At 47.4% G+C, this 115,343-nt stretch carries 114 protein-coding genes, 1 pseudogene and 2 riboswitches (2 of these 117 running past the window's edge); of the genes and pseudogenes, 26 read left to right on the forward strand and 89 right to left on the reverse strand.

What is annotated here, in order from left to right; all coding sequences use genetic code 11:
- Window positions 1–186: the end of an ABC-F family ATP-binding cassette domain-containing protein gene (locus tag JOD82_RS15865; protein WP_209949684.1), read on the forward strand. The gene continues 1,779 nt to the left of window position 1, outside the view; the window shows 186 of its 1,965 coding nt (coding positions 1,780–1,965); its start codon lies beyond the left edge, outside the window; it ends in the stop codon at window positions 184–186.
- Window positions 187–733: 547 nt separating this feature from the next.
- On the opposite strand, the gene tsaD is transcribed toward JOD82_RS15865, so the two are convergent.
- The 4 genes from tsaD to tsaE are packed head-to-tail and all read right to left on the reverse strand — an operon-like array spanning window position 734 to window position 3,647.
- Window positions 734–1,798, reverse strand: coding sequence for a tRNA (adenosine(37)-N6)-threonylcarbamoyltransferase complex transferase subunit TsaD (gene tsaD, locus JOD82_RS15870; RefSeq protein WP_209949649.1), 1,065 nt, complete (start codon window positions 1,796–1,798; stop codon window positions 734–736).
- Entirely contained in the window at window positions 1,795–2,310 is a 516-nt protein-coding gene (gene rimI / locus JOD82_RS15875; protein ID WP_029516243.1) for a ribosomal protein S18-alanine N-acetyltransferase, read from the reverse strand. The genes tsaD and rimI overlap by 4 nt, the downstream gene beginning before the upstream one ends.
- A 17-nt stretch (window positions 2,311–2,327) precedes the next feature.
- Window positions 2,328–3,164 (reverse strand): tRNA (adenosine(37)-N6)-threonylcarbamoyltransferase complex dimerization subunit type 1 TsaB, encoded by an 837-nt coding sequence (tsaB, locus tag JOD82_RS15880; protein ID WP_209949650.1) that lies wholly within the window; start codon window positions 3,162–3,164, stop codon window positions 2,328–2,330.
- Between the two features lie 3 nt (window positions 3,165–3,167).
- Window positions 3,168–3,647, reverse strand: coding sequence for a tRNA (adenosine(37)-N6)-threonylcarbamoyltransferase complex ATPase subunit type 1 TsaE (gene tsaE / locus JOD82_RS15885; RefSeq protein WP_029516241.1), 480 nt, complete (start codon window positions 3,645–3,647; stop codon window positions 3,168–3,170).
- Between the two features lie 134 nt (window positions 3,648–3,781).
- On the opposite strand from tsaE, the gene JOD82_RS15890 reads away from it, so the two are divergent.
- From JOD82_RS15890 to JOD82_RS15910, 5 genes are all read left to right on the forward strand, one after another.
- Window positions 3,782–4,312, forward strand: coding sequence for a cysteine hydrolase family protein (locus tag JOD82_RS15890; protein ID WP_209949651.1), 531 nt, complete (start codon window positions 3,782–3,784; stop codon window positions 4,310–4,312).
- A gap of 590 nt (window positions 4,313–4,902) precedes the next feature.
- Window positions 4,903–6,087, forward strand: a complete 1,185-nt coding sequence (locus tag JOD82_RS15895) for an acetyl-CoA C-acetyltransferase (protein WP_209949652.1) — start codon at window positions 4,903–4,905, stop codon at window positions 6,085–6,087.
- 54 nt (window positions 6,088–6,141) lie between these two features.
- Window positions 6,142–6,882: an acetoacetate decarboxylase gene (locus JOD82_RS15900; RefSeq protein ID WP_039269579.1), complete on the forward strand. Its 741-nt coding sequence runs from the start codon at window positions 6,142–6,144 to the stop codon at window positions 6,880–6,882.
- A gap of 41 nt (window positions 6,883–6,923) precedes the next feature.
- Window positions 6,924–7,589, forward strand: a complete 666-nt coding sequence (locus JOD82_RS15905) for a CoA transferase subunit A (RefSeq protein WP_029516237.1) — start codon at window positions 6,924–6,926, stop codon at window positions 7,587–7,589.
- Window positions 7,586–8,242, forward strand: a complete 657-nt coding sequence (locus JOD82_RS15910; RefSeq protein WP_029516236.1) for a 3-oxoacid CoA-transferase subunit B — start codon at window positions 7,586–7,588, stop codon at window positions 8,240–8,242. The genes JOD82_RS15905 and JOD82_RS15910 overlap by 4 nt, the downstream gene beginning before the upstream one ends.
- Window positions 8,243–8,715: 473 nt before the next feature.
- On the opposite strand, the gene JOD82_RS15915 is transcribed toward JOD82_RS15910, so the two are convergent.
- Both JOD82_RS15915 and JOD82_RS15920 read right to left on the reverse strand, forming a co-directional pair.
- Window positions 8,716–8,895 carry an H-type small acid-soluble spore protein gene (locus tag JOD82_RS15915; RefSeq protein WP_069011105.1) on the reverse strand — a complete coding sequence of 60 codons (180 nt, stop codon included), beginning with the start codon at window positions 8,893–8,895 and terminating at the stop codon, window positions 8,716–8,718.
- 52 nt (window positions 8,896–8,947) lie between these two features.
- The gene (locus JOD82_RS15920; RefSeq protein ID WP_029516234.1) at window positions 8,948–9,187 is read right to left on the reverse strand and encodes a hypothetical protein; all 240 of its coding nucleotides are present in this window, start codon (window positions 9,185–9,187) and stop codon (window positions 8,948–8,950) included.
- A gap of 212 nt (window positions 9,188–9,399) precedes the next feature.
- On the opposite strand from JOD82_RS15920, the gene ku reads away from it, so the two are divergent.
- Window positions 9,400–10,314 (forward strand): non-homologous end joining protein Ku, encoded by a 915-nt coding sequence (gene ku / locus JOD82_RS15925; RefSeq protein ID WP_069011104.1) that lies wholly within the window; start codon window positions 9,400–9,402, stop codon window positions 10,312–10,314.
- 22 nt (window positions 10,315–10,336) lie between these two features.
- Here ku and JOD82_RS15930 read toward each other — a convergent pair whose 3' ends face one another.
- The 8 genes from JOD82_RS15930 to JOD82_RS15965 all read right to left on the reverse strand — a co-directional run bounded on the left by JOD82_RS15930 (window position 10,337) and on the right by JOD82_RS15965 (window position 19,251).
- Complete coding sequence (locus JOD82_RS15930; protein ID WP_069011103.1) at window positions 10,337–12,196, reverse strand: ABC transporter ATP-binding protein; 1,860 nt, start codon at window positions 12,194–12,196, stop codon at window positions 10,337–10,339.
- Window positions 12,197–12,338: 142 nt separating this feature from the next.
- Window positions 12,339–13,832: a nucleotidyltransferase domain-containing protein gene (locus JOD82_RS15935; RefSeq protein WP_165144699.1), complete on the reverse strand. Its 1,494-nt coding sequence runs from the start codon at window positions 13,830–13,832 to the stop codon at window positions 12,339–12,341.
- Window positions 13,833–13,860: 28 nt separating this feature from the next.
- On the reverse strand, window positions 13,861–14,346 hold the full coding sequence (locus tag JOD82_RS15940; RefSeq protein ID WP_165144696.1) for a lasso peptide biosynthesis B2 protein: 486 nt from the start codon (window positions 14,344–14,346) through the stop codon (window positions 13,861–13,863).
- Between the two features lies 1 nt (window position 14,347).
- Window positions 14,348–14,650, reverse strand: a complete 303-nt coding sequence (locus tag JOD82_RS15945; RefSeq protein ID WP_029516229.1) for a lasso peptide biosynthesis PqqD family chaperone — start codon at window positions 14,648–14,650, stop codon at window positions 14,348–14,350.
- Window positions 14,637–15,680: a phosphoenolpyruvate carboxykinase (ATP) gene (locus JOD82_RS15950; RefSeq protein ID WP_069011101.1), complete on the reverse strand. Its 1,044-nt coding sequence runs from the start codon at window positions 15,678–15,680 to the stop codon at window positions 14,637–14,639. The genes JOD82_RS15945 and JOD82_RS15950 overlap by 14 nt, the downstream gene beginning before the upstream one ends.
- Before the next feature lie 199 nt (window positions 15,681–15,879).
- On the reverse strand, window positions 15,880–16,008 hold the full coding sequence (locus JOD82_RS15955) for a paeninodin family lasso peptide (RefSeq protein WP_134902123.1): 129 nt from the start codon (window positions 16,006–16,008) through the stop codon (window positions 15,880–15,882).
- A 52-nt stretch (window positions 16,009–16,060) separates the two neighbouring features.
- A complete protein-coding gene (locus tag JOD82_RS15960; RefSeq protein ID WP_029516227.1) occupies window positions 16,061–17,986 on the reverse strand; it encodes an asparagine synthase-related protein in 1,926 nt (641 codons plus the stop codon).
- Window positions 17,983–19,251, reverse strand: coding sequence for a sulfotransferase family protein (locus tag JOD82_RS15965; protein ID WP_029516226.1), 1,269 nt, complete (start codon window positions 19,249–19,251; stop codon window positions 17,983–17,985). The genes JOD82_RS15960 and JOD82_RS15965 overlap by 4 nt, the downstream gene beginning before the upstream one ends.
- 213 nt (window positions 19,252–19,464) lie before the next feature.
- On the opposite strand from JOD82_RS15965, the gene ligD reads away from it, so the two are divergent.
- Window positions 19,465–20,367 (forward strand): non-homologous end-joining DNA ligase, encoded by a 903-nt coding sequence (gene ligD / locus JOD82_RS15970; RefSeq protein WP_209949653.1) that lies wholly within the window; start codon window positions 19,465–19,467, stop codon window positions 20,365–20,367.
- A 69-nt stretch (window positions 20,368–20,436) separates the two neighbouring features.
- Here the strand turns inward: ligD and JOD82_RS15975 are convergent, their stop codons facing one another.
- Both JOD82_RS15975 and cls read right to left on the reverse strand, forming a co-directional pair.
- Window positions 20,437–21,381, reverse strand: coding sequence for a YitT family protein (locus tag JOD82_RS15975; RefSeq protein ID WP_029516224.1), 945 nt, complete (start codon window positions 21,379–21,381; stop codon window positions 20,437–20,439).
- A 192-nt stretch (window positions 21,382–21,573) separates the two neighbouring features.
- Window positions 21,574–23,004: a cardiolipin synthase gene (gene cls / locus JOD82_RS15980; RefSeq protein ID WP_069011100.1), complete on the reverse strand. Its 1,431-nt coding sequence runs from the start codon at window positions 23,002–23,004 to the stop codon at window positions 21,574–21,576.
- A 146-nt stretch (window positions 23,005–23,150) separates the two neighbouring features.
- Here cls and JOD82_RS15985 point away from each other — a divergent pair, with 146 nt between their 5' ends.
- Window positions 23,151–24,182: a M23 family metallopeptidase gene (locus tag JOD82_RS15985; protein WP_209949654.1), complete on the forward strand. Its 1,032-nt coding sequence runs from the start codon at window positions 23,151–23,153 to the stop codon at window positions 24,180–24,182.
- Window positions 24,183–24,227: 45 nt separating this feature from the next.
- Window positions 24,228–24,689: a bactofilin family protein gene (locus tag JOD82_RS15990; protein WP_209949655.1), complete on the forward strand. Its 462-nt coding sequence runs from the start codon at window positions 24,228–24,230 to the stop codon at window positions 24,687–24,689.
- A 39-nt stretch (window positions 24,690–24,728) separates the two neighbouring features.
- Here JOD82_RS15990 and JOD82_RS15995 read toward each other — a convergent pair whose 3' ends face one another.
- From JOD82_RS15995 to JOD82_RS16070, 16 genes are all read right to left on the reverse strand, one after another.
- Complete coding sequence (locus JOD82_RS15995; protein WP_029516220.1) at window positions 24,729–25,814, reverse strand: AI-2E family transporter; 1,086 nt, start codon at window positions 25,812–25,814, stop codon at window positions 24,729–24,731.
- A gap of 239 nt (window positions 25,815–26,053) precedes the next feature.
- Window positions 26,054–26,836, reverse strand: a complete 783-nt coding sequence (locus JOD82_RS16000; RefSeq protein WP_029516219.1) for an ABC transporter permease — start codon at window positions 26,834–26,836, stop codon at window positions 26,054–26,056.
- Complete coding sequence (locus JOD82_RS16005; RefSeq protein WP_029516218.1) at window positions 26,829–27,749, reverse strand: ABC transporter ATP-binding protein; 921 nt, start codon at window positions 27,747–27,749, stop codon at window positions 26,829–26,831. The genes JOD82_RS16000 and JOD82_RS16005 overlap by 8 nt, the downstream gene beginning before the upstream one ends.
- A 108-nt stretch (window positions 27,750–27,857) precedes the next feature.
- Window positions 27,858–28,349, reverse strand: coding sequence for a hypothetical protein (locus JOD82_RS16010; protein WP_029516217.1), 492 nt, complete (start codon window positions 28,347–28,349; stop codon window positions 27,858–27,860).
- Window positions 28,350–28,480: 131 nt separating this feature from the next.
- Window positions 28,481–29,458 carry an LCP family glycopolymer transferase gene (locus tag JOD82_RS16015; protein WP_209949656.1) on the reverse strand — a complete coding sequence of 326 codons (978 nt, stop codon included), beginning with the start codon at window positions 29,456–29,458 and terminating at the stop codon, window positions 28,481–28,483.
- Between the two features lie 14 nt (window positions 29,459–29,472).
- Window positions 29,473–30,813, reverse strand: a complete 1,341-nt coding sequence (locus JOD82_RS16020) for a UDP-glucose dehydrogenase family protein (RefSeq protein ID WP_165144669.1) — start codon at window positions 30,811–30,813, stop codon at window positions 29,473–29,475.
- Window positions 30,814–30,864: 51 nt separating this feature from the next.
- Complete coding sequence (locus tag JOD82_RS16025) at window positions 30,865–31,674, reverse strand: WecB/TagA/CpsF family glycosyltransferase (protein WP_209949657.1); 810 nt, start codon at window positions 31,672–31,674, stop codon at window positions 30,865–30,867.
- On the reverse strand, window positions 31,652–32,893 hold the full coding sequence (locus JOD82_RS16030) for a glycosyltransferase family 4 protein (protein WP_209949658.1): 1,242 nt from the start codon (window positions 32,891–32,893) through the stop codon (window positions 31,652–31,654). Before JOD82_RS16030 ends, JOD82_RS16025 begins: the two co-directional genes overlap by 23 nt.
- Entirely contained in the window at window positions 32,890–34,122 is a 1,233-nt protein-coding gene (locus JOD82_RS16035) for a glycosyltransferase family 4 protein (protein ID WP_209949659.1), read from the reverse strand. The genes JOD82_RS16030 and JOD82_RS16035 overlap by 4 nt, the downstream gene beginning before the upstream one ends.
- 752 nt (window positions 34,123–34,874) lie before the next feature.
- Window positions 34,875–36,137 carry a hypothetical protein gene (locus JOD82_RS16040; RefSeq protein ID WP_209949660.1) on the reverse strand — a complete coding sequence of 421 codons (1,263 nt, stop codon included), beginning with the start codon at window positions 36,135–36,137 and terminating at the stop codon, window positions 34,875–34,877.
- Window positions 36,124–37,467, reverse strand: a complete 1,344-nt coding sequence (locus JOD82_RS16045; protein ID WP_209949661.1) for a flippase — start codon at window positions 37,465–37,467, stop codon at window positions 36,124–36,126. Before JOD82_RS16045 ends, JOD82_RS16040 begins: the two co-directional genes overlap by 14 nt.
- 79 nt (window positions 37,468–37,546) lie before the next feature.
- Entirely contained in the window at window positions 37,547–38,536 is a 990-nt protein-coding gene (gmd, locus tag JOD82_RS16050; RefSeq protein WP_029516209.1) for a GDP-mannose 4,6-dehydratase, read from the reverse strand.
- Window positions 38,537–38,557: 21 nt separating this feature from the next.
- Window positions 38,558–39,496: a GDP-L-fucose synthase gene (fcl, locus tag JOD82_RS16055; protein ID WP_069012566.1), complete on the reverse strand. Its 939-nt coding sequence runs from the start codon at window positions 39,494–39,496 to the stop codon at window positions 38,558–38,560.
- Window positions 39,497–39,532: 36 nt separating this feature from the next.
- Complete coding sequence (locus tag JOD82_RS16060) at window positions 39,533–40,231, reverse strand: sugar transferase (protein WP_029516207.1); 699 nt, start codon at window positions 40,229–40,231, stop codon at window positions 39,533–39,535.
- 85 nt (window positions 40,232–40,316) lie between these two features.
- On the reverse strand, window positions 40,317–41,003 hold the full coding sequence (locus tag JOD82_RS16065) for a CpsD/CapB family tyrosine-protein kinase (RefSeq protein WP_069012565.1): 687 nt from the start codon (window positions 41,001–41,003) through the stop codon (window positions 40,317–40,319).
- Window positions 40,984–41,733 carry a YveK family protein gene (locus tag JOD82_RS16070; protein ID WP_029516205.1) on the reverse strand — a complete coding sequence of 250 codons (750 nt, stop codon included), beginning with the start codon at window positions 41,731–41,733 and terminating at the stop codon, window positions 40,984–40,986. The genes JOD82_RS16065 and JOD82_RS16070 overlap by 20 nt, the downstream gene beginning before the upstream one ends.
- A gap of 326 nt (window positions 41,734–42,059) precedes the next feature.
- Between JOD82_RS16070 and JOD82_RS16075 the strand changes: the two genes are divergently transcribed.
- Complete coding sequence (locus JOD82_RS16075) at window positions 42,060–42,428, forward strand: helix-turn-helix domain-containing protein (protein WP_025720479.1); 369 nt, start codon at window positions 42,060–42,062, stop codon at window positions 42,426–42,428.
- A gap of 53 nt (window positions 42,429–42,481) precedes the next feature.
- On the opposite strand, the gene JOD82_RS16080 is transcribed toward JOD82_RS16075, so the two are convergent.
- The 25 genes from JOD82_RS16080 to thpR all read right to left on the reverse strand — a co-directional run bounded on the left by JOD82_RS16080 (window position 42,482) and on the right by thpR (window position 74,120).
- Window positions 42,482–42,664: a hypothetical protein gene (locus JOD82_RS16080; protein WP_069012564.1), complete on the reverse strand. Its 183-nt coding sequence runs from the start codon at window positions 42,662–42,664 to the stop codon at window positions 42,482–42,484.
- Window positions 42,665–42,973: 309 nt separating this feature from the next.
- A complete protein-coding gene (locus tag JOD82_RS16085; protein WP_209949662.1) occupies window positions 42,974–45,271 on the reverse strand; it encodes a PD-(D/E)XK nuclease family protein in 2,298 nt (765 codons plus the stop codon).
- Window positions 45,272–45,319: 48 nt separating this feature from the next.
- The gene (locus tag JOD82_RS16090; protein ID WP_209949663.1) at window positions 45,320–46,921 is read right to left on the reverse strand and encodes a glycosyl hydrolase; all 1,602 of its coding nucleotides are present in this window, start codon (window positions 46,919–46,921) and stop codon (window positions 45,320–45,322) included.
- A 13-nt stretch (window positions 46,922–46,934) separates the two neighbouring features.
- Window positions 46,935–47,015: riboswitch (cyclic di-GMP riboswitch) on the reverse strand.
- A gap of 155 nt (window positions 47,016–47,170) precedes the next feature.
- A complete protein-coding gene (locus tag JOD82_RS16095) occupies window positions 47,171–48,547 on the reverse strand; it encodes a sugar phosphate nucleotidyltransferase (protein WP_029516201.1) in 1,377 nt (458 codons plus the stop codon).
- A gap of 254 nt (window positions 48,548–48,801) precedes the next feature.
- Window positions 48,802–48,948 carry a hypothetical protein gene (locus tag JOD82_RS16100; protein ID WP_176715759.1) on the reverse strand — a complete coding sequence of 49 codons (147 nt, stop codon included), beginning with the start codon at window positions 48,946–48,948 and terminating at the stop codon, window positions 48,802–48,804.
- A gap of 243 nt (window positions 48,949–49,191) precedes the next feature.
- On the reverse strand, window positions 49,192–50,520 hold the full coding sequence (locus tag JOD82_RS16105; protein ID WP_029516200.1) for a UDP-glucose dehydrogenase family protein: 1,329 nt from the start codon (window positions 50,518–50,520) through the stop codon (window positions 49,192–49,194).
- Between the two features lie 5 nt (window positions 50,521–50,525).
- On the reverse strand, window positions 50,526–51,626 hold the full coding sequence (locus JOD82_RS16110) for a glycosyltransferase (RefSeq protein ID WP_029516199.1): 1,101 nt from the start codon (window positions 51,624–51,626) through the stop codon (window positions 50,526–50,528).
- Window positions 51,627–51,654: 28 nt separating this feature from the next.
- Window positions 51,655–52,803 carry a glycosyltransferase family 4 protein gene (locus tag JOD82_RS16115; RefSeq protein WP_029516198.1) on the reverse strand — a complete coding sequence of 383 codons (1,149 nt, stop codon included), beginning with the start codon at window positions 52,801–52,803 and terminating at the stop codon, window positions 51,655–51,657.
- Complete coding sequence (locus JOD82_RS16120; protein WP_029516197.1) at window positions 52,800–53,987, reverse strand: glycosyltransferase family 4 protein; 1,188 nt, start codon at window positions 53,985–53,987, stop codon at window positions 52,800–52,802. The genes JOD82_RS16115 and JOD82_RS16120 overlap by 4 nt, the downstream gene beginning before the upstream one ends.
- Entirely contained in the window at window positions 53,974–54,813 is an 840-nt protein-coding gene (locus JOD82_RS16125; RefSeq protein WP_039269533.1) for a glycosyltransferase family 2 protein, read from the reverse strand. Before JOD82_RS16125 ends, JOD82_RS16120 begins: the two co-directional genes overlap by 14 nt.
- Window positions 54,814–54,835: 22 nt before the next feature.
- Window positions 54,836–56,215, reverse strand: a complete 1,380-nt coding sequence (locus JOD82_RS16130; RefSeq protein WP_029516196.1) for a lipopolysaccharide biosynthesis protein — start codon at window positions 56,213–56,215, stop codon at window positions 54,836–54,838.
- Between the two features lie 5 nt (window positions 56,216–56,220).
- On the reverse strand, window positions 56,221–57,663 hold the full coding sequence (locus JOD82_RS16135; RefSeq protein WP_209949664.1) for an O-antigen ligase family protein: 1,443 nt from the start codon (window positions 57,661–57,663) through the stop codon (window positions 56,221–56,223).
- Between the two features lie 5 nt (window positions 57,664–57,668).
- Window positions 57,669–58,439 (reverse strand): WecB/TagA/CpsF family glycosyltransferase, encoded by a 771-nt coding sequence (locus JOD82_RS16140; protein ID WP_013309155.1) that lies wholly within the window; start codon window positions 58,437–58,439, stop codon window positions 57,669–57,671.
- Between the two features lie 4 nt (window positions 58,440–58,443).
- Entirely contained in the window at window positions 58,444–59,781 is a 1,338-nt protein-coding gene (locus JOD82_RS16145; RefSeq protein ID WP_039269528.1) for an O-antigen ligase family protein, read from the reverse strand.
- A gap of 10 nt (window positions 59,782–59,791) precedes the next feature.
- Window positions 59,792–60,727, reverse strand: a complete 936-nt coding sequence (locus tag JOD82_RS16150; RefSeq protein ID WP_029516193.1) for a glycosyltransferase — start codon at window positions 60,725–60,727, stop codon at window positions 59,792–59,794.
- Entirely contained in the window at window positions 60,727–61,425 is a 699-nt protein-coding gene (locus JOD82_RS16155; RefSeq protein WP_013309152.1) for a sugar transferase, read from the reverse strand. Before JOD82_RS16155 ends, JOD82_RS16150 begins: the two co-directional genes overlap by 1 nt.
- A 16-nt stretch (window positions 61,426–61,441) precedes the next feature.
- On the reverse strand, window positions 61,442–62,335 hold the full coding sequence (galU, locus tag JOD82_RS16160) for a UTP--glucose-1-phosphate uridylyltransferase GalU (RefSeq protein WP_013309151.1): 894 nt from the start codon (window positions 62,333–62,335) through the stop codon (window positions 61,442–61,444).
- A gap of 39 nt (window positions 62,336–62,374) precedes the next feature.
- Window positions 62,375–63,013 carry a CpsD/CapB family tyrosine-protein kinase gene (locus tag JOD82_RS16165; protein ID WP_029516191.1) on the reverse strand — a complete coding sequence of 213 codons (639 nt, stop codon included), beginning with the start codon at window positions 63,011–63,013 and terminating at the stop codon, window positions 62,375–62,377.
- Entirely contained in the window at window positions 62,997–63,740 is a 744-nt protein-coding gene (locus JOD82_RS16170; protein ID WP_029516190.1) for a YveK family protein, read from the reverse strand. Before JOD82_RS16170 ends, JOD82_RS16165 begins: the two co-directional genes overlap by 17 nt.
- A 281-nt stretch (window positions 63,741–64,021) precedes the next feature.
- Window positions 64,022–64,660, reverse strand: coding sequence for a response regulator (locus tag JOD82_RS16175; RefSeq protein ID WP_029516189.1), 639 nt, complete (start codon window positions 64,658–64,660; stop codon window positions 64,022–64,024).
- Between the two features lie 116 nt (window positions 64,661–64,776).
- The gene (locus JOD82_RS16180) at window positions 64,777–66,414 is read right to left on the reverse strand and encodes a sensor histidine kinase (RefSeq protein ID WP_029516188.1); all 1,638 of its coding nucleotides are present in this window, start codon (window positions 66,412–66,414) and stop codon (window positions 64,777–64,779) included.
- A 315-nt stretch (window positions 66,415–66,729) separates the two neighbouring features.
- Window positions 66,730–71,328: a glutamate synthase large subunit gene (gltB, locus tag JOD82_RS16185; protein ID WP_029516187.1), complete on the reverse strand. Its 4,599-nt coding sequence runs from the start codon at window positions 71,326–71,328 to the stop codon at window positions 66,730–66,732.
- A gap of 463 nt (window positions 71,329–71,791) precedes the next feature.
- Window positions 71,792–72,475, reverse strand: a complete 684-nt coding sequence (locus JOD82_RS16190; protein ID WP_029516186.1) for a metal-dependent hydrolase — start codon at window positions 72,473–72,475, stop codon at window positions 71,792–71,794.
- Between the two features lie 155 nt (window positions 72,476–72,630).
- A complete protein-coding gene (locus JOD82_RS16195) occupies window positions 72,631–73,443 on the reverse strand; it encodes a cell wall hydrolase (protein WP_029516185.1) in 813 nt (270 codons plus the stop codon).
- Between the two features lie 101 nt (window positions 73,444–73,544).
- Window positions 73,545–74,120 (reverse strand): RNA 2',3'-cyclic phosphodiesterase, encoded by a 576-nt coding sequence (gene thpR, locus JOD82_RS16200; protein ID WP_029516184.1) that lies wholly within the window; start codon window positions 74,118–74,120, stop codon window positions 73,545–73,547.
- 225 nt (window positions 74,121–74,345) lie between these two features.
- Here thpR and JOD82_RS16205 point away from each other — a divergent pair, with 225 nt between their 5' ends.
- Window positions 74,346–75,302 (forward strand): D-2-hydroxyacid dehydrogenase, encoded by a 957-nt coding sequence (locus JOD82_RS16205; RefSeq protein ID WP_209949665.1) that lies wholly within the window; start codon window positions 74,346–74,348, stop codon window positions 75,300–75,302.
- Between the two features lie 4 nt (window positions 75,303–75,306).
- Here JOD82_RS16205 and JOD82_RS16210 read toward each other — a convergent pair whose 3' ends face one another.
- The 4 genes from JOD82_RS16210 to JOD82_RS16225 form a co-directional block, all read right to left on the reverse strand.
- Entirely contained in the window at window positions 75,307–76,293 is a 987-nt protein-coding gene (locus JOD82_RS16210; protein WP_069012214.1) for a methyltransferase domain-containing protein, read from the reverse strand.
- Window positions 76,294–76,317: 24 nt separating this feature from the next.
- The gene (locus JOD82_RS16215; protein WP_029516181.1) at window positions 76,318–77,259 is read right to left on the reverse strand and encodes an MsnO8 family LLM class oxidoreductase; all 942 of its coding nucleotides are present in this window, start codon (window positions 77,257–77,259) and stop codon (window positions 76,318–76,320) included.
- 69 nt (window positions 77,260–77,328) lie between these two features.
- Entirely contained in the window at window positions 77,329–78,744 is a 1,416-nt protein-coding gene (locus JOD82_RS16220; RefSeq protein ID WP_069012216.1) for a deoxyguanosinetriphosphate triphosphohydrolase family protein, read from the reverse strand.
- Between the two features lie 434 nt (window positions 78,745–79,178).
- Window positions 79,179–80,021 carry a MerR family transcriptional regulator gene (locus JOD82_RS16225; RefSeq protein WP_209949666.1) on the reverse strand — a complete coding sequence of 281 codons (843 nt, stop codon included), beginning with the start codon at window positions 80,019–80,021 and terminating at the stop codon, window positions 79,179–79,181.
- Window positions 80,022–80,156: 135 nt separating this feature from the next.
- Here JOD82_RS16225 and JOD82_RS16230 point away from each other — a divergent pair, with 135 nt between their 5' ends.
- From JOD82_RS16230 to JOD82_RS16245, 4 genes are read left to right on the forward strand one after another with little or no spacing between them, the layout of a single operon-like run.
- Complete coding sequence (locus JOD82_RS16230) at window positions 80,157–80,426, forward strand: DedA family protein (RefSeq protein WP_209949667.1); 270 nt, start codon at window positions 80,157–80,159, stop codon at window positions 80,424–80,426.
- A gap of 53 nt (window positions 80,427–80,479) precedes the next feature.
- Window positions 80,480–80,638 (forward strand): VTT domain-containing protein, encoded by a 159-nt coding sequence (locus JOD82_RS29785; protein WP_397376028.1) that lies wholly within the window; start codon window positions 80,480–80,482, stop codon window positions 80,636–80,638.
- Between the two features lie 18 nt (window positions 80,639–80,656).
- The gene (locus JOD82_RS16240; protein WP_029516178.1) at window positions 80,657–81,220 is read left to right on the forward strand and encodes a GNAT family N-acetyltransferase; all 564 of its coding nucleotides are present in this window, start codon (window positions 80,657–80,659) and stop codon (window positions 81,218–81,220) included.
- Complete coding sequence (locus tag JOD82_RS16245; protein ID WP_209949668.1) at window positions 81,220–82,938, forward strand: ABC transporter ATP-binding protein; 1,719 nt, start codon at window positions 81,220–81,222, stop codon at window positions 82,936–82,938. Before JOD82_RS16240 ends, JOD82_RS16245 begins: the two co-directional genes overlap by 1 nt.
- A 157-nt stretch (window positions 82,939–83,095) precedes the next feature.
- Here JOD82_RS16245 and JOD82_RS29845 read toward each other — a convergent pair.
- The 24 genes and pseudogenes from JOD82_RS29845 to JOD82_RS16355 all read right to left on the reverse strand — a co-directional run.
- Window positions 83,096–83,471, reverse strand: a pseudogene (locus JOD82_RS29845) (transposase); the annotation flags it as partial.
- Window positions 83,472–83,622: 151 nt separating this feature from the next.
- Window positions 83,623–84,534: a nickel transporter permease gene (gene nikC, locus JOD82_RS16255; protein ID WP_209949669.1), complete on the reverse strand. Its 912-nt coding sequence runs from the start codon at window positions 84,532–84,534 to the stop codon at window positions 83,623–83,625.
- Between the two features lie 35 nt (window positions 84,535–84,569).
- Window positions 84,570–85,574 carry an ABC transporter permease gene (locus JOD82_RS16260; protein ID WP_029516174.1) on the reverse strand — a complete coding sequence of 335 codons (1,005 nt, stop codon included), beginning with the start codon at window positions 85,572–85,574 and terminating at the stop codon, window positions 84,570–84,572.
- 29 nt (window positions 85,575–85,603) lie between these two features.
- Complete coding sequence (locus tag JOD82_RS16265) at window positions 85,604–87,259, reverse strand: ABC transporter substrate-binding protein (protein WP_069011561.1); 1,656 nt, start codon at window positions 87,257–87,259, stop codon at window positions 85,604–85,606.
- A gap of 754 nt (window positions 87,260–88,013) precedes the next feature.
- Window positions 88,014–88,979, reverse strand: a complete 966-nt coding sequence (locus tag JOD82_RS16270) for a glycoside hydrolase family 25 protein (RefSeq protein WP_069011560.1) — start codon at window positions 88,977–88,979, stop codon at window positions 88,014–88,016.
- 153 nt (window positions 88,980–89,132) lie between these two features.
- A complete protein-coding gene (locus tag JOD82_RS16275; RefSeq protein WP_039269501.1) occupies window positions 89,133–89,579 on the reverse strand; it encodes a phage holin family protein in 447 nt (148 codons plus the stop codon).
- An 87-nt stretch (window positions 89,580–89,666) separates the two neighbouring features.
- Entirely contained in the window at window positions 89,667–89,933 is a 267-nt protein-coding gene (locus tag JOD82_RS16280) for a hypothetical protein (protein ID WP_209949670.1), read from the reverse strand.
- Between the two features lie 59 nt (window positions 89,934–89,992).
- On the reverse strand, window positions 89,993–90,613 hold the full coding sequence (locus tag JOD82_RS16285; RefSeq protein WP_209949671.1) for a hypothetical protein: 621 nt from the start codon (window positions 90,611–90,613) through the stop codon (window positions 89,993–89,995).
- Between the two features lie 12 nt (window positions 90,614–90,625).
- Window positions 90,626–93,223 (reverse strand): hypothetical protein, encoded by a 2,598-nt coding sequence (locus JOD82_RS16290; protein ID WP_069011557.1) that lies wholly within the window; start codon window positions 93,221–93,223, stop codon window positions 90,626–90,628.
- 1 nt (window position 93,224) lies between these two features.
- A complete protein-coding gene (locus JOD82_RS16295) occupies window positions 93,225–93,899 on the reverse strand; it encodes a YmfQ family protein (RefSeq protein ID WP_069011556.1) in 675 nt (224 codons plus the stop codon).
- Complete coding sequence (locus tag JOD82_RS16300; protein WP_069011555.1) at window positions 93,892–95,043, reverse strand: baseplate J/gp47 family protein; 1,152 nt, start codon at window positions 95,041–95,043, stop codon at window positions 93,892–93,894. Before JOD82_RS16300 ends, JOD82_RS16295 begins: the two co-directional genes overlap by 8 nt.
- Complete coding sequence (locus JOD82_RS16305) at window positions 95,043–95,507, reverse strand: DUF2634 domain-containing protein (protein ID WP_039269491.1); 465 nt, start codon at window positions 95,505–95,507, stop codon at window positions 95,043–95,045. Before JOD82_RS16305 ends, JOD82_RS16300 begins: the two co-directional genes overlap by 1 nt.
- Window positions 95,500–95,907: a hypothetical protein gene (locus JOD82_RS16310; protein ID WP_014280222.1), complete on the reverse strand. Its 408-nt coding sequence runs from the start codon at window positions 95,905–95,907 to the stop codon at window positions 95,500–95,502. The genes JOD82_RS16305 and JOD82_RS16310 overlap by 8 nt, the downstream gene beginning before the upstream one ends.
- Window positions 95,900–96,877: an XkdQ/YqbQ family protein gene (locus JOD82_RS16315; protein WP_069011554.1), complete on the reverse strand. Its 978-nt coding sequence runs from the start codon at window positions 96,875–96,877 to the stop codon at window positions 95,900–95,902. The genes JOD82_RS16310 and JOD82_RS16315 overlap by 8 nt, the downstream gene beginning before the upstream one ends.
- Window positions 96,874–97,518: a LysM peptidoglycan-binding domain-containing protein gene (locus JOD82_RS16320; protein WP_069011553.1), complete on the reverse strand. Its 645-nt coding sequence runs from the start codon at window positions 97,516–97,518 to the stop codon at window positions 96,874–96,876. The genes JOD82_RS16315 and JOD82_RS16320 overlap by 4 nt, the downstream gene beginning before the upstream one ends.
- A gap of 36 nt (window positions 97,519–97,554) precedes the next feature.
- Entirely contained in the window at window positions 97,555–99,567 is a 2,013-nt protein-coding gene (locus tag JOD82_RS16325) for a tape measure protein (RefSeq protein ID WP_069011552.1), read from the reverse strand.
- A 21-nt stretch (window positions 99,568–99,588) separates the two neighbouring features.
- Window positions 99,589–99,720, reverse strand: a complete 132-nt coding sequence (locus JOD82_RS29515) for a hypothetical protein (RefSeq protein WP_019686368.1) — start codon at window positions 99,718–99,720, stop codon at window positions 99,589–99,591.
- Window positions 99,721–99,743: 23 nt separating this feature from the next.
- Entirely contained in the window at window positions 99,744–100,178 is a 435-nt protein-coding gene (locus JOD82_RS16330) for a phage tail assembly chaperone (protein WP_007429164.1), read from the reverse strand.
- Window positions 100,179–100,254: 76 nt separating this feature from the next.
- Entirely contained in the window at window positions 100,255–100,662 is a 408-nt protein-coding gene (locus tag JOD82_RS16335) for a phage tail tube protein (RefSeq protein WP_069011551.1), read from the reverse strand.
- Window positions 100,663–100,784: 122 nt separating this feature from the next.
- Window positions 100,785–102,251, reverse strand: coding sequence for a phage tail sheath family protein (locus JOD82_RS16340; protein WP_029516160.1), 1,467 nt, complete (start codon window positions 102,249–102,251; stop codon window positions 100,785–100,787).
- A gap of 2 nt (window positions 102,252–102,253) precedes the next feature.
- Entirely contained in the window at window positions 102,254–102,472 is a 219-nt protein-coding gene (locus JOD82_RS16345; protein ID WP_069011550.1) for a YqzN/YkzM domain-containing protein, read from the reverse strand.
- Window positions 102,473–102,482: 10 nt separating this feature from the next.
- Complete coding sequence (locus JOD82_RS16350; RefSeq protein WP_069011549.1) at window positions 102,483–103,343, reverse strand: hypothetical protein; 861 nt, start codon at window positions 103,341–103,343, stop codon at window positions 102,483–102,485.
- On the reverse strand, window positions 103,340–103,474 hold the full coding sequence (locus JOD82_RS29520) for a hypothetical protein (RefSeq protein ID WP_256026078.1): 135 nt from the start codon (window positions 103,472–103,474) through the stop codon (window positions 103,340–103,342). Before JOD82_RS29520 ends, JOD82_RS16350 begins: the two co-directional genes overlap by 4 nt.
- A gap of 339 nt (window positions 103,475–103,813) precedes the next feature.
- Window positions 103,814–104,290 carry an ArpU family phage packaging/lysis transcriptional regulator gene (locus JOD82_RS16355; RefSeq protein ID WP_029516157.1) on the reverse strand — a complete coding sequence of 159 codons (477 nt, stop codon included), beginning with the start codon at window positions 104,288–104,290 and terminating at the stop codon, window positions 103,814–103,816.
- A 299-nt stretch (window positions 104,291–104,589) separates the two neighbouring features.
- Here JOD82_RS16355 and JOD82_RS16360 point away from each other — a divergent pair, with 299 nt between their 5' ends.
- From JOD82_RS16360 to JOD82_RS16375, 4 genes are all read left to right on the forward strand, one after another.
- Window positions 104,590–105,063 (forward strand): helix-turn-helix domain-containing protein, encoded by a 474-nt coding sequence (locus tag JOD82_RS16360; protein ID WP_069011548.1) that lies wholly within the window; start codon window positions 104,590–104,592, stop codon window positions 105,061–105,063.
- A gap of 11 nt (window positions 105,064–105,074) precedes the next feature.
- Window positions 105,075–105,500, forward strand: coding sequence for an ImmA/IrrE family metallo-endopeptidase (locus tag JOD82_RS16365; RefSeq protein WP_069011547.1), 426 nt, complete (start codon window positions 105,075–105,077; stop codon window positions 105,498–105,500).
- Window positions 105,501–105,694: 194 nt separating this feature from the next.
- Window positions 105,695–107,596 (forward strand): 5'-nucleotidase C-terminal domain-containing protein, encoded by a 1,902-nt coding sequence (locus tag JOD82_RS16370; RefSeq protein ID WP_209949672.1) that lies wholly within the window; start codon window positions 105,695–105,697, stop codon window positions 107,594–107,596.
- A 235-nt stretch (window positions 107,597–107,831) separates the two neighbouring features.
- A complete protein-coding gene (locus JOD82_RS16375) occupies window positions 107,832–108,503 on the forward strand; it encodes a 3'-5' exonuclease (RefSeq protein ID WP_029516153.1) in 672 nt (223 codons plus the stop codon).
- Between the two features lie 46 nt (window positions 108,504–108,549).
- Here the strand turns inward: JOD82_RS16375 and JOD82_RS16380 are convergent, their stop codons facing one another.
- The 3 genes from JOD82_RS16380 to JOD82_RS16390 all read right to left on the reverse strand — a co-directional run bounded on the left by JOD82_RS16380 (window position 108,550) and on the right by JOD82_RS16390 (window position 110,745).
- Window positions 108,550–109,527 (reverse strand): helix-turn-helix transcriptional regulator, encoded by a 978-nt coding sequence (locus tag JOD82_RS16380; RefSeq protein ID WP_029516152.1) that lies wholly within the window; start codon window positions 109,525–109,527, stop codon window positions 108,550–108,552.
- A gap of 71 nt (window positions 109,528–109,598) precedes the next feature.
- Entirely contained in the window at window positions 109,599–110,366 is a 768-nt protein-coding gene (locus tag JOD82_RS16385) for a hypothetical protein (RefSeq protein ID WP_209949673.1), read from the reverse strand.
- A gap of 223 nt (window positions 110,367–110,589) precedes the next feature.
- Complete coding sequence (locus JOD82_RS16390) at window positions 110,590–110,745, reverse strand: hypothetical protein (protein WP_165144572.1); 156 nt, start codon at window positions 110,743–110,745, stop codon at window positions 110,590–110,592.
- Between the two features lie 314 nt (window positions 110,746–111,059).
- Here JOD82_RS16390 and JOD82_RS16395 point away from each other — a divergent pair, with 314 nt between their 5' ends.
- The 6 genes from JOD82_RS16395 (at window position 111,060) to queF (ending at window position 115,226) form a co-directional block, all read left to right on the forward strand.
- Complete coding sequence (locus JOD82_RS16395) at window positions 111,060–111,500, forward strand: hypothetical protein (protein ID WP_069011543.1); 441 nt, start codon at window positions 111,060–111,062, stop codon at window positions 111,498–111,500.
- 25 nt (window positions 111,501–111,525) lie between these two features.
- A complete protein-coding gene (locus JOD82_RS16400; RefSeq protein ID WP_069011542.1) occupies window positions 111,526–112,230 on the forward strand; it encodes an AIM24 family protein in 705 nt (234 codons plus the stop codon).
- 79 nt (window positions 112,231–112,309) lie between these two features.
- Window positions 112,310–112,353: riboswitch (PreQ1 riboswitch) on the forward strand.
- 133 nt (window positions 112,354–112,486) lie between these two features.
- Entirely contained in the window at window positions 112,487–113,170 is a 684-nt protein-coding gene (queC, locus tag JOD82_RS16405; RefSeq protein WP_069011541.1) for a 7-cyano-7-deazaguanine synthase QueC, read from the forward strand.
- Entirely contained in the window at window positions 113,163–113,654 is a 492-nt protein-coding gene (queD, locus tag JOD82_RS16410; protein WP_069011540.1) for a 6-carboxytetrahydropterin synthase QueD, read from the forward strand. Before queC ends, queD begins: the two co-directional genes overlap by 8 nt.
- Complete coding sequence (gene queE, locus JOD82_RS16415; protein ID WP_209949674.1) at window positions 113,647–114,510, forward strand: 7-carboxy-7-deazaguanine synthase QueE; 864 nt, start codon at window positions 113,647–113,649, stop codon at window positions 114,508–114,510. The genes queD and queE overlap by 8 nt, the downstream gene beginning before the upstream one ends.
- Before the next feature lie 218 nt (window positions 114,511–114,728).
- Window positions 114,729–115,226, forward strand: a complete 498-nt coding sequence (queF, locus tag JOD82_RS16420; RefSeq protein ID WP_029516147.1) for a preQ(1) synthase — start codon at window positions 114,729–114,731, stop codon at window positions 115,224–115,226.
- A gap of 113 nt (window positions 115,227–115,339) precedes the next feature.
- On the opposite strand, the gene JOD82_RS16425 is transcribed toward queF, so the two are convergent.
- Window positions 115,340–115,343, reverse strand: the end of a protein-coding gene (locus JOD82_RS16425) for an AraC family transcriptional regulator (protein WP_029516146.1). The gene runs 830 nt beyond the window's last position; only the last 4 of its 834 coding nucleotides appear in the window; its start codon lies beyond the right edge, outside the window; its stop codon occupies window positions 115,340–115,342.

Raw genomic sequence — 115,343 nt, forward strand, 5'->3', positions numbered from 1 at the left:
CTGGAGGCATTGGAAAACCAGATCAAAACGCTGGAAGAACAAATTTTAGGGCTGGAGGAACAAATGACCCTACCTGAGATTTATCAGGATTACACAGCGCTTCAGAATATTCAGGCACAGCTCGACACCCGTAAACAGGAATTGACTGAAACCTATACCTCTTGGGAAGAGCTGTTAGAAGAATAAACACTACTGCATAAAATCTTAGCCTTAAAAATTTCACATTTTCCTCTTCTATATTTTTGTACACAAGATTATCCACAGCTTATGTGTATGAATGAGATTGAAAAATGGCCTTTTAGGCCATTTTTTTATTGATAAAGAGCCATTTTCAAATGAAAACCAAATTTATCCACCCTTTTATCCACATTATCCACAGATTTTACAAGAACTAAAGGTGTTACATATCCCCCAACTTGCTATCTCCAAAAAGTCTTAGCCTGCTTGCTTCGGGCTGGGTTATCCACATTCGAAACGGTATATGTGGATAACTTTGTTCACAACTTGACAAATCACATCATTATTCGGGCAATATCAAAATTCCAGATTTTTTTGATGGATTATGAAAAATCGTGAACCATTGTGACGAATCATGCGAGGGAATGAGATGCTGCCATTCTTTTGCTCAAACTCCTGTATTTTATCCTCTTGAATTTATATTTTTATGATAGTTATGGTGCGGAACAAAAAAGACACGGCTCAACTGTGCCATGTCTTGCTCATTCTTCTTCAATTAAGTTTGGACAGACCATTCTTCCAGAGACAGCCCTGGATCAGCCTTCATATCCAATGAGGTAAATTCCCCGCGCTTCCATTTGGCGTAGGCCGCAGCGCCGATCATCGCTGCATTATCTGTGCAATATTTCATCGATGGTACAAGCAGATCGATTCCTTCGCGCTCACAGCGCTCCCGCAATGCTGTACGCAGTCCGCGATTAGCTGCCACACCGCCACAAAGCAGGAGCTGCTTCGCACCGTATTCACGCATGGCACGAATCGCCTTTTCCACCAGCACCTCGACGACCGACTCTTGAAAGCCTCTTGCGATCGCTCCGACATGAACGGTTTCTCCGCGCATTTTCGTCTGGTTAATTACATTCAGCACCGCCGATTTCAAACCACTAAAGCTAAAATCATAAGAATCTGGCTCCAGCCATGCACGCGGCAAAGTAACCACTTCCTCCGATTCATGAGCCACACGATCCACATGCGGACCGCCGGGATACGGAAATCCAATGGCTCTCGCTACTTTGTCGTAGGCTTCCCCAACCGCATCATCTCTTGTACGACCAATGAGTTGAAAATGACCTTCGGACTCCATCAGCACTAACTCTGTATGTCCTCCTGACACAACGAGAGCAATGCACGGATACACGATATCATGCTCCAACTGATTGGCATAAATATGTCCCGCGATATGATGCGTCCCGATTAATGGCTTGCCAAACGCCAAGGCAGCACTCTTGGCAGCGACAATTCCAACCAACAATGCGCCAACCAGTCCTGGTCCTTGTGTCACGGCAACCGCCGAAATCTCACGAGGAGTAATTCCTGATGTTTGCATGGCCTCGTCCAGCATATAGGTGATGCTCTCCACATGTTTGCGTGAAGCCACCTCTGGCACAACACCACCAAAGGCTTTGTGTGTTTCAATCTGACTGGAAATCAAATTCGAGAGCACCTCTGTGCCATTTTTCACGACAGAAACAGCCGTTTCATCACAACTCGTTTCCACTGCCAGTATATAGCAAGGCTCGCTGGAGGCGGAGCCTGTACCTGCTTTTTCCTCTTGCGTCATTGCTTCTGCACGCTTCCTTCCTGTTCACCGGATGCCCCATGCGCGGGAAGATCCGCCCACATGATCACGGCATCCTCGTTATTATCCGAATAATAGCCTTTGCGCACACCCGCGGGCTTAAAGCCTTTTTTCTCATACAAGCCCTGAGCGATCCGGTTCGTTACCCGCACCTCTAGCGTCATACGTTCCATCCCTAAATAAGAGGCGGTCTGCATCAGCTCATTCAACAGCTTGTCTCCAAGCTTGCGTCCGCGATAAGCCTCACGAATCGCAATATTCGTAATATGGGCCTCATCCATAATCGTCCACATGCCTGCGTAACCAATGGCTTGTCCGTCTAGTTCCATAATCATATATTTAGCGAAATGATTCATCGTCAGCTCATTGCGGAATGCTTCCTCCGTCCACGGTAGCGTGAACGCTTCATGCTCAATCTCCAGCACATCGGGAATATCATCCAGTTGCATCAAGCGAAACTCAAGTTTCTCTTCCCGCTGTATGTTCTTTGCCATGTTGTTCACCGCTCTCTTCAGCGCTGACGAAGCAGATTGGCTTCCGCCTCCGCCAGCTGGGTATAATTAGGAACCAGCGTATGTAGCTCGTCATGTTCCTGACGAAGCAGCTTATCCGCCCCAAGGCGGCCAACCCATCTTCCTTCCAGCTCATAAGGTACAATACGAAGCTCGCTCCAAGCACGCAGACGCTCAGCTGTTTCGGCGTGAACCGTCGTTTCACCGACTAGCCAAATGACTGGAGGACGCTCTTCAGAGGGCAAAGCCTCCAGCCGTTGCAGCAGGTCATCGGTCCAAGCAGTCATTAAGCGAATTGCATCTGGCTCCAGCCGTTGCGGACTCTCGACGTCGTCAACTGTATTCACGGCGAACAGCCCCGTGTAAACCTGACCACGGCGCGCATCCAGCACAGGCACAATCCAGTCTGCTGCCTGCGCTCCGGACGAACCGTTATGCACAGACTCATTTTTATCTTCTTGTCCCTTCATCTCGATGCCGCGATTCCAACCACCCCACGCCAAAGCGTGCAAAGTCGATATGGACGTCACCGGGATACCCCAGGCCCAAGCGAGTGTTTTGGCTGCAGTCACCGCAATCCGGATACCGGTATAAGACCCCGGTCCAACACCAACTGCAATACCATCTACATCATCTCGTGTCAGCCCTTCTTCAGTCAGCAGTCGTTCCAGCTCGGTAATCACATGCACGGAGTGATTACGTTCGCCATAGACGTTGCTTTCTCCCAGCAATTCTCTTCCGTTCATCAGAGCGGCCGCCATCACGGTCGTCGCTGTATCTAACGTCAAAAACCGCTCACGCGGCTTTACATTCACATCTGTATGCTCTCTTTGCATGGTTCAAACTCCATTCTCCCGCAAACTGCGGCACCATTGTTCATAAGGCTCGCCGTACCCGGTCAGGTGAATCAAGCGCTCCCCCACATCCGTTGTTTCTATATACATATGAAGCCGCTGCTCCGGCAATATATCCGGTATAATACTACCCCATTCCACCAGACATACTCCTGTCCCGTAAAAATATTCGTCCAGCCCGAGATCCTCCGCCTCGTCCTGGGAAATCCGGTACACATCCATATGATACAAAGGCAATCGGCCCTCGTACTCCTTAATGAGAGTAAAGGTTGGACTATTTACGATACCCGGTACACCTAAATGGCTGGCAAAAGCCTTGGAAAAAGCAGTTTTGCCCGCTCCCAGATCTCCATCCAGCACAATCACCGTTCCGGGAACCGCTTTGGCTGCCAAAAAACCTGCCAATGACCCGGTCTGTGCCTCTGAGACAGAACGGAACGTAAACTGCTCCTGCGAAATTGTCATATATTTTAATCACCTTTCGTCCGAATCGGACCGTTCCAACTTGTTCTTTATTATATAGTTCACCTTATGTCGCCGCAAGGCATGAAGACATGCTATTGTAAGTTAGATGATACACACAGGGAGGGAACGAAACGATGGGACAAACCGTTTTACTCTTGATTGATGTTCAGCAGGCGATGTTCATGTATGATGAGAAGCTGTATCGCGAGCAGGAAGTTGTATCGCATTTGCAGCAGCTTTTGGACAAAGCCAGAGCTACAGGTACACCGGTGATTTTTGTACAGCATACCGATGAAGCGGATGAGGATTTCCGGGAAAACAGTGTAGGCTGGGCCATCGCCGATGTGGTGCGCCCTCTTCCTCATGAACAAATTGTCCGTAAATCATCCTGGGACAGCTTCTACCAAACCGAATTGGGCCATGTGCTGAAGGAACTGGGGGCCGATCAGCTCGTAATCGCGGGGATGCAGACCGAGTTTTGCCTCGACACGACTTGCCGAAGCGCCTATAGTCTGGGATACCAGAACAACGTGCTCGTATTGGATGCGCATAGTACATTTGATAGCAAGGTGCTGAGCAGTGAACAAATTGTAGCTCATCATAATGAGCTGCTTGGCAATCGTTTTGTGCGTTTACTCACGACAGCAGATGTACATTTTTCGTGAGTTATTGATCCAATTCACAAGTTTTCACTATCTCGCAAAGACGTCATCATTTTTATTGGAATTCCAAATGTATTCAATTGGATTGGCAACCTGCCTAGCTTTTTCAAGACCAGATTGGTCAGAAACAAAGCCGCCTTCAGAAAATTCTGGAGGCCTTTTTTATTTTCCAGCTGAGTTAGGCGATATTTGTGAGGAAAATTTTTTTACGTATGGATTGTAACTTTCATTTTTAACATAAAATTCAATTTATGATCATGATTTTCAGAAAAAACAAGAAAATAACAGAAAACGTTAGAATGGCCTAGTTATTGTGGCCTATATGACCCTATAAACATCTGTACATAGATATATGTAAATATTTGAACATTGAGCAAAAAATGCATTAGAACTATGATAAAAATGGTTTTAATTTCCAACGAGAGAAGGCGATCGAACCGTCACATTCACTGTCTTAGACACCATGAATATGCCCGCATGCAAATATATCTTGCAGTCGCTACGTCTCTTAGGTTAAGAGCGGAAATTACGAATTGAAGTGCAATCATGGATGTATTGTGTTTTGAACACAGCGAAAGGAATGTGAGTTTTTAATGAAAAAAGTAGCTTTAGTAAGCCCGTTGAGAACAGCGGTCGGCTCTTTTAACAAAACCCTTGCGCCTCTAAGCGCTTCCGAACTGGGAGCAACCGTGATGACAGCATGCCTTCAGCAAAGTAAATTAGAGCCTTCTTTGATTGATCAGATTTATTTGGGAAATGTTCTTCAGGCGGGCAATGGACAAAATCCTGCCAGACAGGCGGCATTAAAAGCCGGTATCCCTATTGATGTACCCGAAACAACGATAAACACGGTTTGCGGTTCAGGACTTCATGCCGTTGCTTTAGCTTACAATTCAATATTGGCTGAACAAGGCAACATCGTCTTGGCCGGAGGCATGGAGAGCATGTCGAATGCCCCTTACCTGCTAAGAAATGCAAGAAACGGCTACAAACTTGGTAACGGTGAGTTGGTAGACTCCCTGGTGGCCGACGGCCTTACATGCCCGATCAACCATTACCATATGGGAATTACCGCAGAAAATGTTGCCGATAAATATGGAATTTCAAGAATGGAGCAGGACGAATTTGCCTATCAAAGCCAGATAAAGGCCGTAGAAGCAAAAAACAAGAAGCTTTTTGAAGAGCAGATTGTTCCAGTCATGATCAAAAACAAAAAAGAAACTATTTCTTTCACAGAGGATGAACACATAAGAGGAAATACAACGAAAGAAAAACTTTCTCAATTAAAACCTGCGTTTAAGGAGAACGGAACGGTTACCGCCGGGAATGCTTCGGGAATCAATGATGGCGCGGCGGCCGTACTTGTGGTATCGGAAGACAAATGCAAAGAACATGCATTAAAGCCATTGGCATATATCAAGGGTTATTCCCTTGTTGGCGTTGACCCTGCATATATGGGAATGGGGCCAGTGAAAGCCATTTCGACACTTCTGAAGCAGCAAGGTATATCCATCGATGCCATTGATCTTTTTGAAATTAATGAAGCGTTTGCCTCACAAGCATTAGCGGTAGTGAAGGAGCTAGGGGTCAGTCTGGACAAAGTGAATGTCAATGGGGGCGCGATCGCGATCGGGCATCCTGTCGGGGCCAGTGGTGCTAGAATATTGGCTACGTTGGTTCATGAAATGGTGCGAAGATCTTCACGTTACGGCATCGCCTCGTTATGCATCGGAACAGGAATGGGCATAGCGATGCTGGTTGAAAATGCGCTCATTTAAAGTGCGTATTCAAGATGAATTTTAGAATATCTGTTAAAGGGAAGGGAGACCGTTATGAATCAAAAAGATGTACTTTCACTCCAATCCATGCCTGCGGCTAGCGGCAGCTACGGGCGCCCGCCATACCGCTTCATCAACCGGGAATTTTTTATCATTACCTATGAGACCGATCCCGCTGCGATTAGACAGGCGGTCCCGGAACCTCTTCAGCCGGATGGAAGCAATACGGTTTCCTATGAATGGATCAAGATGCCCGATTCATCCGGGTTAGGAAGTTATGAGGAAAGCGGTATTGTCATTCCGTGTACTTTTCAAGGAGAACCCTGCAATTTTGTCGCCCAAATGTATTTGGATAACGCGCCTGCTATTCTGGGGGGACGCGAAGTCTGGGGTTTTCCGAAAAAATGGGCAAAGCCTCGCTTGATCGTTGAGGAGACGGAGACGCTGACGGGTACATTGCATTATAACAACGTCCTGGTGGCCACGGGAACTATGCCTTTCAAATATAACATTCTTGATGAAAAGGAAACGGCAAAAGCCATCGCAAAAACACAAGTTAATTTAAAGTTAATTCCTGATGTTGACGGTACCCCCAAAATCGCTCAGTTAGTAGCGTATAATCTTGAGAACATTACTGTAAAAGGAGCCTGGTCAGGACCTGCCAGATTAAGCCTTATCCCCCATGTCAACGCTCCTGTGGCAGATTTGCCGGTTAAATCTTATATTGGCGGGAAACATTTTATTGCTGATTTAACGCTTCCATATGGAAGAGTCCTCTACGATTATCTTCAATAAAGTTTGCTTTCCTAAAAATATATATATAAGGAGAAGGAACCATGAATAACAAAGTAATCTCCGCTGAAGAAGCAGTTAAGAAGGTCAAAGACGGAGACACGGTGATGGTCGGAGGTTTTCTGGCAGGAGGCTTTCCGGAGGAGCTGGTTCGTGCGCTTGTCGACACCAATCCCGCCAGCAATCTTGCGATTGTTTCCAACGACACAGGCACACCAGAATTATCTATCTATAAGCTTGTAAAAAGCGGCAGAGTAAAGCGAATTTTTGCATCCTATATCGGCTCCAATCCGGAAACGGGAAGGCTCCTGATGACGAAAGAAGCTGAGGTCCAACTCTTCCCGCAAGGCACGCTCGCTGAAAAAATACGCGCGGGAGGAGCCGGTTTGGGCGGGGTTTTAACACCTGTAGGTGTAGGCACCGTTGTAGAGGAAGGAAAAAAGAAAATCAAAATTGATGAAAGGGAATATTTGCTCGAACTCCCGCTCAAAGCGGATGTAGCGTTAATCAGAGCCCATAAGGCTGATGAAGCGGGGAATCTTGTCATCAACGGCTCTTCACGTAACTTCAATATGGTTATGGCTACAGCGGCAGAGTATGTAGTTGCTCAGGTAGACGAATACGTAAAGACGGGTGAAATTGACCCCAATCATGTCAACGTTCCCGGAATATTTGTCGACGCAATTGTAAAGGTGGGTGAAAACGCATGAATAACAGAGAATTCATTGCTCGAAGAATAGCCCAGGAATTCAAAAGTGGTGAAGTTGTCAACCTTGGTGTCGGATTGCCTACAATGGTAGTGGACTATATCCCCGAGGACATTCATATTATGCTGCAGGCTGAGAACGGAATCCTCGGTGTAGGCCCCAAAGCGGCTCAGGGAAAAGAAAGGCTCGATTGTATCGATTCAGGCGGAAACTACGTTACAACCATGGAAGGAGCATGCTTTTTTGACAGTGCACTTTCATTTTCCATCATCCGCGGAGGGCATGTGGATATCACCGTGCTGGGCGCCCTGGAGGTCGACGAGAAAGGCAACCTTGCAAGCTGGATGATCCCTGGGAAAAAGGTGCCGGGTATGGGGGGAGCCATGGATTTGGTAGTTGGAGCCAAGAGAGTGATTGTAGCCATGGAGCATGTGAACAAAAATGGCGCGCCGAAAATACTGGAACAATGCAAGCTGCCCTTGACTGCTGTAAATGTTGTAAAGACCATAGTAACCGAAAAGGCTGTCATTGATGTTATTCCGGGTAAAGGGCTGATGCTAAAAGAAATTGCTCCGGGTTTGACGGTGGAAGACGTTCAATTAGCAACAGAGGCTAAACTGATAGTTTCACCACATTTGAGGGCCATTGCAGTGTGAAGGTCATAGAAAGGAACCAGCTGCATCTTCAAATTAACTTGTCTGGCATTTAATTCGTCCCTACGACTGCACTTGTTATTACAAAAAAAGGTTCGCTAATTGCTCATCGAGCAATTGCGAGCCTTTTTGAGCGTAAAATCCAATCCGCTACATGCTCAGCCACCTTCGTATGGTTAAGATAAGCAAAGAAGTTGTGGGGATTGGCACGCCCAGTGTGACTATCTTTCCAGAATGTCTGAATAAGCGGCTGATCATCAATACTTTCTATTAAATTTCGATTCAGCATCAGATGGAAATCATTTTCAACCGTTAAATGTCAGTAAAATCTGCTCTTGCTCCAGTTTTTGTGCCGCTTCCTCGTTCACTCAACGCAATCCTGCGATCAGTGCTTTTTTAATAAGACGAAGCATTTCGTCGCATCTGGGCTTTTTGTCACGGCCATGGATAATGACCAGATGTTTGGTTCCCATCTCCTACTGCTCTTCCAGACGATCCACACGGACAGTTTGAGTATTGCCGGGGTTGCTGCCCACCTGTACGGTAGCCATACCGTTTGCTTCATCCACATGCTCAATCCAAATCGGTTTGCCATCCAATTGTACGGCAATATTCTCAGATGAATCATAAATGGCTTTTGCTCGTTCCACGTTCATGCTGTTCTCCTCCTGCTGAATGTTGGTGCATTAATTTAGAAATGTAGGTCACCTAGTCTTCATCTATAAGTCGTTCAACGTCCAATGAAGGAAAGCTATGGGAAGGCGAGGTTGAAACTACAGCCTCTAAATCCACATGAGCCACAGCAACGGGAAAAGGCGGCTGAGTTCCATGTGAAAGGGCAAACTCGGGCGGCAATGCATCTTGTTCGCCTGCGGCGGGACCCCGAAAGGCGATATGGCTTTGACCCACACGATGACTGATCTGCCGAGGATAGGATTTTCCGGACATAAATTGTGTACCCCCTTTGAATCGGATATGCCTTACTATGTACCAAAATTGCTGTAACCATGCGCAATCGGCAGCAATTTGCAGTCTTCATCTACACCTCATACAATCACTTATACGAAGCATACTAAGTGAAAATCATATATGCTCATATCCCGGGGTGCCCGGAATCGAAGGATGCAAAATGCGGATTAAAGAAAAGGAGGACTGGCGGTATGCATACGGTCTGGAAAGGCGCGATCAGCTTCGGGCTGGTTCATGTGCCCGTTAAAATGTTTTCAGCTACGGAGGATAAGGACATTTCCATGCGTTACATTCACAAGGAGTGTGGAAGCCCACTTAGCTATGTACGAAAGTGTCCCGTTTGTGACAAGGAGGTTGAGTGGGAGGAAATTGGAAAAGGTTACGAGTATGAAAAAGGAAAATTTGTCATGTTCGACAAGGAGGAACTGGAGCAAGTTAGCGGACAAGCGGATAAAAATATCGTGATTTTGGATTTTGTTGATTTGCAGGAAATTGATCCGATTTACTTTCAGAAAACGTATTATTTGTCCCCGGATCAGGCCGGCTCCAATGCGTATAAGCTGCTCATGAATGCAATGAAGGATACCGGGAAAATCGGGATTGCCCAAATCTCCATCCGCTCTAAAAGCAGCTTGGCGGCGATTCGGGTGTTGGATGAATGTTTGGCGGTGGAGACGATGTTTTACCCGGACGAAATCCGCCCCATTGCTCAAGTTCCCAACTTACCCGGACAGGAAGAGGTTAAAGAGAAGGAGCTGACCATGGCCAAAATGCTGATTGAGCAGCTATCTACACCTTTTGATGCAGCCAAGTATACGGATCAGTACCGCGAGCGTCTGCTGGATCTCATTCAGCATAAAGTTGCTGGTGAAGAGGTGCGAATCGCCCCAACACAGCCTCAGACCAATGTAGTAGATTTAATGGCCGCCCTTCAGGCCAGCATCGAGGCAGTGCAACCTGTCGTTACCGATCCCGGCCCTGCTGCGAAAAAACGCCCTGCGCGTAAACCAGCAGCCCCAACAGCACAGCAGGCGGTGGCAGGCGACAACCTCACTCCGACTCCAGTCAAAAAGAAAAGAAGCACTGCCAAACGTAAAGAAACTTAAGCTGAGTTACAGAAAGGTCTGGTTAAGGGGTGGCGGTGACACTGCTTTGATACGATAGTAGCTGACTGAACGCCCCCCGCTCCTCTTGTTCCAGTTGGCGGTAGTTCCCCTGCTGTATGACCTCGCCTTGATCCAGTACGACAATTTGATCCGCATGTCTGATGGTTGACAGACGGTGAGCGATGACGATCAGCGTCATTTGACCTTTCATCCGTTCCAGTGCTGCCTGAATTGCGGCTTCATGTTCACCATCCAGCGCACTTGTCGCTTCATCTAGTATAAGTATCGGAGGATGATGCAAGATAGCCCGTGCTAATACTAGCCGTTGACGTTCTCCTCCAGACAGACGAATCCCGCGATCTCCAATGATCGTGTCCAGCCCTTCGGGCAGTCTGGATACAAAGTTGTCTGCTGCTGCAAAATGTAACGCCTCCCATAGCTGCTGCTCACTAGCATCCTTATCCGCTAGCATCAAATTTTCGCGGACAGTCGCATGAAATAAAAATGGATCTTGTGACACGTAGCCAAACGACTGCCGCCACTGGGGCAATAATTCGTCGCCCAGAACAAGCCCGTCTATTATAATCTGCCCCCCAGTTGGACGTAAAAAACCCATCAGGACATCGACCATTGTACTTTTACCTGCTCCTGATTTCCCTACAATGGCTGTCATTTCCCGGGCGGGTATGAACAAATTAATATGACGCAGTGCAGGCTCTGCTGCACCCTCGTAGCGATAATCCAGATGGCTGCATTCAATCCCATGACGAAGGGACAGGGGTTGCCGTTCAGATGCAGATGATAGATTGACTACCGATGGATCAGATGGAACGCGAGTCTCAGAGGATGCAAGTGCAATCAATGACGGATCTGTGAAAGCTTCGCACTCTTGTTGCACCTTGGTGACACTTTCAAAAGCGGAGATCATAGACATGATGTATTCCAGACTCGCTTGAATAAGAGCAAATCGAGGCCATAAGCGGGAAAATATAAGAATCAGCACAATCAGTTTTTCAGGTGTAACATGCAGCCACTGCAGCGATATAAATATGACACAAGCGACAAAAACAGCTGCCATTGCACGATGAAAAAACTGTGTGGTCGCATTTTGCCGGACAAATTGAGTCGTATTATCCTCCATGCGTTGCGTCAGGGAGCGAAACCAATGGATATTCGCCGCTTCCAACAGATTGCTTTTTATATCTTTCATACCGTTCATGTGATCCGTAATTCCAGCAAAATAAACCTGTGACAGTTCAGTCGTACGATCACCTAATTGTTTGGCATTTCGAATGGAGCGGCGAAACACAACAAACAGCCCCAATCCACTCAGAAATACCAGTCCGGTTAAAGAGGGGGATAACCAAAAAGCCAGCGCAATCTGGATCAGCGTAAACATGACGGCTGTAGTCAGTTGAAGAAGCAAATTTGTTCCCTGACTGACACGCGCCAGCTCGGTCGTCATCACATGGCTAAAATCAGATTTACGCTGACGCAAATAAAAGGCCCACTGCGCCTTCATAAAGGAAGTGTACACGTCTATTCGAAGAGAACGCATAAAACGCTGCTGAATCCGCGAATTCAGGATGGATTGGTAACGCTGAAGCAAAGCCTGCCCTGTAAGCAGCACTACAAAAACCATCAACATCCCCGGCAATAGCCAGCTTTTAGGAACGAACGGCAAAAAATGATCCAATCCATCAGACAGAAATGGCATCCCTGAATGACCGACAAATACGCCGATGGCCGCCAGCATAGGAACAAGCATATAAATGCCAAAACCCTCCAGTAGACTGACAATGATCATACACCCAATATTGAGAAATAACGCACCGCCGTTCACGCTATACAGCTTTGTCATATATAATCGCAGGTGAACCATAATGCACACTCCTTATTCAGGACTTTGCAAAATTCGATCCCAATCGCTCCAAAGTGCAATATATAGACGAACTAGACCATTTCGATCTATATATTGTTCATTAAAAGCCGCTTATTGGATTTTCACAAAATCCTCTATCGAGTCAGTGCTTTGAAAATCGCCGCTTCAGCCAGAGAAATGGACGTAAAGGGATATACAAAAAATGCAGCTGACGAGGCAATGGAAAAACGCTCGAATCGCCCGTAGAAGGAAACAAACGGCTGATGAGATACCATAGTCTGTGTCTTGGCTCTTTTAAGGAAAGCAAGTAAGTGCGGCTGACCGGCTGATAGACAGCCCTGTTTTTGGTCATGACTTGGCTGGAGGCAGCAGCTGGAGTCATCGGGGCACAACTGGTAGCGGTGCTCATCGGGCTATGATCGTCGTTACTGGCATCTTCCGTGATGCTAGTAACGCCACGGGTGGCAAGCATGGCTGCTTCGCCAGAGGTACTGCATACTGAAGGACCGCCACCTGGAGGGGCGGCCTCCGCTTGCTCCGCCAAGGCTCTGCTGTGCAGCAGCTCTGATGGAGCAAGCCTACCTGTACCCGACCCGTGGGTGATCGGGTACAGTGCGGGTACGCTGGCCTGCATGAAGGCCAGCGCGCTCAGCGCGAGCCTATGCGCCTGCCGGGTAGCCGATACCGGACGCATCGGCTCCGGTATCGGCGTACCCAACAGCGCAGCGGCGAGTGCCCAAGCCTGCCCGCCAGCAGGCAGGCCCCCGTAGCGGCGCATCATCGGCAGTAGCGCCTCCCAATCGACAGCACATATCGCAAGCCTGTCGATGTCAACCAGCCAGCGCAGCCTGAACCAACCGTGACGCGCACCATGCGCACTCAAGTACAGAAATTGATGCTCGCTGCCAAGCGTATACATACAGGACGTCATCACAGTCCTGTTGTCGGCAGATCCCAACGGTACCTGCCGAATGGCTCCTGCAGCTTTGCCCTTTTTCCGGCAGTTCCACAGCTCGTTAAAAGAGGGTTCCCCACCCCCATCCGGGTGAAGCCGCCAATGCAACTCTATCTCTACCCGTTTTTGCGGATGTAAATAGGATGCATGATGGTCCTTCCATTTCCAACTGCCAAGGACACGCACTTCTCCGCTCTTGGACGAATATCCAGCTTCCTGCATCCAATGCTCAGCCTCATCCATATCGTCAGGGGCAATGAGTAAGTCTATGTCCTTGGAAGTACGCAGAGAAACATCCCCGTATAATTGCTGCGCCAGAGCAGGCCCCTTCAACATAAGCACACGAATTCCATGAGCTATGAGCAGCCTGGTCAGACGCTCGGCTTCTGCTTGAAGATGGAGCATGCGAAGCGTGTTTCGATGATATTGCGCCTGAAGGTTTCGCAACAATTCTGCGGGAATGAATGGATGATTCAATGTTTTTAGCTGGAGATACACCGTAGGTACCACTCGATGGTGCTCGGTCAGACGTAAAAAGCGGACCCAATCCATCTCACGCAGCTGGGTAGCAGCAGTCGTATCCTGCCAATGAATAACGTCCTTCCCCAATAGAGAGAGTAACAACGTTAATTCTTGATCCTCATTCCAATTCGCAAGTTCCAAAACAGACTTGGTGGGCATGCATTCTTCTCCTTCGTGTCTCATCGCATTAAAGTAAAGAACTACTTTTATCTTCCATATTCTTATTTGTATCCATCACAGCACGTCTTCCGAATATCCCCACCACCGTAAATGCTTCCATCTCCCGTTTCCCCGTAACATAAATCGGTCCGCTACGTACCCATGCATGTGCAGCCAAGCGTCCAGCGGCATTTTTGGCTGTACCCAGATACAGCGTGCAGTCCAGTTTCCTGCGCCCCAGCAACGTCATCGCCGCAGCGGCTTGTACAAGACAACTACTACGCCAAGGAGTATAACGGCTTGCCAGCTCTACAGCGTGTGAAATCTGCTGAATGGACTTCTCTTGCCCAACGTCACACTGCCATGGGGTTTCTTCCATACGTATGCCCCAAGCCCTTGAGTAATCCCAAAAAGAACGACGCTGGCGCAGCCTCGCCCATCCCAGCTCCAGCCAGGCTTCCGGCAACAATCTTCTGACTTCTGGAGACAGGAGAAGAAGCCGTTGTATCCGCATGTTATACCGGCTCCCGTAGAAGCTTTAACAGTCCTTCCCGCTCCAACTCAGCCACAAAGGTATGTACCTGCTGTCTGCACTGTTCCTCGTCCACCTCATATTCGTTCGTCAGGACAGTTACGATATCGCCAAGTGAAGGACCGGATTCTGCCAGTTCCCAGATTCGTCCTCCTGTGTAGCCTAAATTGTAATATTTACCAGTGTTAATGCTCATCATCACTTTTTCTCCGTCCATATCACTGACGTAGACCTCTTCATTGTAAATGACGCGATAATGATCCTTAGCTGGATTAGTGGCTGCCATAACTCTTTTCCTCCTTACGAATGAGTTCAAGTACCCGTTGTACAACCTCGGACGCAGTAAAGACGGAACTATCCCTCAGCAAGCGCCAGCCCTCCACTTTCCGAGCCATCCTAGCCGCTGTATCAAACGACCATTCACTCAAACCCATTCGCGGAATAATCACCCTGCGATATGTATGTTGTAGTAATGTATGCAAGCACTCCAGAACGTTCAAGGGCTGTTCCGTAACCGACACTAGCTCCCCTTCGCGCATCAACGCACGGGTTGGAGAATCTGCCACCAGCTCGAATACGCCCCCTAAGGGCAGCGGATCGTTATAAAAATCATCTACAGCGGGTACGGCATATTTATTCAGCTCACCTGCAAGCGTACGCAGATCTGTGTATTGTGGCATTACAGAATTGTCGTCAGTTAGGGACTGTATGTGCTTTCTTTTGCGTACATGCTTGTTCTCCCGTAAAGCCTCCAGTTGGAGCAAGCTTTCAAGCCCCAGCTTTTGCTGCGGATAAGCTGGATACACAATGGCAGAGGAACCCGTAGCTTTTACAGCAATCACGTCATCACTAACCATCTGATAACCTGCCTGCCTAAAAACAGCAGCCAATGTCGATTTCCCCGTACCCGATTCACCCACAAATGCGTAGGCCCTCCCCCCGATGACGACCGCACTTCCGTGAATAGGTAATATTCGTCTTTGCATCAGCAGAACACCCATGCATGTACCCAGCACAAACAGCCGCACGGTGTCAGGATCAGCCCCAGAGAATATACTTACCTCGATCTCCTTGCCTTCCCTGACGGCATAAATGGCCGTGCCCGGTATTCGGAACATAAATCGCTCATCCAGCATCACAAAATTGGCCTGCTCCAGCTGACCACTCCATGCAGTCAAATCAGCCTGTCGAATGACTACATCCTCTACCACTCCTGGTGCTGCCAGCATCAGCTCAGGCAGATTCAGCTCACTCGCAATCCTGAGTCCAAAGGCCGTATATTTCGTCCAACTGACATTTGCACTCCTGTCATGCACGTAGGACTCACTCCTCTGTCTTTAAAAATCCCGTCTTTATTTCTTGGGCAACACCTCTAACCCGAAAGAAATAAAGACGGCTGTATATTGAATACGAGTCCAATGGATCATGCTATTTTCGTTCATTCAATCGTTATCGGCCCAGTTGTCTGGCTTCCAGTCCAACATTGGCTGCATGTATAACATGTATAACCATCTATTAGCTTGGATTATAGATATCGGCATCGTGGTCGGACACCCAATCAATCTGTCTCCAGCCTTTACCCGCCATGGTCTGGCTAATATCCAGCACCTCTATCGTCGGTTCCTGCCATTCTTTTTTACTCATTTCATCACCTCCCCTCCAACGAATGGCGAACTGTCTGACCGAACAGATTCGATCAGTTGAATCTACAGAGAAAACGGTACACAATCAGGCTATGCATGAGTAGTCTTATATTCGGATCAGACGCCTGCTCAGGGCCGGGGTGGTGAAGTTTTGCCATAGCCGTCTTAATAAACTCAATATTGAGATATTCGGCGGCTCGTAAATCATGACACATCAGTTGAAGCTCCCCCATAAACGTATCCCAACAAGGAAGCATACGATGTAGCCAATCTGCAGGCTGCACGCCGCGTACCCGCTGGTTCAACCGAACATCATCAGGTAGATGATCACGCATGGCCGTACGAATGAGGGCACGGTCCCGACCGTTTTGTACATACTGCTCAAAAGGCACCGATAAGCAAAAGCGAATTACCCGGCTGTCCCCGGTCGGATCACGTTCCCATAGGCCGTAACGTAGTGAAAGTTTGGTCGCGACCACACCATTTTTGTTGGCAATCGCCAAATTTGAGAACTTCTCTTTTCTCGTCTGATCGGCATTTTTCATCCAACCTGTTCCGCTCAATACAGGAATATCTTCTACATTCATCCGTTGGGCAAACTCTGGGTGAATCAGTGAAGGAACGGGACTGCGATGGCCACGCCGCAGCCATAAACGAGGTTCAAGTGAAGTCGCTTTCTTCAACATCACGGGGAGTAGATGAGACATACGCCTGCCCGTAAGCTTGCTGTACCGCCTCAATCCCTGAAAGGATTGCAACCAGTGCAAATGACGAAACTGACGGGCATAATAGTCCAGTGCAGGGCCCCACGATACGGAAAAATTGCCTCGTGCCCCGGTCAACAGTACACCGACATTGTGTTCCTGCGCTTTTTCATAAAAACCTCTGATCCAGAAGGAGTTTTCAAAATATTTGTAGGGAGCCTCCATCAAATCCAGCCAAATATCAATTTCTGAAAACGGACTTTTTCCCTCAAAATCCATATAGTTCTCGTGAATGTTGCCCACATAGCGAGCCGTAGAATGAATGTAGCTTCGTTCGTTCGCCAGCAATGTAGGCGGTGTCCAGTCTGTAAAATCTTGAACAGGCACATAGCTGTAGGCATGTAGCGGCTTTTGTTGCAAGTGCAGCGCTGGCGCGGCAAAGCTGGCAACCGCTCCGGAATCCAGCCCTCCGCTCAAGGCAGCCCCTACAGCGCGATGCGTCCGTAATCGGGCAGTGACCGCCTGTGTGAACACCTCGTGGAAAGCTTCTATGTACTCACCTCCTGTTTTGAGCCGCAGTGGCTCTACCTCATCCAGGCATGCATATTTATGAAGGGTTCGCTTCCCCTCCTCCATAGTGAACCAATGTGCAGGAGGAAGCTGGTTGATATGCTTGTAGGCGGTCGTCCCGATATCGACGGATTCCTGCATGGTGCGGATGGACAAAAATTCGGCCAGCCACGGTTCATGCAGTTCTTTTCGCAGAGAGGACAGGGCCAAAAGCGGAGCGACTACCGTGCTAAACGCGAATCCTCGGTCATGTTGGTAGATGTACAGCGTACGATGGCCTGTCATATCTCGAGCACCATATAATCGATATTCCTTGGCATCCCAAATGACAAAGGCAAAATCACCTATCAGATAACTGGCTGCCTCCACTCCCCATTTGTCATATGCCAGCAAAATCAGCTCGCTGTCCGTGATATCTTGCCGCCGTTCCTGCTCAACTCCCAGCCGTTCAAACAGCTCGGAACGATTGTCAATAATCGCATCCGCCGTGATTGCCAAATCTCTTAGCTCATCATAAAAGGGAAGACGCTCATGAACAGATTCCGGGGTCACATACTGGGCATGACAACCCAAAAAAATAGAGCCTTCACACCAAGCGCATACGCGGTCAGCGGGATATTTCCGCAGGGCCTGCATCATTTTCCCGCCTTCTTCGGTGCATACAGACTCATGCCCAAAGCTATAGATTCCGGCAATCGCACTCACGTTCTTCCCCCTTTTTCTTTTCCTATACTTGATAATGCTACAGACGCCAAGTACCTGAGTTTACGGGCCAAGAGGCTGCGAGATCGGAGACCTTGATGTGGGCGTTGATAGCTTTGAAGCTGAGCGATAAGACGGTTCCGCTCCTCATAGCTATGTGCCAACCTGTTTTCCAGTGATTGGATCCGTCGATCGTTCACGCTCTGGTCCACATGCATCCATGTCGGATCTTGGGGTGGAGTATGATGGATTGCATTTGTCATGAGTTCTCTGTTATCTGTATCCTGTTCTTCCAGCATCCGATAAGCTGCCTTCCATTCAAAGCCGCTTTGCTGGAGGAATTGTTGTGTACGTCGACTCAGCAGCTCCATATCTGGCTCATCTTCAAAGCGAACTCCAGTCATCTGTTCAGCCTGCTCCAGCGCTTCCGCGTAACCAAGTTGCTTAAACATGCGGGACCCAATGCTTCTGCAATACAGCTCAATTTCCCTTTTACTCAACACATGTTGCCAGCTATGTACCGAATCCTGATGCGCCTGTTCATGCTCTCCTACGAATGGATCGCCCGCTCCCATACTATAAAAAAGACTGGATTTGGGCGTATCCGCGAAATCTCCGTACTTTTCCATCCCCGCTTCATAATGGATTCCCAAAAAACTGCACAGTTTCTCGATCTCCATCGTTGGATTGGATACGAGCTGTTCATATCTAAGCGGGTATGCAAGTGGATGAGGTGTAGCAAAATAATGAGTATAACGGAACAAACCAACCGTAATATCCGTCATTTTCATATTAAAATGCGGACTCCCCAGTTCCTCCAGTAGTTGAAAACGTCCGTTCCGTAGCTGATTGACCTTTTTGAATGAGGCCACAATGGCCAAAGGGTTTCGGATAAGCCACAACCTGCGGGCAGCAGGGAATAAACGGTCTATAAATTCCAGCACCGTATAGTAACGCGGGGATTTGTCGATAAGCATATCTGCTGTTGTACCTTGAAGCAAACCATTATATATTTCAAGTGCATACGAACGGGAGGCCTGCTCCAATACGTCGGAGGGGACCATACCTTTAAAAAATTGCCGGAGTATCCCTGTTCCTCCATATGGGCGTGTATGTGACTGCGGAAGATCATATAAACTGAGCAGAAACCACATTTCCTGCGTGGCAAACAGGCGGGAATGGTTTTGCAAAATGGCGGTAAGCAACGAGCTTCCACTCCGAGGGACACTTAACAGGAATACCAGCCCTCCGCCTTGCTTTTCAATCAAGCAAACTCCTCCTCTACCTCTGCTCAAGACACTTTAATAGATACATATCGTATTTTTATTATGAATTTATGATACATAATGTATCTTGTCAATCCTTTTGATGGATAAATTCAGCACTTCACGTTCATGTTAAACCCTATGTAGATCTAAAAGCTTAACAATCAGCCTGTAAATAAAGATTTTGCTGCATATTAGCCAAAGGAGGATAGCACAATGGGACAAGCTGTTAAAGGTACTATTACCATTGAAGGTCAGGAAATTCCTATCACCAACCCGGATAAACCGCTGTGGCCTGAAGCAGGCGTGACTAAGGCGCTGTATCTTCGCAAGCTCGCGGTACTGGCTCCCTTCCTGCTCAAATATTGTCATCATCGTCTGCTGACCGTCATCCGCTGGCCACATGGGATTCACGGTGATTTTTTTTATCAGAAAAATGCCCCACGTCCTCGGCCGGACTATATTGAAACCGCCCTGCATGATGGCATTGAATATATCGTGCTCGGCAAATTGCCACAACTCCTCTGGCTTGGTAATCAAGCTGCGTTGGAATTCCACCCCTCTCTGCACGAAGCGGGAAACAAGCTGCCCTGTGAATGGATGATTGACCTTGATCCATCCAGAGAGGTGGAGCCACGTATTATGGAGGCAGCCTCTATTGTCGGTGAAGTACTGGCTTCGCTTGGTTTGAACTCCGTCCCCAAAACATCCGGGGCCACAGGTGTACAAATTATCGTTCCGATCCGTACAGGCATAACCTTCGACGAACTTCGCAGCATCGGGCTATTAGTCGGACAGTTTGTGACAGAAAAGCACCCGCATCTGTTCACACTCGAAAGGTTAAAGAAGGATCGTGGAACAGCCATCTATTTTGATTATTTGCAGCATTATCAGGGGAAAACTCTGGCCGCTCCTTATACCCCGCGGGCACGCCCCGGCGCTACGGTCTCCACCCCGCTAACATGGGAAGAGGTACGGCAAGATGTATCACCACTTGACTACCATTTGCTGAATATTGAGGAACGACTAAATCAGGTAGGCGACTTGATCGACAAGGTTCCTCCCCAACCTGTAGAAGATGTCCTCAAGCATATGCGCACCAAGGCACACCGAACCTGATCCATGCTTGGAAGAACAAAAAAGGGGACGAACCCCGCAGCCATTAGGCTGAGGAATTGTCCCCTTGCGCTAGTGTATTCCTTTTTTCTTAAAGCGTCCGCCCTTCACATCGTGAATGTTACCGATCGCAACGAAAGCGTGCGGGTCCCAATCTTCAACGATGCTCTTCAGCTTCGCTTCCTCCAGTCGGGTGATGACGACGAAAATCACTTTCTTGCTTTCGCCTGTAAAGCCACCTTCACCTTCCAGATAAGTTACGCCCCGTCCAAGACGATCCGTCAGGGCATCCCCGATATCACGGTATTTGTCACTAATAATCCAGACCGATTTGGACTGATCCAGACCTTCAATCGTAATATCAATCATTTTCATGGCGATATAATAAGCAATCATGGAATACAGGGCATTTGGCCAACCGAACACAAAACCTGCACTTCCCAGAATGAATATGTTAACGAACAGTACGATCTCACCGACCGAAAAAGGAGTCTTTTCACTGACGAGAATAGCTACGATCTCTGTTCCATCCAGCGAACCGCCGGACCGAATCACAAGACCCACCCCAACACCGAGAATGACGCCCCCAAAAATAGCGCCGAGCAGCGGTTCACCAGGAGTCAACGCACTTACATTGTGAAGTAACGCGGTTCCAATGGACATAACGACGATACCGAATAATGTGGATAAAGCGAAGGTTTTACCAATTTGTTTGTAGCCGATAAGTAAAAATGGAAGGTTCAACAGGGTCAGGAAAATACCGAGCGGATAGCCAGTAATCTTGGAGGCCATAATGGAAATACCTGTAACGCCTCCGTCAATAACGCCGTTAGGAACCAGAAATATTTCCAATCCCACTGCCATCAGAGCTGCACCAACTACAATCATGGCTGCACGCTGAAACAGGCGTTTTACTTTGTTCTTCGGATTAGCTGGAATTTTGCTGATCTTGGTCAACTCTCCGGTCACATCTGTAATCTCAGATAAACTTTGGACTTCCTTGCTCACTACACTCATATATAAATCCCCCCGTTACAGTATGATATATTGGACAAAAAAGGGGCTGCTATCCGCAGTCCCCTATTCTTTACCGCGCTATTTATATAAATAGTATATCACAAAACTGTGATTTCGCGCAAAAAAGTTAGCAAAGAGCACATAAATCACAATAAAGCGGGATTATAGCGATAAAAACGGCGAAAATCGCCTTTATAGGAGTGGAGAGAGCATGCGAGTTAGAATTTCAGCTGTTTTCTGAGATCTAGGCCGTCTGCGGAACACGTTTAAATCTATGCGTGAGGAGTTGGAAATGTCCTCTACAAAATCTGCCGAAAGCCGTTCCAACGCTGAATTAGCAAAAACGACAGCGGTCAACTCAAAATTATAGAAAAAGCTGCGCATGTCCATATTGGCAGTCCCGACCGAGCCGAGTAAATCATCGACAATCACCACTTTGGCATGAATAAATCCTTTTCGATATTGGTAGAACTCCACCCCTGCCTCCAGCAGTTCCTGTACATAGGACAGAGACGCCAAATGAACTAACTTCGAATCGGACTGATAGGGAATAATAATTTTCACATCTACGCCACTGACTGCCGCCAGCTTGAGCGCCTCATAAATGCCCGGATCGGGAATAAAATACGGCGTCGTAATCCAAATCCGCTTTTTGGCAACTGTGAGCGCCCCAAAGCACATTTCCTGAATCGTATCCCATACCTGATCGGGACCGCTGCTCAAAATCTGTACTTCCTCATCCCCGGTACAGGTATGTGGAGGAAATAAATTCACATCCATCAGTCTCTCCCCTGAGGCCAGCTTCCAGTCACTAAGAAACGCATTTTGTAGAAAATAGACGCTATCTCCTTCAATCTGCAAATGCGTATCCCTCCAAAATCCTACTTTGGGGTATTTTCCGAGATAATCGTCGCCTACATTAATCCCTCCTACAAATCCAACCATGCCATCTACCACCACGATTTTCCTGTGATTGCGATAGTTAATCCGGCGGTCCAGTGTGGCGAAAAACGGAGGTAGAAAATAATGAAATTCCACTCCCGCCTCACTACAGGTGCGAATAAAGGAATAGGGTAAATTGTAGCTCCCCACACCGTCTACAACGAATCGTACTTTTACTCCCTCACGTGCCTTGCGGATCATGACCTCTTGAAACTTTCTTCCGATTTCGTCGGCCCGAAATATGTAAAACTCCACATGGATATGATGTTGCGCATGTTCCATCGCTGCCAGCATGGCCTCGAAGGCTTCTTCACCGTTCGTCAGCACACGTGTGCGGTTACATCCAGTCAACGGGTTTTCCGACATACGAATTAACTGGTTAAACAGGCGCTCCTGATGTTTGAAATGAGGATTATGCATTTGCTCCACATGTTCAATGACCTTGGATTGCGCCCATAGACGCTCGCGGAATTCACGAAACAGCTGCGATCCCCCTTTTCGAACCACTTTACGCTTCTGATAATCCTGTGCAACAAAGTAGTACACGACAAAGCCAATGAGCGGGAAGCAAAACAAAATAAAAAGCCAGGCTACCGCTTTGGACGGCTTGCGAAATTCAAAGAGCAGGATCGTCCCGGTCTGAAAAATAAAAACAATTAAAACCAACAGCAACCACAGCATGTCTAAGCCTCCTTATATATCTCAGGATTTTGCAAAATCCTCATCTACGTTTTATACTAAGCTCCAATTTTTTTGACATGTTTGCCTCTTAAGCTGAATAGATAGTAACCAAGCACTATAGGAGCGATGTCCGGAAAGGAGCGATTATGAAAAAAGGAAGCCTAAATCGCCGGATGACCCTGCTTGTTATTCGGGATGCACAGCAACCGCCCAAGCAGCTACAATGCTCTACAGCCGCTGTCATTCTCGTCCCGACTCTTGTGATCGCGTCTATCTCTACGCTCGTGATCGGGCTGCAAATCCGTTCTTCCCATATTATTTCCCAAATGGAAACGAATCTTGCTGTCCAGAGTTTGCAGATGGAGGTCACGGTAGCGGACAAGGACGCAGCCATTGGGCGACTACGGCAGGAAGTCATGGAGCTGACAAATCAAGCCACCCATATTCGTGAACGCCTTCAGCGCGTAACGGAGCTGGAACAACAAATGCAGCAATTCATTCGTAAACACGGAAACTCATCTGCCACAAGTAACCATAAAAAGACCATGACTCCGCTCTCCTGGGATGCTTCCGACCATATTGGGGGTGAGCTGATCGCAGTACATGAAAATACTGCCTTCCTAACTCGCCAGGCAATGGATGATTTTCAGGAGATCGAATCTCTGTTGGACACGGTGGAGCGTACGGTTCCCCGCTCTATTCAGCAAGCAAATGCCGTCCAGCAAAATCTGGAGCGCAAACAAGCCGCACAGTTACTCCAGACTCGTAGGCTGGCTCTTGCCGAGCAAGGGAAGCCCTCCGTTTGGCCTGTAGGTTCACGGCGAATGACCTCCAGCTTTGGCTATCGCAGCGACCCTTTTACCGGCAGATCTGCCTTTCATTCAGGCGTGGACATTGCCGGACAAACCGGTGATCCTGTCTATGCAGCAGGAGCAGGCACCGTCTTGGAAGCTGCTTCTAGCGGCGCCCGCGGCAAGTGCATCATCATCCAGCATTCTGACGGACTCCAGAGCTGGTATATGCACCTGAGCGGCATGCAGGTGACCCCGGGGGATCGTGTCCACAAAGGACAGACCATCGGTCTGCTGGGGAGTACTGGGAGAAGCACAGGACCTCATCTTCATTTTCAGATCGTCAAGCATAACCAACCTGTCGATCCATTACTGTATGTACAATGAGGATTTTTCAAAATCTTTACAATAAAGGATTGGGGGAAAACCATCATGTTCAAGGAATCCAAAAAAAAGCTCTCCACCCCAGCTATAGATACACTGCTCGCTAATGGCACCAGCTTTGAAGGTACAGTTGAGGCAGAGGCCAATATTCGGATTGACGGTCATTTTCAGGGCGATATCCGCAGCACTCGTACTGTCGTCATTGGAGAATCTGCTGTTGTACGTTCGGACATCTTCGCACAAGACGTCATCCTTGCCGGTAAGGTGTTCGGCAGCATTACTACAGAAGGACGACTAACCATTACGCCGACAGGTGAGCTGTACGGAAATACCGCGACCGCTGCATTGGTCATCTCTGAAGGCGGTGTACTGGACGGCACAAGTCAAATGAACCGAACAAAGGATGTAGAGTTGTCAGCTTCTACGGATGAGCCAAACGACGAAACCCAATCTAGTTTCAGCAAAGACAGGGAGGACAGCCAAGCCACTCTGCAATCCGAAGCAGGGTAAAATCAGGATATACTCCTTTAAATCCAGTGCATTCTCCATTCATTCCATAATATCCTCCACTCTGCGTTCCAAAAATAATTGGTATACCTTGCGTATGACGATTTTTCCGCACATATACAATGGAATCACCAAAATGATGCCCAGAATCCCGAGCAGGTCACCACCAACTAACAGTAAAATAACGACAGTCAACGGATGAATATCCAGTTGCTTGCCAAAAACTATAGGTGACAGCCAATTATCCTGAATTTGCTGTGCAGCAATCACCACGACCAGCGACCAGAGCGCCATCGAAGGTGATTCGAGAAATCCAATAATAACCACGGGTATAGAAGCAGCCACTGCCCCCACATAGGGAATAAAATTAAGAAAAATCGAAATAACGGCGAGCAGCAAGGCATAAGGCAAACCAATAATTAAAAATCCAAGGAACATCATCACACCCAACGCGACATTGATCAGCACCCGACTTACGATAAAGCTGCTGAGTGCACTATCGATATCTTCCATAACCTCCAATGCGTCCTTGTGATATTTTTTAGGAAAGAAGTTTAGCATTTTAGGGCCAAACTTGCTCCCTTCCTTCAGCATGTAATAGAGCAATATGGGAAAGGTAGCCAATACGATAAAAAAGTAGGACACGAACGATACCAGCTTTACCGAATAATCAGATAGCGTCGAAAAAGCTTCGTTCAACGTATCTGACAGTTGTGACAGCGGGTCTTCACCCGGAGGCAGCACTTGTCTCAAGGATTGATTATGCCGCCATTGGCTCAATTGATCAACCAGACTTTTAATGAGCTTCGGCGCATTTTCAAATAAATTGGTTACTTGATCACGCAGTGTAGGCCACACACCCCATGAGAAAACAAACAATAACACTCCAATGACCAAATAAATCAGCAAGATGGAGATCGATCGTTTGATTTTTCTCCGTTCCATTACATCTACAATCGGCCTCAATAAATAATAGAGGAAAAAAGATAGCATTAACGGTACCACCAGCAAGCTGACCAAAGATACGAGAGGACTAAATATAAAGCTTACTTTGGTGCCCAAGTAAATGATGAGTAATAGCATGACGATACCTGTAGTTACACGAAAAAAACGATTATTTTGCAGCATACCATGCGGCCCCCTCTGTTCTGTTTCTCTCTACCTCTTTAAACGCAAAATGGCCCTATTGATTGATTCTTGCTGAAAATAGATTACAATATACCTCTGCACGCAGAATATGTAACAAAAATGACATAGATACTGGATAAACAGTGTTAAAGAGGATTTTGAAAAATCCTGAAATAACAAAAGGACGTCCAAATGCTGAGCATTTGAACGTCCTTTGTGTAACTCTAAGACACTGCGATTTAGGTTGAAACATCCCGTTTTACGAAAACCACCCAGGCAATGGCGATAAAAATTACATAATAAGCGGCCAGCACGGTGAGCGAAAAGGTTAGACTGGAACTTACCGTACCCGGCGGCATATCTAGATATTTTTTCAGATCCATATGCGTAAATAGTACATATTTGGTCCATTCAAAACGATCTGTGCTGAACAAGCCAATAGAGTTATAGATTGTTTTGGTGAACATCATGAACAGCGACAGCCCAATCGCCAAGGCACTGGAACGGAAAACAGCGGACAGCATAAAAGCAAAGGCCATCGTCACGAACAAGGCAATATAGCTATACAAGAAGTTCAACGTTACGTAAGATATCGGATCACTGAACAGCGGAACAGAACCCGCTGGTGCATCCTTGGATAACATCAGCCATGAGGACAGCGTAACCATCAAGATCAAAATGATCGTTCCGAGCAAACTGAACAAAATCACGGATATATACTTGGACAACAATATTTTGCTGCGAGTCCAAGGTCGGATGAGCAGCAGCTTAATCGTTCCCCAAGTAAATTCACCAGCCACCGAATCAGCAGCTACAATGACCGTAAACGTCGTATTGAGGAAAAACGTAAACAACGTCGTCAACGCAATCCCATCCCACACACTGACCTGATCGGAAACCAGGGAGATCAGCATCGGAATCGCAGCAGTGATGACCGCCAGCAATCCCAGCATAATCCATGTGCGCACACGCAGGTAAATTTTCAGATTTTCGTTATGTACCAGTTTGAAGAAATCACCCAATAAACCCGCCTCCCGTCACTTCCAAAAATTGATCTTCCAGCGTACGGGCAACCGGGCGAATCGCATATACTTTAATTCCGTTTGCAGCCAGCAGGCTGTTCATCTCTGCAATCTGTTCCCGCTCCAGGTGAAGCAGCAGTTGATTACCTTCAACGCGTCCTGCTCCAGCAAGCGCATAGGCTTGTTCGGCATCATTTACCTCAAAAGCAATTTCCGCCGTCTGCACTTCCTCCCCTGTGTTCTTCAGTTGCTTGATATCAACCAGCCGTCCGCTCTGAATAATGGCTACACGGTCGCACATCAGCTCCATCTCGGACAACAAATGACTTGATACGAATACGGTAATTCCCTCCGTACGGGTCAATTGACGCAAATAATCCCGCAGTTCACGAATACCCTGCGGGTCCAAACCATTGGTCGGCTCGTCCAGCACAAGCAGCTTCGGTCGATGCAAAATCGCCTGAGCTACTCCAAGTCGCTGTCGCATCCCGAGCGAATAGGTTTTTACTTTATCGTGAATCCGGTTTCCGAGTCCCACCAAACGAATCGCTTCATCCACGCGTTCTTGGGTCACCCCAGGAGACATTCGCGCAAAATGCTGCAAATTTTGATAGCCTGTCAAAAACTTGTACATCTCCGGGTTCTCAACAATCGCTCCGACATGGGAAACGGCCTTTTCAAAATCAGTATTAATGCTGTCTCCACAAATATGAATATCGCCCTTGCTGATCGAAATCAGGCCAACCATCATACGGATGGTTGTCGTTTTTCCCGCACCATTGGGTCCAAGGAAACCAAATACCTGCCCCGCCGGAACCTCCAGCGTCAGATCATCCACGATCGCTTTTGAGGAAATGATTTTACTCACACCCTCCATACGTATGACGGGAACCTGTCCTGTCGCTTGCTGCATGCTATGAAACTCCTTCCATCCGGAGTGAAGCTGTTATCCATTTACTGTACATTTCCGGTTTTGGAAGTATTGTACCATATTTAACCTTTTAGAAACACCTCGCAACCTCTATTCCTTGTCCTTGTATATCCAAAGCACCCGCCATTTCTCATCTTCCTGCGTCACATAACAAGGCTGTACGATATCAAAATTACCGAATCGGGTCTTGTAATGCTGAGTGACCGTAATACGGTAAACTTTCCCTAACTCTTCTCCATTCTGATCCGTACGAATGTCATATTCAGTCTGCGGCTCCCCCAGTTCAAACGTGAACGTATCCGTCCCCATATCCTGCATAAAAACGTGCGCACGCTGCTGTACATACGTAGATTTCTCGAATTTCTTTTTTATTTGCGAATGAAAAAGCTCCCATGAACCTCCGAAATTTCCCGATTGCTCCATCGTGTAGAACTCGTTCAGTGCTTCTACCGCTTGATCGCCCTCGCCTGTAGACATCACCCCACGCAGACCCAGCCACAGCAGCCATAACAATCCACCTATGATGGCAAAATATAATAGCTTACGAACGAACGCCGAAGCCGCTCTTCTTCTAAACAGCACACACTGCCCCTCCCTCTGTTGGACTATACCGAATTCTCTACAGATGTATGTGGGACAAGCCTTTTTTAGAAGACTTTAGAAGAAAATAACGGGTGACCTCCCAACAGGGCACCCGCCTACATAAGGCTTACCTAAGGCGATATGGTAGTGGTAAGCATATGCTTCTCCAGCACTCCATGGATACGCTGGCGTTCCTGTTCATCCACCATGTAATAATACACCCCGTTGATTTTACGCCCATGTCCCTTCAGTTCAACGGTATCCGTCTGCTTGAGGGACGGACCGATCCGGGTCAGGAAGGTGGTCATATCGTCAAAGGTAATGTCTGTGCGAATCTGCTCCCCCGCTGCCTCCAGTATCGGTTTTACCCTCAACAGCCCTTCCTTGCTGATGGACTGGGCAAGAATTTGCTTGAGTAGCTCCCGCTGGCGAGCATTTCTTCCGAGATCCCCACGTGGATCATCGAAACGCATACGGGCGTAGGCCAACGCCTCAGCCCCGCTCAAGTTCAAATTACCCTGTGCAAAATGATGACCCTCATATTGAAAATCAAGTGGATTATGAACCTCGACTCCCCCCACAAGGTCCACCATTTTCGCAAACCCTTCCATGTTCATCTGTACATAGTAATCTATCGGATAGTTCAAAAAATGTTCTACCGTACGGATCGACATATCCACGCCCCCAAAAGCAAAAGCGTGATTGATTTTGTCCTCACGCCCCCTACCGATCAACTCTGTTCGCGTATCACGCGGAATGTTGAACATCAACATAGAGCCTTCGGCAGGGTTAACAGACAAGACGATCATCGTATCCGATCGTCCTGGATCGTGAGACCGCCGATCTACGCCCAGCACCAGCACGGTGAACGGCTTGAACTGGGAGATGGCTGCCGGATTGGGTGTAATTGATCCAGAGTCTGTATCTACGGATCGCCCTGCTCCGCCCGTTGCAAGGGTAGAAACCGCCCCAGGCTGCACGATGCTGCGCGGATGATACATCGCATTCGCCGCTGTTTTAAAAGAATGATACACATAAGCGGTGTAGGCAGTAGCCCCTATGACCAATAACGCTGCAGCCCCCAATGTCATCTTCAGCCACCGTTTCATATGCAGCCTCCCCTTTACGGATTTACTACAGACTGATGACGATCTACATCCAGATTGTTCATCTGTGGCCTACCGACAGAATAGTATGCAAAGACGGATTGTCTGATTTGCTCCTCGCTATACACATTGCGTCCATCGATCATAATAGGATACTTCATAAGCTCATTCAGCTCACCCAGCCCGATTTCACCAAACTCCTCCCATTCCGTCAATAGACACAGTGCGTCGCATCCCTCTGCTGCTTCCCGTGCGCTATCTGCCCACGTTACTTCCGAGCTGTCCAGCAGTCTGCGGAAGTTAGCGGTAGCGATCGGGTCATATGCACGGATTTGCGCCCCTGCCTCCAGCAGCGACTGCATAATATCCAGCGCCGGGGCATCTCTTACGTCATCTGTATTCGGTTTAAAGGCCAGTCCCCATATACCAATCGTTGCTCCTTCCAGATCACCCAGCGCCTCTTTCAGCTTACGAATCACGTTAAAGCGTTGACCCTGATTCACTTCCACCACAGATTTCAGCAGCTTGAATTCATAGTCCACGTTGCCTGCAATTTGGATTAGAGCTTGTGTATCCTTTGGGAAACAGGAACCCCCATAGCCGATACCTGCAGACAAAAAGGAGGAGCCGATCCGCTGATCCAGCCCCATACCGTGTGCCACACGTGTAACGTCTGCGCCCACCTTTTCGCAAATATTTGCAATCTCATTAATAAACGAAATTTTGGTCGCCAAAAAAGCATTCGACGCATACTTGATCATCTCCGCCGAACGGATATCTGTGGTTACGATATTTGTCGTCAACGGCTCGTGCAGTGTAGTCAGCACAGCGGACACATGCGGATCGGAAGCTCCGATGATGATTCGATCTGGCTGTAGGGTGTCTATGACTGCTGAACCTTCGCGCAAAAATTCAGGAACCGAAGCCACACCAAAAGAATAGTTTGTGCGGCTCGCAATCCAATTTTGAATGCGTTCGTTCGTTCCGACAGGCACCGTGCTTTTGGTGACAATGACTTTGTAGCCATTCATGGCGTCTGCCACCTCGCAGGCTGCTTCTTCAATATAGGACAGGTTCGCTTCCCCGCCCGGCAGTGAAGGCGTGCCGACCGCCAAAATAACAATTTCAGCCGCCTCTACCGAAGCTGCCGTATCTGTTGTAAAGCTTAGTCGGCCTTGTTCTACATTATCTTTAATTAGAGCCTTTAATCCCGGTTCATAAATCGGCACCCCACCTGCACGCAGCTGAAGAATTTTGTCCTCATTCTGATCTACACAGACGACGGTATTCCCGAGTGCGGCAAAACAGACCCCCGACACCAGCCCCACATACCCCGCACCTATTACACATAGCTTCAAAGCAACTCCCCCTTTTACATGCTGTCTCATTGCATCCTGCTATTACCGACTTCACTTCTCTATATCTCTTCCTGCAAGCCGATTTTGATAAAGCGTAAGCCGTTTGTTTTGCCGATAAGATTTTAGAAAACGGTATACATATATCGGATTGTTGTAGGCATACCTCTTCCATAATCGCTTCGGTTCGCAGATCAGACGATACAGCCACTCCAGCCCCAGCTTTTGTACCGCTAGCGGCGGTCTGCGAACCTTTCCAGTGATATAGTCAAAGGCCGCCCCTACTCCAATCATCACGCCACGGATGCGGTCTTTGTTTCGATGCATCCATATTTCCTGCTTCGGGCAGCCTAAGCTGACGAATATGATATGCGCGCCGGACGCATTAATTTCATCAATGATCCGCTCCTCCTCATCTGAATGAAGCTCACGAAATGGTGGTGAAAAGCTGCCCGCGATGCGGATTCCAGGGTAATCCTGTCTTACTCTTTCTTTTAAGCTATCCAGCGTATCTGGCGTACTGCCGTAAAAATATATACTCACCTTCGTCTGCGGCGCACGTTCGCACAACTTGAGCATCAGGCTGGGACCATCTACCCGATCCTGACGCTCAAATCCGTACAGCTTGAGTGCCCATACCAACGGCATACCATCTGGAGTACACAAATCAGCTTGAGTGAGCGCTTCGTGGAACTCGGGATGATTCCCCGCTGTGACAATGGAATGCGTGTTGCAAATACATACATAGCCGTCCTTTCGTTCGACTGCCCATTGTTCCAGCGTGTGTACCGTTTCCTGAAACGTAAGTGCTGCAATATCTGCATCCGCAATCCTTCCGACTCTATATTGGGGCAGCTGTTTCATAATCATGCTCCTCCATCGCCTCGCTATATATCGCCATCAGCTGCTTCACATTCACTTCTTCCGTATAGCGTGCAGCGTAGTTTTCCGACACCTTCTGTCTCATAGCTGCATAGTTTTCATAGGCTACTGCACAGCGAATCACAGTCTTTATATTTTCCAAATCATCATGTTGAAAATGGAAACCCGTCACCCCGTCCTCCACGACTTCCTCCAGTGCGCCGAGCCGGCTGCATAATACCGGAGTTCCAACAGAAAAAGACTCTACAATGGTCATGGGAAATCCTTCATACCAAATGGAAGGCACCATGACATACATGGCCCGGCTCATGCAATCCAGTACCGTGTCTCCATCCTGCTTACCGAGAAACCGAACATCTTCCTGCGGATAAGCAGCGGCCAATTCAGCCTTTTCCGGACCATCTCCAATGATGACCAGTCTCAATCCCCCCCGATCTTCCAACTGTGACCAGGCTTGCAGCAGATTGCGAACCCCTTTTTCAGCTGAAATCCGCCCCACGAACAATAAATAACGATCATTGGGGTCATATTGGGTTTTCACTGTTTTATGATGGACAAAATTCGGCTTTACCGCGATACGATCCAGTGGAATACCGCTTTCGGCAAATTTGTCCCGTGCAAATTCCGTCAGCGCAATATAGCGACTTACCTTGTGCTGCCATGTGCCGATCAAATCGTTCAACTTAATCATCGCCGCTACCGGAATCGTCTGAAGCTGTGAACCTCGATAGCATCCATGACGGATGGAATGCAGCAGCGTGCCGTGCAGACATTTTTCACAAACCTTATTCCCTCGCATAAAGGTTGCCGCCGGACAAATCAGCCTGTAATTATGCAGGGTCTGGACAACCGGAATCCCCAGCTTTTCACAAGCATGATAGACCGAAGGGGATATAACCGGAAAAAAATTATGCACATGCACCACATCCGGCTTCACCTGTAAAAGCAGCTTCTTAATTCTCTTGAATTCCGGCAGGGACCATACCGCCTCTACCGCCAGCTTTGCCATGTTCGCTAGCCCTCTGCTTTGAATGCTGTCGTTGTGCACATAGTAATGCTCTGTCTCTATTCCTCTTGAACGCAGCATAGCCGATTCTTGCTCGACAACCTTGTCTTCTCCCCCGCTTTGCTGATAAAAGTTATGGATGATCAGCACCTTGCTTACAGGAGGGTTCATCTGTCTGCTGACCTGTTGGCTCACGTGGCTGCCCCTCTTTCCTGCGTTGATTGCATAGCGTGGTTAGAATTCTTGGGCTTGACCCCTTGATGGCTTACGATTTCATCTGCGATGCGATCCCACGACATACGCTCGACCGTAAGAAAAGCCTCCTCCGCCATACTTCGTCTCAGCTCAGCATTATCCAGCAAAGCGCCTATTCGACCAGACCATTCCTCTTCTGAAAAGCTTCTCAGCATCACCCCGCTCACTCCGTCCTCAATCAAGGTAACCGAGCCCCCGTTTACCGAAGAGATAATCGGGACGCGAAACAGCATACTTTCCAGCAGTACCATACCAAAAATATCGTATTGGGTCGGAAACAGCATCACATCCGCCGCTCCGTAAACCTGCCACAGATGACGTTGTTCCACTCTTGTAAAATGTATAATACTGTCCGTTATTCCCAATTCATGAGCATATGTCCAGTAGCGATCTGTGTCTGTCTTCCGTCCATCTCCGACCATTAACAAAAGGCAGCTAGGATGCTTTTGGAGCACCCTTTTGAACGTAGTCAGCATAAAACGTATATTTCTCCGTTCCTCCAGCACACCGACATACAGCAGCACCGGACGATTTCCGATTCGACGCAGCTCATTCGCGACCTCACGGTTTTCCTCACGTTCTCCGCTTATGTCTTCACTGTTGTTACTGGTTTTACTGTTGAATGCTCTCTCTACTTTACTGCGATCCAGTCCGACTCCAATCGTAACCACGTTGTCAAAACCTTTATTCTCCAGATAGCGCTTGGCAAGATCGGATTTGACATAGGTACGGCGTAGAGATTTTGTTACCTTCGGCAGCAGCATAATATCGTACAGTTTGCGGATCAGCGCGTGCGTGTTATCTCGGTATGGGCCGTGATACAACGCCAGCTTATCAGGACATTTGCGGGAAAGCAGATAGGTCATGATCTGGTTGTATTCTGTAGTAATGACCAGACCATAAGCATCCAGAAAAGAATCTTTGAGAACATCTCTGTAGATGCTGTTGCTTAGGAACTTAAACCCGTGGAGCCAGATAATACGCAAGGTGCATCCTTCGTGACGGTAGACCTGTTCCAGATGGGTTTCCTTACGATCGTTGTAGTAAACAATGTCGCAATCATAGCCTTTTCGAACGAGTGCTTTGCCCAAACCGACTTCCTGTAAATTGTATGAGTCCCCGTTCACCTTGCTGGCAAAATTGCGGAGATACAATATTTTTCGAATCATCATCAGGGCTCCTGCCATTTCATATTGAGTGAGTTATGGAGCACGGAGGGTTCAGAGAACGCTGCGCGTTCCATTTGATCTTCCGATCGCTGTTGCAGTGGGATTCCTGGATATATAAAACATTCCGAGGTAGGAATCCCACTGCAAAGGCGAACGCTAGCGCTTCTTCAGATTCAAATGGACCGCTCCGCTGCTGACCACCGTGTCCATAAAGTCACCCCATTTAAAAAAAGGGAATGCTGGGTATGAAGTGCCCTCGCTGCGTGGATACGCGAGCAAATGCATGCAGGGCGCTGACCTCGTCGAACAGCTTGTGAGCTTGGTACGGTTATGGCAAGCTCACAAAACAACATGGAACTACTACCGCTAGCTGACCAAGATGCCTTAACTATGGCTAGACTGTCGCCTGTCCAGATTGTTATCCACCGGACCCTGTCACCCTGACAGAGAACTGTACAGAGCATTAATTACGCCGGGATGCATGCCCGGCATAGAAGTTCTAGGCGATAGGGCGAAGCTATCACCAGGCGGCTTTTACCTTCCCCACCCAATAGGCTGGGGGAAATTCTTTTTGGCGGCGGTGGGTAGCGGAGGGTAAGGATTTGAATCTGGAGAAGCGGCAGCGTTCGCCTTTGACGAGGGATTCCGCCCTTTTACAGGGCCTATTCAATCTAGGGAATCCCTCGTCAACAGCGATCGGAAGATCAAATCCGTCCCGCAGCGGACTTCCATCCACAAAAGTCGCTCCAGGATCAAATCCGTCCCGAAGCGGCCTCCCCCCTCCAACTTGAATGTTCCCGTTGCCTCTCCTCCGTCATCTGCATATTAAAATGATCTGCCCCTTTGAGCTGGGCAGCTGCCATATCTGCCACTAGAGTTACACTCGATTCCATCGGCACAAAGCGGTATTTGTAAGCTGTAAGCCGATGATCGGTTTCGTGAAATAAAATATCCTGAGCGTAATTCCCCCATCGGTCCTTGGGCATCAAATCAATGGTCATACCGGCATGCGCAGAGGGCAGCAGCATATTAGAGCCGTGGATGCCGATCACTAATCGGCTGGCTGCATATACCTTGCAGACCCGCAGCTCACTTTCCCGGTCGAAGCGTGTGACACGCTCATCAGAAATCCATGCCGGGAAACTCCCGGTACGCCCAAGTCCAGCGACTGTAAAGCGATGATCCGGGAAGCTTTCTCTCAGCCTGCGGAACAGCCGTATGATTTTACTGCGCTGATGATAAATTAGCGGTTTTAGCCCACGTTTGAGCTGCGGAAATTTCTGTACCGCTCTTGCGATATGATGGCTGCCGCTCCACAAGCGGTCTTCCCTCCATACGAAGGTAATGCGCGGCTCCGGCTCACGATCCTCGTTATAACGGGAGACACCTGTAAACTGCTCAATATCAAACTGATTGGGATGTGAATACGCCGGGCTGACATACACCTCATCAAAACGCATCAGTTCCTCAATCATCCGATGATGTAGTACAGGATAAAAGTTTCGTGCCCTGCTGAACGGCACATCAACCGTCCAAATTTCAGACACATATGCTGGTACCATCCACTCCAGCGACTTTTGCACAATGACGATGATGCCCAGGTCCGGCGATTGCTCGTATTCGCGTTGCACATTGAGCAGCTTGAGCAAAGCATGACCATACAAATAATCCATTGTGTTGACGATGATTACACGTGTAGAAGCTTTCATTTTATGCACGGTCATGCCGACTGCTAAGTCATAGGAAGGATTCATCAACGATTGTCGCAAAGGTTCTCCGAGCCATTTTCTCGACTTCGCATCACCGGTCAGAATATAGTCAGGCATTTCTACACGATAAGGTGAATACGTAGCATGGCCGACCCTCATGTCCTCAAGATATTCGCGTCCGCACCCCTCACACATAGTGCTGACACATACATGGATTCCCTGCCACAGCACCTCTCCACCACGTACCTTACCTCCACAATGCGGGCACTGTTCCTCATGCCGAACAAACGGTTTAATGGGTATCATGATTGTTCTCTCCAACTTTCGGTACTGTAATATGAACACGCCAGAAGGTCAGGATGGACTTCATCATCCAACCCAAATTAGATTTAACTTCCTTAAACAACAAATCTAATAGAAATACAGATATCGTAAAGGACAAAATCGTCGCCACTAACGACCCTCGGACACCAAGCAACGGGATTAGCGCGTAATTGAAAGCGATATTCGTGACCGCCCCCACCACCGAGGTCAGCAGCGTGTATCTGAACAAATTTTCATTGGTAATAAACAAGCTTTTAGCAACACTGAAGTTGGTGAAAAACAGACGAATCGCGAATAGAGACAACAGCGAACCTGCTTCGGTAAATTCTCTCCCATACAGCACAACCACTACCCATTGGGATAGAAAAAATAAAGGTACCGAGGTCACAAGAAAGCATATAAACATCAGCCGATACACCTTGGACAATGTCTGTCTGTATTCGTCGCTTCCTTTCTGCTTGGAACGTGTCACCACCGGAGCATAAGCCGTTGTCAGAACGACCGGAATGAAGCCCAACACTTCGATGAGTCGGAGTGCAACGGAGTATTGCCCAACCGCAGCGTTTCCCAGCAGTTCACCGATAATGACTTGGTCGATCCGTGCCTGTACATATACAGCGGAGGATGACAGTATAAGCGGCCAGCTGTGATTCATGATTCGCCGAGCTGTGGCTAAACGGAACGTCCATCGGTTCACACGTCGTCCTTCCTTATGGAAGAAATACAGCAGCAGCAGGCTTCCCAACAAAAACTCTCCATGAGCACACAACGCCACCCACCATATCGGAACACCCGATAACAACAGAATGATTTTGACAGTGGAGCCGAGAACAAAAGCGGTATTCTTGGCAACGACCGTGTATTTGGACAGCATCTGCGCACGAAACCAGTAGTCGATGATATCAAACAATTGAAATACCGAGGCCGTAGCTAGGATCAGATTGATCAACCGTACCGAACTGTCTTCCGGTCTGAGTAGTGAAATGAAGGAATAGGACAGTACAATGGCTATTAGAGTACCTAACAATTTCAACAGAACCGCCGTACCCAATAGCTCATGCTCATCCTTGGGGTCTTTGACAAGATCGCGTACTAATATAGAATCAAAGCCAAGGGTCGTAAAAATCAGAAACATCCCGAAAAAGGATTCCGCATAATTCCACTTTCCCAGTTCCTCTGGTCCCAACACTCTCGCCATGATGATGCTGACTGCCAGGCCGAACACCATGCGAATCATTTTGTCACCGAACAGCCAGGATGTATTCACCAGCAAACTTCTGCGCGGTTTGGCGCGTTTTTCGACTAATGTCATAGGTTTTACTCCATCTTGAAAAAATGACCTTGCGTACAGCGAAGAGACCCCCCGCCCAGGCGGATGGCCTCTCCATCTCTTACACGACGACAGAAGCTTCAACTGCAGCCTGCCTTTTTACCCGCTCCAAGTCTGTATCCACCATCATACGAATGAGCTGCTCGAAGCCTACTTCCAATCGCCAGCCCAGCTTTTCTTTCGCCTTGGCACAATCGCCGAGTAATAGATCTACCTCTGCCGGACGGACAAATTGAGGATCGATCACGACGTAATCCTCATAATTTAAACCTACATGGGAAAAGGCAATTTGCAGCAGTTCACGCACAGAATGCATTTCTCCCGTGGAAATGACGTAATCATCCGGTTGATCCTGCTGAAGCATCAGCCACATCGCCTTTACATAATCCCCTGCAAAACCCCAGTCTCGCAGTGAATCCAAATTTCCCATGCGCAGCTCTTGCTGCAACCCCAGCTTGATACGAGCTACCGCATCCGACACTTTACGCGTTACAAATTCCAATCCTCGACGTGGGGATTCGTGATTGAACAGAATGCCAGAGCAAGCAAACATATCAAAGCTTTCACGATAGTTCACTGTAATCCAATGGCCGTACACTTTGGCAACACCGTAGGGACTACGTGGGTAGAACGGGGTCGTTTCTGTCTGCGGTGTCTCCAGCACCTTACCAAACATCTCGCTGCTTGACGCCTGGTAAAAGCGCGCTTCCGGTTTGGCAATTCGAACCGCCTCCAGCATATTGGTGACAGATAATGCTGTAATCTGCCCTGTAGCCAACGGCTGCGGCCATGAGGCCGCTACGAAGGATTGAGCAGCCAAGTTGTAGACCTCATCCGGGTCGGACTGCCGGACGGCTTCAATCAATGAAGCCAGATCGGTCATATCACCGGAAAGCCAGTGGATGTCATTCTGGATATGCGCTACATTTTCAAAGTTCGGTGTGCTGGTTCGTCTGCGCATCCCGTACACCTCATAATCTTTGGATAGCAGCAATTCAGCCAGATAGGACCCGTCTTGCCCGGTAATTCCTGTGATCAGCGCTTTTTTCATTCCAATTCCCCCACCGTTTTTTTATTGTTCAACCAGATCCAGACCTTGAAATGCCTGATACACAGACTTTAATCCCTCTTCTAGTGAAATACGCGCCGACCAGCCCAGCCCGGAAATTCGGGATACATCTACCAACTTACGCGGCGTTCCATCAGGAGCGGAGGTGTTAAAGGTAATTTCTCCCTCATAGCCGACTACATTCTTCACTCGCTCAGCCAGCTCACGAATGGAGATATCCTCACCTACGCCGATATTTACAATTTCATTTCCCTCATAATTGTTCATTAGGAATAGACAGGCCTCAGCCAAATCATCAGAATGAAGAAATTCTCGCCGCGGCGTACCAGAACCCCATACTTCTACAGTCGGAGATTGATTCAGCTTGGCTTCATGAAACTTGCGGATGAGCGCAGGCAACACATGAGAAGTCTGGAGATCAAAATTGTCGCCCGGACCGTATAAATTCGTCGGCATCACAGAAATAAACCGGGTTCCATACTGACGGTTGTAAGACTGACACATTTTAATCCCGGCAATTTTAGCAATCGCATAGGCCTCATTAGTAGGCTCCAGTTCACCCGTGAGCAGATATTCTTCCCGTAACGGCTGCGGAGCAAATTTAGGATAGATACAGGTAGAACCTAGGAATAATAGCTTACTTACATTTGCCCGGTATGCCGCATCAATCACATTTGTTTGTATAAGCAGATTGTCACGGATAAAATCAGCCGGATATTCGTTATTCGCCAAAATCCCACCAACCTTGGCCGCTGCCAAAAATACATAATCCACAGGCTCTGTTTCAAAAAAATGATCTACTGCCTCTTTATTACGTAGATCCAGCTCACGGCTTGTGCGAGTAATAATATGACGGTAACCCGCTTCCTGAAGCGCTCGGACAATAGCGGAACCCACCAGTCCGTGATGCCCTGCTACATATATGTTGGAATGAAGATCCATACTTATCCCCTACCTTCTTCGTGAAAATGAAAGACTTTAATACGCATCCTTGGAGCCTAGCAGCACACGAAATGTTTTCAGCATAATAATCATATCTGTGCGGAAACTGCGTCTGGATATGTACTCCAAATCCAGTTCTACCATCTGGTTAAAGCTTAGATGATTACGGCCGCTGATCTGCCATAAACCAGTGCAGCCCGGTGTAACCGTCAGACGCAGCTTATCCCTCACTGTGTAATCATGGACCTCTCTTGGCAATGGGGGTCTGGGTCCTACCAGACTCATCTGCCCACGCAGTACATTGAACAGTTGTGGCAACTCGTCGATGCTCGTTCTGCGAAGAAAGCGACCCACACGGGTAATTCGGGGATCGTCCCGCATTTTGAACATCGCACCCTCAATTTCATTTTCCACCAGCAGTGCAGATAATCTGGCTTCGGCATCAGACACCATGGAACGGAATTTGATCATGCGAAACGGCCGCTCATTTTTTCCAATACGTACTTGATAAAATATTGCACTTCCTTTGGGGTCCTCCAGCTTAATCAGCAAAATGACAAGCAGAAATACCGGGCATAGCACGATGATTCCAATGAAAGACAATATAATGTCCATGCTTCGCTTCACAAACGGGTATACGTTCCATCCTTGCCGCCGTTCAAGCCCATGAGCGACCGAATAAACATCCACTGACGCACCCCGCACTTCGACCTCATTCGAGCGGGAAGAAGACACGTCTCATCACCTCGCTCCTTATTAATAAGTATTATTTATACATTGTTAAAAGAATTTTATATACTCTCATTTTCCTCCTTTTTATTCATGTCAGATTGCGTTCCTCCATCCCCCGCTCGGCACGGGTATTCGAACGCTTCACATTATTAAGTACTACGCCCAGAATGCGTGCCTTTACTCTTTCCAAATTCGCTTTTGCTTTCTTGACGACATCCTTTTTGACCTTCCCTGCCTGCACCACCAGAATGACTCCGTCACACATGGCGCTTATAATGAAGCCATCCGGAAAGGACAGCAACGGCGGTGTATCCATTAGGATCACGTCATAATGTTCTTTCAGCTCAACTAGCAGAGCATTCATTCTGCGAGAACTGAGCATCTCGGACGGATTGGGCGGGTTCGGTCCGGCTGTAATTGCATGCAGATGGTCAATCCCGGTTTCTTGAACCACATCCTGCCATGCCTGTTGATTGGCAAGCACCCGTGTCAGCCCTGTATGATTACGCAAACCAAACATATGGTGCAAGGAGGAACGGCGCAGATCCATATCCATAATCAGCACCTTTTTCCCCTCTTGCGCATAGGTTACAGCCAAATTGCTAATTGTGACCGTTCTGCCTTCACCCGCCTGAGCGGACGCCACCATCATAACCTCAATCGGCTCGTCTATAGAAGAAAACTGGATGTTAGTGCGAAGCATGCGGTACTCCTCCGAAACGGAAGACTGAGCATGTAGGGATGTAACGAGCTGATTATTGATTAATCGCGGCATATTGCCCTTCACCTACCTGTTTAGGAGTTGTAGTGGAGCTGTCAGAGCGTTTATCTTCTTTTTTCATTTTCGTAATCAGGGCTAGGGTAGGCAGACCGAGTTCTATTTCAATATCCTCTTCATTCTTAAATGTATCATCCAGTACCTCCAGCAGAAACGCCAAGCCTATTCCCAACAATAAAGAGGTGGCAAAAGCAATAAATATCTGTATAGTGGCATTACTGTTCACGGGAACTGCTGGATCATTCAGACTGGCTTCGCTTAGGATGGTGACATTGTCCATTTTCATGATAGAGGGGATTTGCCGTTTGAATACTTTGGCTACCGCATTGACGGTTTTCACAGCCTTCGTATACGATAAATCGCGGATTGTTACATCCATAACCTGTGAATCACCTGCGGTGTTCACTCTTAATTTTTGCGCCAATGCTGACGGAGTGACCTTAAGATCGGGGAAGCTGGCGACCACCTGATCCATAATCGCCGAGGAGATCATAATTTGCTTATAGGAGTTCGTTAAGGCTATATTCGTTTGAACTACACTGTAATCGACGACACCTGCACGATCCGGTCGTGGCGTCTGGTTGATAATGAGCTTTGCGGTAGCTTCATAAATCTGCGGGGTAAAATACATATTTTTTATGCCCACTACAGTACATACTAGCAGTACGATGCTACCAATCAACCACATTCTTTTACGGATCAAACGGATGTACTCTTTCAACTGCACAAGACCAGTCCTCCCTGATTGACTTGTTTTCGATGCAATAACGCTTGTACTGATCCTCTGCATAACGGGGAAAAGAACGGTGCATGACCCTCTAATCTATAGTAAAATGTTGTATAATAGCGCATAGAAGGTCTAGCCAGCGAATAAGCACAAAATGCTCATCATCGGTGGCCTCTTAGGGTATATAAACGAAGACATCAGTGAAAACTATTAAATAAAGATACGTTATGTAACTTACATAACTAATTTATGATACAAAACGTATCTTGTCAAGCGTAAACTTGCTTTTTTACCTTTCTTAACCTTGCCTTCAGGAGGAAAAACGGATGAATTATGGCACCCGCATCGCTGAATTACGAGAACATAAGGGATTAAAACAAGAGGAACTAGCACAATCCCTCGGAATTACGCGGGCAGCTCTTTCTCACTATGAAAAAAATAGGCGCAAGCCAGATTTCGAGATCCTGACCAAGCTCGCTGATATTTTCGGGGTAACGATTGACTACTTGGTGGGACGTACGAGCCATCCGGCGGCAATATTGGATTCAGATGTGAGGGAATTTGTGGACCAGCTTGAACTGTCCGATGAGGATATTCTGCAACGTTTCAACCTGACCATTGATGGACGCACCTTGTCTGAGGAAGAAGCCAAACGTTTTATTGCATTTGTCCGAATGGAACGAATGATGGAATAAAGAAAGCGGCCGACTGCTTCACGTCTCGCTCAAGTAAGACCAGCCGTTGGAATTTACACGCGCTTGTCCTTCCGGTATGTGGTTCCATCCGCGTCGCTTTCTAGCCATTCTGGCATCGTGAACCCACATTGGAGCAAAATGTCCCGGATGTCCAAGTGGATGGCAGCTTTGCCTGCTTTCTGTACGTTGTTTTGAAAAAGAGGGTTGTTCCCCCCTAATTCTGTCTCCTTGTTCATTCAGCACTAACCTCACTTTATTATTCTTGGTCACCGGAAAGAAATTTCCCACAAACCTTGTATGTATAGTCGTGAACAAAACTATTATATATGAATACACACCTGCAATGTTGTCGTCTTATGACGAGAATAAAAAAGGATTTTCTTATTTTTTTCTTCATTATACGTAAAGTATTGGCAAATCAGAACGATTTTCCAACAAAAAAGAACCTGTCAGGTCCTATTTTCTCCTGATAGGTTCTTTTTTGTTTTATTTCGAAATGATGTTAGGTATTCGAACTCTAAGGTCCTATATGCATTCCGATCTGATTAAGCGGCCTCGGCTGCCTGGGAAACCTGAGTACCTCCGGTCGCTCGGACTTTGTAGACATAGTGGCTTCCGGCTTTTACCGTGCGGTCTGTATACGTGCTTCCCGCTACTTGCGAGGCAATCACCTGATAGGCCCCGTCGGTTCCGTCAGCACGCAGCACATCATAGGAAGATACGCCTTCTGCCTGAAGCCAATTAATCTCTACCGCCCCATCCTGAACAGAGGCAGCCTTCACCCCTGTTGGAGCTGAAGCTGCGGTCTGATCTGTACTTTTTAATTCCAAAATATATTGTACCGCTTCGCCAGGGCCCAGCTTTTCTTCAAAATCAAGGGCAGGAGAAGCCTTGAGCCCTGATATGGAACGCTGTGCCTGACTGTAAGTGGAACCCGCTCCAAAACGTTCACCCGTGTACAAACCGGCATTCGGCATTGTCACCCGTACACGAACGGTCTGCGTGGTGGATTCGAAATTCACTAGATTTACCAGCAATTTGTTTGAAGTAGCGCCGCTACCTGCCAGCGGTTTAAGCTTGGACGTATCCACCGCACGCACATACACCATTTTATCCTTGGTATCCTCTGGATTCAGCACTGTATAAGTCAGAGGTTTCCCATGCGTGGCATAGGCTAGACTCAAGCGTCTCATGATCTTAACACGAGTGTCCTGTCCCTGCCCGAACGGATAAATTTCTGTGTTGGCCGGGTTATGACTTTGCAAATCGAAGCCTGTTTTAAACAGCGTATAATCTTTATAAAAAGCAGCGTGCTGGATAAACATATCGGCAAACCCAATTTGTGAACGCATAATCCGGTCGAATGCGGCTGCTTGTGGCTGACTAGCCCCGTAATCTGGATTATCTCGATGCGTATCATTGGTACCGAACTCCGTGTTCAGCATCTTCTTCGCCAGTCCGTCGCTCGAACCGCCGAAGGTTTTCAAATTTTGAATGAAGCTGCCCCCGCCCTCTTCATTATACGATTCACCGTAGGCGTGTCCGTTGGTCAGGTCGGTGACTTCCTCCAGCTGTTTACGCTGCGCCGGGTCTCGCTCCCATCCATCCGGATCACCGCATTTTTTCGTACCTCCGGTTTGATTTTTGCACGCCTTGGTAGAGTACGTCGGCCAGTAGGCCCAACCCGGCGCTACCGTTTTGAGATGCGGTGCCAATTGCTTCCCTTCCGTATTCAACCACTTAGCTACAGCCAGATTTACCGCCTTGGAGCGATTAAATAATCCAGGTTCGTTATCTACTTCATAATATTGAAGATAAGAACCGTATTTTTTTACATAATCGCGCAACTTTTGCTTGGCCGTCTCTGGCAGAGAACCATCTTTTTGCAGCTTGATATCACCTGTATATAAATACAAAGCAGACGATTGCATATTATACTGCTTTAACGTTTGATAGTAATCATCCACGTCTGTACATGCCTTGCCCACATTGCTGGCACAGGTGACCCTCATGACATTGCCACTATAAGCAATTCCCAGCCATTTGAGAACGTATGGTAAATGCTTAACTGCACCCTGATCATAATAAAATTCTTTATTGTTCACATTTGTTCCGGTCAGTATATATTTACCGTGTACCGGTTCGGTCGCAGGTGAAGCTAACGTCTCCAAGCTCAAGTCATCCCAAGTCCACCACACATTTTTATCTTCTGCAGAGGAGCAGTATAGGCAGCGCGCTGTCTTTAGCTTGAGTACGTTAACACCGCTTTGCAATTGCTCTTTGGGTATATACAGCTCGTAGTTGTTTTTGAAATTATAAGCACTCCCAGTACCGGATACTCCGGCAATCTGAATAATACCGGACAGCTGTTGATTTGAAAATACAGCCATTTGTGGGACTGCTTTGCCCGCATCTAAAATCCGAACACGGAATATCATACCATTGGGAGGAATCTGATTCAGCTTATACTGGAGTGTCAGTTCAGGGTTCGTGGACGCATTCAAACCGGGAGGAATATCTCCACTGCTGAGCAATACCGGAACTGTTGTACTCTCTTCTGCTACCGACAACGCTGACATTGCTCCTTTAGCAGATGATTCGGTAGAGGCAGCTGCTGTAGAAATGTCGATATTATCCCTGCCGACCACACCTTTGAATTCCGCTGAAGAGTCATCCCTCTGCCCCAGCTTCCATACTGGACTGGCAGCTGCTACTTTATCCGTCTGCAATTCTGCGCTTCTTGAAGGCGTGTATATAAACCAAGCGATCATCGCTATAGCTACGATCGCTAGTAGTCCAGATAAAACTCCTGTATACCTATGGGATAACCATTTTTTTATCATATGATCGACCCTCTCTCCTCAAATTTTTGGACCGGGAAAGAGTATTAATCAAGGAAGAAACAAAGCGTTTCCGGGAATCACCGCTTTCGCTTCATGCTGACTTTCCCACATTAGACGTGCCATCGTGTCGCCTTTTTCATCATAGTATTCTACTTTTAAATCTACCATTTTGCCTGCTTCCAAAGTCATACTGCCTTTACGCTCTGTCCAGCTTTGTTTGAACCAGCTGTCAATCACCAACTTGCCGTCTACCCATACACGGATACCATCATCGGATATCGTGGTGAACGTATAGGTCTCGCTATATTGCGGTTTGATTTTACCCGTCCAGCGAACCGAGAACTGATCGGCATTCACCTTAGGGTCAGCTGCATTGGCACGCCAGTTGTAGTCCAGCTTGCTATCTGTACGGATCAAAACAGGACTTCCATTCAAATTCATATTGTTAAAATATTCGCCACGCAACCCGTTCACATATACCACATCAGGAACAGAAGGAGGAGTCGGAGCTGGGGGAACGATCACTACTGGCGGAGCCGGGATAGGCTCACTTTGTCCCTCGTCCGGTAAGGTCGGTATATCTGTCCCAGGTGGTTGAATCGTTTCCAATCCATTCTTCACATCATCCCGCGTCAAACTCCTCGAATCATTCATATAATCCTGAATTTGATTTGTTGTGTTATTCTCAGTCAGCATCTTGCCCCAAGTCATGGAATATACCCATTTAGGTTGAGCCTGCAACACCTCAGAACTAGGCATCTCACCGTGCTCCCCAATGGCAATCGGCTTATTCCGTGCCAGCCCAAGCAGACCTTCGTAATGACTTTGCTTAAAATCATTGTTGTAAATATCTACTGCCAAGATGTCCACTCTGTCATCCCCCGGGTATTTCGGGGTGTACGGGACAGTATACGAATTGGGCGCATTCGGACTCCATACCCACAGCAGATTGTTCAATTGATGTGTGTTGGTAAAACGGTCGTACATGATATTCCATAGCTGATTGAAATTATTTTTGTTTCCCCACCAGAACCAGTCGCCATTCATCTCGTGGTAAGGTCTCCACAAAACCGGAACCCCTGCATCACGAAGCTGCTTTAACGATACAGCGACCTTATCCAGATCGGCAATGAGGAGGTTATACTGCGTAGTACCTGGGGTCACGTATTTGTTGAACTCTGTCTGACTTACTTTCGCCTGTACATTGGCCCAAGTCAGTGGCCTACCTGGTAGCGCTTCATGAAAAGTCATCGTCACAATACCACCGGATCTGTCCCAACGGATAGCACTATCGACGACATTTTTACGTTGCGCTGCTTCTGTAGCGTCAGATTGACCAGAGATAGCTCCCATCTCATAGCCGTGTACACCTACATATGCCTGACTGATTTTTTGGACCTTGTTACTTAATTCATCCGGACTTTCCAAATAATCATGCTGACCGGTGACTATTTTTTTCCCTGAGATGTTGAGTAAATAATTGTATAGTTCACGGGCCTGAATAGAAGCGTCCGAATTAACAGGTTGTAATGAAGCGGCATTCGCCACAGACAGAGAATCACCAAAACCGACGGGCAACAATGAAAAAAGTATAACAACGGGGAGTACATGACGTATCAGTCGATACAGAGGAATAAAATTGAATCTCACTTTCGCTCTTCCTTTCGGTAGCCAGGCTGCCATCCTTGTGGAAGGCCCTTTAGCTTTGCGTACCTGCCTTTCGACAGGGCTGCGTTTATCGTTGGAAGGAGTTTGGATTCCTTCTTACCCTAAGTATCGACTTTATTTTACCAAAATTTAATAGGTCATGTTCATGAATTTACAGGTTTTCGCCCAAATTCGACAGTTTGGGCCATGAATTTTCATGAATTTGTCTTTTTTTCGTTTTCACGAAAATAATTATGAGATAAATTGGTGACGGGAAATTTCATTCCAATCCATACAAAAGCGGACAATATCCTCTTCAACCAATTCAGAGCCAGTCTGCACCTCAATAAAATCCACATCGGTCACAGCCAAAATGCTATGCTTCGTCCCTTCAGGAATGCGGACTACATCACCAGCCTTTACTTTGTGTAGCTTCTCATTCAAAATAATTTCCGCTTCACCGCTAATAATGGTCCAGATTTCACTCCGTTTGAAATGAAGCTGGTAGCTGATATTTTTGCCTTTTCGTACGCGGATTCGTTTGGTCAATACCTCGTTACCCTCGTCATATTTGACATAATCCACAACCCGATACTGCCCCCAACGACGTTCTTCATACATTGGACGCTGATCATGAGCCTTGAGCACTTCTTTAATACGAGGACTTTCTGCCTTATTGGTCACAAGAATGCCATCCGGGCTAGCGGCTACAATCAGATCATTCGTTCCAATGATCGCCACAGGAATGTCCAACTCGTTAATAAGACTCGTATTGACGCAATCCTCCGTTACTACACCTCTGCCCACTTGTTGATTAGACATTTCTTCTGTGAGCGTATTCCAAGTACCTAAATCCTTCCAAAAACCATCATACGGAAGAACTACAATGTCCTTTTCCTTCTCGACTACTTCATAGTCAAAACTGATTTTTTCCAGAGATGCGTATTGCTTTTGCATTTCTTCATAATTCAGCGGCAATCCCTTGGATGCCAAGATATCCAGCAAATAACTTAATTTGAACGCAAAAACCCCGCAGTTCCATAGAGCATTGCGTTCAATCAGACGCTCCGCCTGCTCCCGGTCGGGTTTCTCTTGAAAATGGCTCACTTCGCGGTAGCCAGTGCTACCTTGGGTGGCATCGTTTTTCGGAATAATGTAACCATATTTCTCTGAAGGATAGGAAGGGACAACCCCGATTAATGCAAGCTTGCCTTCACTCTCCTGAAGCGTATGTTCCAGTTGGGCTACGGAGGCGAAGAAAGCATCCTCAACATAAGGATCTACAGGCAATATAGCTACAATTTCATCAGGTGAAACACCCGCAATGGAATATAAATAAGTCGCTGTCAGCGCAATCGCAGGAAAGGTGTCTCTGCGTTCTGGCTCAACAATGATACGCGTATTCGGCCCAACCTGACTCTGGATCATTTCGACCTGTGCTCTCCCTGTCGCAATAAACGAGGATTCTGATAATCCGTTGTCTCCCAATTGTCTCCATACCCGCTGTACCATGGATTCCGAAGTCCCCTCCGGGCTCTCCAGTACCTTCAAAAATTGTTTGGAACGGGAATCGTTGGACAAAGGCCATAATCTTTTACCGGAACCACCAGACAAAAGTACGAGCTTCATAACTCTCCACTTCCTCTCTATAATGTATGGGTGATCGGATGGGGCAGGGTTGAGTAGTCCGCTACGGGCTGGATTTGATCTTACGATCGCTGTTGGACCGGGATTCATTCGATTATATAAAATCGTATATAGGTTTGAATCCCGGTACAAAGGCGAACGCTATCGCTTCTCCAGATTCAAATCCACCCCTGCGCTACTCAAAAATGCATCATGCCGATCATATCGTTTATTGCAAAAGGCGCGACCGGACATTATTAAGTCCGGTCAGCCTGTAAAAATCTCACGCCTTCGGCAACAGCAATGGCGTCTTTGCGTCGCAGGAGCAGCATAGCGTATCCGCATGGTAGTGCTTGCTCCACAGGGGCGGCGCAGCGGCGCTTGACCGGAAGGAGCGGCCTCAACGGTGCCGCTCCTTCCGATACGCCCTTCCTACTCCCATCCCATAAGGTGGGAGTTTAAAAACTGTGACTCCACGGCGGAAAGCAGCGGAGCGGGCAGAATTGTTCTGAAGAAGCGTCAGCGTTTGCCTTTACCCCCGGATTTTAACCTTTGAATGTTTTATACAATCAAGAAAATACGGAGGTAACAGCAATCGGAAGAACAATCTGCACGCGCAGCGCCTCCCCCACCACCACAGTCACTTTTTAAACTTCCACTTTATCTCTGTTCCACCCACTCATCCGCGGACGACCCACGGAATAGTATTCCAGCCCGGAGCCTTGAATCTGTTCCTCGGCGAATACGTTACGACCGTCAATTAGAACCGGTTTGCGCAGAAGGGAGGCCAGTTGTACGAGATCGACCTTTTTGAACTCTTCCCAATCGGTCAACAGGCACACAGCGTCGCTACCTTCGGCGGCTTGCTGTGGGGATGAGCACCACACAATATTCGGGTGATCCACGTGCTCCTTGAATTTATCCATCGCAATGGGATCATACAGTTTGACAATTGCGCCTGCCTGAATGAGTGTTTCTACGATTTCCAGTGCTGGAGCTTCGCGGATGTCGTCTGTATTTGGCTTGAAGGCGAGGCCCCAAATGCCAATCGACACACCGTTCAGTTGACCCAGCGATTCACGCAGCTTGGATACAATCATAAAGCGCTGGTCGGTATTCACCTCGACCACCGATTTCAACAACTTAAATTCATAGTCTACATTACCCGCAATTTGGATAAGCGCATTTGTGTCTTTTGGAAAGCAAGAGCCACCATACCCGATCCCTGCTTGTAGGAAAGAGGAGCCGATCCGTTTGTCCATACCCATGCCATCAGCCACACAGGTTACATCGGCGCCAACCTTTTCGCAAATATTAGCGATTTCGTTAATAAACGAAATTTTAGTTGCCAGGAACGCATTGGACGCGTATTTGATCATTTCAGCACTACGGATATCCGTCACATAGATTTTATCCGTGAACACCTGATGCAGAGTGACCATTGTTTCACGCAATCCAGTATTGTCCAAACCAATAATGATGCGATCCGGATGAAGCGTATCATTGATGGCTGAGCCTTCTCTCAGAAACTCCGGCGCAGATACGATATCGAAAGACAAACTCGTGTGACGAGCCAATACGTCCTTAATCTTTTCGTTCGTTCCGACAGGTACAGTACTCTTGGTCATAATAATCTTATACCCGTTCATGGCTTTCCCAACATCAGCAGCCGCCTGTTCAATGTAGGACAAGTTCGCCTCGCCGTTAGCCAGAGAAGGCGTACCTACCGCCAAAATGACGATATCCGAGCGGCGTACCGCATCAGCCAAATCCGAAGTAAACTCCAATCGACCTGCTTCCAGATTCAGCGCGATCAATTCCTCAATACCCGGTTCATAAATCGGAGATTCTGCCCGGTTCAACATGTCGATTTTGTACTGCTCCAGATCGACACAAATCACCTCATTACCTTTTTGCGCAAAACATACACCCGAGACGAGCCCAACGTATCCAGTACCAATTACAGCCAGCTTCATTCCGTTCATCCTCCTTTTAGAAAGTTCACATAGGCTTGTTCTACATACTTTTTCAGTTGATCCTTGAAGTTATCTTCATCAAATTTGCGGGCATGGGTAATGATATCGTCCACATTCCATGCATGCTGCTCGACCTTTGCGACGGCCTCTAGCACATCCTCTACTTGATGCTTGCGGAAAAATACGCCGTTCACATGAGGAACAATCGTATCCAGCGCTCCCCCACCCTGAAAAGCGATGACAGGCCGTCCGGCCGCATTCGCCTCCAAAGGCGTAATACCGAAGTCCTCTTCGCCCGGAAAAACGAGCGCTCGGCATTCTGCCATCAGCTTGTTAACCTCTTCGTCCTCAAGCCTGCCGAGGAACTCAATGTTCGGGGCAGCCATACCTTCGAGTCGTTTACGATCTGGTCCTTCACCCACAATGCGCAGCTTGAGACCGTTACGTTTGAATGCTTCGATCGCGAGATCGATGCGCTTGTAGGACACCAATCGGGATACGATCAGGTAATAGTCACCGATGTTTGTAGCGCGTTTAAAACGGGATGTATTAATAGGTGGGAAAATGACATCCGAATCCCTTTGGTAATAGTGCAAAATTCTTCTTTTAACAACCGAAGAGTTGGCGACAAACTGGTCTACGTTGCGCGAAGTTTTGGCATCCCATGTTTTCAACCGGTTCATGTACAGCTTTAGCATGTTTTTGAGCAGGTTGGATTTGGACTGCCGGGCCATATATGTATCGTAATCCCAGGCAAACCGCATCGGTGTGTGACAATAACAAATGTGAAACGTATGTTTGGGTACCTGGATGCTTTTCATAAATGCACTGCTGGAGCTTAAAACAATATCGAAATCCCTAAAATCAAAATCACGGATAGCGATGGGATATAGCGGCAGCACTCCTTTGAAGTTGGCCTTCACTCCTGGGACTTTTTGTAGCCAAGTGGCTCTAATATCCGCATCTTTCAAGTTACGCGACAGGCGGTCGTCGCTGAACACCGTTGTGAAGATAGGAGCCTCCGGATACATATCGTGGAATACCTCTACTACCCTTTCCGCTCCGCCCATTTGGATTAAGTAATCGTGTGCTATCGCTATTTTCATCTAAATCATCCTTTAACGCGAATGTCGGTCAGACTCCTGCCAACAAACCCTTATAGTAATGAACTATATCCTTAACTGTGTTCTCGATGACAAAATGCTTCTTGACCCGTTCCATCCCTCTCTCACCCATCTGCTGACGTTCCTGTGGATGCTCCAACATCCAGCGGATGGCTTCTTCCAGCTTAGCCGGGTCACCCGGTTCAATAAGTAGCCCGGTTTCATGGGGTACCACCGTTTCCTTGGGTCCACCCTCATTGGAAGCAATCACTGGGAGACCAGCAGCCATGCCTTCAATAATGACCTGACCGAATGGTTCTGGTGTAATAGAGGTATGAATCAGTAAATCACAACGCTGCATCAGGCCTTGAATGTCATCGACGTGCCCCAGCAGATTGACATTAGCCAACCCGTATTCGCGCATCGTGGACTCTAATCGTTGCTTGTATTCCTCTTCTCCGAACAATGCATCTCCAGCCAGCCAGAATTTCACGCGCTGATCTGGTAAAAAGGAACGTGCCGCTTCCAGTAAAATATGTTGTCCCTTCCATTCCGCCAATCTGCCGACCAATACGACGTTAAACGAGTCATCACCACGTGAATGCGCAGCCGTGTCACGTGCTGTAATTGCTTTGGCAAAAGCGGAATAAACGACGAGCGTCTTTTTGTCCGGGGGTAACTCCAATGCACTCAGCGTGGACTTGGAATTGGCAATCACTCCGTTGGGCAAAAAGCGGGACATCAGCCGAATCCCTTTGGCTACAATCGGCTTCAGATACGGCGGACCGATGTGATCACGGATATGCCAGATCAAGGGCAGCTTCGCCGATTTGGCAGCTACTGTACCATACAGTGCAGACTTGAGCGAGTTCGTGTGAACGCACACGACCTTTTCCTCACGCAGCAAGGGCGCAAGTTTTCTACCGTATGCCAGCAAACGAAAAGCTGCTGCAGGCGCACCTAGATTCACGGCGTTCCGTCCCCGATTGCGAATCGAATCGTCCAATGGAACGATGCGCACATCAATATCACGCTGCCGAAGCCGATCTGCCAAATCGCCCTCCTCTGCCAAAATAACGAGCGGGTCGATATGTTCCCCGATATTCGTCAGTATGTTATACAAAGCGACTTCGCCGCCGCTCCATCTTGCCGTATGGTCAATATAAGCTACTCTCATCATTTCGCCGCCGCCTTTCTGTCAAGGACCTGTCGGAACACCTCTTCCACCTGCTCCGCTACATGTCCCCATGTATATCTGCTCAGGACATGGTCCCGGCATTCCCTTGCATTCGGTAGAAGTTCACGATGATCCAGCACACGCAGCAACCCTTCAGCAATGGCTTCACTGTCCGTTCCCTGGAACAATAGCTCGGGACGGAATCCCCTTAAAATTTCCTTGCTACCGCCCACAGGAGTGGCCAGCACTGGCAGTCCCGAAGCCATTGCCTCCACCGTGATCAGACCGAAACCTTCCAGCGCCTGTGTAGGTACGACGAACAAATTCGATGCTTGGTGGTACAGTGGAAGCTCCTCATCCGACACATAACCGAGCAGCCTTACATGGTTATGAAGATTGTATTCCGCTACCTTGGAAGCCAATTCCTCCATCAAGGGGCCCTTCCCTCCAATCAGCAGCAGATGATCAGGATGACGCTCGGTTACTCGTCGCCATGCTTCGAGTAGCTGTAGCAGTCCCATTCGATTAACAAGACGACGAACGGTTAGCACAATCGTCGCGTTTTGCGGCAAATTCAGACGCTCTCGTACTGCTCCCCGATCCTCTGCTGGGTGGAACCTTTCTACATTCGCCGCTCCGGGAATAATGTGAATTTTGCTGAGTGGAACCTTATAGTGCTCATGCAAAATATCCCGAAAAGTCTCGCTTAGCACTATAAATTTATCCGACAGACCGTAGGCCTTCATTTCAATGGATTTAGCCAACGTCGTTTTTAGAAAATGCTTGATACCCTGTCCTTCAATCTTCATTTCCTCCGTCCACGGTCCGTGAAAGGTGGTAACTACCGGGATTCCTCTTTTTTTCGCCTCCAGCGCTGGCCCGACACTATAGGGAGCAAAATGGGAATACAATATATCCATCGGTTGCTTGTCGAACAACTCTGCTGCATATTTTTGCATTAGCTCCCGGCGCTTCCAGATGGATTGCTGCTTGCTGCCAATCGTATGAATCCGAATACGGTCGGGTGCTTGCGGCTGCTCGTCACTACAGATTAGAGCATCCAACGTATTGCGCTCTAACGTAAGCTGCTCACAGATCGATTGGAAATATGTGTTGAGGCCTCCTGGCTGCAAAGACGGCCAGCTCAACCCCGTTGCCGCAATACGAAATCCGTTATTGTACGACATAGCTGGTTTCTCCTTTCTGCTCGGTATGTCCGTCATCCACGATTTCTATCTTTTTTCGCCGCTTGGTTAGCTCATAATGCTTGAAGCAGACGAGAAACTCATACATCACCCAGAAAACGGCTACGGCAAAACCCGCCAATCCCTTGCGGTATAAGCCTTGGACAAAATACTTCTGCACAAAGCGGGCAGGAGGCCGCCACAACAGTCTGGTCATCCGAAAGGATCTTCCTTTGTTAAACGCCGTCTCTGCTTCCAGATCTGTATATTTATTAAAACGGGTCATATGATCACTGATGCTGCGGAAGCCGTAGTGCCATAACACACCCTCCAGATTGACAATCTGGGAAGAGGCTACATCCGGCATTTCATGAACAAGACTATTCGTAATGCCATAAATACGACGATTGTACAAACGAACCAGATATTCGCCTTTATTCATCCATTTGCCGAGAAAATCACCAATCCGAAATACGGAATATGCTTTGGCCGGATCGTGGAGCGTTTCTTTTACTTTCAACAAATCTCCAAGCAACTCTGCATCCACTACTTCGTCCGTATCAATCAGGAATATCCAATCAAATTCCGCTTTTTCAACACCAAACATGCGCTGCTTGGCATAACCGGGCCACGGGTTAGAAAACACCCGACAGCCCAAGGATTCAGCTACCTGAATCGTATTGTCCTTGCTCCCTCCGTCAATGACGACGATATCGTCCGCAAAGGGCTTGCAGGATTTAATGGCGGCTGTGATTCGAGTGCCATCATCCTGAGCGATAATAACTACGGATATCCGGTTGTCCGCGGGAACGCTAGACATGTGGTTCATTAGCGGGTGCCTCCTTCTTTATCTAACCGTTAACTGGCTTTTTCCGGATGTAGTGTGACATCGTTGATCGGAGCCATTGAAAATCTTGTTTGGAAATAAGCAGTCTTGGAATCTTCATTTTTAGAACGAATTTAACATTACATAAAATGAAAATGAACCGTAGAATCCCCGAAGACAGCATTGCTATCCCTGCACCCGTCAATCCATATCTCGGCACGAGTATGGACAGCAATGGAATGACGAGCGCCAATCCGACACCCTGTAGAATGGTAACCAGTTTGGGCTTACCCAACGCCATAAATTGTTGTGCCAGCACCATGGTCCCTCCACTGATAGCAACCTCAAGCACAAGGAACCGGAATACCGTAAGCGCTTGTTTAAACTCTTGACCATATAACAATGTAAATACGAACGGAGCAATCAGCATCAGCATCATCGCAGCCAGAAAGGTTGCTGTTGATGTCACTCGAAATGCCCGAAATGTTATGTCCACCGCCTCTTCCTTATTCAGACCAGAGGCTTTGGGAAACAGCACGACAATGATCGAGGTAGAAAATACATTCACCATCCTGGCCAAGCTGACCGCTACTGCATATAAACCGAGATCAGCGGGTCTGAGCAGACCCGCAATCAAAATCTGATCAATATAAGTGGAAACCTGCCCCATGAGATCATTTCCGTATGAACCCATACCGTAGGTAAAGAGATTTTTAAATTGCGTCCAGCTGTTCTTTACCTTGGGTTTGTACAGCCGAATCATTCGTATCGTGACACCGATATAAATCGGCAAGCCTGGTAGTAAATAAGCCAATGCCGAGGTGTACGGATTCATATTTCCGGTTAGGATCAGAATCGCCAGACCCAGCAACGTACTTAGCGGTACCAGATACCGGAATAAATTGTACTGCTTATATTCCGAGCGAACTTGAAGCAATGCATTATTGATCTGTGAAATCGCTATGAGCGGACACATCATCATGGAACACTGCGCGAAAAGGATGACCGATGAAGAAAAAGAGCGCAGCCAATAAGGAATTAGAAATACTCCGACGAGTGTCGCCAAGCCCCCGAACATGGTAGCCAGCAACAAGGCCAAACCATACAGCTTGCCCGTTTCCTCCGGTTTCCTTTTCGCATTGTAAATCAATGCAGAAGGGACACCGAAGCTCATGCAGAAGGCGAGAAATTGAGACCAGTTCACCATCGCTGTCTGTTCCCCGCGTCCAGTAGGACCCAGGAATCGTGCCGTTAGCACACCAGTCAGCATGTTCACGACGAGAATCAGCATACTGAATATCATCGTTTTTACTGCTGCAGAGCTGTTATCCTTGCTTTTGGCAAACCGAATCACTGTGGACCATAGTGTCCGGACAGGTGCGGATAATGCTTGTAAGTTTTGCACAGCCTTTACCTTCTTTCCGCGATGACATCTTTTGCCCATAGTCCTATTCCGATCATCATCCAGATCAGATAGCCGCGCATACCCGGGAAACCATTATCCGATATGAGACTGGCTACAGCTCCAGCCCACGTAGCCAACGCCAGTCTGATATAAGGCTGACTGGAATCTCGTTCGGCAATACGGACGAGAAGGCGCTTGATGATAACGAACAGACCACCGAAGAAAAAGAATGCTCCGAAAATACCGAAGGTGAGGAAAATGGCAATATACCCATTATCCATAATCCCAAGTTCACCGAGATCGCCGCCGTTATCAAGCTTGGTTCCGATTCCTACACTCCCGATCCCCTGCCCGACTGGATTGCTAGTAATCGCCGGAAGCATCGTATGCAGTAAATCCAAACGCTCGTTGTACGAATGATCCTGTTGAATATCCGTCAACGTCTGCATACGAGCCACCAAACCCTCTGCCCCTGGAAGTTTTGGAACAATAATGTAGAGAAGAAGACCGACGACAGCTAGTTGAACCAAGGTCTTCCACTTCCCCTTGGAAGATGAACTGAGAATATAAGCCAGCAACATGACGAATGCAATTAGCCAGGCTGAACGTACCAGCGTGATTAAGAGACAAACGACCGTCAGCAGGATTCCGATCCATCCCAAAGTGCCACGCCAACGTTTTTCCATTAGCATGGGTACAAGTGCCATTGCCAGGAAAATAGCGCACGGACCGGGCGAGTTCATGGAAGAAAATACTCTGATTTGAAGTGGTTCTGGAACACCAATGGAATTCATTTCTACATGATTCATCCAAAATGCATCCCACGGAGGCACCGTCAAGTACTGGATAATGCCGTAAATTGCCACAAGAACAGCAATGTTGGCATATGAATACAGCAGTCGGTCCAGCTCCTTCGCCTTCATGGGCTTAATCGCAAGATAAGGCAACAGGATCAAAGGAACCACATAATTGGCTAAATCATAAGCAAAAACAATACCATTTTTGAATAACCCGACGACACTTCCGTAGGCCAATTCCATGCCGAAAAATACAGCAATTCGGGTTAATGGCTTTTCCGCCAGATGAATACCCCGCAGCACAGGAATAATCAACATGCTGCTTACCAGCAGCGGTGCCACACTCAACAAGGAAACCGAGTGGTAGGTTCCCTCCAACCAATCCGCAATACGGCGGATTTCCGGGCCTACTGCCCACACTACCAGCGTGTAAGGAATCAGTAGCCGGGATTGCAAGATCGCCAGCAGGAAGGCCGGAAAAACGAGCGCCAGCAATATGGCTCCCTGCTGGCTCATGGTGGGATTCATCTTGGCGCTGGCAAATCCGATGGCGAGTGGCAGCATACAAGCCAGCAACCCCATGCCGATCATGCCGATTCCACGCCGATTTCCTAGCCAAACGGAAATCTGCTGATCTGCCAACCGACTCATGTTTCTCACCCCTGACCTCCCTTCATCCGCTTCCGCTTGAACATCTCCTTAAACAGCAGAACGAGAAATTGGGAATCCTCAATCAAATATCTTTTCCACAATCGTTTAGGCTCCTGAGACAATCTCCAGAACCATTCAAATCCCGTCTTCTGCATCAGCTCCGGTGCTCTTTTCACATTTCCCGACAGGAAATCAAAGGTCGCTCCCACCCCAATCGAAATCGGAGCGCGGTAAGTCTCATAATATCTGTAAATCCATTTTTCCTGTTTAGGTGCGCCTACACCAACAAAAACGATGTCCGGGCGAGCCTCTTGCAGCAATTGGACAATGTGTCTGTTCTCCTCTTCGTTTTTCTCAAATCCATAAGAAGGAGAGTAACAGCCCACCACGTTCATGTTCGGATAAGATTCCTGGAGATTGAGCATAGCCTTCTCAGGAATACCGTCAGCTGCACCCAGAAAAAATAAACGATAGCCTCGATCCTCAAAAGCCTCCCCCAACCGAGTGAACAAATCTGACCCGGACACTTTTTGTTTGAGGGGCTTTTTCAGTAACTTGGACGCCCATATGATAGGCATCCCATCGGCCACTACAGCTCCGGCATCTGAATACACCTTGCGGAATTCATCATCCTTGCGAAGCTTGATCACATGATCGACATTACAGGTCAAAATGTAGGAATGACGCTGATGTTCAATAGAAGTATCTATAAATTCGAGTAGATCATTAAAATCGTAATTATCAAAGTTGACATCGAACATGTTCACTCTGCTCATGGTATCACTTCTCTTTGCGAAAATCGGTTTGAGTAGATGTCTGGTATAACGCGTTTAAATACCAGCAAAATGGAATAATCATCTGAACCGTCGACAACGTATTATCTGAAAACGAGTAGATCAGAAAGCCTGCAATTAAGCTTGCAAAATAAGGTTTGATAGACTTGGCAAGCGACCGGTAAATGAGAGCGAACACGATCAGCAATGAAAGCATTAATAGCCCGCAACCGATATATCCCGTGTCAAAATAAAAGCGAATATACTCATTATGCGGTACAACGAAACCATTGAATAACGTCCCGTCGTTCGCAACCGTTACCGCGCCAAGACCTCTACCTGACCAAGGGTAATCATGTACTCTGTTCAAAAAATATTCCCATGCCTCCGAGCGTCCCGACAGGTCAATGCCTGTATCGGTCTCCCGTTCGAAGGAGCGTTTTTTTAAATTGTTCCATTGCAGGGCCACCGCCCCCAGAGCAACCAAAAACGATCCGGCCAGCGGTAGCAAATAATTGACTTTCCCCTTGAGGTACTGACGGGCAATATCAAACAGATACACAGCAAACATTAATAACAATGCCAGAATCGGTCCACGTGTACCGGTGGCGATCAGAATCAAAAAGTTCAGTGCCAACACTGTGTAATAAAAAGCGGCTTGCTTGGGTTTGCGCTTGACCTCAATTAGAGAGACGGCAATTCCGAGAAAGGAGAGCATTGCCAGATGCGGCGGTATATTCGCTCCTTGTACTCTGACTGCGCCCGTAAATTCCACATCCGTAAACGAATGCAGCCCTAGAACCTGCAAACCCAGCCCAATGACCACACTAATAATTGGCAACAGACTGATCAGTCGGATATGCTTTTCTGCCACATCCTTTTTCCACTGGATCAGTAAAAAAAAGAAAGGGAGTGATAAACCGACGAACGCCTTGACGGCAATCGAGGTCGTTAACAAAGGCATCCATGCTGAAAATCCAAATGTGATCCCCAGCATGATCACCAATGCCCAGACCGGATAGCTGAACTTGAGACGTATGCCATACACGAGCATGCACGGCACCAGCAGAGCCAAAATGCCCAATTTGTACAATGACAAAATCTCAATACCGAACACGCCGCCCTGATACAGAGAATCGACTGAGACTGCTGTACTTAGCAAAACAGCATAGCTGATGCGCTCCGGATGATGGATAGAAACAGCCAGCAAGAGCAGTAAACATACCGCCGCAATACTGACCACCGGCTGATAGGTAGCCGCAATTCCTACAGCAAGAGCGCCCAGTAGAAAAATAAAAACATGCTGTATGGTGTTTATTCTAGTAGTCCAAGGATAGTTACTCATGTTCCATCTTTCACCCCGCAGCTGACTCGCTTTTCCGGTTGCGCAGTGTATCCAGCGTCCCACGGATACTTTCAAGCCTGCACCGGTTCAACAGCTTCCTGCCCTCACTACGCGCCAGCAGGGAATCCAAAGTGATGTATAACACTTTGGCTGCCGTCTTCGCCATCAGCATCGCGTTGCCGCGCAGACCTACGGCCTGAGCAGCGTTAGACATGCCCTGACAATAGTAGCGGTTCATGATCCATTCTTTTGTTAACCGTGAAGCCGGCACAAAATGTTCCACAGACATGTGTGGATGATACATAATCGTTCCACCATTTTTACGGATTTGCTCGAATACCCACGATTCTTCACCAGATAGAAGGATATCTCCCTTTCTGCCTAGATGAAGCGGGAACATAACAGCGGCAAAAGCCGTTTTACGCATCGCCATATTCGCTCCAAATGGATTCAGTCCCGACGGATATTCACGAATGGCTTTGCCCAGATCAATAATCGTGTAAGGCAGTTCAAGCGGGCCTGTCAGCCAACCCGGTCGTTCCGTCTCAAACATAGGGTCAATTTTCCCACCCATAGCCGTCAGCTCAGGATTGTTCCCGAATGCTGACATAATCGTTTGCAACCATGTAACACACGGAATTGCATCATCATCGAGAAAAGCAATGACTTCCGCTCTTGATAACGTAATACCTGCATTACGAGCTGCAGACAGTCCTTGCTCTCGCTCATAATGATATCGGAGATGGATATTCTGACCATGTGCGACAGTGAACCTTTTGATCGTCGCCGCTGTATGATCGGTGGACCGATTATCGACCACAATGATCTCAGCCAGTGCGAGGTCTTCCAGCTCCAGCAGGGACATTAACGTTTTCTCCAGCAGATCCGCCCGGTTATAGGTGCAAATAACGACGGATACTGCGGGACATCGCTTGAATGCATCCATCAATAAGCATCCTTGGAGAACAGCATTTTAACGCCTGTTTTCATGATGATTTTCAAATCGAGCCACGTATTGCGTACATGAATATACTTCAAATCCATTTGCACCATTTCTTCGAAGCCTACACTGTTACGTGCGCTCACCTGCCAGTAACCCGTACATCCTGGTGTTACAATCAGGCGTTGCTTATCATAATCGGAATATTGCTCGACCTCGCTGGGCAACGGCGGACGCGGACCGACTAAAGTCATGTCGCCGACCAACACGTTCCACAGCTGCGGAATCTCATCAATACTCGTCTTGCGCAGAAAACTACCAATTTTCGTGATCCGAGGATCGTTTTTAATTTTGAACATGGCGCCGCTCACTTCATTCAGCTCCATCAAGTCCTTTTTCAGTTCCTCAGCATTGGACACCATTGAACGGAATTTATACATATCGAATAACTTCTCATTCTTGCCCACCCGAGTTTGCTTGAAAAACACGCTTCCCTTTGGGTCTTCGAGCTTAATCAGAACGCCTACCACTACAAAAAGCGGAAGCAAGACGATCAAGCCCACGAACGACAGCAGCATATCAAGGAGGCGTTTTGTGACCAGGTAGGACGTTTTATCCTGAATTTGTGTATTTCCGTATGGCATGTAAAACGCTTTACCTGACATGACAGCCTCGCCGTCCTCCGGTAAATTTTCCATGCTCATGCTGACGTACCCCCTCTCAACCTGCCGTGGTTGCTTTCTCGGTCTTTTTCAACCATTCATTCATGGCCTCCATAACCGGATACTTCAAATCATCGCTGGCAAGTGCAAATTCAAGTGTGGTTAAAATATATCCAAGACGCTCACCTACGTCATAACGTGTGCCTTCAAAATCATAGGCGTACACACGCTCACTCTGATTCAGCTTTTGGATCGCATCCGTCAACTGAATTTCGCCGCCAGCTCCTTTTTCCTGAAGATCAAGATATTTGAAAATTTTCGGTGAGAACACGTAGCGACCCATAATAGCCAAATCGGATGGCGCTGTGCCTGGAGCCGGTTTTTCTATAAAATTATTCACTCGGTACAAGCGTCCGTCCTGCTGATCCGGTTCAATGATGCCATACCGGTTCGTAAATTCCTGCGGTACCCGCTGCACACCGATAACCGAATTTTGAGTTTCCTCATACTGATCCATCAGCTGGCGCAGGCAAGGCTTCTGACCTGTTACGATATCATCACCCAGCAGCACACCAAACGGCTCGTCCCCGATAAAGCGTCTTGCGCACCATACCGCATGTCCAAGACCTTTGGGTTCTTTTTGGCGAATGTAGTGAATTTCCACTCCCGAAGAACGCTGTACTTCCTCCAGAAGCTTCAGCTTACCGTCCTCGAGCAGTTTGGATTCCAGCTCAAATGCGTTGTCAAAGTGGTCCTCAATGGCACGTTTGCCTTTACCCGTAACGATAATAATGTCCTCAATACCAGAAGCAATCGCTTCTTCCACGATATATTGAATCGTAGGCTTGTTGATAATTGGAAGCATTTCCTTAGGCATCGCTTTGGTGGCAGGGAGGAAGCGCGTACCTAACCCTGCTGCTGGAATAATGGCCTTTTTCACTCTTTTCGTCATCGCACTCATTCTCCTTGCTTCATCGAATTTTGGTGTTGCTTACTTCACCTGATTCATCACAATTCCAACCAGCGTCGCACTGGCCTGCTCCATGAGTTGCTTTGTTTTGCGCAGATCTTCCCGTTTGGTACGACCATGTTTAGCAACGAGAATCACACCATCTGTCAAGCCTGCAATCAGGCGGGCATCCGTATAATTCAGCGCCGGAGCTGAATCGAGTAAGATGATGTCATATTCACGTTTGAGCTCTTCCAGCAGCTCAGCCATACGTTCGCTACCGAGCAGATCCGCTGCGTTGTACAGGGTGTCTCCACCGGGAACAACCGATAGCTCCAGGCCACCATGCCTAACGATAGACTTGGAAGAAGCCCCACCGCGCAAATAAGCCGATAGACCTCCGGTATTCTCCATTCCGAATATCTCGTGCAGCGCTGGCTTATGCAGATTGCAATCCACCAGAGCCACCTTCTTGCCTTCTTGTGCAAAAGAAACTCCGATGTTGGCGAGCAGTGTTGTTTTACCCGCTCCGCTTTCCGGCGAGGTCAACAATAGAACCGTCCCACGGTCCTTTTGTCCAATCACCTGCTGCCGAATGTATGTACGGAGGGATCGAAATGATTCCGAGATATACGATGATGGATTACTTTCTGTAATCAACATGTCATTCAATCGCAGCATATTTACGCTCCCCTACCCGTTCTTTGGAATTTCCAGCTGCTCCATCGATGTCCTTCTTGCGAATGACTGGAATCGATGCAATTACCGGAATACCGATGTCTGCGTCTGCCTCTTTTTCCGAGCGCAGCGTGCCGTTAATGCTTTCCAGGAACACAATCGTGCCCAATGCAATCATCAGCGATACGAGAAAACTAATCGCAATATTCATGAGCGGGTTCCCATTAATCGGGTCAGGATTGGCCTGAGGATCCGCTTCATTTAAAATTTTCACATTATTCAATTCCATCAATCCCGGAACCGTCTGTACGAATTTCTGGGTAACCGCGTTTACAACCGCTGCGGCCTGTGGATAGCTCCCTGCCTCAAACGTCAAACCGATAACCTGACTTTTATCCGAGGATTTAATCTGCAGCTTTTCTGCCAACTTCTGCTGTGTCAAACCGAATTCGGGATGAGTCGCTACAACAGCGTCCATAATTTTAGGTGAAGTGAGAATTTGCTTGTAGCTTTCCACCAAATTAAGACTTGTGTTGACGTCGTTCAGATTGTTGCTCCCCTGCTTGGCGGAAATATGATTAACCAGCAGTTGGCTTGAAGCGGAGTAGACTGGCTTCACGACATTGTCGCTCACAAAGTATGTTGTTACACATGAGAGAATGACAAAAATCGCAATCAGCCACAATCTTCTTTTAATCAGGACTAGATAATCCAAAATGGTTTTCTCCACAAAAATCCTCCCTCCTATACAATTTCTCTTCATATTTAAGTATGACTTTATTGTAACAATTGGCTCTGTGAACGACATGGAACCGAATGGCACTTTCTCCCTCACTACAGGGGGAGGGGAATGTATACTTTCGGATACGGCATGGTATACTTTTGTACCATACATTGTTGATTATGGAAAAAGAAATCGAAAAAAGCCTCAAAATCACAAAAATTGGTGATTTTGAGGCTTTTCATTTCACTCGCATATGAAAGTGCAATGCAGCTTATAGAGTCAGCGCATCATACCATGTTTGTTGGCTCGTACTTCGCCAGACCAATGGCATTGGCATACAATGCTGCCTGCGTGCGATCCGCCAGCCGCAGCTTGGCCAAGATCTGACTGACATGCTTTTTGACTGTAAACTCACTGATAAATAATCGGGATGCAATTTCACGATTGCAAGCTCCTTGTCCCAACTCGACCAGCACTTCCTTTTCCTTTGGCGTCAGGTCGTCCGTCAGATTGCCCGCATCTTCACGCAGCTTGTTTTCGAGAATAGCCGGATCATAATATTTGCGTCCTTTGTTGACAAGATGAATCGCGTAAATTAGTTCCTCAGGCAACGCTTCCTTAAGCACATAACCGTCCACGGAAGCTTCCTCTGCTTTCAGAAAATCTTCACGTGTTGCGGAAGAGGTCAGCAAAATAAATTTACTTCTGAAACCACGTCCGCGCGCTATCTTGATAATATCCAGCCCTGATTCATCAGCTAGTTTCAAATCCAGCAGCACCAGATCCGGATCCGTTTCCTCAATCACCACAAGTGCTTCCTGTTGATTCTGGGCCTCTCCCGCAAACTGAACATTGGGCTGCATGGATATAACCGCAGCGAGTCCTTTCCGTACTAAAGGATGATCATCGACAATGACAATTTTCATGATTCGGCCTCCTGTCTACAGTTCAGGATTTGCATAATCCCTATGTATCCGATTGTTACCGCAGATTTTGTATTGCAGAATGTTCACACATTTTATTCGAGAATTTTGCAAAATCCTCATTCATAAGCATTTACCGGAATGGACAATCGGATCTGTGTTCCTTCTCCGATTCGACTTGAAATATCAAATTCGCCTCCCATCGATTGAGCTAAATATTCCATATTCATCATGCCCAGGCCCCCGCCTGCACTGACCGCCTCACCTCCTGCTACCATTCTCGCCGTCTCAAACCCTACTCCGTCGTCATGAATAGACAGTCTAATCACTTGGGGCGTCAATTTTAACTTCACATCAATTCGCTTGGCCAATCCATGACGGATTGCGTTCCCCGCCGCTTCGGAAATGATGCGGAACAAAGCCTTTTGGTACAAATACGGAAGTGAATAATGATCACCATGAATGTCAAAATCAATTTGTACATGATTCAGCTTGGATAGTGTATGCAGATGACTTTTCACCGTCCCTAACCAAGTTGAGCCTCCACTTTTTTTCGAGCTTAGACTATGAATCGCCCCTTTCAGCTCTCTAACCGCTTGGTTGGCAGATTGCTGAATTAGATCAATTTGCTCCTCCACCTGCTCCTTTGGCTGATGACACCAGGTTTGCCGGAGAGAATGCGTTGCGTACACAATACCAAAAAGGCTCTGAGAAACATTGTCATGCATTTCATTTGCAATCCGGTTCTGCTCATTCGTCACAATCAATTGATTCTCAATACGCTCCAGCTCATAGCGCTCCAAAAACACAGCACTCAGCTCAGCCAAGAATATCAGTTGTTGCACGAGCCAGCGTCTTCCTGTCAGACTTTGATCCGGTCCCAGCTTGAGGCCAATCGTCGCTACAAAGCGGGTCGTCATCGGTACGGTGATCATGAGAAAGTCGCCCCATTCTGGCAGATGTCTGAAAAATGGTTCGCGTTCTTCCCTGAACTCCTCCCGGTAATTCTCCAGTTCCTCGAATAGCTGCTCTTCCTCCTCCACCGTCCAGCCTGTCTGGCTGCTTGCCGGTGCATCCTCCTCCTGACTATCCAGCCAGAAAAATGCACGGCTCTGCTTGGTAAGCTTGACAGTGTAATCCGAGATGACCTGACCCAGATTTAATGCCTCATTATGGCTGGTCGTCTCCATGATGTGGTAAATCGACTTGATATGATCCATCGTCTCATTGGCTTGTTCTTTAGCCACCTTCAGTTCGTCCTTCATGACGCCGATAACCTGCATTGCCATCGTGGTTACGATCAATACCAGAAACAAATTAATGTTCTGCAATATAAGATCCCACAAAAAATATTGACCTGGTGTAAAAAAGATATAACAAAATGTAAGCACCAAACCGATATAAGAAAGTAGGAGCGTCCAGCTGTACCTCATAGATAGATGAGCACAAGCTACCAGCATGGGAGTAATCACATACCATTTGAACGGGCTATTTATCCCTCCGGTCGGGAATAACAACAAAATGATCCCTGCTGTTTCTAGTGCAATGCTACATTTCAATACCATATCATGAAGTCTGTATTTACGGTAAATCCAAGTAAATGCTGTAACGGATAAAAATAGAAAACCAATCAGTAACAGCTTCTGCCACACGATTAATCTAGATGATTCGAACAGAAAAACAAGTGACGTTAAAGATAGTGATACATAACGGTATAGAAAAATCATTTTGTCTTCTGCTGACTTCCTCAACTTCATCCTGTCACCCTATTCTGTGTTTTGAAGGGACGATGGGCATATTAGGTTTGTGTACTCTAAAAAATCATAACCAATCCAAAAATAAATAACAAGACATAAACTCTTACGTAAACGGTTACATTCCAAAAAATTTGGTACTTTTTATAACATATTTACCGTTTCAGGAAAACATTTTGGGGGTAATGTCAGAATTTATGACGTTTGTCAAGGAAATAAATCACATTTTAGCGACCTAAAAAAGACTTGCTGGTACCACTGTGATTATCACAGCGGTATTCAGCGAGTCCTTTTTTAGTGAACCTGGTAGTCTACATTTTAGCCCCCGGCACGTGCTAATTCACGCATATTGGCTTCAAATGCTGCCAATAGAGCTTCATCTCCGCTCAAACCAGTTGCCTCTTCTTTTTGAATCTGTTCAACCATACGCTTGTAATCCTTTGGAATTACTCGTACAAACTGCTGAATCGCAGTCTGCCAATCATCCAAAATACGTTGTCCCGCTTCACTACCCGTGTAAGTGACATGGCGTTGAATCAAGCCGCGCAACTCCGCTGCTTCTGTAGGTTCTTCCACACCTTCCAGCAACACCATTTCCAGATTACAACGGCTCAGGAACGTCCCCTCAGGGTCATAGACATATGCAATACCTCCGGACATTCCGGCTCCAAAATTCCGTCCGGTTCCACCCAATACAGCTACACGTCCGCCTGTCATATATTCGCAACCATGATCTCCAACGCCCTCAACAACAATACGTGCGCCGGAGTTCCGAACGGCAAAGCGCTCGCCTGCGATTCCGCTAATGTAAGCTTCACCGCTGGTCGCTCCATACAAGGCTGTATTTCCGATAATAATGTTCTCTTCTGCCTTAAAGGTCGCTTTGTGAGACTTTTTCACAATAACCTTACCGCCAGATAGCCCTTTACCGACATAGTCATTGCTATCGCCTTCCACGCTCAACGTGATGCCTTTCGGAATAAATGCTCCGAAGCTCTGACCTGCCGATCCAATAAAGTTAAAGCGAATCGTATCCTCAGGCAGACCCGCCGCTCCATACTTACGGGTGACCTCGCTGCCCAGAATCGTCCCTACCGCCCGATTCACGTTTGTAATAGGTAAGGTACCCTCAACAGGCGTTCCGTTCTCCAACGCTTTCGCAGCCATCGGTACGAGCTGCTGCATGTCGAGTGTTTCTTCCAGACCGTGGTTTTGGCGTTGTACACGGTAACGTACACTACCTTCTTCCAACTCAGGAACATGCAACAGCAAGCTCAGGTCTACGCCCTTCTTCTTCCAGTGCGAATCGGCGTTCACGGTATCCAGGCAATCCGTACGTCCAATCATTTCCTGAATCGTACGGAAGCCCAATTCCGCCATAATTTCACGGACATCTTCTGCAATAAAACGCATAAAATTCACCACATGGGCAGGATCGCCCATATAATTTTTGCGCAGCTCCGGATTCTGCGTAGCCACACCAACCGGACATGTATCCATTTGGCATACCCGCATCATAATACAGCCCAACGCCACGAGCGGCGCTGTAGAGAAGCCGTATTCTTCCGCGCCCAACAGGGCAGCTACTACCAAATCGCGGCCAGACAGCATCTTGCCGTCTGTCTCCAATACTACGCGGTCGCGCAGGTTGTTTAGCATCAGCGTCTGATGCGTCTCCGCCAGACCCAGCTCCCAAGGCATACCCGCATGACGAATGGAGCCTTGCGGAGAAGCGCCTGTACCACCGTCGTAACCGCTGACTAGAATAATGTCAGCACGGCCTTTAGCTACCCCTGTAGCAATCGTACCTACGCCTACCTCTGACACCAGTTTCACGTTAATGTCAGCACGCGGATTGGCGTTTTTGAGATCATAGATGAGCTCTGCCAAATCCTCGATAGAATAAATATCGTGATGCGGCGGCGGTGAAATCAAACCTACTCCTGGCGTAGAGCCACGGACCTCAGCGACCCAAGGGTACACCTTACGTCCTGGCAGTTGTCCACCTTCGCCCGGCTTCGCGCCTTGCGCCATTTTGATCTGAATTTCGTCGGCATTCACCAAGTAATTCGATGTTACACCGAATCGGCCCGATGCTACCTGCTTAATCGAACTGCGACGAGAATCACCATTGGCATCCGGTATGAAACGTGCAGGGTTCTCCCCACCTTCACCCGTATTGCTCTTGCCACCGATCCGATTCATCGCAATCGCCATATCTTCATGCGCTTCCTGACTGATCGAGCCAAAGGACATGGCTCCTGTCTTGAAGCGACGCATAATGGATGCAGCGGATTCCACTTCATCCAGCGGCACAGGCTCACCAGCAGGCTTCAATTGAAGCATGGAGCGAATCGTCAAATACTGTTCAGATTCACCCTGTACCAGCTTGGCGTATTTCTTGTAAAGCTTGTAGTCTCCCGAGCGAACCGACTGCTGGAGCAAATGCACCGTTTGCGGGTTAAACAAATGCTCTTCCCCATCGTTACGCCATTGATATTCGCCGCCCGAATCCAGCACTTTGTCGTTGCCGTCCTTGTCGGTGAAAGCACGATTATGATGAACCAGCGCTTCTATAGTCACTTCCTCCAGACCAATACCGCCAATGCGGGAAGGTGTCCAGGTGAAATAACGGTCAACAAAATCCTGTTTTAAACCTACGGCCTCAAAAATTTGCGCCCCACGGTACGACTGAATCGTGGAAATACCCATTTTGGACAATATTTTAACGACACCCTTCGTTGCCGCTTTAATATAATTTTTAACTGCCTTTTCGTGCGAGATGCCGCGCAGCAAACCCTGCTGAATCATGACATCCAGCGTTTCAAAAGCCAGATACGGATTAACCGCACTCACACCGTAGCCAAGCAGCACCGCATAATGGTGAACATCCCTTGGCTCGCCGGACTCCAGCAAAATACTTACACGTGTGCGGGTACCCTGTTTAATCAAATGGTGATGCAGGCTGGAAACAGCTAGCAACGCCGGAATGGCTGCATTCTCCGCATCCACTCCACGGTCGGACAAAATCAGGATGTTATGACCTTTGTCAATGACACGGTCAGCCGCCTCAAACAATCCTTCCAGCGCCTTGCGTAAGCCCTCAGCACCTTCCTTCGCTTCAAAGAAGATCGGGATCGTCATCGATTTGAAGCCTGGACGGTGCACGTGGCGAATTTTGGCAAACTCCTCATTCGATAGCACCGGCGAATCCAAACGAATCTGGCGACAGCTTTCCGGTTCTGGATGCAGTAAATTGCGCTCTGGTCCAATCGTAGTTGCGGTTGACGTTACAATCTCTTCACGAATGGCGTCAATCGGCGGGTTTGTGACTTGGGCGAACATTTGTTTAAAGTAATTGTACAAACGTTGCGGACGATCAGACAGCACCGCCAATGGTGCGTCGTATCCCATTGAGCCAATCGGTTCTGCACCTGTAAGTGCCATCGGCTCCAGAATTTTGCGCAGTTCTTCAAACGTATATCCAAAAGCGAGCTGAAGCTGATTTACATTTTCATGTTTAGGCTCCGGCTGTTCTAGTGCTTCCGGCAGCTCATCCAAATCAACCAAGTGCTCATCCAGCCATTGCTGATAAGGTTCCTCGGAAGCAATACGTTCCTTTAACTCTTCGTCAGAAACGATACGGCCTTCTTGGGTATCAACCAACAGCATACGACCCGGACGGAGACGATCCTTATAGAGCACATTTTCAGGATCAATATCCAATACACCCGCCTCTGAAGACAGTGCGATCAGATCGTCCTTGGTCACATAGTAACGTGCAGGACGCAGACCGTTGCGGTCGAGAATCGCCCCGATTTGGATACCGTCTGTAAACGCCATTGCAGCAGGTCCGTCCCACGGCTCCATCATAGTGCTGTGATATTCATAAAATGCCCGCTTCTTCGGGTCCATGGTTTCATGCTTGTTCCAAGGCTCCGGCACCATCATCATGGCTACATGAGGAAGGGATCGTCCGCTCAGATACAGAAACTCCAGCGTATTATCAAACATGGCTGTATCCGAGCCATCTGGGTTAATGACGGGTTTTACCTTCTTAATGTCTCCGCCAAACGCTTCGCTTTCAAACTGCGCCTGACGCGCATGCATCCAGTTCACATTGCCGCGCATCGTATTAATTTCACCGTTGTGAATCATAAAACGATAAGGATGCGCACGATCCCAGCTCGGGAACGTATTCGTACTAAAACGGGAATGGACCAGCGCGATCGCTGATGTCACCCGCTCATCCTGCAAATCCAGATAAAATTTACCTACCTGCTCGGTTGTCAGCATTCCTTTGTATACAACCTTGCGACAGGACAAACTTGGAATATAGAACGACTCACCGTTCTCATCCTCTTGGTTATAGCGAATAGCAAGCTCTGCACGTTTGCGAATGACATACAGTTTCCGTTCGAAGTCCAACTCTTCCTTCAAATCGCTACTGCGACCGATGAATACCTGACGCACACCCGGTTTAGCTGCTTTTGCCGATTTACCCAGCATTTCGTCATAAGTTGGAACATCGCGAAAACCCAAACAATTTTGACCTTCGTCCACGATGATATCTCTTAGCTTCTGCTCATGCACCTCACGAACTTTTGGATCATTGGATACAAAAAGCATACCCACGCCATAATGTCCGGCCTTTGGCAATTTGAAGCCCAATCGCTCCGCTTCCTCTTGAAAAAACAGATGAGGGACCTGAATCATAATCCCTGCTCCGTCACCGGAGTTAGGTTCACTTCCCTGACCGCCCCGATGCTCCATATTCACGAGCATGGTCAAAGCCTGACTTACAATATCGTGCGATGGTTTTCCCTTGATGTGGGCAACAAAGCCCATGCCGCAGGCGTCTTTTTCGAATTGGGGATCATATAGTCCCTGTTTGGGTGGTAAACCTGTCTGTCTCATGGAACGCAACCTTTCTGTTATAAAGTCATGCTGGCCTGAAATACAGGCGGCCGAATAGAAGACAGTGGCAACAAGAGGTAACTCAAAGAACAACTACGAGGAATGGGGGACAAAACATGTGACGTATTCAAGGCGGTACGGTCCACCGAATGCGTATGTTTTTCAATAATTATGCAATGGCTTGACTTGAAAAATACGTCGATTCCACTGATGAATCTAATTAGTTCTATCATTTTATCATTGACCTATCATGTTAGCAATTCAAAGTTTTTATGATTGTGATAATAAATCTTTTACATTACAGCTTCAACGTATCAATGCAAATTTATCTCATTTTTATGTATAAATATTCACTTTTAAAAAACAACCTTTCCTATTCCTCTAAGGAACAGAAAAGGCTGACAAAGGAGATACGATAAGTTAATAGACCATCTAGTGTATTCACGCAAATCAGATATCCGTATTAAAATTCGAGACTTTCGCCGGGCTTCAATGCTTTCCCTTCAATACCTTCTTTGTGCAGACGATCACAGAAGCCATCTCCGTCCTGCTCAATACCCGGGAACGTATTGTAATGCACCGGTATTACGCGGCTTGCACGCAGCCATTTTGCTGCCAGCAATGCATCCTCCGGTCCCATCGTATAACCATCTCCGATCGGCAATACCGCAGCATCGATGGAGTTAGTCTCCCCAATGAGACGCATGTCACCAAACAGACCAGTATCCCCTGCATGGAAAAAGGTTTGGCCTCCCATGGTCAATAAAATCCCTGCCGGCTCTCCCATATAAATGGTTTGTCCGTCCACCGTCAAAGATGAGCTGTGAAACGCAAGTGTGAATTTCACATGGAAACCGTCAAAGTGGTGACCCCCACCCAGATTCATACCGTGAGCTTTAGCCCCCAAGGATGAACAATATTCGGCCAGTTCCGCGACCGCGATTACTGGACAATCATTGCGCTTGGCAATTTCAACAGCATCTCCAAAATGATCGGCATGACCGTGTGTCAACAACACGGCATCCACCTGAATATCCTCGGCCTGTACGGTTGCTTTAGGATTTCCCGTCAAAAAAGGATCAATAATAATCCGTTTCCCCTCTGCCTCTACCAGTACAACTGAATGTCCATAATATGTGATTTTCATATCATCTACGCCTCCTTTGTCACTTTCATTATTTGGGTTACTTTCCTTTACCTATTATACCTCTTTTGCATACTGGCTTCACCTGTACCACAAAATCCGTTCACAAAGCTGAACCCTATTGTTTAGAAAGGGCTGTTATTTGTAGAAGGGTGCCTTTATTTATAAAAGGTATGATGACCGATCGTTTTCACCTTGGTACGGGAATGATGAACCGTAAGGTCCTGGGCCAACGTAAGCGACAGGAAAAAACAGGTGTTATCAGGCACGGCTTTATGGCCGTTCAAAGCAGCAGTAACCGCACGAATGCTGTCCTGGTTGGGCTGAACACGACGAAGACGCCCGTTCGCGACCGGACTAAATTGCGCTTTTTGATAAATCACTGCCTGAATCGTATCGGGAAATGGGGCTGACCGCAGCCGGTTTAAGACAACGTTGGCAACTGCCACTTTGCCTTCGTACGGTTCGCCTTCTGCTTCTGCCATCACTATTTTTTGCAGCAGGAGCAGTTCTTTAGCGGAGACAGTATAGCTCCAGGTAGACAACGCCTTGTCATCCTGCGTGAGCATTTTTGTCTTCGTAAAGTAGATGGTTGTAGGAGGGGTTAGGATTGCGGACTTGCTATGCTGGACCTCAGGCTTTTTCTTGCCTGTAGCAACGTTATTCCGAGCTTGTTCCGCCTGCTTCATCTGGGAAGCGGGTAACGGAGTCGGCATGATTTCTTTCCAGCTTGGCTGCCCATGAGCAGCAACAAAGATGGGGCTTGTCCTGTTAGACCCTTTATGGGTCCCCATCCTGTCGCCATATGTAGGAGCTGCAGAGTTCCCTGACCAGCTCAGAGAATGCATGGATGCATTTTTATGATTATTCTGTGTTTGCTGAACCTCAGCGTAGAGGCCTATCCCCAATATACAAACAAGCAGCACACTCAAAAGAGGTGCAAACCAACGATGTTCTTTAATAATTTCCATAATGTTCCTCCCGTTAACTTAAGCACATTCCTCAGATATGTAACCCAAAATGCGCTTTTTGAATAACGCTGAAACACTATATCACTAAATTCGCTGATAGATCAAGGGTTTCGCCTCATTAATGGGAATGTTTGAATTATTTGGTACATTGGTTTTTGACCCAATCGTGTTGCATATAAAACAAATTCTCCCACTTCCCAAGGCCCGCCGCTTCGGTCATTGGGCTGCCACACAGAAGCTGGAACGGGCTGTCCCCCTGTGTACGAACGTGCTACGGTGATATGAGGCCGATAAGGTCTGTCCTCAGGTTTAAAACCAAGGGGTTTGGTAGCACGAAGTATAGACTGATATAGCTGCTCTAGCGACTCTCGCTGTCCAGTCACTCCTTTCCAGAGTACACGTGGAAATTCTTCACGGCCAAAAAAACCTGCTTCTCCAATGCCAAGTGTGAACGGGTGATGCTCAGCTGCCGCTTGAACTAAAACCTGCTCAAGTTTCGGGATAACCGAGGTCTCCACATCACCCAAAAACTGAAGTGTCACGTGGTAATCTCTGAAATCAACCCATTTGCGAAAAGAAAGATCATTCAAATCCTGCTCCACCCAATGATGTAAGTTCTTCTTGTGCTCATTTGGGAGAGCAATAGCTGTAAAAAGTCTTTGCGATTCATCTTTCATCAACCTTTACCTCCTTTGCTATAGATATTTGTGGATATCTCAAAAGCAGCTGTTTGGATTGTCCCTAATCAGGGTAAAGCCATTTGTTGTTATATATAGTGACACCGCGAGCTCGTTTTTATCCTTCTTATGCAATTTTTTCAGCAATCTGTTATTCTTGAAAAGATGGTTCGCCAGAATATATTGGAAACTCCAAGGAATTAAAAATCGAGGAGGCTATGAACTATGGGAAACATTTTAAGCTTACATCAACTGACGGAAGAGCAAAAAAAACAAGTTCGTGCAGCGGCTTCGGGCTACGAGTTGATTATTGGCAAAGCTCAGGAATTAGAATCTAAACAAATCCGGGAAGCCGAGATTATTCTGGGCTGGTCCAAGCATATTGCCGAAGATGCATTACATCCAGACAGCAAGCTGAAGTGGATACAAACCTGGTCGGCTGGGATTGATAAGCTACCGCTTACCGAATTGGAGAAGCGTAACATTTTACTCACGAATACGAGTGGTGTGCATGCCATTCCAATTACAGAGCAGATCTTTGGAATGCTGCTATCGCATACACGTTATTTACAGCAAGCAGCTCTCTTGCAGCGTCAGAAAACATGGCAACCACCGAAAGGCCAACTGACGGAATTACGTGGCAAAACACTGTTGATTACAGGCGTTGGCGAAATTGGCCGTGAAACAGCGCGGATTGCAGAATCCTTTGGCATGCGGGTAATCGGAGTCCGGCGTTCTGGTAAGGAAGCTCCGCATGTAGAGCATATGTATACTAACGAACAACTACACGATGCATTGGGAGCAGCGGATATCGTGGTAAATATATTGCCATTCACCGAGGAGACTCATCACTTCTTTGACGAAAAAGCATTTGCAGCTATGCGTAAGGGAGCCTTCTTCATTAATGTAGGTCGCGGTGGAACCGTTCATACGGATGCGCTTGTACGCTCTTTGGAGCAAAAGCATATTGCCTTTGCCGGCCTGGATGTATTCGAGGAAGAACCACTACCTGCGTCACATCCACTATGGGGTCTGGACCATGTTTTGATCACACCGCATATTGCAGGTGATACGGACCGATACGCCGAACGGGCGGTAGATATTTTTCTTACTAATTTGAATGCTTATGCCGCTGATCAGGAACTGCCATTGAATTTGGTTAATTATAAAACTCAGTATTAACACACTACTTACAGATCGAGATTTCCCGACTCATACCTGTCTTATGTATGCGGCATTGCTCCGTAAGGGTCCAACCTGACTCGGATAACAATGTTTCCATCGGCTCCGTGCTCACGACCACCGCCCGCGCGGCCAAGCGTCTCAGACTGCGCAGCATCTTCTTTTGTTCATCAGCCGGGAGCACGGAGCACAGGTTATAGGGCATATCCAATATGGCCGCATCGTATGTGCCTTCGAGCTTATTCATATCCCCGAGTTTCACTAAATCTTCTTCATATCCAAAATGACGCAAATTCACTCGTGCTCCACGCACCGCCAACGGATTGATATCACAACCGCGAATATCCTTTCCCATACTTAATGCTTCAATCATTACATTGCCCATACCACAACACGGGTCCAGCAGTTTCAATGAGCCTGACTCTCCCTTTGCTGCTGTTAGATCAGTTGCTGCCAAATTCACAAGTGCCCTAGCTACCAGAACAGGTAGTCCAGTAGAATAATTTTGCGGCTTCTGACGACGCTCCTGCCACGATCTGTCGCTATACTGACACCTGCCCAGTAGCCACCGTTCTCCTATCCGAATAACACCAAGGGTGATATCCGGTGTCTTCATTTGCGCCTGCCCATGAATACGCGCACCAATCCGGCGTTCGATCCCGCGCCGCTCGTCATAACCGGCCTCATGGTCACCTTCTTTAAGGCACAACACCTTAAAGGTCTTTCCTTCCTCAAGCTGTAACATGGAAGCCGCTTCGCATAGCTCTTCCAGTGTTCCCGCATCTGTCACTACATCCAGCCGAAGATGAATAAACGGGCTGGTCCCCGGTTCCAGCCGTCGATGGGACAACAGGATGGAATCCTGCACGGGCGGCTGACCGAACAAACATTTTAATTCCAAAAGACATAACTCACGCTCTGTTTCATGACACGCATAGGTATACACGTAGCTTGGTTTCATTTCATCGATATTCGTTTTCTGTTTATTCATGTCAGATCTCTTTTCATCTTTTCATTAGGAATCAAGGCTAGAATTTACGGCCTCCGCTATTAGACGGTAGGAGTGAAGCCGCTGCTCATAATCGGGAATCGGTGTGACCAACAGAAACTCATCGTTATCATATTTAATCTGCAAGCCACGTAACCGTTCGGCAATAACCGACGGCGTTCCCACCAGCCAACTGGCTCGCATTGCCGGGTCGCCCAATGAAATCTGAGCAGTCCATTGCTGCGCCAGCTCATCCGTCAAGGCACATACTGCGCCTACAGCAACCATGGTACGTGGCTTGTCTATCCGGTTGGATGGCTGAAAGCTGGAGCGGTAAATGCTGAGCATTTCTTCCGTTTGCTGTTCACTCATAAACTGACCGAATACATAGCCTGTTGAATACTGGGCGGCATATTCGGCACTTTTTCGGTTTGTGCCCAGCATCCACACTGCTGGCGGCTGTTCAGGCATCGGCCGAGCAAACACAGGCACCTGCTCATATTCGTAAGTACCTTCCAGCAAAGCCAATAGAGCTTCCATCGTCTGTGGCAGCTCCGTCACATGTTGAAGAAAATTGCCGCTCAGTGCCATCGAAGCATGAGGTCCCCCACCAGGTGCTCTCCCTAGACCCAATTCAACTCTGCCAGGATATAGAACGGCCAGCAGATGAAACCATTCCGCGACCTTGACTGGACTATAATGCGGGAGCAAAATAGCACCTGCACCCAATTTGATTGTCTTCGTCACCGCCCCGATATGAGATAGCAGCACTTCCGGGCTGGAGGAAGCCAGCCCCTCCATATCATGGTGCTCCGAGGTCCAGTAGCGTGTATATCCCCACGCTTCTGCCTGTCTCGCTAGTTCGCCAGCTCGTTGAACCGCCTGCTCCGGACGGTTACCGGGCAGCAACGGCACCATATCGAGCACACCGAGATTCAACCTTTTTATAGATAAAGACCGAGATGGCATAGACACAATCCTCCCTCCTACTATCAGCTATAAACCAGTTTCTTCTACTATATAGGGGGAATTTAAAGGTTAATCCAGATCATAAATGGAACCCACCTTCAGGCCGTATAACTCATTATAGATTTTTTCAGCAAAAGCATCGGTCATGCCTGCAATATAGTCTATGACCATATGCTCCCATGTCCAGATCGGCTTCGTCTTGGCTTGGTCGCGCTCATAGCGCTGGAGCCAGTCGCTTGGAATAATAGATTTGGATGTTTCCGGGTCCAGAAAAGCCAACCAAAGTCGTTTGAGCATCCACTCACTCCGTTTTTGCAGTCGCTGTACGCGCAGATCGCGGATCATCGTAACCCAAGCAAAGCTTTTCAATACACTCACCGTGCGCAGCATATCCAAATCTTCGTTTCCATCCCGTACAAAGGTCACTTTTTTCCAATTTCCATCATCAATGACACCCAAGCTGCTGACAAACAGACTGACCCAGTATGCCTTCACTTCACGGCGGGTCCGGGAATAATCGTGTTCACACATCGGCATCTTGCCATTCCACACCTTCAAAAATTCACTCAGCACAGCCGCTACCTTCTGCTCAATCTGAGCCAGTTGCCAGCCTTGCCAGAAGCTATCCTCCAACGTGGTGATTTTCTCCGTAATCAGACGAATTAAATACGGATCATACAAGAAGTGCTCGTGTACCTCGATTTTTCCAGCCTTAATCCCATCCTCCAAATCATGCGCAGAATAAGCGATATCGTCGCACAGGTCCATAAGCTGGGCTTCCAGCGTTTTTTTACCATCAGGGATACCCCAATCCTCGCGGATGGAACGTATATATTCCCACTCATGCAGATACAACCCTTTTTTGTTCAGAATCCCTGGGTACGGGTATTTGTTGATCCCCAGTAACACAGCGTCCGACAAATTCAAACCATCCACGTTCTCACGCTTCTCCAAAAACATAATCAGCCGGAAATTGTGCGCATTCCCTTCAAAATGCTCATAAATTCGTCGCTCACGCGCATAGGCCTCCTGTCCACGCTTGGACTCCAGTGTGAAGCCTCCGGCAGAGGATATCTTTTCTACCTTTGTTTCAATCAGTTGATCCAAAATCCCGTCCAGTACTTCTTCTCCCTTGTGCCCGAACGGGGGATGCCCAAAGTCATGTGCGATGGAAGCACATTCTACCACCTCAGGGTCAATGATCAGTCCTGCGTTATCTGCCTGTTCCAGCTCTACTTCAGGATGGCGGCGCAGCAAGCTTCGGGATGCTTCACGCGCAATTTGCGCTACCTCCAAAGAATGCGTCAGTCGTGTGCGATAATAATCGCCCGTGCCTGCACCAAATACCTGTGATTTACCCTGCAACCGACGGAAAGTCGGTGAATGAATCAAACGGGAGTAATCCCGTTCATATGCGGCCCGTGAAGCGTCGCTTCGTGTCTGTTCCGCAAATTGCCGATGCTCTCTCTTGTCCTGCCATGTCATAAATCCCACTCCCTACGTACTCAATTGGAGTGATTATACATTTTTTTCGCGCTTCATGAAAGCTCACATGACTTTCAGTTATATATGTAAGCATCAAACTATCCCACCTAGCGCATTATCGCCTATCAAGCCAAGCCAGTGGTCAGACGATGAGTAATAAAAAAAACAAGTCCAAAAAAACTTAATATAGGGTAAATAGTATAATAAAATAAAACTAGACTTTATATTTAATGGTTTTGAGTTTGATTATTTTTACAGCGTTACTTCATAAACGCGCCCGATTGTTGAAGATTATTTATTAACTAAGACCTGTTGAATTGTCCCCTAATGCTATCATTTTAATTATGCACCTAATTATCAGGCTTGTTGTTGAGAGAGATTTTGAAAAATTAAAAACGCCTATCTAGCAAGATAGACGTAAAGTATAACAAGCTTTAAAGAGGCTGATAACTCGCCTCACGCGTTTTTACTTTCACACTAATTTTTGTAATATAATCTTTTTCCTCTTTTGCTGCAATCGAGTGCAGTAAATATTCCTCATAAATATCACCATCTAACGCTAACTGCTCCTGTTCTAAATAAGCGAGTAGCGTATTATAAGTCTCAGTCTGTGAGATTTCATCATAAGGTCCTTGATGATAAATGACCGCGTAGTGTCCAGCTGGTTTCATTCTTGCTGACGGGTCATCTAGGCGACAAAATAGGTAGCTTACGCCTTCAAACTTCTTATTTAAAAAATCTTCTTTTGTATACACAGTACCGTATGCGGCTGTACTTTTAATCCCAAGCTTTTTTAAAAATGGCGTAGTTTGCTCGTAAAGTTCCCCCATTGATAACGACGACCAATCTATTTTCTCGTCGCTATACACAACAGGTTCGGCTGGTAATTGCTTCATCAATACTTCTCCAAATGATACTTCTTCCATCTCTTTTGTCAGGGCAACCGTTCGTTCTAGGAAAAACTGAATATCTTGTAACTTTTGAATTTCCATTGCCGCTTTTTCTTGCTGTTCCATTGCTAATTGTTGTAACGCTTGTACGTTAGGCGCGTCAAAATACGTTTTGAGTTCTTTAATCGGTACCTCAACTGCACGAAGCGATTGAATCGCTACAAATTGATCGAACTGCTCAAATGTGTAGTAGCGATAGCCATTATCAAAGGTGCCTGCAGGCTTAAATAAATCGATTTTATCGTAATAAAGCAATGTATCTTTATTGATTTCAAGTAACTTGGCAAATTCGCCTGTCAAATATGTTTTTTCGAATGTATTTTTCATCTCTTTTCACTTCTTTCTTTACTCTGGAGTTACTCCATACCTTACACTATTCCTTGCGAACATAACACGAAAACATAAATGAGACAAGCAATTACTAAGGTGTTGAACGTACTTAGGTTGATGAGGAAGAGTGCCATGGGGTATATTGATCAATTAATTGAAAACTACGGGTACGCAGCGGTTTTTATTGTGCTTGCCCTCGGGTTATTTAGCCTTCCGATTCCCGATGAAGTGATGGTACTATTTGTTGGCTATTTCACGAAAATCGGGCTGTTACATTATAGTTTTTCTTTCTTAGCTGTTTTTAGTGGGTCACTGATAGGCATGCTTGTTAGTTATGAAATAGGCAAAAGAATCGGTAGTCCACTACTAATTTGGCCTGGTAATGGTTTGGTTTCTCACTGAAATGGCGTAATAAGGCAGAACGCTGGATTCAAAAATACGGATCCCCGGCCATTATCGTCAGCTATTTTGTTCCTGGCATGCACCATGTTACGGGGTACTTTTGTGGCATTTCACATATGCCTCTAAAATCGTACATGCTATATGCTGGGGTGAGTGCTTTACTTTGGAGTCTACTATTTTTAACAATCGGACGAATATTTTACTCAGTTTAAGAGAAAGGTGTTTTAGAGATGACAAAACAAAATGAACAAATTACGATAGCCCCTGTACCGCAGGAAGAGCTAGCAATATTTAAGGAAGAATTACAAGAGGCATTTATGAAAGGGTTACAAGATAGTTTTCAAGAAGCAGAGGATCCAACAGAAATGGGACCAATCCCATCCGATGAGGATTTCGAGCATTCACTTACTGCAAAAGATTCGGTTGTGCGTCAAATTGTACTAAATGGCGAAAGAATCGGTGGCATCGTATTAAAAATTAATCCCGACACACAGCGAAACGAAGTGGACTTCTTGTATACAAAGGCTAATGCACACGGCAAAGGTCTTGGTACAAAGGCATGGGAAGCGATAGAAGCAGCTTTCCCAAAGACGAAGGTTTGGGAGCTACATACACCGTATTTTGAAAAGCGGAACATCCATTTTTATGTGAATAAATGTGGCTTTAAAATTGTGGAGTTTTATCACCGAGGCAATCCAGGACCGAGTATTGAAGGAGAAGAGCCTGAATCTGATGCAGATTATGAGTTTTTCCGTTTTGAAAAGGTCATGACAAAAGAAAGCAGTGAAGCGTAATGCAAGGAAAGGTCTCACAGCTTTGGGCATTGATGAATCGCAGTCAAATGGCGAAGGGGCAATTAGTCTTTTTATTTTTCATTAGTTTAGTGGAGGTTGCAGCTGGGCTTGCTGTCCCCCTGTTAACGATGAAGCTCATTAATCAAATTTCAGATGCGGGTTTTGCCGTAACATCACTCTTGCCAGTCATTGCGATTTTAATTGTGCAAGCGATGTTAAGTGCCATTGCGTTTTATCTGATGCGCCGTTTAGGTGAAAAGGTTGTCGCGAATTTAAGGACAGAAGTATGGGAACATATGCTACATTTACGTTTATCGTATTATGATGCGCATGAATCAGGCGAAACGATGAGCCGCATTACGCAGGATACAAATGTCGTGAAGGAGTTTGTGACCGAGCAGCTCGTGTCCTTTGTGTCAGGACTATTTGCGATCCTCGGTGCCGTTGTTGTTTTACTATGGATTGACTGGAAAATGACATTGCTACTCCTGATTGCTGTGCCACTGACAATTTTTGTGACGTATCCATTAGGCGAAAAAATGTATGCCATCTCAGTAGAAAATCAGGATGAGCTAGCAGGCTTTGGCGGACGATTAGGACGTATTTTATCGAATATTCGTCTTGTGAAAGCGTCGCAAACGGAGCAGCAGGAGCTAGCAGGCGGTAAAAAGCAAATTCAGCAGCTGTACAAGTACGGTTTAAAGGAAGCGAAGATTGTTGCGATTCTTTCACCACTGATGACGCTACTCATGATGGTCGTATTGATTGCGATTTTCGGCTATGGCGGCTCACAGGTAGCAACAGGAGCAATCACTTCAGGCGAGCTTGTTGCCATTATGATTTATTTAGTGCAAATTATTATGCCATTTACACAAATGGCGACGTTCTTTACCAATTTACAAAAAACACTTGGTGCGACAGAGCGTATTGTTGAAGCACTCAATGTGAAGCGTGAAGTACAAGACGGGAAACCAGTATCTGCTACACCACTACCTATCCACTTCCAAAACGTATCGTTTAAATATAATGAAAAGTATGTATTAAATGACATGACATTTACGTTAGAACCGAATGAAACGACCGCCTTTGTCAGCCGAAGTGGTGGTGGGAAAACGACGATGTTCTCCCTTATTGAACGATTTTATGACGTGACATCAGGTGCGATACTGTATGGTAACGAAAACATTGAGCAATTTAACTTAACAGAGTGGCGTGGGCTGTTTGGCTATGTAAGTCAAAATGCACCGTTATTAAATGGAACGATTCGTGACAACGTCATGTACGGGACGAATGGAGCAAGCGAACAAGAGGTACTTGCCGCATTAAAAGCAGCCTATGCCTATGATTTTGTCATGCAGCTGGACAAACGCCTCGATACAGAGGTTGGTGAAGGAGGTATTAAGCTTTCAGGTGGTCAAAAACAGCGTATTGCGATTGCTCGTGCGATTTTACGAAGTCCGAGAATCTTATTACTTGATGAGGCGACATCGAACTTAGATAACGAATCAGAGCGTGAAGTGCAGCTTGCCCTTCAAGCGTTAACGAAAAACCGGATGACGATCATCATCGCCCATCGATTATCCACGATTACAAGTGCAGACCAAATCCTTGTCTTTGAAGAAGGACGCCTGTCAGGTCAAGGCACACATGAAGCATTACAAAAAACACATCCGTATTATCAACAACTTTGGCATAATGGTCGTTTGACTGAAGATTAGACTATAGGATGCAAAAAGGTTTCTAGTAAGTTACTTTCGTGTTCTCTTTGAAAGTAAAGACATTAAAATAACTAATGAAATGGAAGTGGGACAGAACAAAATTCCACTTCCTAAATATTAACAATTTTACATATTCAATCAGCCTCTAAATGACAACATGGCGACGCTGAAAGGCCTTAATGCGATTGTGACGACCTTCTACCGTTGCGTTTGTCCACCGACATTGATGATAGTTTACGATTTCTATGTTCCAATTGCGCATCGTTTTTAAGGTGCTACCAACAGCAGGGTGGTCCATCTTTTCGCCTTGCTCACACCAACGCTCAATCCCAGTTTGGCAGCACTAAAGTTAGGCGAGCAGTCATTGCTTCCTTCCATTCACATACGCTGCGAAGCAGCGGGGAGAAGGTTAGTAGCGTCTCCAGTCGGGTACGGCTCTCCTCTACCAGCGATTCTGCAGGCGGATTGAGTAAGCGATGGTGGGCTTTTAGGTAAGTCCTTGCCCGTGGCAATAGCGTAGACTGAACGGTTTTCCCATGCTGTTCGCTCAGGCTTAAGATACTGATGCCTAATTTTCAAAAACGAAATTATGCAAAATGCTCATGTAAAAAGGTGTCCCCCAGCCATTTGCTACAGGCCAGAGAACACCTTTTACTCAACTTTATATCCCTCACCACTTTTGCTCTAACGCTTTGCCCTCGGGTCCAATACATCCCGCAGCCCATCACCCATCAGATTAAAGCCTAATACGGTCAGCATGATAGATATCCCCGGAAAAATAACTGTCCACGGCGCGTTCTGGATATATTGCCGCGAATCGGACAACATTTTACCCCACTCTGGCTCAGGAGGTTGTGCACCCAAGCCTAGAAATCCAAGCGCTGCCGCTTCAATGATAGCCGTTCCGATCCCCAACGTTCCCTGTACGATGATTGGTGTCAGGCTGTTAGGCAAAATATAACGGAGGATGATTCGTGTATTATTGGCTCCAAGCGCTCTAGCAGAAGTGATATACTCCTCTGTTTTGACACTCAGCACCTTAGAGCGAACTAACCTTCCATACGTTGGCACATTGACAATGGCAATGGCGTACAACGCATTTTCCAATGAAGGCCCTAGAATGGCCACAATAGCAATGGCCAGCAAAATCCCCGGAAATGCCAGTAAAATGTCGAATAGCCGCGAGATGGCCATATCTGCCCATTTTCCGTAAAATCCTGCGATTAAACCTAAGGCGGTTCCTACAATCATTGAACCAATAACGGACAAGAAACCGACCCACAACGAGATTCTGGCTCCATACAGGGTACGAGTCAGTAAATCTCGACCGAGATCATCCGTACCGAACCAATGCTCCGCAGAAGGAGGCTGCAAACGGCTCACCAAATTTTGCTCTTTATAGTCAAAAGGAGCAATCCACGGCGCGATCAAAGCAATGATGACAAAGAAGATAATAATGCTCAGGCCGACGAGCGCCATTTTATTGTGACGGAAAGCCCTCCATGCGTCTCTCCAAGGACCAGTCACGACAGGCAAATGCGCCAATGTACTGCGTGTCGTCGGTATGTTGTTGGGTTCCATTGAAAATTGTGACATCGGACAAGCTCCCCCTTGAACAATTGGCGACTTGATTACTGATAACGGATACGCCGATCGAGAACCGCGTACAGCAAATCGACAATCAGATTAATGATGACGAACAGAAACGCTATGATCAGAATTCCGCTTTGAATAACCGGATAGTCACGCGAGCTGATCGCTTCAAAAATGTACCGCCCGATGCCGGGCCAGGCAAAAATGGTTTCTGTCAGTACCGCGCCTCCCAGTAGTGATCCCGTCTGAAGACCGATGACAGTAAGCACAGGGATCGCAGCATTTTTAAGCGCATGTTTGTACACGACTTGAAAAGATGCCAGCCCCTTCGCCCGAGCCGTACGGATATAGTCCGCATCCATAACCTCCAGCATACTGGAACGGGTAATGCGCGCAATGACCGCCATTGGAATCGTTCCCAGTGCGATACTGGGTAGGATCAAATGCTTGATAACGGTCCACACCTGATCCATACGTCCACCTATGAACGCATCAATCACGGCTAAATGTGTCACAGCTTCCACCGGATCACGGGAATTCATGCGTCCGATGGAAGGAAGCCAATGCAGCTTATTTGCAAAAATCCATTGCTCCATCAAGCCCAGCCAAAAAATCGGCATCGATACTCCGACCAGTGCAATGACCATGCTGACATAGTCAAACCAGGAATTTCGCTTCCAGGCACTCACGATGCCAGCGTTCATTCCAACTACTATGGCAAAAAACATGCTCGCTACTGTCAACTCCAGCGTAGCCGCCAGATAAGGAAGCATTTCCCGGGCAATCGGCTGTCTGGTGCGAATGGAATCACCCAAGTCTCCATGTGCCAGTTCACTCAAATAGGTTCCATATTGCTGAAACCACGGCTTATCCAGTCCCAATTGCTCACGTAGCGCCTGCTTGGACTGTTCCGTAGCTTTATCTCCTAGTATGGTTTCCGCCGGATCACCCGGAATAGCATGAATAATCGAAAATACGATAAGCGTCATGCCTAGTAATACAGGAATCAATATGGCCAGTCTTTTTACAATATATGAGTTCATATCCTATTCACCGCCTGCTTGCGTTTGGGCTATTCAAAATAAATATTTCCGTACGCTTCCATACCTGCCGGAGAAGGTACAAAACCCTTGAGGTTCGCTTTACCTGCCATCAACGGTGTGCTGTGAACCAAGGGAATCCACGGTGCATCCTGTTTAATAATCACTTGTGCTTGTTTATACAGTTCCCCACGCTTGTCCTGATCGACCTCAACCTGCGCCTTCACCAATACTTTATGGAGTTCCTCATTCACATAAAAACTACGGTTATTGCCTGGAATCGTATCCTTGTCCAGCAATGTATAAAGGAAATTATCCGGGTCACCATTGTCCCCGTTCCATCCCAGCATGTACAGATCATCCTTCTCTCCTGCTTTAAGATCATCCAGATACGTAGCCCATTCTGGAGATTGGATGTTGACTTTGACGCCTATTTTTTCAAAATCGGCTTGAATGGCCTCGGCCACCTTTTTGCCGTCAGGCATATAAGGACGAGATACGGGCATTGCATAGAAGGTTAACGGCTCGGGAAGCCCGTTAGGAAAGCCTGCTTCCGCCAGTAAAGATTTAGCCTTATCCAGATCATAGGCGTAGTCCTGAATACTATCGTTGTACCCCCATAACGTAGGTGGCATCGGATTGACCGCAGGCTTAGCCTGCCCTGCAAACAATGCATCAATAATGGCCTGTTTGTTCACTGCGTGATTCAGCGCCTGGCGCACCTTGGGATTATTGAATGTTTTTTTCTTTAAATTAAATCCAATGTACGCCACATTAAAGGAGGGACGTTCAATTTTCACCAATTCGCTATTACCGTCTAGCTGCTTTGCATCATCCGGATTCAAATCCTCCATCAGGTCAATTTCTCCATTTTGCAGAGCATTAAATCGCGCGGTATTGTCGGGTATGGAACGAACAATGATCTTTGCCAACTTCGGCTGGCCCTCTTTCCAATAGTTTGGATTCTTCTCCAGCGTGATGGTATCGTTCCGTTTCCATTCCTTAAATACAAAAGGCCCCGTGCCGACCGGATTACTCTTGAAATCAGCCTTTTTCTCCTGAATTGCCTTGGGACTTGCAATACTAAAGGATGGCATAGCGATATTTTGTAAAAACGGCGCCTGCGGCTTGTTTAGTGTAAACTGGACACTGTTCGCATCTACCGCTTTAATCTCCTTAATCACCCTACTTCCTTCAGGACCGAACATAGAATCATAATAGTCAAACGAGTCACCTTCAAATTTGTATGGACTTTTTGGATCAGCCCAGCGGTCAAAGTTAAACACAACCGCTTCAGCGTTAAAGTCACTTCCATCATGGAATTTTACACCCTGGCGCAGCTTGAACGTATAGACCAGTCCATCCGGTGATACTTCCCAGCTCTCTGCAAGTCCCGGTTGGATCTCCGTTGTGTTTTCCTTATATTCCAGCAGTGTGTCGAACACTTGCATTCCAATTTTTAGCGACTCGCTTTCAGTCACAATGGCAGGATCTAGCGCCACGGAATCTCCGCCGCGTCCATAAATAAGCGTGTCCTGCACGCCCTCTCCTGCTCCGCTTGGTGTTTTCCCTGCCTCTGGCTTTGCTCCTTCACCTGATCCCCCACAACCGGAAAGCGCCAAAACAGCTCCTAGCGCAAGCACCAGCAGAACGGTCCAGATTTTGTGTTTTGCATACTTTTTGCTCATGCAGCAAACCCCTTTCACACCTTATATATTGTTAATTCGTTGATACCGGATGAATGTCAATTCTTGAATTGACATGACAAGCTTGTCCTCAAGCTGTAATCCCAGGTTCCGAGTTCATCAAATAGGTGTAGTAGGACAGAAGTGTTCATAATCTAGTGGTGTAAGAGATGCTGTAGGGTAATAAATAAATGTGATGTGATAAAGAGAAAGAGGAGTATGTCAGGTCGTGGTGAAAGTGTGACATATACTCACAAACAGTGAATATTATGCTCAAACAAAGTTGATTATTGGATACTTTACTATAAAATCTGGAAGACGACAAGGGGGTTTTTCATACATTACGATATGTTTTTATACATCATGTCAATTAATATTACAAACCAACTTACACGATCATACCAAACATATATTCCTGCTGGGGGTCTTTAACCTCCAAGCAGGAGCATGATCTTACCTCAAAAATGTATTCAGCACCAAACCTACATCCTTAATATCCTAATTCCCAGGTATGTTCTGAAATAAACAAACATACAAGAGCTTTTACCGCTTGATTTGGCTGGTAGACATGCTGCATTTCCACCCAATGATTCACACTTTTAAAACGTTCTAGTTCAGCTTATGTAGAAATCATGAAGAACATCACTTTACAATAAGTGCAGGCGGTTGCCTTTGAACCGCCTGTCTATTTACGTTTCAGGCGTATGGATTAGTTTTCATGAAAATAATCCCTTTTTCGCATAAAATTTATAAAAGATCATTTGGTCGTTTTAAACACACCCAGACGGTTCAGTACGACCAGTAAGCGATAAAAATCGTAACTGCTTGGCAGTTTCGCATCCACAATCGGGCTTGCTGGATGAAATGCAACAGCGGCAGCCATTGCTTCCTTCGCCCAGGTCGGTACAGGCATAGTCTGATGCGCCTCCAGCTCAGCTACCCGCTGATCCACTTTTTTAATATAAGCGCTTTGTTCATTCAACGTCTGCTTGAGCACATCTTTGCTGTTTTCAAGAGCGGCGACCTGCTGCTGCAGGGCCTTAAATGCCGCTTTTTCCTCTGCTGTCATTGACTCATCCCCCTCTTCTCCTGCAAATGCTTGGCGTAGCTCGGCCTCTGTTCCGGCGTATACATTCAGGTCAACCGGCCCTTGAATTCCATCAACCCGTCCACTATCGCTGTATTGCCAAAAGTCCCAGTTCTTCCATGCTGTGGTGTCGCCGGGCACCCGTGTACTATAACGTGCAATCCACAGCTTATAACTGCCCAATGGCGCTTTGAAATGGGCAGCAAAAGCATTCCCTGTGTATACCATCGGCTTACAGCCGCTTACCCGTTCAAATTCCGTTACAAATGCCAACGCAACCTCATGAATCGTGGCCGAGCTAAGCCCTCCCGGATTATTTTCGTAATCCATCACCGCTGGCAAGTCCAGCGCTTTCGCCCCACCCACCTGCTCCAACACCTCGGCGAAATGCCTGGCTTCTGCTTTTGCTGCATTTACATCGGTCGCATCTACAAAATGGTACGCTCCCAGTAAGAGCCCGGCTGCCTTGATCCCTTTTGCATTCGTGATAAATGTCGGATCGACGTAACGCTGTCCTTGACTCGCTTTAATAAAGGCAAACGATTTACCATCGGCTCGTACACGCTTCCAATCAATCGTTCCCTGATATCGGGACACGTCAATGCCTTCGGTAGCATTAGGGCTACGACTTTGCATAAGGCGCTCCCTCCCTGTCATTATAATGTTGTAGCACTCTGTCTCTGTTATATATGCTTGGACCATCCATACGGTCTGGGCTTTTCCACTTTTACACCGAAAAAAGGGCAAAAAGGTAGTCAGCCTATTTGGGTGGTGGTCACTGGTGGCACTTTATGAAACTTTATTCTCTTTGTCGGAAGGGTCGGTTGACTTTATTTTTTCTCCACTTGACTTGGACTCAAAAATAGCTACCGCATTCCGTAAAATATCCGGCATCGGCACTCCCATTCTGCCCACATTTTCAATAATGGACAACAGCTCGTTCGCTAAATAAAAGAAAACGACGGCATCCCGGAAGTAATGTGCATCCCCGAGAATACCGTCGATTAGGTGAGCTACCGTAATGAGCAAAAACACGGTAACCTTGCGAAAAATACCGTAATACCCCTGGCGGCTTTTTAGCTCCCCATTAATCCAGGCCGCTGCCCATCCGGTGAAAAAGTCGATCACGACCATCCACCACAGCAACGTCAACATTGTGGTCCACCCCCCGAAAAAATAACCGATCAAGGTCCCCGTGGAAAGCCCCAGCCAAATCTGATCGATCTTTTCATGCATATTTGTTCCCCCTTTTGAACCTAGGTGTAAAGTGAATGCCCTTGGACTAATCCAAGGGCATTTAAACAATTATTTTTGTTTTGTTCTCTATACTGTTTTTTTACGGAAAATAGAGTTATACCATTTGACTGTTTCTTCCTGTTCATTTGAAACATCGGTTGATGATGAATTATCTACGTTGCCCGCTACTAGATCAGAACGCTTGGATAGAATAATCTTCATTACTTGTTCACGTTGCTTTTCATCTAAAGCGTAGCTCCCCAAAATCGTTGCTATATCGCCCTCTCTTCGCTCATAGCGGGTGATGCAAGCATGAGCACAAATACGCATTTGAGCCTCTGTTAAAGTGGCCATAGTTATGACTTCACCTCTTTTATATAAAAATTTCTGCAATAAATAATAGTCAGTACACATTATTTTGCTGTACTACCAAGCATGAGCTGGGTCAGCGTCACTTCGAGATCTGCAATACGCTGCTTCAGTTGATCTGTCTCACTCGGCTGTTGCTCTGCTTTTTGTGTCGTCAGTTCCTTAATTGCTTCCTCACTCAATCCTTCACTCCAGAACGTCGCCGGGTCTCTTCGTTCTGGAGCTGTAAATGTCTGAGCAAAATACACAGGTTCATCCCCACGTTCGTTTTCAGGCTTGTTTTGCCATTCACCATGCAGCTTCTGAAACGTTGCATGAGCCTCTTTGCTAAGTTGCTCGTATGCGTTTTGTGCTTCTAACAGTTTTTCTGCGTATACTGCTTCATAGGTCAGCCAACCTTGGATGTCAAAACGAGGATGGTATAGACCAGGTGGTACTGAAATCCCTACTGTATAACCAGCAGGGATGCTTTCTGAACTTGTTACATCTGTGGTACTAGAGCTACTGTCAGCAAGCCGATGGGTGTCTAGTTGTTGGTTTGTATCAGATTCAGATTGCGTAGGCGAAGATAGAGTGTAAAAAGGGACGATACCTGAAAAGGTGTCGTCCACCAGTTCGTCCTCCAGATAGAGGCCTTCTGTATTTACTTTAGGAACTACTTTCATGTTGTGACCTCCTTATTTTTCTGCAAGGAATGACAGCCCATCTAACCAGACGGTCATATAGGTTGTATTCTGCGTCTTTACCTGTCCTGCTGAATCTATCATTATTGTAGCATTGGGGGATTCGACCCCGCTCCCGTTGCTAGATCGCACTCTTATTTCTGTTAGGTTTCCAGGTCTGTATCCTACTGGCAAGGTGAACAGCAACGTTCCTGGTGCTACTACACCGCCTGTTGTGATGCCTCTAATAACGACAAGTTCGTCGTTCATTTTAAGGTACTTTACGGAAGAAGAAGACCACCCATTAAGCAATGTAGGTGTTAACCAAGCAGGATTATCCTTGTCAGCCTTCTTGTTCTCCAGCACCGACACACGCGCCGTGTTCTGCTGAACGCTATCTACCAAATCCGCAAGTAGCGTTTTTTCGTTGGCTGCATATGAGCCTATAAACGGCACGACTGGCGAACGGTCAAGCATAAGGTACGTAGCGGTGTATGTTGCCGCTTGGTCGTAGTTGCTTGTGTATATTATAGCCATCTGTTTACCATAAGCCGACGCAAAACTGATAAGACTGAACCTATTATCAACGACATTTCCACGGTATACAGCCAGTATCTTTTCTGTCATTTTAGACAGATTCGAACCCGGTAAGGCAGCATTATTTATTTGGTAGTTGCCGTTACTCTCAAATACCGGATTAGCCCGTTCACGCAACACAATCCCTGTGCCTACTTCAACCTGATTGTCTCCCTCAGTAAAGGAAAGTTGACCCTCTGATATGATAGGCTCCACGGTAGGCGTTGCAAGTTGATATACAAGTTGATACGGCGTATACCCTGCATAGGATTGTTGCGGTACGGATTGGGTAAAGTTAGGTGCGCCTACACGCTGAACCCAATACTTAGTGCCTGTACCGTTCCACGTTGCCGTGGTCATGGTTTGAGCATTCGCAGGAGTGATGGTGTTAGCATCGTACGCCTTGTACCCGTAAAAGTATGCTTTGATGTCATTCTGGTCCGGGCCGTAGCTGTCTGCCCATCCACTATCGGCAAGTGGGATGCCTAGGTAAATTTCTCCGGCTGCTGTGACTGCGTTTGAATCGGGTGTATTGCCCGTACTGCCTTGTGGCAATATCTTACCGTCGAACTTTGTACCAATGCCGCTACCCGCTACCGCTCCAGCCGACAGCCCCGACACTTTAACCTGTCTATTCCCGTTAGTAGCGCCGCCTTCGCCTTGTACCCATGCTAAACTCCCGTCTAACGTAACCCCATGCCACTTCTTGGACTTGAAGTATTGACCATCACGTTCAAACACTGTATCCGCATTAGCCCCCGTAACTGGGTCGGCGTACAGGTCTGTTTGCAACGCTAACATTGAGTCTTCGCGTGGTTTGAATGGTTTGGCTGCGCTGCCGATGTTGATAGAAACATCACGGAATACCGCCGTACCTGTTGCGGCAATATCAAGACCTACAATCACCTGTAAATATGACGTGTTGGCTGGCGTTGTGAAACTCTTAACCATTGTTTTTGTTCCGTTGGATGTGGCAAACGGACCAGTTGTGAAGTCCGCTAACACTTCCCCATTCTTTCCCATGGCTTGTAAGTTCCAGTATGCCCCTGATCCAATAGTACCGCCTATGTTAGACACATCAACCGTGACCGATAATGTATAGTCTGTTGCTGGTACCGCATTGACTTTATACCCCAGTGTATTAAAGCCAGACAGCCCCGTCGATTTATCTAGCCGCACCTGATTAGGACCTATAGTTGTTGCCGTTCCCGCCTGCGCAACGGTGGACCATTCATAAAAGCTCGGCAATAGGTTTTCCCCGTACCGTATCGCATATGGATTACGAACGGGCATTAAACTGTCAACATAGGGCCATTTGGCTGCTGCTTGTGCTGGCGTATAACTTGCAGCTGCTGTGTAGTCTGCCTCGCTGATCTCGTATACGCGCACACTGTCCATATTAAACGTATTGCCGCTTGCACCCGTGCCTGTGACTGTAACAATGTGAAAATAGTCCTTCGTCGTGAACCGTACAACAGACGGAGCAAAAACAGAGGCAGAAGTTACCTCGTTACCCACAGCACCAGCAATACCATTTATTGATATCGCCACCTTGCTGGTATTACCACTTTTCACGTCCGCTATTGCGATATATTTTCGTCCAGGTGTGGTCAAAAAACTTGCAGACGCAGTTGCAGACGCACTACCCAGCGTAATTTTAAATGAACTGCTGCCGTTGGTTTTGCTGTTAGAGTCTATTGCAATAGCTACGTTTGAGGACCATTCGCTCACTGTCTCGCAGCTACCCATCCGTCCCAACAAATTCACCAACGTACGCCCGCTCAGCCCCGTCAGCGAAAATGGCGCAGCCTTTTCCGTATGAACCATCTGCACCCCGGGTTCGAGAGTTACCGTCTTACGCTCTGTCGTATCCAAACGCTTCTTGATCGCATTCACACCATCATTCACGTCACCAGCAAATTCATCAACAGCCCGCCAGTTTTGGTCCAAATACTTCTCCAAATCAAAATACGTGGTTTTGGGCGATGTGCGGTCAATTTGATTTAAACCAAGATTCGGTGTTTTTTCACTTGCCATGTTATGCGCCACCTCCTAAATATCTATCCTGTGTTGTATGTTCATTTTCATAGAGGGTCATAGACTCCACTTCGGCAATGGTCAGGTAGCGTAGTTTGTACTCCACTGCCATGTGGGCGGGCTTGATCTCCTCGATGGCTGCTTTAAGATCATCTACGTTGGGTGGAATCCCGATGGTATCTATAAATTTGACCGTAAATCCCCATTCGGCAGGGTGAAAAATAACATCTACCGTACCTCCGTCATACGCCTCTGCTACATTTTTGACAAGCCGACCGGAAAAAGTTCCTGCCCCTCGCAGCTTCGACTCCACCACCGCACGCCGTTGGTCCAATGGCTTCGCCAGATCGGTTTCAATCCCCAACTCCATTTCCCAGCGTTCCAACCCCCATGTGGCGGTACGTACAAAAAACTGTCCCACCGTTGCATCCATTGCAAGATACAAGGCGTCCAATTCGCTTCCTTTAGCATCCATATCGGAACGCATCACGCGTGAGGTTTCGTAATAGGAAGGCAAATAGGAAAGCAGCTCACGTCCTCGCTCGCTGCTCATTTGGCCCACTGTATCTTCCGCTATCGTTACTCGATTAACCAAAGTGCCACTACGGTTTGCATGTTTTCCCTGGTCTGGGTTATTCAATAAATCGCCAAAACTGTTCGTTCCATTGTTACTCACTGACGCTCACCGTCCCCAGCACGGCTACCTGGCCTGAGCCAATCTCAATATTCTGATTGCTCTGTCCATTGATTTTCAGTTCAGAGAAATCAATAATAATCGGAATATCGAGCAAAACAGCAGAAATCCGGGTATACCGTACCAACGGGTCTTCCTTGTAAAAGGCAAGCTGCTTCAAATACGTCCGCACACCGCTCTCGATGAGCTTTTTGATTTCATCCAGTGTGGACGGCTTCTCTTTGGTACGCTGTACCTTGACTGAGATGTTAATCTCCACTTCTGCTGCTGGCATGATCGTCACCACAGGGCCCGCTGGCGCCAGTCCTTCTCCTTGTCCATCCTGCGTCGGATCGATGTACTTCTGCACCGCAGCGACGATATCTGGGCTGGCTGCGCGTTTATCCGTATCCAGCACATATAACCCCACTGTTCCCGGTCCTTTCCAGAGCGGAACTACTTCCACGCCACCCACTCCAGCAATCTCATTCGCCCACTGAGTATACTGCGCCTTGTTGCCGCTTGTGCCCTGGTTCCGCACCTTGGCATAAAAACGCTCCAGCAATAGCTGGTCGCTCTCAACGTCTGTACCGCTTTTGGTTTCCTCCGTATTGATCACAGAGGCAACCCCGCTAATCGGAGTGGCCATCACCTGGATGACGCCCGCAGGTACATTACCGCTGCGCCCGGGGTTGACCGCCCGAATAGCCGCTTCCCCGGCACCTTGTTCATCCAGCGTGACCGAAGCCGTGGTCGCATACTCAATAGAAGCTTCCCCGGATACATCATCTGCCGGGGTCGCCACCAAGGTTCCCGCCGGGACAGTCGTTCCCGCTGTGCCCGTGAACGTAACCATACCTGAGGCCGCAACCGCTTCTCGCCGTGTCACCCCATGCTCTGCTGTCCGCAAATCCAGCTCCGGCGAACGAAAATCCGGGTTGTCGCTGGCTGCTGTGCTGGCAAAGCCCCGACGCAGCAGCTCCTGCGCCCAGATCGCCGCTTCCGAGAGCATGAATGCCACCGGCGCCTGCGCATCCCAAATAAAAGAGCCCTCGGACTTATCAATATCCGAAGGCACTTTTTCCAGCATTCGATTTAAAATTTCCTCTTCCGTCTGGTCTACCAAATATTCCGGCAAGTCTGCCATTAGATCACCACACTTTCCACAATTTCCGTTTCATCCCGCACGTTCGTAATCTGGCAGCTAAAATGGCACGCCTCGCCTTCCCAGCGAAACGTGAACTGATCCACACTAGCCGTACGTGCATCTGCTAGTAGCGCCTCTGTGACCATGCGTTTAATTTCACTTTCCTGCACACCGTGCCCATAGCTGCTGCCAATGAGCTCCTCCAGCTCACTCCCATAGTCAGGTGAATAGATCACATGCCGGTAGCGAGGAGTGCGAATCGCTTTTTCACACCACTGTACCCACGCTTCTTTCTCCCCTGTAGTCACGATTTTACGACTAGGGCTCATAACAAACTCGCCGGCTTCAAAATCAAACCTCCAGCTTCGCCCAAATACTGCACGGTTATCCTCCAGTATATCCGGGTCGGTCATATCCCTGTCTGTCCAGATCATATCATCTGTTTCGGGAAATAAATTAGCCACGTCCACTCACCACCTTGCACACGACCACCACATCATTGCCGCTATTCACCCGAACCGCCAGTACACGATCTCCAGGCTTGAGTCCTTCGTTCAAACTGAGATTCACATCCTCCAGCTCGTCTTCCCCGATATAAAAGGAAGTTTTCAGCTCTTTACCTTCCCAATTTTCTGATTCCACTGCGGTTGAGGTACCTTTGTACATATGGCGTGGTACAGATAGCAGTCCCGGCAGCTCCGCGACCAGATAATCCTGAAGCTCATGTTTAAAATCGTCCAGCTTGAGTCCCGTGGAGGTGATCGTGCCTAGTACCGCGCCCACTCCACTCAGCGCTTGCTTGGTGTGCTTATGAAATGAAGATTGCAGCGCAGTAGCCAAATGCCCGTAGGGGTCCTTATTCAAGGTAAAACCTCCTTTTTACATCGTCATACGTTCCGAGCTCCAGCGACATACTGCCGGGGTTGCCCAATTCCCTGCTCACTGAAATGACCAGTAGCTTTATGGAACCTAGCATCACTGCGTCTCCTGCTCGAATCGTGTTCATATCTGGTGCATTTACCGATATCGTTTGCTGTATGCCTCTCAGCTTACTTTTAGCCAGCTCACGGGCTGCTGCACCGGACTTGACCTCGTCATCCTGCACGATCACCTGAAGTGTCCCATATTTGGCAATGTCCTTTTCCTCAAGCGCCATCACCTTGGAAGGAACCTCATTACCTGTTTCACTAGCCGCCGTAGCCAGCACTTTCACCCTCGTAGCTGCACCTTCCAGCGTGCGGGACTGTGTCGTATCAGTCACTCTCTCCAAAACATACACGTCTTTGTTCGTTCCTAGCTCGTACAGATCCAACCCGGAAGAAATCATCCGCGGATGATACAGCTTTCCCCCCGCCTTTGCCGTTTCGCGCAGATCTCCCAGCATCATAGAATAGATGGACTGTGTGCGGTATACGGCGCGTCCCAGCGTTTTTTTCGTATCTGGCAATGAAGCGATTTTCAACTTCCAGTCCCTAGCATACTTCTGAAAACGCTGAGTAGCCGTCTGCTTGGCAGGGAGTAAATATTCATCCTCTGACTTGTCCAAATACACTGTACGGTCATACAACGTCAGCGTCATGCGTTTAAGCCCGTTGTTAGATGTTTCTACTTCCCAAATCACGGCAGGGGACAACAAGGGAACATAATCTTTTTTACCATAAGGAATCCCGCTAACCCGAATGGACATCCCAGGGGAAATAGCGGGCATATCCGACGTAACGACTAGATTGACGGTTCCCTGATAGGCGATTTGTTCCAGCGAGTCCCTCAAATTAATGTTCTCCACAAGCGGCGACAAATCATATTTATCCTGTAAAATGACTTTATAGCTCATGACAACACCAGCTTTTGCCCCGGTTTAATTGCATTCGGATTTTGCCCAATAACCTTTTTGTTAAGCTGATAAATACGACTCCATTGCGAGCTATCCCCCAATTCGAGCTTGGCAATTTTGGACAAGGAATCCCCGAACTTAACCGTATATATTTTTTTCTTTTCTTTCATATCTGTGCGGGGCTTTTTGTTAACCGTAGCCGCCTTACTTCCTGTGCCACCAGCTTTTTTGGCAACTTTCATATCACTCCAGGTCCGCAGTGACAGATCAAAATTCACATCTCCATACTCGCCGCCGCGAAAGATCGAATTATGAGATGCCACAATTACTGGCACATTCACGGCTGTCTCCGTAATAATAAAACGTAGCGGGTTCTTAGATAACAAAAAGCCATTCAACGTGTTCATGGCCTCCTGCGGATCAGGAATATCTTTGTATGTGCAATACGCTGGATTGTATTCTTTCGGAAAAAAAGAAGAGAAGGAAATTTCCTTCACCTTCTCCCCTTGCGGGAAGTCAAACTCCCCATAGGATAAAATCGTCGTTGTATCAAACCCTTTTTGCCGTGAGATCGTCACTTCCTCAGGATTTACCGGAAACTGAAACTTTTTTCCTTTACCATCCGTCAAACTAAATTCCATCTCTTTCCTCCCTCCCCATTACTCCCATCTACTGTATTACTTAGCTACAGCGCCTACAGGCTTGGTGTTCTGCGTTGCACGCAGAATTTCAGCTTTGAGACGGTGGCCAATTTGCATAATAAGCCCATCCACATCCAGCTTGTTCTCATGTACAGTGACCTGTACAGCCCCCGCAGGAAGATTGAATTGGTTGGTGGTTTCCGTTTTAAAATCCTTCAAAAAGCCAGACAGTGTTCCCATTTGTTCAGGACTGATCTGTACTACTTGAGGTGTCGGATTACCATTACCTTTGCCTTTAGCTTTGGCTCCATTATTCGCATGAGCCGCAGTATTCAGTAGTGGGTTGGGATTGACTCCCTGGTTAGCTATAGCCATCGGTCCATAAGGATTAGGGACACCTTTTGCACCTGGTTGCTGAGGTCCATACATCACTTGAGAGCCGGGTGGTAACCCCGGAAATGGTGGCATAGGTGTTAACGGTTTGGTAGCCACAGCTACAGCAGGTTGAGGTGGTATAGCAGGTTTAGGTACTTCAGGCGGCTTAGCTGGGGCTTTCTTAGGTTCATCTTTTTTACCAAAAGAGAAGAAGTTAGAGATGCTATCACCAAAGGCTTCGCTCTTCTCAGAAAGCCATCCGGTTACTTTGGATGCCTTTTCCTTTATTTCAGAGCCATGGTCTGAAATCCAACCGCCCACTTTGCCCCCTAAAAAGTCACCTGCTAAACCGCCCACATATGAGCCAACAGCAGTGCCGACACCTGGAAGCAAAAATGTTCCAATTGCTCCGCCTACCGTACTCCCAACCGCCCCACCTACGGTGGAACCAATCGCTTGTGCGCGTTCCTTGCCCGGAGCTGCTGTAGCTATGCTTGCTGCATCTGCCAGAACCCCCAAAGGCCCACTAATGAACTTTTTGCTTACGCCCAGGCCCTTACTCACTTTTTCAACTAATCCGCTATCGCTCACCATATCTAGGACAGAAGAAGCATCTATATCTGTTCCACCCGTTAGCAAGTCGCCTGCAAAGCTAAGAATACCACCCGACTTGGAAGAGCGGCGATTACCAGGATTTCTCGGATGATTTCTTGGGCTTGGAACCCTTCGGGCAGGGTTAATCCGAGGATTGGATTCTGCTGAACCTCCAGCGTTTTGTCGTCCGCTTCTGTTTCCTTGTATCGAGTTCCGATCTCTAATATTAATTCTTGCTATCTCTCCGGCTCTTGAATTAAAATCTCTTTGACTACTCGAAGACCGACGACTACCGCCTCTATTACCAGATCTTCTACCCCCTGAACGTTTGTTCCTTCTTCCCGGGCTACTTGCGCCGCCACCGCCAAACCCGCCAGTAGATTTATCTGAGGTAACTTGAATTAATTTCTGAATTAACTCTTTAATCTCCGAAAGGTCTTTATTGCCTGAAGCGCCTTCAGCATTTCCTTCTGCAGCATCTTCTTTCTTATCTGGAAAAAAGAATTTTTTAAGTACTCCTTTTGCTCCGCCTTCCTTCCACGTTTGTCTGGTTTCCATAAAAGCGGCGGGCATCTTTTTAAACGTTTGAAGACTTAAATCTTCACCTGTAACCCCTTTGTACACTTCCTGGACAACCTTAGCAGGTTCATTATACTTTTGCAGTGCCTCAGCCCAAGCAGGAAGTTTACTTTCCTCTTCTGCTTTAGGTTTTGTACTATTTAGTATGTTTGAACCAGTGTTGCCTCTAACTGCCTTCGTGTTGTTCTCCAACGCTGTTATAAGACCACTAATGCCGTCGATGGACACACTACTGCTACTGCTTACCTTCAAATTCACACTGCCCGAGGCATTAATAATCTGGGATTTAACCCGGTTAATCTTGTTTAACAGATTATCCAAGCCTTTGGAAGCCATATCGTTCAGCACAATTTCCGGGGCCATGCGAGTGCGGCCGATTTTCAACACACGTCCTTGAATCCGCTCAAAATAACGTTCCATTGCGCGCAATTCTCTGTTCGCCTTAATGACGTTTTTAGGATCAATCACAAGGTTCATGCGGTAATTTAATGCTTCTGCCATCTATCATGTTCACCTCCTTGTTTATGCTTTTGAAGCTGCTATGCTATCCATTTCCTGTTCGGCAAACGCCAGCAGCAGCATACGCTCACCGCGGGGAAGCCGCCAAAAGTCTCCGGGGCGGAGGTGGTGCCGGACCCACAAGTGGTACAGCATCGTCGTCATTCCCCCGGAGCCGATTAGTTTTTTAGGTCAGCAATCTCAACGCCAAAACCGGACAGCTCCAGCACCTTATCCCCTACTGCATCCAGCTCACCCGCCAGCAGCATACGGCGGACAGACTGTTCGCCACCGGACAGCTTTAAGCGGCTTGTAATACGGGGATCGCCCCAACCATTAAGGGACAAGCCTTTCACTTCCAGCTTGCCGGTAGCTTCCGAAATCAACAAGGCGTTGAACGTTTCAGTATCTACTTTTTCATCTACAGCCCCCTTCACGGTTCGGCGAATTGTGCAGCGTTCACGAATGCTGTCCACTTTGCTGGAGGTCAAACCGTGCAGTACAATTTTCATATCGAGGCGCTTGATACGTACCGTTTCCTCTGGTAGTTTTTCAGCAGCTTCAAACAGGCTGTCCAAAATTTGTTCTTCTGTCATATTCTCATTCAAGCTCATAAGTCATTCTCCCTTATTGTTCATTTGTATTTGGGGAACGGAACGCCTGACAGCATCCCATCCCCCGTTTTCCAATTTAGTTCGCTACAATCGGATCCAGCAGCTCATAGCCTTCGAAGGTGAAGGTCGTTTCTTCCTGTACTTCTTCACCTGCTGTCCAGTTGGCCAGCTGGATTTTGTCAGGAGTGCAACGAATAAGACGAATACTTTCATGTCCGAAGGCTTCTGGATCATCCAATTTAGTAATAATCTCAAAACGGTTAAAACCGCGACGAATCATATCGGATGTGACCTTGTAGCCACTCATTGTTCCCGTCCCTTTTTTGATACCACGCTTGTGCACCTTCCACTCGTTGCCCACGAGATTCAGCTCGCGTTTTTCCATTTCTACGCTAGCTTCCAGCTTATTGATATTCGTCTGCCACACCCCGTCCACATGCGCCTGACCAAACGTACCTAAAATGACTCTTGAAGCATCCAACATTTCTTTTTCCTCCTCAAAATAATCCATAATATAGTTCGGGATTTCATAAAATCCTCGTTGTTAAAAAGCTACTTCATTTCTGCCGATTGCCTGCAAAATGCTTATACACGTAAAATGCTTATTTATTGCACGTAAAATGTGCCGAACAGCTGCTCCATCACGTCGGTGAGCTTCACGTTCCATTGCAGGAACACTTGATCCGGCTCCGGTTTGATGACTGGCGCATCGCCGTAGTAAGCCGGGTCGAGAATGACATCGTAGCCATCTGCTTCGATGACATTGCTCAGCGACAGCTGTGCCAAGTATTCTTTGATTGCACCGATAAGTGCCAGACGGCCTTCCACCGTATTGTTGATTTTGCCAATGTAAGTCTCTTCAGCTGCACGCTGCAAGTCAGCGTTAATAGCGTCCATGACACGGATGGAACGAATTTTCTTCCATGCGTTGTTTTGCCCGGCAGATGGATTCACCAAGCTGTTGATCCCGCGCAGCGCTTTGACCTGACGGCCGTCGAAGAACAGCAGGAAGACACCATTACGAACAGCCTGCTCCTGCTCAGAGCGTGTCCAGCGGCGGGTTACATCCTCAAAAGGCGTAACCGCATAAGTCGCCGATTGATTCAGACGTTGGCCTGCAATCAGTCCGGCTACATAAGCAGCCGTTTGGGCAGAACTGTAGTCCGTACCTGCCAGACGTACGCCTGTACCGACGTTCACGATGCCTTCATGGTTCAGCGCCAGGGAACGTGCAGAGGCCAAGCTAACAGCCGTTTTGGACACATCATCTGCCGCAGAACCGCCGAATACAGCGATTACGCCTTTACCTTCGCCCCGGACACGCTTGATCCAGGCAGCGAAGCTTTGCAGCAATGCCAGATCAGCTGCATAATCCAGAGCCAAGACATTAAATTCCTGCCCTTCAAGTGCCTCCTGCATCGCGATGTAATCGGCATTAACCAGCTTGCTATTGCCGCTGTTGCCGCCAGTGAGGTGTACGCCGCTGACATCCACCGGAATGCCGCCGTCGCCGACAACTTCGGCCTTCACCCATACATTTTCGCTGTTCTCGTTCATCGCCTTGGCGATAGAGGCAGCCGTACCGTCACTGCCTTTGTACGTGCCGAGCAGCTTGGTTCCTTCATAGAGGCGCACCTCACGAGCTTGCTCATCACCCAAAGTTGGCTGTACAGTTACAGCAAAACCATTACCGCGGCTACCTGTGTACAAAGCCTTCAGACGCAGCACATCCGCCGGGGTCGCACCGCCGCTTTTCAGCGTCACAGATGCTTCAGCAGCTGTATCATCTGCCAAACGGTAGGCTAAGAGCTTTTTCGGACCGCCCAGCAAAGCCAGATACAGCGTCGAATACGCGGTCGCACCGTCCAGACTGTCACCCGAAAAGATTTGGCTGATTGCCGTTTCACTGCCGATCTCTACAAACTCACGTACAGGGCCCCAATTCGCCTTAACGGGCACAACGACCGTACCACGCGACCCACCTTGAATCGCTGAAGCTGCTGCTGCCTGAAAATTCATATACAAACCCGGCAATACCGGTTTATTCGTGTTTTCCCATGTTCCGCCTGCCATAATTAGTCCACCTTCGCTTTCATAAATTGTTCGATTTTAGTGTGTGCTTCTGCTACCGTAAACAGCTTGTCCTGTGTGCCAAAAAAGGCGCCTGCCAGCACTTCTTCTTTCACGGAAAACAATGGTTCTGCGTGCTCTTTTAGCTCCTCCAGCGTATAGCGAGGGCCACTTGCTTCTTGCCCGGCATATACCGGGGCCTTCTCATGGTTTTCCAAGGTCACTCGGACCACCTCATTTCAAAATAGGATGAATTTCCACTCTGCGAATCAACGCCGCTTCCTCAGCCGGACGCATACGCCGCTGTACTAACATCAGCCGAAGCTGACCATCTAAAATGGCATCTGCCTGCAAATCGGCTGAAGCTTCAGCTGTAGACATATAACGGCCCTTGTCCTGATCCAGAGGAAGCTGGATTTGAGCGGCAAAGCCCTCGATCAGTGCGAAAGCTGCGCGGTTTTCCTCGGTGGTGTCCGGGGCGGTAATATGCCCGATGAACCGTTTGCGCAGCTCATACATGGAGGCTCCCGCCATCCTAGTTTCGCAGCCGCTCATCCGCCATAGTACCGCTTGCCGCCCCGGCTGTGCGGGCCATGCGTCGGCGTATACCGACCACGTTTCACCCAGTTGCTTCTGCGTCCAGCGGACCAGCGCGGCCAGCCACTCTTCCGGCTGTGTAGCACCGCTTGCTGGAACGGCCAAACCACCTTCCGTCTCAGGCACATACACGCCAAAACGAAGCGTTCTATAGGCCTTGCCCGTAACGGTGTCCAGCTTTTCTGCATCCCGCACGCCCAAATAGTGCGCGGTAAAAGTCGATGTATCCTCACCTGCACCTGTCACGGGTTCCCGGTGCAGCCCGGCAATCAGGGCATTCGCCCATACGTCAGCCTGCGCCAGTCCGGCTTGTCCTGCGTACAGCATGATGCGGACAACCTGCCGATAGCCGGCCCAGGAAGACTTCCAGATTTCCTCGCCCAGCGCCATAACAGCATACGGCTCCTCTGCCGTCTGCGACGGTGGCTGAACATCGTATACACGCCCTTGCAGCGCTGGAATAATTTCAATGAGCTTTTGCTTAAAGGCTTGTCTCATTCTGCGGCATGCCACCTTTGCGTACCCTGCGTTCGCATGTTGTGGCTATTCAGCCAGGCTTTTTTCCACTTCCGTGTTCTCATCCGGCGCAGCTCCATACTCATGCATTGCAGCATCCCTTGCTTAGGCAACACGACTCCTCCTTTCTATTCAACGAATTCCCGGGAACCGACAGAGACGATCACCGCATGAAAAAACCGGCCCTAATGGCCGGCTAACGTTTGACTGTGTGTGTCTTCGGTATGTCCTCTTGTCTTGATTCCCGATGATATAATCTTACACCCTAATAACGAATGCGTTGCCGGGGAAATGGACGATAAAAGCAGAGGATAGGGATGATGTTGGGAGGTTTTTTGAGAACACATGTTCGTATCGTAAAAAAAGACCTTGACCCCTGTTATTACAGGAAATCAAAGCCTTTTAGGAAACCATTTTAAAATAGAAATGAGAACAAGTGGATAATTATTACATCAACCCAATTTTCGATCCGCGCCCTTCTGCAAGCCTGCCAAATTTAAAACGCCTTGGTCCGCCAGTGCAAGCGCCATTTTGTAAAAAGCACGCGTGCGAAGCTTCGTATACGTATCCTTGCTGACTGGCGGGTCTAACACATAATTGTAAACCTTGTAATCGAACACATCGTCATCCTTTAAATAACGTTCACGGATAAGCAGCTGTTCGCGTTCATTCAAGCGGCTCACTACGGCATCCACCATTTCGCAGTAGGCCAAGCGGGCGGCAGGAGCATCTACATTATATACGGCTGTCCGGGCCGTTGGATCGCTTGTCACATTTGTTGGGCCGCTCGGGCGATCCGTATAGCCAGCCGTAATAAAGCTCTCCCGATCCATAAAGGTAATCGTTTTATAAATTCGGTATTTCTCAAACACACCCTCCAATGCATTCTGCGTTTTGCGACGGTCCAATTCGGGTAAGTTATTTCTCATGTAAAGCAACACTCCTTATATGCCTTTTGACAATGATGTATTTTTAAATGAAGATTTTGCAAAATCCTCAAATAGAAAACGCTCATGTTTACATTGTGTTCCCCTTTTGTTCGTATCTTGAGTATAACATAACATTATTTAGGATAGGTATCCATCCTCAAAAAAAGCAGTATAGCTCCAAAAACAGGATATTCGCTTTATTTTCCTATGCCTTTTGGCATATTACGTGCTTTTACTATTTACCTAATGGTATAATAAAAGCAATATCTATGATTCTCTTGCAGAAAGGAGCCCCCATTGTGGAACAGCCAGCATTCGGAACTTACTTAAAACAGCAGCGCGAGCACAAACACTTGAGCATCAACCAATTGGCAGACGCCGCAGGTATTAGCAATTCACAAATTTCCCGCATTGAAAATGGACTGCGCGGAATTCCCAAACCCTCCACTCTCCGCAAAATAGCGGACGCGCTCAGCGTATCCTATACCGAAATGATGAAGGCCGCCGGATATTGGGGAGACGATGATTCAATGGAGCAAAGTCCATATGAACTTTATCCTTCTACTGTACCGGAATGGGCAACCTCTAAAGACCGCCGGGATTTTAAAAAAATGCTGGAGGAAGACGACGAATTAATGTTCGATGGCATTCCGCTGGATGAAAAAGATCGTCAACGGATCAAGGACGTTCTGACAGGTCTGTTCTGGGAAGCCAAACAGATGAACAAACATAAAAAGCCCAAAGAGCCCCAAGCGGGCAAAGATCAGGGATAGCAGGTGAGCGTATGAACGAACTCATTCACAAACTTGTCCGAAAATACCGTACCAACTGCCCCTTCGATATTGCGAAAGCCCTGGGTATCCATATCCGATACTGCGATCTAGGCCCCACAACCAAAGGGCTGTATTACCACAAGCTACGTAGAAGATTTATCGTTATCCACAATGGCCTCACACCCGAATGGGAACGGTTCGTCTGTGCGCATGAATTGGGACATGACCGACTGCATAAAGGCATCAGCCGCTTTTTTATGGAGGAGCATTCCTACTTTTCCCCAGGAAAATTTGAACAGCAGGCCAATCGGTTTGCCGTGCTTTTGTTGAGTGAAGGAAAACCGCCACTAGCTGACGAAACGTTGGATCACTATTTACCCCGCATTGGGCTGCCCAAAGAGACTGCCCTTTTTTTTGATCGCAAAACAGAACACTAGTTCCCCACCCGTAGGTTACTGTTTATTACTTCCTCTATAATATAGGTAACTAGACGATGGGTTTAACAACCGATATATCAAAAAATTTTAGTGCTTTGATATAAAATAGAAGTTATTTTTACAATCATCTGATAAAATGTGGTCGTAAGCGGTTTCTCTAATTCATTCATTTTATGGGAGGTTGAAGGAACAACATGAACTCATGGAAAAAACTCTCGTCGATCCTGACGACTGCCGCGCTTTTACTTGGGTGTCTCGGTACAGCAGCAGCAGACCCAGCAACCCATGTGGGAACAGCGGGAACGGCAACGACTCCAGTCAGCGGTAAACACATCACCATCCTACATACGAACGATACCCATGCCCACGTGGTCGCGAATGACAAGGAAATGGGATTCGCCAAGCTGGCGGGTATCATTGATCAGTACCGGGCTTCTAATCCCAATACACTGCTGCTAGATGACGGGGATACCGTTCATGGAACGACCTTCGCTACTTTGGTTTACGGTGAGAGCATTGTGAAAGTGATTAACAAGCTGCGCTATGATGCTATGGTTCCGGGTAACCACGAGTTTAATTATGGTTGGAAGCATCTTGTCGAGCTAAGTAAGGAAATTCAGTTCCCTGTGCTCAGCGCCAATATTAAACAAACAGACGGAACACGTTTGTTCAAACCCTATGTTATTAAAGAAGTGGATGGCGTTAAAATCGGTATTATCGGTCTGACTACGCCAGAAACAGCATATAAGACGAATCCCAAAAATGTTGAGGGTATTCAATTCACCGATCCTGCGGCTGAGGCCAAAGCGGCTGTTGATGAAATGCGCAGCAAAGTAGATGTCGTTGTTGTTCTTGGTCACCTGGGGCAGGATGCGTCTAGTAAGGACACCAGCCTCAAAGTTGTTAAGGAAGTGCCTGGCATTGATATTTTCATCGATGGACACAGCCATACTGTACTGGAAAAAGGCTTGGTTAGTGACAATGATACATTGATCGCTAGCGCAGGTGAATACACCAAGTATTTGGGTGTTGTGGACTTATGGGTCGACGGCGGTAAGGTTACGCAAAAGCAAGCCAAGCTGATTGATTCGACTCAAGCAGTGGACGTTCAGCCCAACGCTGAAATTGCTGCATTGATCGCCTCCATTCAGAAGGACCAGGAACCTATTCTTAAAGAGGTTGTAACGCAAACGAGTGTGGATCTGGAAGGAGCACGCGAAAAGGTACGTGCAAGTGAAACCAATCTCGGTGACCTGCTCACCGATGCTATGCGTGACGTTTCGGGAGCAGATGTGGCTTTAACGAACGGTGGCGGCATCCGGGCTTCCATCAAGACGGGAACGGTAACCAAGGGAGACGTCATCACTGTGCTACCTTTCGGCAACCAGATCGTTACCTTGAAGGTGAAAGGCTCTGACATTCAGGCCGCACTGGAAAATGGTACAGCCTCCTATCCAGAGCCAAGCGGAGGTTTCCCGCAGGTATCAGGTATCTCGTTCAAAATAGACACATCAGCAGCCAAAGGCAGCCGTGTTCATTCCATTCTGATCGGCGGAAAGACACTTGATCCTGAGGCAACATATACACTGGCCACCAATGATTTTACTGCCGTAGGTGGTGACCAATATACGATGTTCGCTAAATATCCACAGGCAGGTATGTTCGGCTCGCTTGATGAGGCGTTAATCCGCTACATGCAAAAGGTGGGCTCCGCTAGCCTGCAAGTACAAGCAGACGGTCGCATTCAAGAAGCCAAGGCTGACGGTAAAATGTCTGTCCCTGCCACACAAGCTGCGCCATCTGCTTCAACCGCAACACCCGCACCTGTGCAGGAAAAGCCGCAATCCGTCTCTACACCGGCTGCGAAACCAGCGCCCGCAAAACCTGCACCGGCAAAGTCTCAAACAGCCAAGCCACAGCAGACATCCGATTCTGCACAAGTTACAAATAGCCATGTATATGTTGTGAAATCCGGGGATACGCTGTATGACATTTCCCGCAAACATGGTACCACCTGGCAACAGCTTCAACAGTTGAATAAGTTGAAGAATCCTCACCGTATTTATCCCGGACAAAAGTTAGATCTCCCGGCCTAATTTGATAGCTAGCAAAGGCAGCATCCTAGTGGTTCCGGATGCTGCCGTAGGTCAGGCGTTTATAGATATGCGATAGTCCAAGCTCATTTGGACATCGCATATTTTTTTAAAAAGCAAACCTTTTAACCGCTGACAAGTTGTGAACCGAGAGGTATGATGGAGAAGAGTCACTCGGGCAAGAACATTCGTCCCGATCCCCATCGGGATCAGTTATATGTGTGGAAGGAGTCCAGAAATGCAATACATTATTTACGATCTTGAATTTACCGTTAGTCGTAACGCCAGATATTCCTCCGAAATCATTGATATCGGTGCCGTCAAAGTTGTTCAGGGAGACGATGGCCTATACGTTGCGGATACGTTTCACAGTTTTGTAAGACCCTCGAATCGACCTGTACTCTCTACTGATACCGTTCAGTTCACGGGTATTACTCAACGAGACATTGATGCCGCTCCACTATTTCCTGAAGCTGTGAAGGAGTTCATAGCCTGGCTCGGTACGGATTCCCCTTATTATTTATGCGCATGGGGCCCGGATGACCGTCAGAAGCTGGTATCCCATTGTCGTACCCATCATGTAGATCTCGGATGGATTCATAATACAAATGATATACAGAAGCAGATTTCCCGTCTGCTTGGTTCCAATGGAAAGTACCGTCAGTTGAGCCTGTCTCAGGCGCTGGAATTGTGCAACATTGACTTTGACGGTCAACAACACCGGGCACTGGATGATGCCGTGAACACCGCTCAGGTTTTCATGTACCATTTTGATCGTATTACATTAGTTCATAATGCTGCTGACGATGAGGAAAGCCGTGGATCGAAGCTCGTCTACTCCTCACCAGAAGAAGAGCAGGAACAGTACAGTCCTTTTGGCAATCTCGCCAACCTGTTTAAGGACCGTTAAGCGGATAGCTCCCCGGCCCGTTCCGGGGGATCTCCCCCTGTTATTCTTAATTTCCTGCCTTTTTATCGAAATAGAATGCCCCCCAGGTCCGCAGCATTTCTTGCATTCGTTTGCGGTACCGTAAAGGCTCCAGGATCTCGGCCTCAGCTCCATAGGAAGTGAGCCAATCCAAAAATTCACGGTCATGATTGACCGTCACCTCAAACAACAAACTTCCATCCGGCAAATCCTTAAGAAAAGGCTTGATGAACAGCTCCTCTTCTTTGACCCGATATACAGACTCGGCAGAAAAACGTACCACAAACCGGATATTCTGATTTCCTTTGGTCACCGACCAGGTCCCTTTAAAAAACATTTCCATTTCAGTTGTATTTTTTTGAAACGTATACGGCAAAATTCTCATGTTCCGAAATCGGCTGATCCGAAAGGTTCTCATCGCGGATTGCTTGTGACAAAAACCAAGCATATAGAATCGCCGATCCTGCGGAACCAAACAATAAGGATCCACCTGAACGAGTGAAACATCTTCATTTTGAGGCGAACTGTATTCCGCTTCAATCGTCTGCTGCGTAAGACTCGCTAAAACAATCAGCCTGAGCAGATAGGGCTGGTTTTCCCGATCAAGTGTCGAGCCGAGCCGGACAATATTTTTCATTTCCTGCGCGAAGCTCGTCTGTTCCATCTTTTTTTTCTGACTAGAGGCCATCACTTTCTCATAAGCACTTTCAAAAGCTGGCGGTAAAAGAGGCTTTACCGTTTCCATAATCTCTCCCAGCTTAGTAAAAGCCTCTGCCTCTTCTTCCGTCCAATTCAGAGGATACAAAGCGAAATTGCTAATAAAAATGTACCCCTTGCCATGCCCCATATTCGCAATCGGTATATGCATAGCGCTTAGCGCCTCCATATCTCGGTATATGGTACGTTCTGATGTTTCACAACGTTCGGCAAGCTCTCTTGCCAATATCCCTGGATTTGCCTGAACAATAGTAATAATCCGCATTAAACGTATCAACCGATCAGTCAAGGAAGTCTCTCCTTTACAAAAAGATAGTAAATTAGACTCACTATATTACACAAATAAACTAGCATAATTGCCTATCTCAAAGTATCATTTTCAGTAAAATGAACATCTTCTAGCGATATTGCCTTATTGAAAAAGACTTTAGAACTATACGCTGTAAATGATACAAAAGTACCACTCCATTTATTACGTATAGCCAGAAACAACTCGGCTTCCTGCAGGTAGTCCATATCATCGCTTCTTGCTGCACGTATAAGTAATTCATCTGCTTGTCTGGTAAGGATGAACGCCCCTTGCTCATATTCCCCTTTCTCGTACATACGCAATGCCTTTTTTACAATAGGGGACGTCTCATTCAGCTTTATGTATTTTTCCACCTTCGGGTTGGATGGAATGCTCAGCAGACCAAGATGATGCGTAAAATGGATGTAGAGCTGGTCTGTCCGGATCATCGTTCGCTTTTCCTGCGATGGCTTGCGCCAGCTCCACTCCATCATTCCAATCGTATGTCTTCCGGACGAGTGAGCCGGTATAGAAAACGTCAAAATAGCCTGTCTATATTTTCCCCGCCGTACATCACCACAGTGAACAAACATGCTATCTCCGTTTTCCGAGCGTTTAAAACCGAGCCTTACCCCTTCAGCTTTTAATAGACTTACCCCGTTTTCTGGAATGAACTGGAGTTGAAGGTCACATCCCGCTGCTTTCGGTATTAGATTTCCTTTTCTTTTACGTTTAGCTCCATAGCCCCATTCTATCAGTAGATTTACTTGTTTGGACCCATTCGCAGATATAGACTCTTTGTCCCATGTGTACGTTACATTGAGCATTGACTTCACCACTGGTAAATTCCCCCTAAAAGAACATGTAACTCTAAATTAACAGTGTTATCTGACACTATATTGTCAGGGAACGTATGTTTGATTGTGAAAATTATACATGGGAATCTTTATGAAGGGGGACCTAGTTTGGTAAATAACATTTTAAACCATTTGAATTACATGAACGCGCAAAAATAGCCCGGCGTATGCCGGGCTATTTTATAGTCTACTTCTATACTTAAACTTATGAGATTGTAGTTTCTGTTAAAGAAACATTCGTTTTTGTGCAAATATCAGATATAGGGGCAAAAGTAGTACTATCTACGACGAGATCCTTTGATAACGGCTTTCCATTTACAGTGATTTTTAAAGTTTTATAGTTTTGTTCTTTCTCATTCATCTTGCAAAATCTCCTTCTATATTAATTTTTAATATATTTCAGTTTATATATTCATATTTAAGACCTGATCAGGTGCGGATCGTTCTTTACTCGTATGCTAGAAAAAATGCCGGAATGTTGCCGCTTCCTTGATATACCCGTTTTTTGGTACACTTAAACTCATATATCGACTTTTTTTGAGATCATTTTCTCCGTATTTATCGTCCGTTTCTTCAAAAATCTGCATCCGTATCGTTATATTATACGTAACCATGTCATATGGGTAATGATCTATATCATCTAACATCTTGGTTTATCAAAAGGGGGAACATCTCTTGGCACGACCAACTTGTCGCTTTGCTTTGTATCGCCGCATTGTCTGCGCTGCTATAGCACTTTTGTTTATTTTTGGGATAACTCGTGTACCCGAAGTACATGCTGCTTATTGGGATGATGTATATCAGGGCTTCGAGCAATTTTCGCGGTTACCTGGTGATGTATATCAGCTCAAGGAAAGCTATCGACAAACCCAGGAGGATCTGGAAAAGGCCCGTAACAGCTTAGAAGCCTATCAAGAGCAAAACGCCCAATTGCTGGAGCAAAACCGCAAGCTGACTGACACAGTCACAGAATTAAAAAATCTTCAAACCCAGCGCGATCAGGCTTCACATCGAAATAAATTGCTCATTATCACAGCTATAATTCTGCTGGCCGGTTATTTTATGGGTATCCGACTGTTGCGTTACGGGATGCGTCGACGTTCGGGAAGATACTAACTGTCTGAAAGGATGAAAGGTCTGAATGGACATACAAGCAGGACAACACCATGATGAAAGCGTCGGTTCGGTCGTAACGCTCGATCTGGCGGAAGGAGAAAAGCTGCACGTTCTGCATCCGCAGCAAATCATCGCATACCGCGGACCCAGCTCAGGCCGCAGTGATAAACTGATGAATATTAAGGGCATGTATCGCAAACACAAACTGATTCAGGCCGATTTCACAGGAGCTTGTCGCCTAATTGCTGCACTTCCACCTGGCTTTAGTCTAAAAATGATTAAGCTTGAAGGAAGCGATGATCTGTTATACGATTTTCGCAACCTGTTCTGGTACAGCTCCGGTATCCAAATGCGTACTAAGCTGCTAAGCATGAAAAACATGTTGTTTAGCCGTGATGTTATAAAAATGAAATTTGATGGTGTGGGTCAAATCGGTCTTTTGACGCAGGGATTGGTGTGTCAGGAACAGCTTCATCCGACAGAACCGATATATGTGGATGCGAGCAGCGTCATTGCCTACCCCGAAAACGCCCATCTGGAGTTGACCGTGTACGGCAACCATCTGGCCAGCCAGCATATGAACTATCATTTTAAAATGACCGGACAGGGTACCGTACTATTCCATGCCGGGGAGCATCATCGGCGGCTCCAACAGGATATGAACGACGATGGCGTGATCAAGCGATTTTTAAGGGAAGTCATTCCATTTGGTGGAGTGTTTATCAAATAGCCCTGCCATGCTATAATGACAATGCTAAAGCCGTCTGTCCTCGTGGCAGATACTAATGAAGAAAATCCATGCGTCATGCATGGGAGAGGTTCGCGAACTCCCTCTATAAAAAACTAACGATGCTTTGTCCTCCGCAAGAAAAATGATTTCTCGGGGCAAGGCCTGTTTTTTGTTGAAGTCGGTTCAAGAACTCTCCTTCTTCCAAGTGACAAGACTTGTGTCTTGCACCATTCCAAGAAGATCGAGAGGTTTTTTTATGTTTGCAAACGAAAAAGCAGTCGTCGTATTCAGCGGCGGCCAAGACAGCACAACCTGTTTATTTTGGGCAAAAAAACATTTTGCTGAAGTAGAAACTGTGACGTTCGATTACGGTCAACGCCACAAGCAGGAAATCGAAGTAGCCGCTGGAATCGCCCGCGAACTGGGTGTTCCGCAAACGGTACTGGATATGAGCCTGCTTAATCAACTAGCCCCTAATGCCCTCACACGCACAGACATTGACATTACTCAACAGGAAGGCGAACTGCCTAGCACCTTTGTAGACGGTCGCAACCTACTGTTTCTGAGCTTCGCGGGAGTTCTCGCCAAGCAAAAAGGAGCGCGCCACATCATTACAGGCGTATGTGAGACGGATTTCAGCGGCTATCCCGATTGCCGGGATTCCTTTATCAAATCGCTGAACGTCACACTAAACCTTTCGATGGACTATCCCTTTGTGATTCATACCCCGCTTATGTGGTTGAACAAGGCCGAAACTTGGCACATGGCCGATGAGCTGAAAGCTTTTGAATTTGTAAGAACACGTACACTAACGTGCTATAACGGCATCATTGGCGACGGCTGTGGCGAATGCCCTGCTTGCAAACTTCGCCGTGCCGGACTGGAGCAATATCTCGCGGTGCGCGGAGCTTCATCCCAAGGAGTTGAAGGTCATGCGTGAGCCAGGTACCTTTCGCATTGTCGACAAGCTCCAGCAGTTTGGGACAGACATTGAGCACTCTCAGCTGCGTTATCACCGCAAACGTGTACTCGTCAGCAAACAATTTACGTTCGATGCAGCACATCATTTGCACTGCTACGAAGGCAAATGCAAAAATCTGCACGGACATACCTATATCGTCGTATTTGGCATAAGTGGCATACCGGGCGAAACGGGTCTAACGCTAGATTTTGGTGACATCAAAACGATCTGGAAAGAGCGGATTGAGCCTTTTCTGGACCACCGTTACTTGAATGAGACGCTTCCTCCAATGAATACAACGGCGGAAAATATGGTCGTCTGGATCTTTGAACAAATGGAGTCAGCCTTGACCTCGGATGCATACTGCAACCGTGTCGAAAGTGGACGTACCGAGTTTGTACGGTTGTTCGAGACACCTACCAGCTACGCCGAGTTCCGACGGGAGTGGATGCTCGATGAGTAATACCGTGACTACTCACCAACCCATGACAGCCTCCCACGGCACCCAAATAGCCCCTATTCCCGTACTGGAGGTGTTTGGTCCCACTGTTCAGGGCGAAGGTATGGTCATTGGTCGTAAAACGATGTTTGTTCGTACCGCAGGCTGCGATTACCATTGCTCGTGGTGCGACTCCGCCTTTACCTGGGACGGCAGCGCCAAGGATCAGATCCGTCGTCTGAGTGCCACGGACATTTGGCAGGAGCTGAAGGCCATCGGCGGCGAACGCTTTTCGCATGTGACCCTTTCTGGAGGCAATCCTGCCCTGCTACCGCAGCTTGGGGAGCTAATCACCCTGCTACGCAGTCAAGGCATTGCCACCGCTGTCGAAACACAAGGCTCCCGTTGGCAGGAATGGCTGTACGATATCGATGAGGTAACCCTGTCCCCGAAACCGCCCAGCTCGGGTATGACGACCAACTGGGACGTGCTGGATGATATTGTCGCCCGTCTGTCGAACCGGGAGATGGCTGGCGAGTTACGAGCGACGTCCCACGTCGCAATCGCAACAGACTTGAAGGAACCCGCTAATGAATCTGCGCGGCTCTATACCGGAGCTTGCAGCTTGAAGGTCGTCATCTTCGATGACACCGATCTTGCCTATGCCCGCACTGTTCACGAGCGCTATCCACACGTACCGCTGTTCCTTCAGACGGGTAATCCAGATGTAAACACGGAGAATACCGGACAGATAGCGGAGTCTCTACTCCATCGTTATGAATGGCTTATCGACCGTGTCATGGACGATTCCCTACTAAACGACGTAAGAGTACTCCCGCAGCTCCACACCCTCGTATGGGGCAACAAACGCGGCGTATAACACTTATATGTAATATATTCCGTATGCGCTGTATGTGATACACAAAGGAGAGCATTACTCACTTCTATCCCAACCTACACGTAAACGAGTAGGACTTTATGGTGATGACGGCGGTCGGCAGCGAAGCGGAGACTCAAATCATTCGCGGAGCGACCTCCCACCACCATAACTCCCTCTCTCTTTTACCAAACCAACTTACTTTAAGGAGCCTTATCCATATGACCGGAAGAACACCCGAAGAAATGACCGATGTTACCCTGCTTGGCAATCAAGGCACACAATACACGTTTGCCTATGATCCCGCCATTCTCGAAAGCTTTGATAATAAACATCCGTATCGGGATTATTTTGTAAAGTTCAATTGCCCGGAGTTCACCAGCCTGTGCCCGATTACAGGACAGCCTGATTTTGCAACCATCTATATCAGCTACATTCCCGATATTAAAATGGTAGAAAGCAAATCCCTTAAGCTGTACCTGTTCAGCTTCCGTAACCACGGCGATTTCCATGAAGACTGCGTCAATATCATCATGAATGACTTGATTAAGCTGATGGACCCTCGATACATTGAAGTATGGGGCAAATTCACGCCACGCGGCGGTATCTCTATCGACCCGTACACCAACTACGGCAAGCCAGGAACAAAGTATGAACAGATAGCGGAGCACCGCATGATGAATCATGATATGTACCCAGAAAAGGTTGATAACCGTTAAGCTAATAACTCTTCTGACATAGCGTAAATATCAAGGGGTTGTCCTAAAGTCATCAAATGACTCAGGGACAACCCCTTCGTTTTACTGAAAGGAGACTGTGCACGCTTGTGGCATTAC

This window comes from Paenibacillus sp. 1182, from assembly GCF_017833915.1.
Classification (GTDB): Bacteria; Bacillota; Bacilli; order Paenibacillales; family Paenibacillaceae; genus Paenibacillus; species Paenibacillus polymyxa_D.

Coding starts and splice junctions, on each gene's coding strand:
- JOD82_RS16120 (WP_029516197.1), bottom strand. CDS start 53,987: ATGTCGTACAATAACGGATTTCGTATTGCGGCAACGGGGTTGAGCTGG.
- JOD82_RS16290 (WP_069011557.1), bottom strand. CDS start 93,223: ATGGCAAGTGAAAAAACACCGAATCTTGGTTTAAATCAAATTGACCGC.
- JOD82_RS16280 (WP_209949670.1), bottom strand. CDS start 89,933: ATGGCCACTTTAACAGAGGCTCAAATGCGTATTTGTGCTCATGCTTGC.
- JOD82_RS16005 (WP_029516218.1), bottom strand. CDS start 27,749: ATGCAGCAAGCGACAGGACAGGTTCCCGTCATACGTATGGAGGGTGTG.
- JOD82_RS15900 (WP_039269579.1), top strand. CDS start 6,142: ATGAATCAAAAAGATGTACTTTCACTCCAATCCATGCCTGCGGCTAGC.
- JOD82_RS16035 (WP_209949659.1), bottom strand. CDS start 34,122: ATGATTCGAAAAATATTGTATCTCCGCAATTTTGCCAGCAAGGTGAAC.
- JOD82_RS29515 (WP_019686368.1), bottom strand. CDS start 99,720: ATGCTGTACCACTTGTGGGTCCGGCACCACCTCCGCCCCGGAGACTTT.
- JOD82_RS16205 (WP_209949665.1), top strand. CDS start 74,346: ATGGGAAACATTTTAAGCTTACATCAACTGACGGAAGAGCAAAAAAAA.
- cls (WP_069011100.1), bottom strand. CDS start 23,004: ATGCTGTGGTTGCTGTTGGTTTTAATTGTTTTTATTTTTCAGACCGGG.
- JOD82_RS15930 (WP_069011103.1), bottom strand. CDS start 12,196: ATGGTTCACCTGCGATTATATATGACAAAGCTGTATAGCGTGAACGGC.
- queC (WP_069011541.1), top strand. CDS start 112,487: ATGTTTGCAAACGAAAAAGCAGTCGTCGTATTCAGCGGCGGCCAAGAC.
- JOD82_RS16220 (WP_069012216.1), bottom strand. CDS start 78,744: ATGACATGGCAGGACAAGAGAGAGCATCGGCAATTTGCGGAACAGACA.
- queF (WP_029516147.1), top strand. CDS start 114,729: ATGACCGGAAGAACACCCGAAGAAATGACCGATGTTACCCTGCTTGGC.
- JOD82_RS16270 (WP_069011560.1), bottom strand. CDS start 88,979: ATGCAAAGTCGTAGCCCTAATGCTACCGAAGGCATTGACGTGTCCCGA.
- JOD82_RS16365 (WP_069011547.1), top strand. CDS start 105,075: ATGAACGAACTCATTCACAAACTTGTCCGAAAATACCGTACCAACTGC.
- JOD82_RS16025 (WP_209949657.1), bottom strand. CDS start 31,674: ATGAAACAGCTGCCCCAATATAGAGTCGGAAGGATTGCGGATGCAGAT.
- JOD82_RS16045 (WP_209949661.1), bottom strand. CDS start 37,467: ATGACATTAGTCGAAAAACGCGCCAAACCGCGCAGAAGTTTGCTGGTG.
- JOD82_RS16315 (WP_069011554.1), bottom strand. CDS start 96,877: ATGAGCTATAAAGTCATTTTACAGGATAAATATGATTTGTCGCCGCTT.
- JOD82_RS15975 (WP_029516224.1), bottom strand. CDS start 21,381: ATGAGTGTAGTGAGCAAGGAAGTCCAAAGTTTATCTGAGATTACAGAT.
- JOD82_RS16390 (WP_165144572.1), bottom strand. CDS start 110,745: ATGAATGAGAAAGAACAAAACTATAAAACTTTAAAAATCACTGTAAAT.
- JOD82_RS16190 (WP_029516186.1), bottom strand. CDS start 72,475: ATGAAAATCACATATTATGGACATTCAGTTGTACTGGTAGAGGCAGAG.
- thpR (WP_029516184.1), bottom strand. CDS start 74,120: ATGAAAGATGAATCGCAAAGACTTTTTACAGCTATTGCTCTCCCAAAT.
- JOD82_RS16110 (WP_029516199.1), bottom strand. CDS start 51,626: ATGAAAATAGCGATAGCACACGATTACTTAATCCAAATGGGCGGAGCG.
- JOD82_RS16350 (WP_069011549.1), bottom strand. CDS start 103,343: ATGAGACAAGCCTTTAAGCAAAAGCTCATTGAAATTATTCCAGCGCTG.
- JOD82_RS16085 (WP_209949662.1), bottom strand. CDS start 45,271: ATGATAAAAAAATGGTTATCCCATAGGTATACAGGAGTTTTATCTGGA.
- JOD82_RS16155 (WP_013309152.1), bottom strand. CDS start 61,425: ATGAGCATGGAAAATTTACCGGAGGACGGCGAGGCTGTCATGTCAGGT.
- JOD82_RS16080 (WP_069012564.1), bottom strand. CDS start 42,664: ATGAACAAGGAGACAGAATTAGGGGGGAACAACCCTCTTTTTCAAAAC.
- gmd (WP_029516209.1), bottom strand. CDS start 38,536: ATGAAAAAAGCGCTGATCACAGGAATTACCGGGCAAGACGGGTCCTAT.
- JOD82_RS15945 (WP_029516229.1), bottom strand. CDS start 14,650: ATGGCAGCCACTAATCCAGCTAAGGATCATTATCGCGTCATTTACAAT.
- JOD82_RS16355 (WP_029516157.1), bottom strand. CDS start 104,290: ATGAGAAATAACTTACCCGAATTGGACCGTCGCAAAACGCAGAATGCA.
- JOD82_RS16145 (WP_039269528.1), bottom strand. CDS start 59,781: ATGAGTAACTATCCTTGGACTACTAGAATAAACACCATACAGCATGTT.
- JOD82_RS15985 (WP_209949654.1), top strand. CDS start 23,151: ATGAAAAAAGGAAGCCTAAATCGCCGGATGACCCTGCTTGTTATTCGG.
- JOD82_RS15990 (WP_209949655.1), top strand. CDS start 24,228: ATGTTCAAGGAATCCAAAAAAAAGCTCTCCACCCCAGCTATAGATACA.
- JOD82_RS15940 (WP_165144696.1), bottom strand. CDS start 14,346: ATGCGGATACAACGGCTTCTTCTCCTGTCTCCAGAAGTCAGAAGATTG.
- JOD82_RS16375 (WP_029516153.1), top strand. CDS start 107,832: ATGCAATACATTATTTACGATCTTGAATTTACCGTTAGTCGTAACGCC.
- tsaE (WP_029516241.1), bottom strand. CDS start 3,647: ATGACAATTTCGCAGGAGCAGTTTACGTTCCGTTCTGTCTCAGAGGCA.
- JOD82_RS16125 (WP_039269533.1), bottom strand. CDS start 54,813: ATGAACCACATGTCTAGCGTTCCCGCGGACAACCGGATATCCGTAGTT.
- JOD82_RS16340 (WP_029516160.1), bottom strand. CDS start 102,251: ATGGCAGGCGGAACATGGGAAAACACGAATAAACCGGTATTGCCGGGT.
- JOD82_RS16105 (WP_029516200.1), bottom strand. CDS start 50,520: ATGAAGCTGGCTGTAATTGGTACTGGATACGTTGGGCTCGTCTCGGGT.
- rimI (WP_029516243.1), bottom strand. CDS start 2,310: ATGGCAAAGAACATACAGCGGGAAGAGAAACTTGAGTTTCGCTTGATG.
- JOD82_RS16225 (WP_209949666.1), bottom strand. CDS start 80,021: ATGAAAAATACATTCGAAAAAACATATTTGACAGGCGAATTTGCCAAG.
- JOD82_RS16115 (WP_029516198.1), bottom strand. CDS start 52,803: ATGATGAGAGTAGCTTATATTGACCATACGGCAAGATGGAGCGGCGGC.
- gltB (WP_029516187.1), bottom strand. CDS start 71,328: ATGAGACAGACAGGTTTACCACCCAAACAGGGACTATATGATCCCCAA.
- JOD82_RS16180 (WP_029516188.1), bottom strand. CDS start 66,414: ATGAAGTTGAGGAAGTCAGCAGAAGACAAAATGATTTTTCTATACCGT.
- JOD82_RS15895 (WP_209949652.1), top strand. CDS start 4,903: ATGAAAAAAGTAGCTTTAGTAAGCCCGTTGAGAACAGCGGTCGGCTCT.
- fcl (WP_069012566.1), bottom strand. CDS start 39,496: ATGGATCTTCATTCCAACATATATGTAGCAGGGCATCACGGACTGGTG.
- JOD82_RS16175 (WP_029516189.1), bottom strand. CDS start 64,660: ATGAAAATTGTCATTGTCGATGATCATCCTTTAGTACGGAAAGGACTC.
- nikC (WP_209949669.1), bottom strand. CDS start 84,534: ATGTCACAATTTTCAATGGAACCCAACAACATACCGACGACACGCAGT.
- JOD82_RS16075 (WP_025720479.1), top strand. CDS start 42,060: ATGAATTATGGCACCCGCATCGCTGAATTACGAGAACATAAGGGATTA.
- tsaD (WP_209949649.1), bottom strand. CDS start 1,798: ATGACGCAAGAGGAAAAAGCAGGTACAGGCTCCGCCTCCAGCGAGCCT.
- JOD82_RS16240 (WP_029516178.1), top strand. CDS start 80,657: ATGACAAAACAAAATGAACAAATTACGATAGCCCCTGTACCGCAGGAA.
- JOD82_RS16215 (WP_029516181.1), bottom strand. CDS start 77,259: ATGCCATCTCGGTCTTTATCTATAAAAAGGTTGAATCTCGGTGTGCTC.
- galU (WP_013309151.1), bottom strand. CDS start 62,335: ATGACGAAAAGAGTGAAAAAGGCCATTATTCCAGCAGCAGGGTTAGGT.
- JOD82_RS15935 (WP_165144699.1), bottom strand. CDS start 13,832: ATGCCCACCAAGTCTGTTTTGGAACTTGCGAATTGGAATGAGGATCAA.
- JOD82_RS15890 (WP_209949651.1), top strand. CDS start 3,782: ATGGGACAAACCGTTTTACTCTTGATTGATGTTCAGCAGGCGATGTTC.
- ligD (WP_209949653.1), top strand. CDS start 19,465: ATGGGACAAGCTGTTAAAGGTACTATTACCATTGAAGGTCAGGAAATT.
- JOD82_RS16265 (WP_069011561.1), bottom strand. CDS start 87,259: ATGAGCAAAAAGTATGCAAAACACAAAATCTGGACCGTTCTGCTGGTG.
- JOD82_RS16150 (WP_029516193.1), bottom strand. CDS start 60,727: ATGGATGCATTCAAGCGATGTCCCGCAGTATCCGTCGTTATTTGCACC.
- JOD82_RS16285 (WP_209949671.1), bottom strand. CDS start 90,613: ATGAAAGTAGTTCCTAAAGTAAATACAGAAGGCCTCTATCTGGAGGAC.
- JOD82_RS16210 (WP_069012214.1), bottom strand. CDS start 76,293: ATGAATAAACAGAAAACGAATATCGATGAAATGAAACCAAGCTACGTG.
- tsaB (WP_209949650.1), bottom strand. CDS start 3,164: ATGCAAAGAGAGCATACAGATGTGAATGTAAAGCCGCGTGAGCGGTTT.
- JOD82_RS15905 (WP_029516237.1), top strand. CDS start 6,924: ATGAATAACAAAGTAATCTCCGCTGAAGAAGCAGTTAAGAAGGTCAAA.
- JOD82_RS16095 (WP_029516201.1), bottom strand. CDS start 48,547: ATGAAGCTCGTACTTTTGTCTGGTGGTTCCGGTAAAAGATTATGGCCT.
- JOD82_RS16400 (WP_069011542.1), top strand. CDS start 111,526: ATGGACATACAAGCAGGACAACACCATGATGAAAGCGTCGGTTCGGTC.
- JOD82_RS16320 (WP_069011553.1), bottom strand. CDS start 97,518: ATGGAATTTAGTTTGACGGATGGTAAAGGAAAAAAGTTTCAGTTTCCG.
- JOD82_RS16330 (WP_007429164.1), bottom strand. CDS start 100,178: ATGAGCTTGAATGAGAATATGACAGAAGAACAAATTTTGGACAGCCTG.
- JOD82_RS16325 (WP_069011552.1), bottom strand. CDS start 99,567: ATGGCAGAAGCATTAAATTACCGCATGAACCTTGTGATTGATCCTAAA.
- JOD82_RS15915 (WP_069011105.1), bottom strand. CDS start 8,895: ATGAACGTGGAACGAGCAAAAGCCATTTATGATTCATCTGAGAATATT.
- JOD82_RS15920 (WP_029516234.1), bottom strand. CDS start 9,187: ATGTCCGGAAAATCCTATCCTCGGCAGATCAGTCATCGTGTGGGTCAA.
- JOD82_RS16015 (WP_209949656.1), bottom strand. CDS start 29,458: ATGAAACGGTGGCTGAAGATGACATTGGGGGCTGCAGCGTTATTGGTC.
- JOD82_RS15910 (WP_029516236.1), top strand. CDS start 7,586: ATGAATAACAGAGAATTCATTGCTCGAAGAATAGCCCAGGAATTCAAA.
- JOD82_RS16230 (WP_209949667.1), top strand. CDS start 80,157: ATGGGGTATATTGATCAATTAATTGAAAACTACGGGTACGCAGCGGTT.
- JOD82_RS16260 (WP_029516174.1), bottom strand. CDS start 85,574: ATGAACTCATATATTGTAAAAAGACTGGCCATATTGATTCCTGTATTA.
- JOD82_RS15995 (WP_029516220.1), bottom strand. CDS start 25,814: ATGCTGCAAAATAATCGTTTTTTTCGTGTAACTACAGGTATCGTCATG.
- queD (WP_069011540.1), top strand. CDS start 113,163: ATGCGTGAGCCAGGTACCTTTCGCATTGTCGACAAGCTCCAGCAGTTT.
- ku (WP_069011104.1), top strand. CDS start 9,400: ATGCATACGGTCTGGAAAGGCGCGATCAGCTTCGGGCTGGTTCATGTG.
- JOD82_RS16040 (WP_209949660.1), bottom strand. CDS start 36,137: ATGATACCCATTAAACCGTTTGTTCGGCATGAGGAACAGTGCCCGCAT.
- JOD82_RS16165 (WP_029516191.1), bottom strand. CDS start 63,013: ATGCTGCGATTGAATGACATGTTGATTACAGAAAGTAATCCATCATCG.
- queE (WP_209949674.1), top strand. CDS start 113,647: ATGAGTAATACCGTGACTACTCACCAACCCATGACAGCCTCCCACGGC.
- JOD82_RS16065 (WP_069012565.1), bottom strand. CDS start 41,003: ATGCCGCGATTAATCAATAATCAGCTCGTTACATCCCTACATGCTCAG.
- JOD82_RS15955 (WP_134902123.1), bottom strand. CDS start 16,008: ATGAGTAAAAAAGAATGGCAGGAACCGACGATAGAGGTGCTGGATATT.
- JOD82_RS16245 (WP_209949668.1), top strand. CDS start 81,220: ATGCAAGGAAAGGTCTCACAGCTTTGGGCATTGATGAATCGCAGTCAA.
- JOD82_RS16135 (WP_209949664.1), bottom strand. CDS start 57,663: ATGAGTCGGTTGGCAGATCAGCAGATTTCCGTTTGGCTAGGAAATCGG.
- JOD82_RS16370 (WP_209949672.1), top strand. CDS start 105,695: ATGAACTCATGGAAAAAACTCTCGTCGATCCTGACGACTGCCGCGCTT.
- JOD82_RS16300 (WP_069011555.1), bottom strand. CDS start 95,043: ATGGCAGACTTGCCGGAATATTTGGTAGACCAGACGGAAGAGGAAATT.
- JOD82_RS16140 (WP_013309155.1), bottom strand. CDS start 58,439: ATGAGCAGAGTGAACATGTTCGATGTCAACTTTGATAATTACGATTTT.
- JOD82_RS16275 (WP_039269501.1), bottom strand. CDS start 89,579: ATGCATGAAAAGATCGATCAGATTTGGCTGGGGCTTTCCACGGGGACC.
- JOD82_RS16195 (WP_029516185.1), bottom strand. CDS start 73,443: ATGGAAATTATTAAAGAACATCGTTGGTTTGCACCTCTTTTGAGTGTG.
- JOD82_RS16335 (WP_069011551.1), bottom strand. CDS start 100,662: ATGTTGGATGCTTCAAGAGTCATTTTAGGTACGTTTGGTCAGGCGCAT.